This window comes from Pseudomonas lactucae (genome assembly GCF_036688725.1).
Taxonomy (GTDB): domain Bacteria; phylum Pseudomonadota; class Gammaproteobacteria; order Pseudomonadales; family Pseudomonadaceae; genus Aquipseudomonas; species Aquipseudomonas lactucae.
In genome coordinates this window covers 55,496-170,838 of the sequence record NZ_JAQQPT010000003.1, presented here as the reverse complement: position 1 = coordinate 170,838, position 115,343 = coordinate 55,496, and the positions used below count along the sequence as shown (strand labels likewise).

The following is a 115,343-nucleotide window of genomic DNA, read 5'->3' as shown; positions in this document are numbered from 1 at the left end:
CCAGCGCGCCGCCTTGCACCAATTGGGCGGCGGCGGTGCAGGTGTCGCCCCAGAAGGCGCTGGCGCAGCCGATACGAACCGTCTTGCTCATGAGAAATCCTTCCTCGAATGGCTGCGGTCGAGACTACCAAGCAAGCGCTTGGTTTGTAAACTGCCGATACAAGTTTTACCCAAGCGCTTGCTTGGCTCGCGGTCACAGCCTAAATTGCCGCCCAAGACGATAGTAGAGGTGAGGGCAGCATGGACGAGCAGAAAACCCTGGGGGTGATGCGCACCATGGTCGACGGCGGCCAATTGACCGACCCCGACAGTGCCCGGGGCAAGTTGCTGCAAACCGCGGCGCACCTGTTTCGCAACAAGGGGTTCGAGCGCACCACCGTGCGCGACCTGGCCAGCGCAGTGGGTATCCAGTCCGGCAGCATCTTTCATCACTTCAAAAGCAAGGACGAGATCCTGCGGGCGGTGATGGAGGAAACCATCCACTTCAACACCGCGCTGATGCGCGCGTCGCTGCTTGAGGCCACGACTGTGCGCGAACGCGTGCTGGCGCTGATTCGCTGCGAGTTGCAGTCGATCATGGGTGGCAGCGGCGAGGCCATGGCGGTGCTGGTGTATGAATGGCGCTCGTTGTCGGCCGAGGGGCAGGCCCAGGTGCTGGCCTTGCGCGATGTGTATGAAGACATCTGGCTGCAGGTGCTGGGCGAAGCCAAGGCCGCTGGGTATATCAAGGGTGATGTGTTTATCGCGCGGCGCTTTCTTACCGGCGCCTTGTCCTGGACCACCACCTGGTTTCGCGATGAAGGCAGCCTGACCCTTGAGCAATTGGCCGAAGAAGCCCTGTTGATGGTTTTGAAAGCCGATTGAGGCGCAAACTATTAATTTGCCAGTGGAAAGTTGTCTCGGCAGACAAAAACGCCTAGCTTATCGCCATCAATGTGATGAACGGTGTGTGCCTTGATGTTATCGCCATGGCGGCTGGCTGCAGGACTTACCTTATGGGCACTGGGCACCACGTGCTGGACGTCGGCTTCGGCTGCGCAACTGGTCCGCATCGGCGCGGCGCATTTCCCGCCCTACACCGTGCGCCCGGAGCAGGGCGCCGACACGGGGTTGTTACCGCAGTTGGTGGAGGCCCTGAACGCCTCGCAGACCGACTACCAGTTTGTGCTGGTGCCCACTTCGATTCCTCGGCGTTTTCGCGATTTCGAGCAGGGCCGGGTCGATATGGCCATTTTCGAAAACCCCGACTGGGGTTGGCAGAAAATTCCCCACACCAGTGTCGACATGGGCCTGGAGGACGCGGAAATTTTCGTCGCCCAGCGTGAGCCCGGTCGCGGCCAGGATTATTTCGTCAACCTCTCCGGCAAACGCCTGGCGGTGTTCAGCGGCTATCACTACGCCTTCGCCAACTTCAACCCCGACCCCAAGAACATGGCCGAGCATTTCAACGCGACGTTGACCTACTCCCACGACAGCAACCTGTTGATGGTCGCCCGTGGCCGCGCCGATATCGCCCTGGTGACCCGCTCTTACCTGAGTGACTTCATGGTGCGCAACGCTGACATGGCCGGGCAGTTCCTGGTGTCGGAGCGCATCGATCAGATCTATCACCACTATGCCTTGCTGCGGCCCAAGGCGCCGATCACGGGCGAGGCGTTTTCCGCGATGCTCAAGCGTTTGCGCGATGACGGCCAGATGCTGAAGATTTTCGAGCCGTATCGCATTGACGTGATGCCGACGCCCTGAGTGTCAGACCCTGCGCGCGAACGTATCGCTGTGGCTGCCCGACACCTTGCGGCAGTGCACCAGCGCATCGCGAATCATGAAGTTCACCAGGGTCGGCGAAACCCCCAGTTCCTTGGCGATGTCCTTTTGCGGCACGCCGTGCAGGCGGTACATCTCGAACGCGTAGCGGGTGCGCTGCGGCAGCTCCGTCAAGGCGTTGGCGATGGTTTCCAGGGTATTGAAATTGATATGTGACGTTTCCGGTGACGCGCCGTGAATAACCACATTCAAGCCTTCCTCTTCCGTCCCGGAGTATTTGAGCTCCAGGGCCTGCTTGCGGTAATGATCGATGGCCAGGTTGCGCACGATCTGGAATAGATAACTCAATTGGGCCTTGAAAGAAGAGGTGATCGTCGGCGCCGATTGCAGGCGGAAGTAGGCGTCCTGTACTACGTCCTCGGCTCGCGAGCGGCACCCGGTAATACGTGCCGCAATCTTCACCAGGATCAGTCGGTTGTCGACGAATGCCTGTAGAAGGGGTGAGTCGCACCTGCCTGTGGATACTTGTTCCGTCATGGAAATCACCTGGTTGCAAAAGAAGTTAGGGGAGGGCGTCCTTGCTGAGGCCTCCTACACACCGGGCAACAAATTATGATGAATGATAATGATTGTCAAATGAGAAGGCGAACTAATCTTATGCTTTCTTGTTCTGTGTGAGCGATGTCTTGCTCGCTGGCGGTGATTGATTATTTGCCGGTGTCATCGGTTCGTCTGGGTGAGAGGCTCGTTGGTGATCCGGCCAAGGATCAGCGCCTGAGAAAGGACGACCTGGGGGTTATCGTGCATACGGCGTGTTTCAGTTTGGCGTCGTGTGATGGGCACACCGATGCGACTGAGGCGGTGTGCCCGCCTTGAGCGAGCATTCCCTTGGCTGATCGTCGCTGATATCGATAGTTTGAAGTGTTTCGGTGCAGCTCTGGACGGATGGCCGCTGATCGGGAAATCGCTGCCCATTCGGCGGAACTGTCAATTATGACAGTAGGCATCTTCTTGTATTTGGCATGTGATCAAGGGGCCGGCCACCGGGTCTGGCTCCGTGTTGACACGGCTTTACTGCAAGAGGGAGTTTCGAAATGCCCAAATCACTGTCGCTGGATCTGGAAAATCACAAACCTGAATTGGTTGGAACCGAGAGTAACGGTCACATTGAACCCCAGGCATTGCTTGAGGGGGGCACCGTCCGGGTGTGTTATGAAGGGATGCGCGACACTGACCGCATCCATTTGTTTTGGGAAGCCCTGGAAGGTGAATATGCGCCCATTGACCCGTTGTATGGGGTCGACGAAGGCTGTGTCGAGTTTCATATTTCACCGTTTTACGTGAGTGTACGAATCGATAGGTACACGCACTTTCATTACATCGTGACGCGTGACGAAGAGGATTTCCAATCGCCGACTGCTGAGGTGTATATCCGCTGGCCTAAAGGGTTGCCTGCACCGACGTTCATTGACGAGTCCGATGGTCATCTGGACCTTTCGCTTTTGTGCGATGAGGACCCGGTTATTAAGGTGGATCGCTGGATATTTATTAATCCTATCCAAACGCTCTGGTTGGACCTGATCGGCACAAAAAAAATTGATGGTTCGAAGTTTTATCAGAGATTTTTCTTGGGCGAAAACATTACCGAACAGGATGTGTCCAGTGGGTGGATGAGGTCGATCCCATTAACCGTGCTCATGCAACTTCAGCATGGTAGTCAGCTGACGTCAGTATTCGCGCTCAATTTTAATGGGCCTGGAACTGATACATACCGACTTTTCCCTGCCAAAACGTTGATCGTACTCACCGAACCCCACCTCGACCTGATCGAACCCAAAGTACTCGAAGCCGTCGAGGTCTCACCGGGAAAATTTTCAATCAACCCGATCAATACCCTCAACGGCGCAACCTTGCGCGTCCGCTACGAACACATGTGCCCGTGCGACTGGGTCTGTCCTTCCTGGGAAGGTGCCCCCGGAGCCGGCAGCCCGGCGCTTGAGTGCAAGCGAGCCGACAGCCACGAGTTCGTGGATTTCACCGTACCGCCTTCGGCTATCAGTGCCAATTTCAATGGGCAGGTAACGGCCGGCTACACCGTGCGGCGCGACGGCGAGACATGGCCGTCGCCGCCGCTTGAGTTGGATATTCTGGGTATTACCGGGCTACCGAAGCCAGGGTTGGAAGAGGCCACTGGCGATGTGCTGGATCTCAACACCTTCGCCGATTCAGCGACCGCCGTAGTTCCAAAATGGGACTATGCGGCAGTGGGGCAATGTTGCTGGATGTGGATTACCGGCACGCGTGAGGATGGCAATCCGTCACGAATCGACGTGCTGATGGGCGAGCCGCTCACCGCCCAATGGCTAAGCGACGGCGTTGATATTCAGGTCGCGCGCGACGAACTCGAACAACTGAAAGACTGCAGTGAGTTCGAGCTGCATTTCGCCGTGAACTTCAACGACGCCTGTGAACTGGCGAGCGCCGTCGAATTTCCGTTCAAGACCTTCTCCATCGAACAGGAGGCAATGGACCTGCCGCCTCCGACCGTGCTGCAGGCCGTGGGCTCGAACCTCACGGTTTACAACGGTAAAAACGGAGTGACCCTGCGGGTGAAATACCCGCTCATCAACGATCGGCATCAAATCACGGTGTTCTGGAAACGCTCGGACGGCACCGACCTGCCATTGGCCTCCAAACCGGGCAACAGCAGTCTGGGCTACACGGATTTTGCCATCCCGCGTGAAGCGGTCATCCGTGGGATCGGCAAGACGGTCACCATCAACTACACCGTTGCCAGCCTGTGCAAGCTGCAAACGTCAGAGGATCTGGAACTGGTGATCAGTGTTCCTGTGCGACTGCCCACCCCTGTCATTACTCAGGCGACACCACCGGCGACCGATGGCGGCATTCTGGATCTTGCCACGTTCACTGGAGATGCCAATGTTGAAGTTGCGCCCTGGTGGTTCATCCTGCCAGGTCAGACCGTTTGGCTGCGGGCGATCGGCACCAAGGCGGCGGGTGGTGATCACGTGATCACTGTTTACCTGGGTAAGGTCGTCTCGGCGGAGGAGCTCAGTGCGGGGCTGGCGGATCTGCTGAAGCGAACCGAGCTGGAGCAATTACGCGATGGCAGCGAGTTGACGGTGACCTGCAAGGTCGCCGCAGACGGCAGCACCCATGAAAGTGCTGCGGTGGTATTCCCGTCGCTGACAGTGGAACTGCGCAGACCTTTATATGATTTCACACCATTTTCAGCGGGCTGGAACGCTTGGTACCCTGGATGGGCGGCAAATGGAGAGATGGTGTTGAGCTATCAACTTAGCCGATATTGCGTAAAAAACGGGACTGCCAGTGTCGCGTATCGCGGCCCCGTGCTGCAGAAAGTCTATAGCGGACTGCGCGTTGGGCACCGTTATGAATTCAGCATTCTGGCCTGCAGTTATAACGGGGCGTCGCCCTTGCCACGATTGTCGTTGATGGCCGGTAGCCAACAAGTTGCCCCCATCACTTACTTCTCCCAGTACTGGTCGAGCTTGCAGGGATTTTTTGTGGCGAATGCGACGTCAATGACCTTGGCGGTCCATAGCCACGAAGAAACTGGACAAAGTGGCAACGATTACGCCATTACCAATATCCTGGTCAAAGGGTAGTCGGCAGTAGCGCGCTATACGCTTGTAGTCAGTGCTCCCACCTGGGTGGGAGCACTGTGTATCTGAATCAACGCTATTTAGGCCCCATTATTTTCGCCAGTTTATCCGGCGACGGCGCCCCTTGCTGTTGCTGCAACCCACCCTTGTCATCCAGGTAGAAAATCGCCGGCGTCGCCGACAATTCCAGTTCATCCATCAGTTTCATATTGGCATCAAGCTTGGCTTCGATATCCGCCGGGATCTTGGCCAGGGCCTGCAACTTGCTGCCCTTGCCGGCGGCCTCGTGTTCTTCCAGGGCTTTTTGCGAGTCTTTGGCGGCGAACAGGGCGGCCGACTTGGCGGCGCTGTCCTCGCGGATGATGCCGACCATGATATGGCGCAACTGCACCTTGCCGGCTTTTACCCACGGCCGTGCCTGTTCCCAGAACATGTTGCAATAGGGGCAGTTGGGGTCGCTGAACAGATAGACAATGCGAGGGGCGTTCTTGTCGCCGTCCTGGATCCAGCTGCTGTTTTCCATCTTGGCCCAGACTTGCTTGGCCATGGGCGCGTATACCAGTTTTTCCAGAGGCTGCGTACTCAGGTCATTGCCCTGGGCGTCGTAGAGGTTGCCGGCAATCACGCTGTTGCCGTCGGCGGTCAGGTACAGGGCCATGCCTCGGTTCTGGTACTGCGCGGCGTAGCCGGTGAGGCCGCTGGGAGCCTCGAACTTGCCGATGATTTTGGCGCCCTTGGCTTCGATCTGTTTGATCGGCGCCGGCCAGTCTTCGGCCTGGGCGAGGGTGGCGGCCAGCGTCAGAGGCAGCAGGGTCAGCAGGTGGCGGAGGCGAGGCATGTCGGTTTCCTTGTGGCGGCAGGGGCGAGGGTGTCGAAGGGTTCCATGGCGCGGGCCAGGCTGGCCTGGGACAACTCGCCCAGGTGGCTGTTGATCAGGCGCCCGTCGGCTGTGTAGAACAGCGTGGTCGGCAGGGCCATGGAGCCCACGGCCTGGCCGAGGCGGCCGCCGGCGTCGAACAATACGTTGTCGAGGGTCAACCCCTGGGTAGCCAGGAAAGTACTCACGCTTTGCATGCTTTCGGCCTGGTTGACGAATAGGAAGGTCACGTCGGGGCGCATGCGCTGGGCACTTTCGAGTACCGGCATTTCGCGTCGGCACGGCGGGCACCAAGTGGCCCACAGATTGATCACCAGAGGGCCGCCCTGGTAATCGGCCAGTTGCACCACCTCGCCATTGGCCGTGCGCAAGGTGATGTCCGGCAGGCGCGTGCCTTTTTCATAGACGTTCAGCGACAGGCTGGTCATGCCCCAGAACAGCAGGCCGGTAATCACCCCGGCGCTCAACGGCTTGCGCAGCGCCGGGCGACGCCAGCCGTAGGCCAGCGCGGCGACGATCAGCACGACGATACCCGGCCAGGCGAGAAAGCCACCGTCGCGCAGGTCGACCATCTGCAGCGGGTCGTTACGGTAGTAACTCCAGTACATCGCCACGAAGCTGACGCGCGCGGCCAGCATGCCCAACAGGAACAGGCTGAACAGCACCGATTCCGGGTTTTCACCGCCACGCTTGGCCACGCGCCAACCCACCAGGGTGGCGAGAATCAGCGCGCTGATGAGCAGGATGTGATTGAGCGCGATGGCGAAGGTGCCGATGGTCAAGGTCAGCATCAGAGGGCGTCTCGGGTCTGGTTCCAGCGTTGCAGGAAGGCGTCGGCGTTTACTTCGCCGGTGATGCGCTGGGCGCGGCGTTCTTCACCATCAGGGCCGATCCAGACAAAGCTCGGTGGGCCCGGCACTTTGTAGCGGCCCAGCAGTTCGCGGCTGGCGGCGTTGTCGGCGGTGACGTCCAGGCGCAGCAGGCGCACGTCTTTCAGGGCCTCCAGCACCTGAGGTTGGCCGAACACCTGTTTTTCCATGATCTTGCACGACACGCACCAGTCGGCGTAGTAGTCCACCAGCACCCACTGGCCATGGGCCTTGGCGCTGTCGAGCTGGCTTTGCAGCACGGCCGGATCGTTGATGGTCATGAAGGCATCGTGGGCGGTCGGCGCACCGGCTACCCGCGAGCCACTGTAGACCTTCAGCGGTTGCCACAGGTCGTCGCTGCCACCGGCCGCGCCCACCACCAGCACCGCGCCCCACAGGCCCAGCACCAGGGAACCGGCGCCGAACACTTTGGCGGCCAGGCCATATTCACGCGCGAGTGTCCAGCCGCAGTAGGCCATTACCAGAGCCAATGCACCCCACAGGCCAATCCACAGGCTTTCGCCAACGACCGGGCGAATCATCAGCACCGCGGTGCCGAGGAACAGAAAGCCGAAGATGCCCTTGAGCACGTTCATCCAGGTGCCCGGCTTGGGCAGGAAGCGATTGCCCACGGTCACCAGCAGCAACAGCGGAATACCGATGCCGATGCCCATGGCGAACAGGATCAGGCCACCGTGCAACGCATTGCCGCTCTGGGCTATATACAGCAGCGCGCCGGCCAGCGGCGCGGTCATGCACGGGCCCACCAGCAGACCGGACAGCGCGCCGAGTACACCCGCGCCGACGAGACTGCCGCCGCTTCGTTGACGGCTGACGTTGTCCAGGCGATCACGCAGGAACGCCGGCAGTTGCAATTCGAAGAAGCCGAACATCGGCAGGGCAAGGATCACGAACAAGGCGGCGAAACTGCCGAGGATCCACGGGGTTTGCAGCAGCGCGGCGAGGTTGGCGCCGAGCAATGCGGCCAGCACACCGAGGGCGGCATACACCAGGGCCATGCACACCACATAGCTGCTGGCCAGGGCAAACCCGCGGCGCGGGCTGGCACCGCTGCCCACCACCAGGCCGGCAAGGATCGGCAGCATCGGCAACGAACACGGGGCGAACGCCAGCAGCAGGCCGAGGCCGAAGAACACCAGCAGGCTCCAACCCAGGCTGCGCTGTTGCAGGCCGCTGGCCAGGCTCTGGTCCTGGGCCTGCGCGGTGGCTGCGACGGCCGGGTTGCCGCCCAGGTCCACGGTGATCGACTGCGGCGGGTAGCACAGGCCCGCGTCGGCGCAGCCCTGCCAGCCCAGCTTGATCTGGCCGGTGACACCGGCCGGTATCTTCACTTCCAGGCCCTGGCGATACACTTGCTGCTCGCCAAAGAACTCATCGCTGTGGGCTTCGCCTTCGGGCAATGCCGGCTTTTCGGCCAGGCCATCGAACTTCATGCGCTGCTTGTACAGGTAATAACCGTCGGCAATTTGCCAATACAGCTGCGTTTCGCCACTTTCAAGGCGTTCGGAGGTGAAGGTGAAGGCCTTGCCCACCGGGAGGAAATCGGGTTTGGTCTCGAAGGGGTTGCCCGGCGCTGCCTGGGCGAATCCCGCGAACAACACCAGCAGAAAGGTAAAAAGATGCCGCATGGTCAAGCCTTAGTTCGATGCAAGTGAGGCACACAATGTGTGGCGTTGATTAACCGATGATTAACCGAGGGCTATTCTAGAGTGTAGGGATTTTCTGATGTTGTGAACTTTGGCGGCATAATGCGCGCTTAATCCTTGGCTTCTCTAATCTCCCCATCTTTCATGAAGGGTTCAGCATGCACGTACTGGTCTGTGAAGACGACGAACTGATCGCCAGCGGCATCGTGGCCGGCCTCGGCGCCCAGGGCTTTACGGTCGAGCGCGTGGCGACCGCCGCAGCCGCGCGCGCGATGCTCAAGGCGGCGACCTTCGACATCATGGTGCTTGATCTGGGGTTGCCCGACGAAGACGGCCTGAAGCTGCTGCAGCAATTGCGCAGCCAGGGCCTGGAAATCCCGGTGCTGATCCTGACCGCACGGGATTCGGTGACCAACCGCGTCGACGGCCTGCAAGCGGGCGCCGATGACTACCTGCTCAAACCCTTCGACCTGCGTGAATTGGCCGCACGCCTGCAGACCCTGCTGCGCCGCATGGCGGGGCGCAGCGTCAACCTGATCGAGCACGGCCGCCTGAGCTACGACCCGAGCAGCCGCGAAACCCTGCTCGGCGGCCAGCCGGTCGACCTGTCGCGCCGCGAGCAGGCGCTGTTGCAGGCGTTGCTGCACAACAAGGGCCGGGTGCTGTCCAGCGAGCAACTCAAGGACAGTGTCTACGGCTTCAACGACGAGTTGGAAAGCAACGCGCTCAACGTGCACATCCACCATCTGCGACGCAAATTGGGCAATGGCATCGTCGAAACCGTGCGCGGCCTGGGCTACCGCCTGGGCCCGGCGGATGATGGAGAAAACGCTTCGTGAAGAGCCTGCGCCTGCGCCTGACCTTCAAGCTCGGCGCCGCATTCGTGGTGATCTGGGCCCTGGCGGCGGCCTGGATGCTCAACGACCTGCGCAACCAGATGATGTTTTCCCTCGACCAGCGCCTGGTGGCCTCGGCGCGCATGGTGGCCGGGCTCACCGAGCAGATGCCGGGCCTGGCCAGTGTGAGCGGCGGTGCGCATTTGAATTCCGAGCACTTCAATGTGCCCGGCGGCATGGCCTGCCAGGTCAGCTCGTTGCGTGGCGAAATCCTCGCGCGCAGCCACACCACCCCGGACCAGGGCCTGGAGTCGCAACGCAGCGGCTTTCGCGATCAGATGATCGACGGCGTGGGCTGGCGCAGCTTTACCCTGTCCCGTGGTGACCTGTTGATTACCACCGCTGACCGCCAGGTGGAGCGCGAGGCACTGAACATGTCGATCCTGCTGGCGGCGTCGGTGCCGGTGGGTGTGGCCATGCTCGGCTGCCTGTGCCTGCTGTGGCTGGGCATTGGCCAGAGCCTGTTGCCGCTCAACCGCATGCGTGACGCACTGATGCGTCGCAGTGCCGACTCCCTGGAGCCGCTGCAGATCCACCCGTTGCCCAGTGAACTCAAGCCGCTGCTCGACACCCAGAACCAACTGTTGCAGCGCATCGCCAAGACCATCGAGCGCGAACGCCGCCTCACCGGCGACGCGGCCCACGAACTGCGTAGCCCGCTGACGGCGATCAAGACCCACCTGCAAGTGGCGCGCATGACCGACGGCGCGGCCCGCGACCAGTCCCTGGCGCATGCCGAGGCGGGCGCCGACCGCCTGCACCGCACCCTTGAGCAATTGCTGCTGCTGGCGCGGGTGGAAGGCAGCCTGTCGTTTGACGATGGCGTGCAGTCCAGCGCCGAAGAGGTGGCCCGGCTGGCGATCCAGGATGCCAATGCAGGAGACAGCGCGCGTATCGACCTGATCCTGCCGGGCAACCTTTGCGCCACTCCGGTGGAAATGCCTGTGGGCCTGGCGGTTGCGGCGCTGCGCAACCTGCTGGACAACGCCCTGCGCCACACCCCGGCCGACACCCGCGTCGAACTCAGCGTGCACGCCACCGCGGAGCAGGTGGTGTTCCGGGTGCGCGACCATGGCAAGCAGATTTCCAGCGAAGACCTGCAATACCTCACCCAACGCTTCTGGCGCAACGGCAACAGCGAGGGTTGCGGCCTGGGCCTGGCGATTGTGCAAGCCATTGTGCAGCGCTGTTCCTGCTCGCTGAAGTTCGACAGCCAGGTCGACGGTTTGCGCGTCGAACTGGGCATGCCGCTGCGGCGCTGATCCTTTTTTCAAGTGCCAAATAGTTACCGCCCGCCTGACGTACGGATCGTCAGGATGGCGGTAATTTTTTTGCGCTTGAACGGGCCGAACGACTCGGCCTGTATTGAAAAGGACGGTTCTTATGTTGGTCATCGACACCAGTTTCCCTGCCCTGGGCTTCAACGAACGTAACGGCGAGCCGGTGCGCCAGTTGATCGTGCATTACACCGCTGCCCCTTTCGCGTCATCCCTGCGCACCCTGACCCGCGACGGTGTCAGTGCCCATTATCTGCTGCCCGACCCACATGAGCCCGGCTACCGCGTCGCCGGTTATGACGAGTTGCGCGCCTTTCGCCTGGTGGATGAGGACAAGCGTGCCTGGCATGCGGGCGTCAGTCAGTGGGGTGGGCGCGACAATCTCAACAGCCGCTCGATTGGCATCGAACTGGTCAACCTGGCACGCGATGACGGCGGCGTGTTTACCTTTCCTGCCTACCCTGAGGAACAGATCGACGTATTGATTGCGCTGCTTCGCGACATCCTCGGGCGCTACCCGCAAATCGGCCCCACGGATATCCTCGGGCATTCGGACGTAGCCTACGGGCGCAAAAGCGATCCGGGCCCCCGGTTGCCCTGGCGGTGCCTGTTCGAGGCGGGAATCGGCGCCTGGTTTGACGACTCGACGCGGGCCATGTACCAGCGCCGGTTTTGCCTGGGGCTGCCGCCGGAGGTGGAAGTGGAACGCGCATTCCAGCGCTATGGCTATGCGCCGGCCAAAAATCGCCAGGGCTTTGAGCGCAGGACGCGGGCGTTCCAGATGCACTTTCGCGCGCGGGATTATCGTGGGGTTCTGGATGCCGAGACGTGCGCGATTCTGTATGCGTTGAATGAAAAATATCGAGGGCTGTGAAGCCGAATGCAATTCAAATGTGGAAGGGGCCGGGATCTTCAGGCGAGCCCTGGCGGCCACAGCGGCCAGCCTCTAATTTTTTCACGGCGTGGTACGTCTCTATAGATATCAGCGTTGCGCGTGGTGCGCAGACAACCTTCAAACCCTGGAGAACAGCAATGACCTCAGTATTTGACCGCGACGACATCCTGTTTCAGGTAGTGGTCAACCATGAAGAACAGTATTCCATCTGGCCCGACTACAAGGCCGTGCCGGAAGGCTGGCGCACCGTGGGCAAGAGCGGCCTGAAGAAAGAGTGCCTGGCCTACATCGAAGAAACCTGGACCGATATGCGCCCATTGAGCCTGCGCCAGACGATGGATGGCACTGCGCTGGCCTGACTCATCCCCTGTGGCGAGGGAGCTTGCTCCCGCTGGAGTGCGAAGCGCTCCCAAAATCGTGGGGCCGCTTCGCAGCCCGCGGGAGCAAGCTCCCTCGCCACAACAAGCCGGTTCCCAAAGGTTCAAGCGTTCTTGTCTTTCTCCAACCCGCCCGTTGCCCCCGTTACCACCTGCACACTCAAGCGCGGCGTGGCCAGATCCAACCCGGCCTCATCCAGTTGCCGCTTGAGTGCCAGGTTGAACGCCCGCGACACTTCCCATTGTTTGATCGGCGCCGTCTTGAACCGCGCGCGCAGGATTGCGCTGCCTGACTCGAAGCTTTCCACTCCCTGGATCTCCAGCGGCGACCAGATGTTGCGGCGCTGCAACGGGTCGTTGCGGATTTTCTGGCCGACCTCGCGGATCAGCTTGATCGCGGCATCGATCTCCATGTTGTAGGGGATCGCCACCCGGAAGATCGCGTAGCCGAACTCCCGCGAGTAGTTCTTGATGCTCTTGATTTCGCTGAACGGAATAGTGTGCACGATGCCGTCGATGTCGCGCAGGCGTACGGTGCGGATGGTCAGGCCCTCGACCGTTCCGAGGTGCCCGCCGACGTCAACGTAATCGTCAATCGCCAGGGAATCTTCGATGATGATGAACAGACCGGTGATCAAGTCCGCCACCAGCGATTGCGCACCAAAACCGATGGCCAGGCCGATCACACCGGCACCGGCCAGCAGCGGGGTGACGTTCATGCCCATGTTCGCCAGGGCGACGATGGCGGCGATGATGAAAATGGTCACGAACAGCACGTTGCGGATCAACGGCATCATGGTCTGCGCCCGCGCATTGGCCAGGCCTTTGCGCGAACGGGTGAGGGCGTGGTGAATCGCGGTGTCGCTGAGGATCCAGATCAGCCAGGCAAACAGCAGCGTGCCGGCCAGGCCGAACAGCTTGACCGCGATTTCATGGCCCTCGCCTTCGGCAAAACCAATCAGCGACAGGCCCCACACCCGCAGGCCCAGCTCGATAAACACCAGCCACACCGCCAAGTGGGCCAGGGTGTAGATGAAACTTTTCAGGCGTTCGGAATACAGCGCATGGCGCTTGTGCCGTTGGGGTTTGAGTGCGTGACGACGCACCAGGCCGTTGATCACCATGCACAACACCAGTAACACCGTGCACAACAACGACTGGCGCAGGGCGGTGCTGGTGTCGCCGGCGGACAGGAACGTGGCAAACAGTGAGATGCCCACCAGCAACATCGCCGGCAGGTACCAGAAGGTGCCGATGATCGACAGCGTGTCGGTAAGCGCGCGGCGGGTGAGGCGCCGCGACAGCGGCTGGTTGCGTATCAGGTGCGCAATCGGCCGGCGGAAGCGCAGGATAAACACCCCGGTGGACAGCGCGGCCATCACATTGGCGACTGTCGCCGCGGTGTGGGCAAGGTGCTGGCCGAGTGCGCTCACCAGGCGCGGGTCACTGAGGGCTTCGCCGAAGGCGGCAAAGCTGCCGATCCACCACAGCGGACGGAAGGCCTGGTGGCGCAGGATGTACAGCGCGCGATGGCGGTGCGGACCGTCCAGCAGGGAGAAGGCAATCACGCAGATCGCCGAGAAACAGGTACCGACCACCAACGCGTAAGCCAGCACCATCGCCAGGGATTTGCCCAGGGACGAGGGCAGGGCGTAGCTCAGGTAAACCGTGATCACCAGGGCGATCAGCCACGGCCCCAGTTTGCGCAGGGCGAAGCGCACCATGTCCCAGGTGCGTGGGTGTTGCGGCAGTTCTTCCGGCAGGCCGAAGCGCTCGCGCACGCGGTGGCTGAGCCAGATCAGCACGGCGGCCAGCAGGCTCCACAGCGCGAGGATCAGGGCAAAACCGAAAATGATAGGCAGCCACTCGTTGGCCGGCAGCATCAAGGCATTGAGTTCGTCCTTGGCCAGGTCGACCTCATTGGACCAGCGTCCCAGCGGGCTGTCGTTGCCCGAAAACTGCTGTTCCAGGCCGGACAGCGTGCTACCGATCAGCCCGAGCACGCCTTGTTCGGCGGCGGGCTGGGCCTTTTGCGTGGCGGCGCGCAGCTTTTTCAGGTCGCTGAGCAGTTGGCTGCGCTGCTGGTCGTTTTCCAGGGTCTTGATCACCTCATCCAGGGACTGCCCCAGGGGCACCTCGGCTTGAGGTTGAGCCTTGGCGGTACCGCCCAGCAGTCCAGGCAAGCCCACGGCGTGGGCAGGCGAAGTGGGAAGCAGGGTGAGCAGGGCGATCAGCAGGTAGCAGGGCAGGGCGAACAGACGGGAGAGCACGAGGCGGTCAACCTTGAAGACGACAGGTCGATCGAGTGTACGAGGGCAAGCGTCATTCGGCCAGTTTGGCGAGGATCTTGTACACCACGGTGCCCAGGATCAGCAGCATGCCGACCCACATGCCGAACACGCCGAGGGGCTTGTCGCGAAAATTGAAGCCGACCGCGAGCAGGAACATGCCGACCAGGATGGGGATAAGCATGGCGTGGAAGGCGGACATGGAGATCATGGGGCGACGGCCTTGTCGGAGTGGGAATACTGACAAGTCTAGGCCGGATTATGGGAAGTGCAGGTGATGCAGGTCAGATGTACGCCGAACTAAATGTGGGAGGGGCGGTGCGACGATTCGACTTGCCCCCTCCCACACTGGAGATCAGGGCAGATCGTGGCTCGCGTAGAACGCCCCCAATACCTTCACCAAATGCGCCAGATCATGGCTGCCGCACAGTTCGCGAATCGAGTGCATGGCAAACGTCGGCAGGCCGATGTCCACGGTGCGCACGCCCAGGTGGCTGGCGGTGATCGGGCCGATGGTCGAGCCGCAACCCATGTCGCTGCGCACCACGAAGCTTTGTACCGGTACTTCCTGAGCCATGCACAGGTGGCGGAAGAACCCGGCGGTTTCGCTGTTGGTGGCGTAGCGCTGGTTGCTGTTGACCTTGATCACCGGGCCCGCGTTGAGCTTGGGGCCGTGGTTGGCGTCGTGCTTGTCGGCGTAGTTAGGGTGCACGCCGTGGGCATTGTCGGCAGATACCAACAGCGATTTCTGGATGGTGCGTACGAATTCATCGCCTTCGGGCAACAGGCGGCGTAGGGTCTGTTCCAGCATCGGGCCATCGGCGCCACAGGCCGAGCAGGAGCCGACTTCTTCGTGGTCGTTGCACACCAGCACGCAGGTTTCCTCGCTTTCGCTGGTGAGCAAGGCTTGCAGGCCGGCGTAGCAGGACAGCAGATTGTCCAGGCGCGCCCCGGCGATGAAGTCGCCATTGAGGCCGATCACCGCGGCGCTTTGCGTGTCGTAGAAGCTCAGCTCGTAGTCGAGCACCACATCGGCGTTCAACCCATGTTCGCGTGCCAGTTGGTCGGTGAGCACGGCGCGGAAGTCCACGCGCTCGTCCCCGGCAAACTGCGCGAGGATCGGCGGCAGCTCGGTCTGGGCATTGATCGCCCAGCCCTGGTTGGCTTCGCGGTTCAGGTGAATGGCCAGGTTGGGAATGATGGCGATCGGTAACTTGAAGTCGATCAACTGGCTTTCGACCTTGCCGTCGCGGCGAAAGGTCACGCGGCCGGCCAGGGACAGGTCGCGGTCGAACCATGGCGCCAGCAGCGCGCCGCCGTAGACTTCAACGCCCAGTTGCCAGAAACCCTGGCGTTGCAGCTCGGGCTGGGGCTTGACTCGCAGGCACGGGCTGTCGGTATGGGCACCGACCAGGCGGATACCACCCTGCAGCGGCGAATGACGGCCGAGCTTGAAGGCGATGATCGAGGAGTCGTTGCGGGTCACGTAGTAGCGACCGTTGGCTTCGGTGGTCCAGGTCTCGCGCTCGTCGAGACGCTGATAACCGGCCGCTTCGAGGCGCTGGGCCAGGGCGGCAGTGGCATGAAAAGGAGTAGGGGAGGCCTTGAGGAAGTCGATCAGGCCTTGATTCAACGCTTCGCGCATAAATAGCTCCAGACAGCAGTGCGCGCAGTTTACCGTTCGATGGCTGCAAGTGCACAGAACAAATGTGGGAGGGGGCTTGCCCCCACATTTGACTGTGTTTACAGCTTAAAAAGGGGCAGGGCACTCGAAGCGTAGACGCTCGCCGCTTTGCGGATGCGTGAAGCTCAGCATGCTCGCGTGCAGGCACAGCCGCGGCCAGGCGGCCAGGGCTTGTTCATGGGCGTACAGGCCATCACCCAGTAGCGGGTGGCCGATGGACAGCATATGCACGCGCAACTGGTGAGAGCGCCCGGTGATCGGCGTCAGTTCTACTCGACACCAATCGCCACAACGTTCCAGCACCTTCCAGAAGGTCAGCGCATGCTTGCCGAACTCGTGGTCCACCACGTGACGCGGCTTGGTCGGTGGGTCATAGCGCAGGGGCAGGTCGATACTGCCGCTGTCCAGTGCTGGTTGGCCCCAGGCCAGGGCGGTGTAGGCTTTTTCGGTTTCGCGGTCGTGAAACTGGCGCGACAGTTCGCGATGGGTATCGGCGTCCCGCGCCAGCAGGATGATACCCGAGGTCTCCCAGTCCAGGCGATGGACGATACGGGCTTCGGGGTAGCCGTTTTCCTGCAGGCGGGTGATCAGGCAGTCCTTGTTGTCGTCGGCACGGCCAGGCACCGAGAGCAGCAGGGTCGGCTTGTTCACCACCAGGACAGCGTCGTCCTGATAAAGGATGTGGACATTGGACAGCGGCATTAAACAGCCTCGTAACAAACGCCAACGGCGACTCGCCCACCCAGTCCCCCGATGAGGGACAGGGTGAACGAGCCGCCGTGGCGGCCGCCTGTTCGATCAGCGATCAGGCAGGGTGATATTGAGTTCCAGAATCGAGCAGCTGCCGTCATTTTCCAGGGCGACATGCACGTCATCGTTACCGATATTGACGTACTTGCGGATCACCTCGACCAGTTCCTTCTGCAAGGCCGGCAGGTAATCCGGGGTGCTGCGTTGGCCGCGTTCGTGCGCCACGATGATCTGTAGACGCTCTTTCGCGACCGATGCGGTGCTTGGTTTTTTGTTGGCGCGAAAGAAGTCGAGAAATTTCATTGTTTAGTTGCCTCCAAAGATACGCTCGAAGAATCCCTTCTTCTTTACATCGAGGAAGCGATGTTCCACGGTCTTGCCCAGCAGGCGATCGACAGCATCGCTGTACGCCTGGCCGGCGTCGCTCTGGTCGTCAAGAATCACCGGCACGCCCTGGTTGGACGCCTTCAGCACAGCCTGGGATTCCGGGATCACGCCCAGCAGAGTCACCGCAAGGATGTCCTTGACGTCTTCAACGCCGAGCATTTCGCCATTGCTGACGCGCTCAGGGTTGTAGCGGGTGAGCAGCAGGTGTTCCTTGATCGGGTCTTCGCCTTTTTCGGCGCGCTGGGATTTGCTGGCCAAAAGGCCGAGCATGCGGTCCGAGTCACGTACAGAGGAAACTTCCGGGTTGGTCACCACGATGGCTTCATCGGCGAAGTACATCGCCAGGTGAGCACCGGTTTCGATACCCGCCGGGGAGTCGCACACCACGTATTCGAAGGTTTCCTTCAGCTCGGCGAGGACCTTGCCTACGCCTTCCTTGGTCAACGCATCCTTGTCACGGGTCTGGCTGGCGGCCAGCACGTACAGGTTCTCAAGGCGCTTGTCCTTGATCAGGGCCTGTTGCAGGTTGGCTTCGCCGTTCACCACGTTGACGAAGTCATACACCACGCGACGTTCGCAGCCCATGATCAGGTCGAGGTTACGCAAACCGACGTCGAAGTCGACGATGACTGTCTTGTGGCCGCGCAGAGCGAGGCCGGTACCGATAGCGGCGCTGGTGGTGGTCTTACCCACACCACCCTTGCCGGATGTAACCACGAGAATCTTGGCCAAGGTGTTTCACCCCTAAGGAAAAAGGACTTTTCAGCCCCTGAAAAACATCTCTTGGAACTCGCTGCAGGCGGACAGCCCTTGTAGGAAAAAGATGTGGTTTCCACGGGGGAAACGCCAACTTCCAATTATTCCTACGCAAGTCTTGCCGGTTTCGCTGTGCTATCAGAGTCTAGAGATGCTTGGAAAATGCGGCAGTATCCGTTAAAGCCGGGTGATGTTCAACACATCGCCCGACAGGCTGACCTGCACCCCGGCTCCCCACAGCGGATCACGGCGCAAATCTTCGGAAACCTTGTACCGGCCCGCGATGGACACCAGCTCAGCGGTCAACTGCTGACAAAAAATACGCGCCTTGGTATCACCCTTGATGCCGGCGAGTGCACGTCCGCGCATCGGGCCGTATACATGGATATTGCCATCGGCGAGAAGTTCCGCGCCGGGGCTGACCGAGGAGATCACCACCAGGTCGCTGCCTTCGGCGTAAATCTGCTGCCCGCCGCGTACGGGCGTGGTGATGATCTTTGTAGGCTTGATCGTCGGCTCCGGTGGTTTTTCCGGTTTTTTCTTCGCTTCGTCGACTAACGGTTCAAGCGGACGCTCACGCGCACCGGACGGCGGCAGTACTGGCAGTTCAATGGCGATGGCTGCGGCAATGTCTTCGATACGGCTGGCGCGAATGGCCAGGGTGCGCAGGCCATGGGAACGGCACACACGCATCAGGCCGGGCAGATCGATAGCGCCCTGGCCGGCGGGGAGTTTGTCCAGGGCCAGTACCAGCGGGGCATTGTTGAAGAAGTTCGGCGCCAGGGCGACCTTGGCGGCCAGTTGGCGGTCCAGGGCATCCAGGTCGTTGCGGGCCAGTTCCAGCACGGTGATGGCGAGCATGCTGCCTTTCAGCTGGAACACGGGATCTTGGTCTAGCGGTTCGGTTTGGCTCATGGTCGGCATAAAGCGGCTTGTCACGAAAAGTGTCGAGACTTATAACGAGAACACTCACCCGCCGCAAGCCGAGTCGAACCGTTGTAGAATGCGCGGCCCTGTCTTTACCGGAATCTGTAATGGATCGCCCGCGTTTTCGAGCTGTATTTCTTCACCCGCGTTTCTGGCTATTGTGGCTGGGGCTCGGCCTGTTGTGGCTGGTCACTCGGTTGCCGTACCGTGCGCTGCTTGCCATTGGTCGGTTGCTGGGCGCGGGGATGTACCGTGTCGCCGGCGAACGTCGCCGCATCGCCGCGCGCAACCTGGAACTGTGCTTCCCGGAAAAAACCGCCAAAGAGCGTAAGCACCTGCTCAAGCAGAACTTTGCCTCCACCGGCATCGCCTTCTTTGAAATGGCCATGAGCTGGTGGTGGTCGCGCCAGCGCCTGGCGCGTCTGGCCCATGTCGAAGGCCTGGAACACCTCAAACAGGCGCAACTGGACGGCAAGGGCGTGATCCTCATGGCCCTGCACTTCACCACCCTGGAAATCGGTGCGGCGCTGCTCGGGCAGAAGCACACCATCGATGGTATGTACCGTGAGCACGGCAACCCGCTGTTCGACTTTATCCAGCGCCGTGGGCGCGAGCGCCACAACCTCGATTCCCTGGCCATCGAACGCGAAGACGTGCGCGGCATGCTCAAGTTGCTGCGCGCCGGTCGTGCCATCTGGTACGCGCCGGACCAGGACTACGGCGCCAAGCAAAGCGTGTTCGTGCCGCTGTTCGGCATCCAGGCCGCCACGGTCACCGCCACCAGCAAGTTCGCCAAGTTGGGCAAGGCCTTGGTGGTGCCGTTCACCCAGGAGCGCCTGGCCGATGGCAGCGGTTACCGCCTGGTCATCCACCCGCCGTTGAGCGATTTTCCCGGTGAAAGCGATGAGGCGGACTGCCTGCGCATCAACCAATGGGTTGAAGCCGCCGTGCGCGAATGCCCCGAGCAATACCTGTGGACGCACCGGCGCTTCAAGAGCCGGCCACCGGGTGAACCCAAGCTGTACGAAAAACGCCGCTGATCAGTCAGATCTTTCCCCCTTTATGGAGTGACGCAATGCGCCCAGCTGAACCGGTTACAGGCTTGATTCTTTCCGGCGGCGGGGCGCGAGCGGCGTATCAGGTGGGGGTATTGGCGGCGATTGCCGAATTGTTGCCGCCGGGGGCACCGAATCCTTTTCCGGTGATCGTCGGTACCTCGGCGGGCGCGATCAACGCGGTGAGCCTGGCCAGCGGTGCAATGGACTTCACGGCGGCCGTGCAACGGCTTACCGCCTTCTGGCAGGGCTTTCGCAGCCATCTGGTGTTGCGCAGCGACTGGCCAGGGGTGGTTCGCCAGGCGAGTCGCTTCCTGATCCACAGCCTGTTGGGCCTGGGTCGGCAGTTCCCAGTGGCGCTGCTCAACAGTTCGCCGCTGCGCGATTTGCTGCAGGACAAATTGCACCTGGCGGGTATCGACGAGGCGATCCGGCAGCGGCACCTGCATGCGGTGGCGGTGACCGCGTTCGGCTACGAGTCCGGGCAAGCGGTGACCTTCTACCAAGGTCGCGGCACCCTCGACGCGTGGCTGCGTCACCGGCGTATCGGCGTCCCCACCCAACTGACGGTTGAACACCTGCTGGCCAGTTCCGCGATCCCGTTGCTGTTTGCCCCGGTGAAGCTTGACGAGGAATACTTCGGCGACGGCGCCGTGCGTCAATCGGCGCCAATCAGCCCGGCCCTGCACCTGGGCGCCAGCCGCGTGCTGGTGGTGGGGGTCAGCGGCAACCCAAGGGGCAACGAGCCGGCAATACAACGCACCTACACCGGCCAGCAACCGACCCTGGCACAGATCGGTGGGCACATGCTCAACAGCACGTTCATCGACAGCCTGGAAAGTGACATTGAGTTGCTGGAGCGCTTGAACCAGTTCAGCCATTTGCAGCCGGCCGACAGCGCAGCCCGTGGCCTGGCACCGGTGGAGGTGCTGGTGATCGCACCCAGCCAGCCGATCGATGAAATCGCGGCGCGCCATCGCCAGGAATTGCCGGCGGCGTTGCGTTTGTTCCTGCGTGGGCCGGGAGCGACCAAGACGAGCGGGGCGGGGGTGTTGAGTTACTTGTTGTTCGAGGCGGGCTATTGCAGCGAGTTGATCGAGCTGGGACGCAGTGATGCGTTGGCCAAGCGTGAAGAGATCGCACGGTTCTTAGGTCTACCGACGACCTGAATGTGGGAGGGGGCTTGCTCCCACATTGGTTTGCAGCGGGGTTTAAAAGTGATACTTGACCAGGAAACTTGCCGTGTCCTGCGTCGTCTTGAACGCGCCCGAATCTTCGATCCCGTATTTGTTCTTCCAGTAGTCGTATTCAAAACCGACATACAGCTGCTTGTCGCCCCAATGCAGCGCCTTGCCCAGGTCATATTTGACCTGTGGGTTGAAGTGCAGGTTGGCGTGGTAAGTGCCACGGGCGTTCTTGTCGTTGTCGACCACCCAGTCCATGAAACCGTCGATCAACACATCGGAGTTGCCCACGGGCAGGGTGTACGACCACACCGGGGTGATCTGCCACACGCCGTCGCCGGGGCGGTTGCCTTCGGTCTGGCGCTGGTAGAAGTTCAACTGGAAGTAGTCGAAGCCCGGGATGTTCAAATCGAATGCCGGACCCAGCAGATAGGACTCGTTATCGCCCTCGCCGAATTCGTAAGTGAAGGCCAGCAACACATCCTTGATCGGGCCGAAGGACAGGTCCTTGTCGAGAATCTTGCCGAATGACAACCGTGGACTGAACTCGCCGTAGTAAGTGTTCGGACCGACGTTGCCGTCTTCCTTGCCGTTGTAAAAGATGCGGTCGAGGAAGAAGAAGTTGTCGCCGTACTTCCACGCATCGGCGTGTTCGAAGGTGACGGTCTGCTGGATCTGCGGGTTGACGGTAAAGCTCTTGCCCCACAGGTAGGTCAGGCTGTTGTTCTGCCACTGCAACATGTCACCGGCCACGGCCTGGCCGCCGGCCAGCAGCGATCCTGCCAACACCAGGCTTTTGAACATAGGTTTCATTCGGTTGCTCCCGAGCTAAAGTTTTATGTTTTTTTTAATCTGGCGCTCTAGGTGTGGCGCCTTTGGATTCGCTGAAAAACTCGTCTGATTGGTCAGCTTTGTGGCTACAGCAAAAGCCGCGCCAAGGCGGTAAAACCACCGTCGATTCAAGCGGGCGCGGAGAATACTGGCTCCCACGTCCGGGCTCAAGTGCGCCGTTACAGCGCGCACAGGACGACAATGGGGCATGCTTCAGGTGTGGGGGGAGCACGTCGAATCGTCGTACCGCCCCTCCCACAGGGAGTTGTGTGAATCAGTTAGTTGGTATGTGCGCCCTGATTGATCCAGGTACCAATCAAGTCCCGCTCCTGCTGGGTCATCTGGGTGATGTTGCCCAACGGCATGATCTGGCTGGCCACGGCCTGCGCTTGAATGCGCGCCGCCTGCTGCTGGATCTGCGCCGGGGTGTCGAACATCACGCCGGCTGGCGCGGTGCTGAACAGCGGGCTGGTCGGTTTGGCCGAGTGGCACACCGCACAGCGTTCCTGGATCACCCCGTGCACCTTGTCGAAATCAATCGTCGCCTGGGCGGGCGCCGGTGCAGGTTCAGCAGCCGGCGCCGCGGGTTTCAAACCACCGCCCAATGCGGTTTCCGGCAGTGGCTGGTACTCGATGGCCGCCGGTGCCTTGGCTATCGGCTCTGCCGGCTTGGGCCCGGTGACGTACGCCAGGCTGATCATCGCCAGCGCGCCCACGGGTAAGGTCCACGCATACTTCTGGCTGTTGTGGCGCGTGTTGAAGTAGTGCCGCACCAACACTGCCGCCACCGCGATACCGGCCAGGATCAGCCAGTTGTATTGGCTGCCGTAGGTGCTCGGGAAGTGGTTGCTGATCATGATGAACAGCACCGGCAAGGTGAAGTAGTTGTTGTGACGTGAACGCAGCAAGCCCTTGGCCGGCAGGGCCGGGTCGGGCGTGCGGTTTTCGGCGATGGCCGCCACCAGCGCGCGCTGCGCCGGCATGATGATGCGGAACACGTTGCCCACCATGATCGTGCCGATCACCGCACCCACGTGCAGGTAGGCGCCACGGCCGCTGAACACCTTGCTGAAGCCGTAGGCCGCCGCAATCAACAGCACGAACAGGATGAAACCGAGCAGGGCGGGGCGCTTGCCCAGGGCCGAGTCGCAGAGGAAGGAGTAGATGAACCAGCCGACGAACAGTGAGCCGATGCCCAGCAACACGCCTTCGGTGCCGCTGAGTGTGCTGCCGGGGGCGAGCAGGTACAGCGTCGGGTTGAGGTAGAACACCACGCACAGCAGCGCGACGCCCGACATCCAGGTGAAGTAGGCTTCCCACTTGAACCAGTGCAGGTTGTCCGGCATGGTCGGCGGGGCCAGTTTGTATTTTTCCAGGTGGTAGATACCGCCACCGTGGATCGCCCACAAGTCACCGGCCAGGCCGCTCTTGGGGTTGACGCGATTAAGGTTGTTTTCCAGCCAGACAAAGTAGAAAGAAGCGCCGATCCAGGCGACGCCAGTGATCATGTGAACCCAGCGCACGCTCAGGTTCAGCCATTCCAACAGATGTGCTTCCACAGTCTTTACCTCTCGCCTGTCACCCTTGTTGTCGGGTGATCCGGCCTTCTCTTATTGGTGGGGGGCGAGGATCAACCGCTCATCCTCTTCAAAAAAATGCTCATCGCAGTTATTGCCTGTGCCACTGCGATCAACCACCAGGAAGTCATCCCGCTTTTCGATCGTTAGCACCGGGTGGTGCCAGACGCCGCGATGGTAATTGATGCCCTGCCTGCCGTTGGTAACGAAGGCGCGGACCAAGCCCGATACAGGTGCATCGCCAAGTGGCGCGACCACGATCAGAAAGGGGTTGCCGAGCAGCGGAATGAAGGCCTGGCTGCCCAGCGGGTGTCTCTCCAGCATGCACACGGTCAGCGGCATATCCAGCGCGTCGGCGCGGAAGATGCTGATGATGGCGTGGTCTTCAGGCTGTGCTGTTTCGACCGTCGCCAGTTTGTGAAAACGCATGGTCGATCCGTTGTTGATCATGAAGTGATCGCTGCCGTCGGTTTCGATAACGTCGCCGAATGGAGCGAAGGCTTCTTTGGTCAGGGGTTCGATCATCAGTGTGCGCATGGCTGTCTCTTATCCGAATGCTGTTGTTAAAACTACTGTGTGGCAATGCAGCTTATGTGGTGAGCGGGCTTGCCCCGCGCGGTGCAAGCCCGCTCACCACAGGGATCACTGCTTACTTTGAGACTTTGCCCAAGACACGCAGGCGACTCACACCGCCATCCGGGAACACATTCAAGCGGATGTGGGTGATCGGCCCCAGCGCCTTGATCTGTTCGGCGAAGGTGTGTTCGGCGTGCATTTCCAGTTTCTGTGCCGGCAGCAGTTCGCGCCAGAACAGCGACTGGGTTTCGATCTGGCTGTCGGTGCCGCCCTTGACGAAGGCGCCCTGGATCGAGCAGGTGTCCGGGTAGTTGCCCTTGAAGTGCAAGGTGTCGACGACGATCTTTTCGATCTCGCCCGGGTGGCCCAGCGCAACGATCACCCAGTCATTGCCAGGCGTACGACGACGCGCGGTTTCCCAGCCGTCGCCCATGTTGATGCCACGGCCCGGGTTGAGGATGTTGCTCATGCGCCCGAAGTGTTCATCGGAGCAGGCCAGTGCACGACCGCCGTTCAGGGCGGCCGCCAGGTCGACCTGTTCGTTGTCGCCCACCGAAGACCAGTCGCGGAACGGCACGCCGTACACACGCAGACGGGCCACGCCGCCATCCGGGTAGATATTGAAACGCAGGTGGCTGAACGCCTGGTCGTTGCTGATCTCGTGGTAGTGGTGGCTGTTGCCTTGCAGCTCGACGGCCGACAGCACTTCGGTCCACTGGGTGTGTTCGTCCGGCTCGCCCGAAGCCAGGAAGCAGGCTTCCAGGGAGGCCGACGGCGGGAAGTTGCCGGTGAAGAATGAAGTGTCGATGTCCACGCCCTTGATTCGGCCCGGTACACCCAGTTGGATCACCGCGCTGTCGTAGCCTTCGAAACGCTTGCGGCGCGACTCCCAGCCGTCCATCCACTTGCCGTTGTCATCGAAAACGCCCTCCTTCCACACGGCCGGGGTCGGCTGGAACAGGCGATTTGCGTCAGCGAACCAGTCATCGGTTACCGAGATAATCTTGGTGCCCAGGCGGGCGTCGGCCAGGTTGACGAACTTTTCGAAAGGTACGGGTTGCGCTTTCATTCTTCTTGTCTGCCTTAGATAGAGTGGCTGGGGATGGACTGCTAGAGGGTCAGTAAACGGAACAACGCGATCTTGTTGATCTCGTCCAGCGCGCACTTGAACTCGGCGTCCGCGGAGTTGTGGATGCGCGTTTCGAACGCGGCGAGTATTTGGTGCCGGTTGCTGCCTTTTACCGCCATGATGAAGGGAAACTTGAACTTGGCTTTATAGGCCTCATTCAGCTCGGTGAAGCGAGAAAACTCTTCGGCCGTGCATTGGTGAATACCCGCGCCTGCTTGTTCATCGGTGCTGGCTTGGGTCAGTTGGCCCTGGACGGCAGCTTTGCCGGCCAGGTCCGGGTGAGCGTTGATCAACGCCAGCTGACTGGCATGATCGGCACTCAACAGGATGTCGCTCATGCGCTGGTGCAGGGTTTCGATCTGGTCGATCGAGGTGTCCTGGCCCAGGTCGAACGCCTTTTCGGCCACCCAGGGCGAATGTTCGTAGATATCGGCGAAGGCGGCGACAAACGCATCGCGGCTCAGGGTCGAGGGTTTCAGGGTGTGGAACGCAGTCATATCGCCGCTCCCGTGCAGGGGTGGGTTGCGTGCCAGTGGCGGGCAATATCGACACGACGGGTGAACCACACCTGTTCGTGGCTTTTGGCGTATTCGATAAAGCGCTTCAACGAGGCCAAGCGGGCAGGGCGGCCGATCAGGCGGCAATGCAGGCCGATGGAGAGCATTTTCGGCGCCTCGGCCCCTTCGGCATAGAGCACGTCGAAGGCGTCCTTGAGGTACTCGAAAAAGTCATCGCCCTTATTGAAACCCTGCACCTGGGTGAAGCGCATGTCATTGGTGTCCAGGGTATAGGGGATCACCAGGTGCGGCTTGCCGTTGGGGGTGTTGGGTTCCCAGTAGGGCAGGTCATCGTCGTAGGTGTCGCAGTCGTACAGGAAACCGCCTTCTTCCATCACCAGGCGGCGGGTGTTGGGGCCCGTGCGCCCGGTATACCAACCCAGGGGGCGCTCGCCGGTCAGTTCGGTGAGGATGCGGATGGCTTCGAGCATGTGCTCGCGCTCCTGGGCCTCGTCCATGTACTGATAGTCGATCCAGCGGTAACCGTGGCTGCAGATCTCGTGACCGGCCTGGACCATGGCGCGGATCACCTCCGGATGGCGCTGGGCGGCCATGGCCACGGCGAAGACGGTCAGCGGGATATCGAATGCCTTGAACAGCTTGAGAATGCGCCACACGCCGGCACGGCTGCCGTATTCGTACAGCGACTCCATGCTCATGTTGCGTTCGCCCTGCAATGGCTGAGCCGAGACCATTTCCGAAAGGAAGGCTTCGGACTCTTTGTCGCCATGCAAAATGTTGCGCTCGCCGCCTTCTTCGTAGTTGAGTACGAACGACAACGCGATGCGTGCCTTGCCCGGCCAGTGGGGGTGAGGAGGGTTACTGCCGTAACCGATCAGGTCGCGTGGGTAGTCAGCGCTCACTGCAGTCTTCCTTCTTGTGCGTGGTAGCAAGTGTGTGGCGGCCGGCGCGAAGACCTGGTGGCGTCACAGTGATGGGATGATTGTATACAACTTGCAGGTCACTTTGTAAGCCTGTATTTCTGCATTTTTTCCAGCCCACCGTCATCGCTTAGCGCTGCAAGAAACTTGCCCAAATGGTCAATAAATGGATGAAAGGTCTTTTAAAAGCAAGGCTCAATGAGTATCTGCTGCAAGGAGGGAGGTTCAAAGGCTCGCGCAAAAGTTTGTGATTTTTATTGTGTACAATATTTGTCAAAAGTGTCTTAATCGGCCTGTCACCGGCTTTTTCATGCACTGCAAAGGTGCGGCCTATCTTCACTCGACTCAATAAGGGAGCCCGGATCCATGGGACGACTGACCACACACGTACTGGATGCGGCTCACGGCTGCCCCGGCAGCGCCATCCAGGTTGAACTGTACCGCGTCGAAGGCACGCGGCTTGAGCTCGTCGCCGGTGCCGTCACCAACAGCGATGGTCGTTGTGACGCGCCGCTGCTGCAAGGCGATGACTACCGCAGCGGCGTCTACCAGTTACAGTTCAGTGCCGGCGATTACTACCGTGCCCGTGGCGTGCAGTTGCCGGAACCGGCGTTCCTCGATGTGGTGGTGCTGCGCTTTGGCATCAGTGCCGAACAGGACCACTACCATGTGCCCCTGCTGATTTCGCCCTACAGTTATTCGACCTACCGAGGCAGTTGAGTCTTCACCGCGCTTCACACCCCCAAAGCGCTTCGCTGTTTTTTTCGCCCGCTCACACTGCGGGCTTTTTTTCTGCCGATGTGGCTGATCGTCAACGACCTCGATCTATTTATGTAGTGCCAGAGCGGTGAGCCAGCCCCCTAATCTGCGGTTTTACAGCAGAGAATGGATGCAGGCATGGAACCCGAACAGTTGGCCGCGACTGATAAAACCCCTGAACATACTCAAGGGCCAGTGTCTTCCGCCGACCCACCAGGCTCCATGGCGTGGATGGAGTCGGTCCTGATTGAGCGCTTGTCCACCAGTGCTCAACCCAGCCAAATGCTCAATCAGCTTTACCATGCCCAGACGCGATCCGCGCGGTACGCGCACCTGTTGCAAAAGATGCAGGTTCGTTCACCAAAAATCAGTCGGTTGATCCGCAAGACGTTGCGCGAAACATTCGAGACTGACCCCGATTCCCTGTTGCTCAATGTGCCATTGGTGCCCGATGCGCCGCCATGGCGTCGCAACTTGACCGACACGGTCATGCACCTGCTGGCCGAACGTGCGTGTACGAGAGCAGGTGCATGGAGCGAGCAGGTATGCCGACCGGAGGGCCAAGCCGGTAGAGTGCTGGATGAGATCTTCGATGTGGACCTGCTCGAACGCATCGAGGCCGCTGTGCCGGCGTATTGGCAAGTGCTGGCTGAAAACGAGGTCTGTTCGCGCAAGGATCGCTGGTGCACGCTGTACCGGAAGTTCGCGGCTGACCAGGCAGTGTTGGCCCATGGGTTGAATCAACTGTCCGACGCCGGGTTGGCGATGGTCATGACCCTGGTCGAAGCGCCCACTCCTCAGGCCCGTGCACGGGCGGGAGGCGTGCGCGCGAAACTGCAAGTGGCGCAAGTAGTGTGTCCAGGAAAGGCTGACAGCCAGATCCCGCTCAGTGGGGCCCTGCATCTTTTCTACCAGGAGGAGGCTGAGGATAAGCGACAGGTGCTGTACCTACCCGGCCTGGCTCAAGCGTTTTATGAGTTCAGCAGCCTGCAAGAGTGGCAGGCTCAGTTCGCCATACTGGTCAATACGCATGCGCTGCTGTTGTGGCCGCTGTTGGCGTTGCCTCGACGTCACCAGTTAGCGCCGGCCACAGCAGTAGCACTGCAGCCCTTCGCCGCGGGCCGGATAGGCCCGCACATCAGCATGGATGCCTTGGCCCATAGCGCCGAGGCGCTGTTAAAGGTGCAGTGGGACAACGAACTGGCCACATTGCTGGAGATCAATATCCCCTATCTGTTTGCCGGCAACGCAATCAAGGGCGCGCATATGCGACCGCTCGAACGTCTGCTGCAGGTGGAACAGGAGCGGGGCGTGATATCCGTGCAACCCGAGTTGAACACCGTTCTGTCGCGGTTGCTGGAAAGGGACAAGCAACGGCGTCATCGGGAGATCAGCTTTTCCAGCCTCTCGACCCACTTACCCTTGCGTGCCTGCGAAGCGAAGGTGCGGCATCAGGAACTCGCCTTTCAACGTCTGCTCAACCCCCAGGCACCGGGCGAGCAGACCCAGGCATTCAACACCGCCGTGGCCCTGCACAAACAATGGCTGGAAAAACGCAATCAATGCGCGCAGCTGCTGCAAGCGCAGGCGCACCGGTTGCATGAGTCCGCGTTCTGGGCCGACATCGGCACCGGCCAGGTCAGTCTGGAGCAGCGCCTGCTGAACGCTCGTGGCGCGGCGTTGGAGCTCGAGGCACTGCTGGGACACCGGATGGGCTTGATTGATCCGACGCTCTTGGCACGCGTCACGGCGCTCACCGCGAAGGCGGTGCAGACCAGCGACACCTGTGCAGATCGGGTGTTGGCGATCAGTATCGGCTCGGCGTCGCAGCCCAGGTACCGATTGCGCGGTGCATGCATACTCGCCGGTGCGGATGAGCCCGCAGCGTCCACCCGCCAGGCCGTGTTGTTGTACGTGCCTGGCATTGACGGTGGCTTGCAACGGTTCAAATCCCTGGCGTACCTGAAGCAGTGTGTACAGGCCAGTTTCAAGTCCACTGAACCCGGTGCGCTCTGGCAATGTATCGGGCGTGCCGAGCGCAACGCTGCGCGTGACTGGGTCCGAAGCTTGGCGGTGGACGAAGCGCTGGAGGTGATTGTCGAAGCGCTTGGGGCCGATGCGCTGAAAATCGGCCTTCAGGAACAGATAGCGGCGCTGGTGGAGGCGCACGAGCGGCTTGGACGAGGCGAGCGGATGTTCACCGAAGTCAGCGACAGATCGTTGACCACGACCTTGCTGGCGATGGAAGTCGAGCAGAACCTGCAGGTGCCGGCCAACGATGCGCGGGAAATGGCCTTGAATAATATCCAACTGGTCATCGCCGCTGCCAGGTTCAGCGCCACGCTGCCCCCCCTTGGCACGGATCACCGGCGCTTGCTTTTGAGCCAGCAACACAGTGAGTTCAACCTCCAGCGTTGGTTGACCACTCAGTTGGGCGACGTAGAAAGTTTCGGCCGCCAGCGCTTGATCTTGCAATTGACCCGGGATGGTTTTTACCCTGGGTTGGATATCGACAAGCCGCTTTTTGATATTCCAGATGACGTGAGCAAGGTCTGGGCCACCCACCCCGAGCGCGCGGTGGGGGAAGCAGGCGCGAAAACGCTGGTGAGTCCGGAGCGCACCACCTACAGCTTCTTGCAACTGGCCCTGAACAATCTTGATCCGCAGGCGCCGTGGACGCGCTGGCGCCTGCAGCATATGACCTGCCTGGACCCGGTCTGGACAACGCGCCTGAACGTGGATTACCTGATCAAGACTATCTCTGGCCTGGACCTTGGCGGGCAATTTGAGCGCAAAATCCTTGAGGTCTGTTATGGCGAAGAGGGCATGGCCCGGACCGCGCAGGTGTCGCCCTTGCTGCACGAGTTATTGCGCCGGCCGGTCAGGCACCAGGCGAAGCTGGCGCTGCTCGATCAGCAGCGTGTGCTGAGCGAGCGGGGTCGGCAGCTGTTTGCAAAGGTGTTGGCGAACAAGCGTGGCGCGAGCCTGGCGCCGCTGCAACTGTGTTTTCTACGGCTGGAGGCGCTGACGCTGCCATGGGCGCGGCATATTGCCGCGAGCGTGGTGATTCATGACCCTGGCAGCGGTTATTGCCTGCTTTACTGGCCCGGCGCCATTGGTTACCCGGCGCTGTCCGAATACACGAGCCTCAAAGCGTTGCGCGAGGCCTTGATGGCGCACCTGCAGCCCGGAGAACCCATCTCCAGGTTGGCTGAACATGTTGCACCTGGTTCCGAGTCGCAAGCCCTGCTTGGTTACCCTGGCTATATCAAAGCGCTGGTCGAGCCCGCTTCGATCTGGCGCCGCATGCTGGAACGCAACGGGATGTTTTCAGTCGTGAATATCGTCCACTCGGCGGTTGAGACGGGCAAATACCTGTATCGATGGTTCAAGACCAACCGAGTGTTCCCAGCGGCGGCCTTGAGCGAGATAGAGGCCGAGATCCTCGAGCAGCGAGCGCATGGTCCGCACGAATGGCTCGGCATCAGCGCCACGGACGCCACGGATATGCTCGGGCTCCTGGCTCACGCACGGGTGTTGCGGGTGCAGCGTGAGGCGCATGCTCAATCCAATTCCCTCGAAAGGCTGCAGGCGTATCGTCAGTGGCGATATGGCGAGGCGACGGGTCGAACCAACAGGGGGCTGTTATCGATGATCCCCCTGGTGGGTGTGGGGGTCGTGGCCTGGGAAGTGGTATTGGCCACGCGACGGCTTTATCACAGTGGAAGTGCCGATGATGTGATCGACCTGGTGTCCAGCGTGCACCTGTTATTGCTCGAATGCGCAATGCTGTTCCTGCCGGTAAAAGGGGCCAAAGGCTCGTCAAAGCACTTGATGGGCCCGGCGCTGAAGCGTCTGCATCAAGGCCAGCGCAGGCAAGCCAGCCTTACCGTGCGGCCTCCTTCGTCGTCCAGGTTCAAGGGGCCGTCCCCCTACAAGATGGCAGGCGCGGCGGTCGATGCGGTCGAGCTCAAGGCGCCGGTGGACAAGGGGACACGGATGCGCGACGGCGAGCAGTTCACGTTCGACGCCACCGGTCAGCGCCTGGGTGTCTATCGACGCAAAGGTGAGCAACGGCTGCGTTTCAAAAATACTCAAACACCTGGCGAGAATGAGCTGTTTGTATTTATCGAAGAGCCCCGCGAATGGCTGCTGGGCGCCGACAGCCCGCAGCCGGGCACGAGTACCGACGCAAGTGCTTCCTGGCGGCCGACGCCCGCGCCCACCCCGGTCAGTTGGTCGCCACCGTCGCCACGCTTAGTGGGTGATTTGACGAGAACGCCGATCAACATCGCCGGTCAATGGCGCGAATGGGGGCAGGCGCTGAACATCAGAGAGCTCACTGAGATAACGCCAGGCAAAAACCTGTATCAGGTAACCGGCTCGCCGCGCCGGGTCGTTAAAGTGGGCGCGAACTTCTATGAGACACTTGCCGACGGCTCGCAGCCCCATGCCGACCTCGTCTTCCTCAGACCACCGGGCGGGTTGATTGACAGCCTCGAGGGTTTGACCATGCACCTGGGGCAAGCCCCCACACAGCAACCGTTGCTGCTCACATACGGCGTCGACCTGCGCTGGACCCCGCGTCAAGACCTGTTCTTCCAGCCGCTTTCACAATCACTGGCTAACCGTTTCCCGGGCCTGACACCGGCCAGTCTGCGACAGTTGATGCACAGAATGGTGGAGCTGGCCGACACTGGCACATCCGTCACGAGCACTCGCTTATTGAACATCCGTGCAGCGCTGAATAGATGGGTGCCTCCCGCACTGGGGCAGATGGCACCGACCGACGATCTACTGACAATGCTGCGGCCTGTCAGACCGCGCAAAAAAGCCGTTCTGTACGTGGGACTGGATGGCGAGGTGGGAGGGTACGAGCGCGCGGACTTCGGTCTGTCAGGCGCGCCGGAGGCCAGGCTGCGCGGACCATCACGCGGTGACGTAGCGATCATGAATGACCGGATAACCGTCAGTACCAATGCCGTGACCCGTGTCCTTCAGTCTCTCGGATTTACGGTCACGATGGAAAGCTTCTCCTCTTCCATCAGGCGGCTTGTCTATCTGGTCTGCACACATCCAGCTTCAAATAACCTGTATTTCATATGGATAAAATGGCTGGATGGGACATCCCTCCCGATGAAAACCGGACGGGAACGTCTGATGTCTCGTGCATGGTTTACGGACAAGCACAGCTTGCGTCCAACGGTCTATCAACGGTTCCTGACGGCCCAGAATGAGGGCCGACTGGTCAAGCTATTCGCCGGCATCCAGGATGCCGATCCGCCGACAATTTACTTTTTAAGGCCGGCCGACCTGGACTGACGCTAAATCGGCCCAGAGCGCCTACCGGCTGAGCAACGAAGCCGCGCCGGCGCCGCCGAACAGGCCGGCACTGACCCGGTTGAACCAGCTTTGGCCCTTGCCGCTGCGCAGATAGCGCGCAGCGCCATGGGCGCCCAGGCCATAGGCCAGCTTGCACAGCAGATCGAGCAGTGTCCAGGTCGCGATCATCACCAGCAATTGCGGCAAAAACGGCTGTTGGCTATCGAGAAACTGCGGCAGAAAGGCGGCAAAAAACAGAATGTCCTTGGGGTTGCTGGCGCCCAGTACGAAGGCCCGGCCAAACAAGGCGCGAAAACGCGGCACGGTCGGTGCTTGCGCAACCTCGGCTGCCCGGGCCGGTTGCCGCGATTGCTGCCAGCTCTGCCAGGCAAGGTAGAACAGGTACAGGGCACCCACGAGCTTCAAGGCACCGAATAGCTGTTCGGACGCCAGCAACAACGCGCCCAAGCCGAGGGCCGAAGCGCTCAACAGACAGATCGAGGCAAACACGCCACCGAGAAACGCCGGGTACGAACGGCGCAGGCCGTAGTTGAGGCTGTTGCTGATCATCAGCAACGACAGCGGGCCGGGGATCAGGATCACGATCAAGGCGGCGCCGCTGAACAGCAGCCAGGTTTCAGTCGTCATTTCATTGCTCCAGTCTTCAGCGCCACGCTTCAAGCTGTCAGTCAACGCTTGTCGCTGGCCGCCGTTTTATAAAAATACAAACTTGGCGATAAAGATTGCGCACAGCACCCACAGGCTGACCGAGATTTCGCGGTATTTGCCGGTGCCGGCCTTGAGGGCCACGTAGGTGATAAACCCCAGCGCGATACCATCGGCGACCGAAAACGTCAGCGGCATCATGATCGCCGTGACGATCGCCGGAATGCTGTCGGTGGCTTCATCCCAGTTGATATGCGCCAGGCTCGCCATCATCAGCATCGCCACGTAAATCAAGGCGCCGGCGGTGGCATAAGCAGGAATCATACCCGCCAGCGGCGCAAAGAACATGGCGGCCACGAACAGCACACCCACGGTCACGGCGGTCAAGCCGGTGCGCCCACCCGCGGCTACCCCGGCGGCACTTTCCACGTAGCTGGTCACCGGCGGTACGCCGACCATGGCGCCGAATACGCTGGAGGCGCTGTCGGCCTTCAAGGCGCGGGACAGGTTGTGGATCTTGCCGTCGGCGTTGACCAGGCCGGCGCGCTGCGCGACGCCCATCAGGGTGCCGGCGGTGTCGAACATGTGCACGAACAGGAAGGCGAACACCACGCTGATCATGCTCACATTGAACACGCCCATCACGTCCATCGCCATCCAGGTCGGCGCCAGGCTCGGCGGCGTGGCGAGGATGCCGTTGTAATGCACCAGGTCCAGGCCCCAACCGGCGGCCGTCACGGCGATGATGCTGATCAGGATCGCGCCGAATACGCGGTGATAGCTGAGGATCGCGATCAGCAAAAAGCAGATGGCCGCCAACAGCGGAGCGGGTTCATGCAGCGAACCGAGCTTGATCAAGGTCGCCGGGCTGTCGACGATGATGCCCGCGGTTTTCAGGCCGATCACGCCGAGAAACAGCCCCACACCCGCACCCATGGCATGACGCAGGCTCACCGGGATGCTGTTGAGCAGCCACTCGCGAATACGCGACAGCGTGAGGATCATGAACAGCACGCCCGAGATGAACACCGCGCCCAGTGCGGTCTCCCAGGTGTAACCCATGGTGCCGACCACGGTGTAGGTGAAAAACGCATTCAGCCCCATGCCCGGCGCCAGGCCCACCGGCCAGTTGGCGTACAGCCCCATCAACAGGCAGCCCAGCGCGGCGGCGATGCAGGTGGCGACAAAGGCCGCGCCATGATCGATGCCGGCGTCGGCCATGATGTTGGGGTTGACGAAGATGATGTAGGCCATGGTGATGAAGGTGGTGAGGCCGGCGATCAACTCGGTCTTCACTGTGGTGCCATGCATGCGCAGTTTGAACAGGCGTTCCAGCCAGCCGCCTTGCGGTGCGGGGAGGTCGAGCGTTGGGGCTTCGGATTTGCGGCTATCCACAGCGAGTACTCCTCAAGCATTTTATTGTTATGGCCAGCGCGGGGCGCTGTGAGGTACTGGCGGGTTTGTTGACTAAAAGGTCAGGAACTCGCACGAAGCGAATTATGCTTTTGTATACAAATAAAGCAAATAATGTTTTTCATTATGTACTCAGAACTGGATGAAAGGCTAATTCACCCCACTCAGTGCCTGGTTGACCGCCAACCATCCGGCCACCGCCTCTTCCCCGGCTTCGCTGAACGCACGCTGCAAGAGCTTCACCTGTTCACGGCGCAACGACTGCTCGAAGCGCCGCCCTTCGTCGGTCAACTCCAGCAGGCGTTTACGCTTGTCGGTCTCGGACGCAACGCTGTCCACCAGTTGCATTTCCTGCAATTGGCGCAGCGGCATATTCAGCGCCTGCTTGCTCACACCCAGCAATTGCAGCAGCTCTTTGACGCTTGAGGCCGGGTAGCGCGCGATAAAAAACACGATGCGTTGGTGCACTCGGCTCAAGCCCCGGCGTTCGAGCATTTCGTCGGCCTTGGCGGTAAATGCCTGGTAGCCGAAGAAGAACGCTTCCATGGCTTGTTGCTGGCTGGTCTGGTTTTTAAGGTCAAGCATATTGACGTATCCGCCCAAGTCGTCGTAATTTCGGTCAACCAGTTTGACGTATTTCCCACAACCTTCGCCAGCGGTGACCTCCATGGCCTTCTCTGAACGTGTTACGCGCCTCAAAAGCTCCCTGATCCGTGAAATTCTCGCGGCAGCCCAGCGCCCGGAAGTGATGTCGTTCGCCGGTGGCCTGCCGGCCGAATCCATGCTGCCAGCGTTGAACTGGGACGACATGCCACTGAACATCGGCCAATACGGCATGAGCGAAGGCGAACCGCAATTGCGCGAACTGCTCGCCGCCGAGGCCCGCGCCCTGGGCGTGCCGTGCCAGGCCAGCCAGGTGCTGGTGGTCAGCGGTTCCCAGCAAACCCTCGACCTGGCGGCCAAGCTGTATATCGACAAGGGCACGCAAATCCTGCTGGAAGGTCCGACCTACCTGGCCGCGTTGCAGATCTTCCAACTGTTCGGCGCCGAGTGTCTCACCGTGCAGTTGGAAGCCGACGGCCCGGACCTTGCCGCGTTGCGTGCCAACCTCGAACGCCATCGTCCGGCCTTCATCTACCTGATCCCGACCTTCCAGAACCCCTCGGCGGTGCGTTACAGCGAAGCCAAGCGCGACGCCGTGGCCGCTTTGCTCGATGAATTCGGCGTGACCCTGATCGAAGACGAACCCTACCGCGAACTGACCTTCGACGCGGGCAGCGCACGGCCGATCGTCAGCCGCTTGCACAAGGCCAGCTGGATCTACACCGGCACTGTTTCCAAAACCCTGTTGCCCGGCCTGCGCGTCGGCTACCTGATCGCCAGCCCGGATCTGTTCCCGCACCTGCTCAAGCTCAAGCAATCGGCGGACCTGCACACCAACCGTGTGGGCCAGTGGCAGGCGATGCAGTGGATCGGCACCGAGCGCTATCAGCAACACCTGGTCCAACTGCGCAGCTTTTACCGTGAGCGCCGCGATGATTTCCAGGCGGCACTTGAGCGTCACTTTGGCGACCTGGCGGACTGGCAAGTGCCCCAGGGTGGATTATTCTTCTGGCTGACCTTGAAACAGCCGGTGGATACCCGCACTTTATTGCCCCAAGCGCTGGAGCAGAACGTGGCGTTCATGCCCGGTGAACCGTTCTTCTCCGAGCCGGACCAACACCTGGGCTCGTTGCGCCTCAATTTCAGCCATATCGACCCGGCCTGCCTGGATGAAGGCCTCTCGCGCCTGGCCGGCGTGGTCCGTCAAGCACAGCACGCGCAAGCGGCATAAGGGGAGCCCCATGTACAAGGTTTATGGCGATTACCGTTCGGGCAACTGCTACAAGGTCAAATTGATGCTCAACCTGCTGGGCATCCCGTATGAATGGGTGAATGTCGACATTCTCAACGGCGACACCCAGACCGCCGAGTTCCTGGCCAAGAACCCCAACGGCAAGATCCCCGTGCTGGAGCTGGAAGACGGCACATGCCTGTGGGAATCCAATGCGATCCTCAACTTCCTCGCCGATGGCAGCGAATTTTTGCCGACGGAGCCGCGGTTGCGTACGCAAGTGCTGCAATGGCAGTTCTTCGAGCAATACAGCCACGAGCCGTATATTGCGGTAGCACGGTTTATCCAGTTCTACCTGAACATGCCCGAGGATCGGCTTGAGGAATATAAAACCACGCACAAGGGCGGCTACAAGGCACTGAGGGTGATGGAGCGCCAGTTGCAGGCCACGCCGTACCTGGTGGGCGAGCAGTATTCGATTGCCGATATCGCGTTGTATGCCTACACCCATGTGGCGCATGAAGGCGGCTTTGACCTGGCGCCTTACCCGGCTGTGCTGGCGTGGTTGCAGCGCGTGGCCAGTCATCCCAAGCATGTTCCGATGCTGGATTAAACGCAGATCCCAATGTGGGAGGGGGCTTGCTCCCTCCCACATTTAGCTCTGTGGTGTATCGGATAATTTGTCATGCAGCAAATCAAAACACTGCCGCGCCGCCGGGCTCAGCCCCATGCCGCTACGACTGATCAGGCCGATCTCACGGTTCACGCCGGGATGATCGATGTGGATGCGCTTCAACCCCTCCAGGCTGTCCGCCGCCGACTCCGGCAGCACGCTGATGCCCAAGCCCTGGCGCACCAATGCCAGCACCGTCGACATGTAGTTGGCCTCCATCCCCGCGTTCATCGTCAGCCGTGTTTCGTCAAACAAAGCGTCCACCTGTTCGCGCACACTGCTGTCGCGTCCGGTCAGGATGATCGGCTGGTCCGCCAGTTGCTCCAGGGTCAACTGGCGGTGGCGGGCGAGGGGATGCCCCAGCGGCACGAACGCACACAGCCGGTCATTCAGCACCGGTACGAAATCCAGCCCATGGCTCAGCCGCGCGCGTACGCCGATGCCGAAGTCCACCGCGCCCTCGCGCACCTGGGCATGAATACGGTGGGCGACCAGGTCGTGCAAACGCACTTCAATCCCGGCAAAACGCTCGCGAAACAGACGCAAGGCCGGCGGCAGGGCGCCTGCGCACACTGAGGGCAGGGCGGCGAGGCTGACCACGCCGCGGCGCAAGGCCGCGAGGTCGCGTGAGCCGGTGACGATGTTGTCCAGGTCCAGCAGCAGCTTTTCCATGGGGCCACGCGCCTCCTGGCCGGCAGCGGTGATGCTCACATGACGCGGGCTGCGGTCGAGCAGGGCGACGCCCAGCCAATCCTCCAGTTGCTGCACCTGCACGGTGAGGGCCGAGGGTGACAGGTGCAGTTCGTTGGCGGCCTTGGTGAAGCTGCCGGTACGGGCTACGGCAAGAAAGGCCTGAATGTGCTGGATAGAATTCTTCATAGCAATCGCTTCATTTTGTTTTTCCGAACATGCAGGTCTGAATATTCCAATTTACAAAGACTAACCCGCTTCCAATACTCCAGGGAAAACAATAACCGGCCAAAAAGGCCGCTCTGGAGTAACCCATGCTCGCTACCCTGGGTGTCATCACCATCCTGTGCCTGCTCGCTGCCGTCATGAGCAAACGCCTCTCGCCACTGGTGGCCCTGATCGCCTTGCCGATCATCGCTGCGCTGCTCGGTGGGTTCGGCCTGCAAACCAGCGCCTTCATCATTACCGGTATCAAGAACGTCGCCCCAGTGGTGGGCATGTTTGTGTTTGCGATCCTGTTTTTCGGGATCATGACCGATGCCGGCATGCTCGACCCCATCATTGATCGTATCCTGCGCACGGTTGGCACGCGTCCTACACGCATCGTCGTCGGCACCGCGACCCTGGCGCTGCTGGTGCACCTGGACGGTTCCGGGGCGGTGACCTTCCTGGTGACGGTGCCGGCGATGCTGCCGTTGTATACGCGGCTGGGCATCGACAAACGCATCCTCGCCTGTGTCTGCGCGATGGCCGCCGGGGTCAACTTCCTGCCCTGGACCGGGCCGGTGCTGCGCTCGTCGGCGGCGCTGCATGTTCCGGTGGCCGACCTGTTCCAGCCGCTGATCCCGGTGCAGATCGTCGGGCTGATCTTTGTCTTCGCCTGTGCCTGGTGGCTTGGCCACCGTGAAGAAAAACGCCTGGGCCTGGGGATCGGCTCCAGCGTGGAGGCGGTGCCGCAACGGGTGCTCAGCGATGACGACATCGCGCTGCGTCGCCCACGGCTGTTCTGGGTCAACCTGATCCTCACCGTGCTGGTGATGGTGGTGATGATCGCCGGTTGGGTCGACCCGGTGGTGATGTTCATGCTCGGCACCGTGGTGGCGCTGTGCATCAACTACCCGAACGTCGACGCCCAGCGCGCTCGCATCGACGCCCATGCCAAAACCGCCCTGACCATGGCCAGCATCCTGCTCGCCGCCGGGGTGTTCACCGGCATCATGCAAGGCACCGGCATGCTCAAGGCGATTGCCGAAGTGGCGGTGGCGCAGATTCCCGCCGGCCACGGCAAGCTGATCCCGGCGGTGGTGGGCTTTATCTCCATGCCATTGAGCATGCTGTTTGACCCCGATTCCTACTATTTCGGCGTGATGCCGGTGATCGCCGAAGTCGGCAAGGCCCTGGGTGTCGACCCGCTGCAAGTGGCCCAGGCCTCGCTGCTGGGCGTGCACACCACCGGGTTCCCGGTCAGCCCGCTGACCCCCGCGACCTTCCTGTTGGTGGGCCTGTGCAAAATCGAATTGGCCGATCACCAGCGCTTCACCATTGCGTTTCTGTTTGCCGCGTCGGTGTTGATGACCCTGACGGCATTGCTCCTGGGAGTGATTTAAATGAAAACCTTGCGCATCGGTTCCGGCGCCGGCTACTCCGGCGACCGTATTGAACCTGCCGTGGAACTGGCCGAACAGGGTGAGCTGGATTACCTGGTGTTCGAATGCCTGGCCGAACGCACCATCGCCCTGGCGCAACAGGCACGTATCAGCGATCCACAGGGGGGGTATGACCCGCTGCTCACCGAGCGCATGCAACGTGTGTTGCCTTACGTCGGCCGTCGTGAAGGGCACCGCCGTCTGCGGGTGATCACCAATATGGGCGCGGCCAACCCTGTGGCGGCAGGCATTGAAGTGCGGCGGATCGCCAGTGCACTGGGCCTTGAGCTCAAGGTGATGGCCGTGGTGGGCGATGACGTGTTGGACGTCCTGCGTCCCGAGCAGGTCTTGGATAACGGCCAGACGGTCGGCGCCCTGGGTAAACGGATAATTTCCGCGAATGCCTACCTGGGTGTCGACAGCATCCTGGCGGCCCTGCGCGCCGACGCTGACGTGGTGATCACCGGACGCGTGGCCGACCCGTCGTTGTTCCTGGCGCCGCAGATGTTCGAGTTCGGCTGGGCGCCGGACGACTGGCAGCGCCTGGGGCGCGGCACGCTGGTGGGGCATTTGCTGGAGTGTGCGGGGCAGGTCAGCGGGGGGTATTTCGCCGATCCTGGTTTCAAGGATGTGGACGACCTGGCGCGGCTGGGCTTTCCGCTGGCTGAAATCGACGCGGAGGGCGAAGCCTTGATCACCAAGGTGGCGGGCTCCGGCGGGCGGGTCAGCCGCGCGACCTGTACCGAACAATTGATCTACGAAGTGCATGACCCGGCGGCGTACCTCACGCCGGACGTCACTGCGGACTTTTCCCGGGTGGGGTTTGTCGAGGAGGGCTTTGATCGCGTGCGTGTCCAGGGTGCAACGGGGCGCGCGCGGCCTGAGCAACTGAAGGTCAGTGTCGGTTATCTGGACGGCTGGATCGGCGAAGGGCAAATGTCCTACGGCGGCCCCGGCGCTGTCGCACGGGCACAGCTGGCGCGGGACGTTGTCCTTAAACGTTTGGAATTGATGGGCGTGAAGATGCAGGACGTGCGCGCCGAGTTGATCGGCATGGATGCGCTGCATGGCCCGCGCAGCAGTATCGAGCCCTGGGAAGTGCGCCTGCGCGTCGCTGCACGCTGTGAAGAACGCAGCGAGGCCGTGCGGGTCGGCAATGAAGTGGAGACCCTTTACACCAACGGCCCGTCCGGCGGCGGCGGTGCGAGCAAGAGCGTGCGGCAGGTGGTGGCGGTGGCGTCGTTGCTGCTGGCGCGTGACGCGGTCAACCCGAGGATCGAAGCATGAAACTGCATAACCTGGCCCATTCCCGTACCGGGGACAAGGGCGACACCTCGAACATTTCGATCATTGCCTATCGCGCCGAGGATTACCCGCTGCTGTGCGAACAGCTCACGGCTGAGCGCGTTGCCGAGTTTTTTGCGGGACTGCTGGAACCGGGTGCGGCGCCGGTGCGGCGTTATGAACTGCCGAATGTACACGCGCTGAACTTCGTGCTGCCGGGGATATTGCGCGGCGGCGTAACCCGCTCGCTGGCGCTGGATGCGCATGGCAAGTGCCTGGGTTCTGCGCTGCTCGACCTTGATTTGGCCATGATGGACTAACTGTGGGAAGGGCTTTCTGTGGGAGGGGCTTTCTGTGGTGAGCAGGCTTGTCCTGCGCTGGGCTGCGAAGCAGCCCCCTTGGATCTGTGGTGAATCCGTCGGGGGGACAAGCCCCACTCACTACAGCAAGCCCCACACACATTTAATCCGCACAAGTCTGTCAGATGGCGGCGAAGCGTTTGTCCAGGTAATCGATGATCACCTTGGAGTCGTACATCCAGGTGGTCTGGCCATTCTCTTCGATACGCAGGCACGGCACCTTGATCTTGCCGCCTTGCTCCAGCAGGGTCTGGCGATCCTGCTCATTATTTTTCGCGTCCTTGAGCGCCACCGGCACGTTCAGGCGGTGCAGGGTGCGGCGGGTCTTCACGCAGAACGGGCAGGCGTGGAACTGATACAGGGTCAGACCCTTGGCCGCGTCGTTGACCTGCGCCTGCTGTTCGGCGGGGCGCTGCTTTTTACGTGGGCGGGTCAGGAAGTCGCCCGCGATGATGACGTGGCCGAGACCGACTCGAAGTGCTTTGACGAACATGGCTGAAAGCCTCTTGCCCATGAAGAAGGGGTCGCAGCTTACCTGAATTTTGTAAGCGAAAAAAAACCGGCGATGAACGCCGGTTTTTTCCTGCTCTGCCTGTTACTTGATCAGGCTGAGGAATTCGCTGCGGGTCGCCGCGTTTTCGCGGAACTCACCCAGCATCACCGAAGTGATCATCGACGAATTCTGCTTCTCCACACCGCGCATCATCATGCACATGTGCTTGGCCTCGATCACCACGGCCACGCCCAGGGCGCCTGTCACTTGCAGTACCGCGTCGGCGATCTGGCGGCTGAGGTTTTCCTGAATCTGCAGGCGGCGCGCGTACATGTCGACAATCCGCGCCACCTTCGACAGGCCCAGCACTTTGCCGCTCGGGATATACGCAACATGGGCCTTGCCGATAAACGGCAGCAGGTGGTGTTCGCACAGCGAGTAGAGCTCGATGTCCTTGACCAGCACCATTTCGCTGTTGTCGGAGCTGAACAAGGCACCGTTGGTGACTTCTTCGAGTGTCTGTTCATAGCCGCGGCAGAGGTACTGCATCGCCTTGGCGGCGCGCTTTGGCGTGTCAAGCAGGCCCTCGCGGGAGACGTCCTCGCCGAGTTGGCCGAGGATCGCGGTGTAGTTTTGTTCCAATGTCACAGGACGGTTTCCGTATGGGTTTCAGAGCGGTACGGTGTGTGCCTGTACCAATGTGAAGCGTTGTTTCAGCGCGGATGACCCGTTGTGCGCTGACGATTGGCGCACATAGTAGCGTAGGTAGGTCGTCAGGTGTATTGCTGGGCGAAGCTGACGCTCAACACGAGCGCTGTAACCCAGAATTCGAGGCTTCCTCGGCTGTGGGTCTGTGACTACCTCGTTACGCTAACCTATGGTTTGTACGCGCGCCGCCTGTGAATATAAAAATAGACCGCAATTGACATAAGTGCAGTTAAAAATGCCATGCATGCAGCGACTACAAAAGGCGCCGGGCGGCCGGCTGCGGCTATTAACGCCGTTCCTAAAGACGGTCCGGTGATAACGCATAAGATTTGGATGCTTCTAAAAGACATGGATATCCTTCCGATATTATCAGGCGGACATAGTTGTTGAAGGATTATGTGTGAGGCTATTATTAGCATCTCATAGCCAAATCCGTTCACAAACCACACCGCCGGATAGAGATGGTTTCTGCCGGGCACTTGGAAAAATACCAATGCCGCAGTCAGTACTAATGCAATGGAAAAAATAATTAATTCATTTGACCGAAGCAGGATCTCATCCCTATCGTGTAATTTGAACTTTATCAGCAATGCCGCACCTATCGCGCCTGCGGCGGTTGAGGAAATGATTACTGAAAAACTGACGGGGGGCAAACCTTCATTGGCTAGAAAGGATGCCAAATGAGGGTCGTAAATTCCTAAAGCCAGCGAAGTGAGTAAAGAATACAAAAAGCCAATGCGCAGTTGAAAGGGCAAAGAATTAAATATAGAGAATCCTCTCAATATGTCACGATATAGCGAAAGAATTTTTGTAGAGGAATACTGAGGTTGTGTCTGGATCACTGAACAAATAGACATCAGGAGCGGAAGGCTTGCAAACATGGCCGCGGCCGACAAAAAGAATACATCCTTAGGTGACAGTATTACCGTTAACATGCCTGCAAGTAATGGCGCGAAAATTTTGGAAAATTGATCGGCGAGACTTGTGCAGCTGAAAAAAGATTTGCGTTCTTCAGCGATAATTAATTGCTGAACCGTAATGATGATCGAAGGGAAGTAAACCAGGTTGGAGACGCCTTTCAAAATGACAAAAAGCAAAAAAACCTGAAGGTTTGGAGAGAGTGCAAGCGCTACAGTAGATATTGCGCGAAGCAGAGAACCCAATACGAGTGTTTTCCTTACGTCATGTCGATCTATTAGTGTTCCTACGATAGGCCCTAGAAACAACATTGGAGCGCCCAAGCAAAATGCCAGGACAGCTATTGATGAAGGAGAGGCATTCCATAGATATACAGGTACAGTGAAAATCAGAAAAATATCAAGCCAAAGTGACAGGCTGGATAGTGCTTGTACGAAAATAAGTTTACTTGAAGTATTTGTCATAACTATTGGGGCTTTAAAAAAGCTTGTCTTCAATTACGAATCCATCAAGCCTATTCTCAGTGGCGAAGCGGTGAAGGTCACTCGGTTTATTTATGAGGCCACGACCGTTGAGATTGCGATGCACTTAAATCGTAGGGTGAGTTATTGTGGTTGTCAATTTGAATGTTTTTGCTCTTTGCTGTTTTTAATTGGGGTTTTGTGGTTTTTTTTACTTGTAGGTTCTCGGATGATTCTGGATGGTTTTTCCTACATCTCACATCAGCGCTGGTTTTCAAAGCTACTTAGTTTATAAATGGCGCTGTAACATCCAGTTGCATAAAGTCGAAGGCTTCTTGTCTGCGTGGTACAAATACTTTCTTCGCAGGTAATAGGTGATCTCAATATGCCTGATGTGCGTACCGCAAGTTATGAAACTCTCGGTACTGGCGGTAACGCGTCGAAGATCAAGCCGATGTCGCTGGAAGCGATGTACCAGCGATATTTGAGAGGTGAGTTGAGCGCTAAGGTGAACCGTCAGAAAAGTCCGCAGCTGGGCGCTACAGGAGAAACTATGGGGTTGTTTGGGGGCACAGGTCTCGATACTGGATACAGCAAACTGGCTTGGTTGCGCGTCGTATACGGAGTTCGACGTAAGATGACGTGAGAGGACGGCGGAAGCGTAAATCCGCCTCCTACTCGATTTACTCGTCCCGCCCTTCCATCATCGTCCGCTTGAGCATCACATACACCGCCCCCGCGCCGCCGTGGCGGGCCTGGCAGGAGGTGAAGCCGAGTACCTGGGCATGCTGGCGCAGCCAGGTGTTGACGTGGCTCTTGATCATCGGCCGCTTGCCGTCCAGGCGCACGGCCTTGCCGTGGGTGACGCGCACGCAGCGGATTTCGAACTTGGTGGCTTCGGCGAGAAAGGCCCACAGGGTTTCCCGGGCTTTTTCCACAGTCATGCCGTGCAGGTCGAGGCTGCCTTCGAAGGGGATCTGGCCGGCCTTGAGTTTGCGCATCTGGCTTTCCTGCACGCCGTCGCGGGCCCACATCAGTTCGTCTTCGGGGCCGACGTCGATCACGAACTGGTCCGACAGGCCATCCACGGTGGTGGCGTCGGTGCGCACGGTCGCGGCCTGGCGCAGTTTGGCAATCTGTGCCCGGTCGGCCTTGGGTTTGCCGGTGTCGGCGCGGTCGTGCTTGATCGGCTTGACGCCGCGCAGCTCGTTTTTGAACAGGGAAAAGTCGTCGTCTTGCATGGTGGCCTCCGCGAAGGGCGGCAGTTTACCTAATTCGCGGCAGCCGGGCGCAGGAAACGCTATCCAGGCGCCATCAGTCGTGCTTTTTCATCAAGTGCGAAGCGATGTTCAGGGACAGCGGCTGGCGCATTTTCCGACGGCTACGTCGCCATAACCACACGCCTGTCCACAGCACCAACAGGCCGATCCCCAACAGGAGGGCCGAACCGCCCGGGCTTGCATTCAGCTCACCAAGGGCTGGCGAATGACCAAACAAACCGGCGCCACCAGCGCCAGCCAACAACAGACCTACAATCGCCAGCAGCGCGGCAATGCCTGCCACCAGGCGCAGACGCCAATTGCTCGGGCCCTTGGGGCGCAAGCGACGAGCGTCAAAACCATCGGATATCTTCATTCCGACCTTTCCTCCAGGGTATCGGCCCTTCGACCGGAAGATACACAGGTTGTTCCGGTAGCCGGGGCAAATGCGCCAAATGAGGCGGTTTTGTGGATGAGCGGAGCAATAAACATTGCCGCACCGCTCATCCGAAGGACGATCAGATCAGGTCTTTGGTCAGCGCGAGGGTGGCGAAGTTGTCGGCCATGATCGCCATTTCGGTCTGCTGCACGTGCTCGGCGCTCAGGATGCCGCCTTTGTAGGGCAGGTCGCGGGTGGCGCAGGCGTCTTCCACCAGGGTGCAGCGAAAGCCCAGGTTTTTGGCGGCGCGCACCGTGGTGCTGACGCTGGAGTGGCTCATGAAGCCGCACACGATCAGGTCCAGGGAGCCGAGGTCCTGCAGGTGTTTTTCCAGGCCGGTGCCGTGGAAGGCGCTCGGCAGCAGCTTGCCGATGATGGTTTCGTCACGTTCAGGCTCAAGGCCGGGAATGAACTCGCCACGTTCGCCCTGGGGATCAAACAGGCCACCGACGGTGCCCAAGTGGCGCACATGCACGATCGGGCGTCCGGCGTTGCGCGCCGCAGCCACCAGTTGCTTGATATGGGCGACCGCCGCGTCCATGCCCGAAAGGGCGAGTGGGCCGCTGAGGTATTCCTTTTGGGCGTCGATGATCACGAGGGTCGCATGGGCAAGGTTGGCTGCTGCGTAACCGCGACCGCTGAGTTGAAACATCGTCTTTGGAACGGACATTCTGGGGCTCCTGTGAGGGGGGCTTTTGCGACATTGTCCACTGGCTGAGCGCTTCTGTGAATCGCTACTATCGTAAGGTACGCCGTTGCTGGCGTGCAGGCCTGTCAAGAGGTGGCCTCGTTTAAGCCAATGATGGCAATTAGGATGAAATCCGACGTGCGGCTAGGAGGTTTTCGTACGTCGTCGGTACAGGCGAAGGCTGTTAGAATCGCCAGTCGTTTTTTCCAGGAGTCTGCCCCCGTGATCACTTCCCGCCTGCGCACCTTGCGCGACCACATCCGTTGGGCTGTCAGCCGTTTCCACGGGGAAGACCTGTTTTTTGGCCATGGCACCGACAATGCCTGGGACGAAGCCCGGCAATTGGTGCTCGGTGCCGTGCACCTGCCGTGGGAAATTGCCGACAGCTATCTGGATTGCAACCTCGAAGAAGAGGAGATTTCCCACGTTCAACGTTTGCTGCACCGACGTATTCATGAGCGCGTGCCGACGGCTTACCTGTTAGGCGAGGCGTGGTTCTGCGGCATGTCGTTTATCGTCGATAAACGCGTGCTGATCCCGCGTTCACCGATTGGCGAGCTGATCGAAAACCGCTTCGAACCCTGGCTGGCCCAGCCGCCGGCACGCATTTTGGACCTGTGCACCGGCTCCGGCTGCATCGGCATCGCCTGCGCCTATGAGTTCCAGGACGCCGAAGTGGTGCTGGGCGACCTGTCCTTCGAGGCCCTTGAAGTGGCCAACCAGAACATCGAGCGCCATGGCGCGGATGAGCGCGTGTACACCGTGCAGGGTGACGGTTTCGGCGGTCTGCCGGGCCAGCGTTTCGACTTGATCGTGTCCAACCCGCCGTATGTGGATGCCGAAGATTTCGCCGACATGCCGGACGAATACCAGCACGAACCGGAACTGGGCCTGGCCTGCGGTGATGACGGCTTGAACCTGGTGCGCCGCATGCTTGCCGAAGCGGCGGACCATCTGACCGAGAAAGGTTTGCTGATTGTCGAAGTGGGCAACAGCCAGGTGCACGTCGAGGCACTGTACCCGGAGGTGGACTTCGCCTGGCTGGAGTTCCAGCGGGGAGGGCATGGGGTGTTCATGTTGACGGCCGAGCAGTGCCGCCAGCATCAGGCGCTGTTTGCCGCCCGGATCTGATGGCTGGCGCAGGCAAGCCAGCACCCATGATTAATCTGTGGTGTGTTGAAAAAATCACTCGCCAAGGCACCCCTCGGTCCCCCTAGAATGCCAGCTCCTTCATCGTTGGTCTTTTGGGGCGCTCATGCACATCTCTTCCGGCCGCTGGGTCTATGGTTTTTGCCTGACCCTGCTGACCGCGCTGCTCTGGGGTATTCTGCCGGTCAAGCTCAAACAGGTATTGCAGGTGATGGACCCAATCACCGTGACCTGGTTTCGCCTGACCGTGGCCGGCAGTTGCCTGTTTATTTACCTTGCGGCCACCCGGCGTTTGCCCAGTCGCAAGGTGCTCGGTCCCAGAGGTGGCTGGCTGGTGGCGATGGCCGTATGCGGCCTGGTGGGCAATTACGTCTTGTACCTGGTGGGCCTCAAAACCCTCAGCGCCGGCACCGCACAGTTGGTGATCCAGATGGGCCCCATCTTCCTGATGGTTGCCAGTGTCTTCGTGTTCAAGGAGCGTTTCAGCCTGGGGCAGGTGATCGGACTGGTGGTGCTGATCATTGGCTTTGGCCTGTTCTTCAACCAGCGCCTGGTCGAACTGCTGACTTCCTTCGGTGCCTACACCGCCGGCGTGCTCACCGTGCTGCTCGCCACGTCGGTCTGGGTGTTCTATGCCTTGGGCCAGAAGCAATTGCTCACGGTATGGAATTCGCTGCAAGTGATGATGGTGATCTACCTGAGCTGCGCCTTGTTGCTCACCCCGTGGGCGCATCCGCTGGAGGCGCTGCAACTGAGCCCGCTGCAAGGCTGGCTGCTGCTGGCATGCTGTATGAATACCCTGGTGGCCTACGGCGCGTTTGCCGAAGCGCTGGCCCATTGGGAGGCTTCGCGGGTGAGCGCGACCCTGGCCCTCACGCCCTTGGTGACCTTTGTCGCGGTGGCCTTGGCGGCCTGGTTGTGGCCGGATGACGTACAGGCCGAAGACATCAACGCGTTGGGGTATTTCGGCGCGTTTGTGGTGGTGTTGGGCTCGGCGGCCGTGGCGTTGGCGCCCTCGCTGCTCGCCGGGCTCAAGGCCCGGCGGCTGCGTGTGACGGCTTAGTTGCCCAGCATGTCCTGCGGGCGTACCCACTGATCGAATTGCTCGTCCGTGAGGTAGCCCAGCTCGAGTGCCGCGTCGCGTAGTGTCAGCCCTTCGGCGTAGGCTTTCTTGGCAATCTCTGCCGCTTTGTCGTAGCCGATATGCGGATTGAGTGCCGTCACCAGCATCAGCCCGCGCTCCAGATGCGCAGCCATTTGCTCGGCGTCGGGCTCAAGGCCGGCGATGCAGTGTTCCTGGAAGTTGTTGCAGCCGTCGGCCAGCAGGCGGATCGATTCCAGCAGGTTGTGGATGATCACCGGTTTGTACACGTTCAACTGCAAGTGGCCTTGGCTGGCGGCCATGCCGATGGTCACGTCGTTGCCCAGTACCTGGCAGGCCAGCATCGACAGCGCTTCGCACTGTGTGGGGTTGACCTTGCCCGGCATGATCGAGCTGCCGGGTTCGTTGGCCGGCAGCTTCACTTCCGCAAGGCCGGCGCGCGGGCCAGAGCCCAGCAAGCGCAAGTCATTGGCGATTTTCATCAGGGCCACAGCCAGGGTTTTCAGGGCGCCATGCAGCGTCACCAGCGGCTCGTGGCCGGAGAGGGCGGCGAATTTATTGGGAGCCGTCACAAAGGGCAGGCCGGAGAGGGCGGCCAACTCGGAGGCAATCGCCTCGCCAAAACCATGGGGCGCATTGAGCCCGGTGCCGACCGCCGTACCGCCCTGGGCCAGTTCACACACGGCGGGCAGGGCGCTGCGAATGGCGCGTTCGGCGTAATCGAGTTGGGCGATGAAGGCCGACACTTCCTGGCCGAAGGTGATCGGTGTCGCATCCATCATGTGGGTGCGTCCGGTCTTCACCAGCTTCATGTGCCGTGCGGCCAGCTCGGCCAAACCGCCGGACAGCGTGGCGATCGCCGGTAACAAACGTTGATGCACCGCCTGCACGGCCGCGATGCTCATGGCCGTAGGGAAGCAATCATTGGAGCTTTGGGAACGGTTCACATGGTCGTTGGGGTGTACCGGGCTCTTGCCGCCCCGTTCGTTGCCCGCCAACTCGTTGGCGCGGCCGGCGATCACCTCGTTGGCGTTCATGTTGCTCTGGGTGCCGCTGCCGGTCTGCCATACCACCAGTGGGAACTGGTCGTCGTGCTGGCCGTCGAGCACTTCGTCGGCGGCCTGTTCGATCAGGCGGGCGATGTCGGCGGGCAGGTCGCCATTACGGTCGTTGACCCGTGCGGCGGCCTTTTTGATCAGGGCCAGGGCGTGCAGCACCGCGAGCGGCATGCGTTGCTCACCAATGGCGAAATTCACCAGCGAGCGTTGGGTCTGGGCGCCCCAGTAAGCTTCGTCCGGGACTTCCACTTCTCCCAGGCTGTCGGTTTCGATACGGCTCATCGGGCACACTCCTTAATGTTCGTTTGCGCAGTTTAGGCCGTGATCGGCCAAGTGGGTTCCCTAAAAGACTTTTCATCGGGCAATCCGTGCCCGACAAGGCTCGGGGTTGAGCCGCAAGGTTTTTTAGGCGCAGAATGGGCGCCCTTGGGGTCTTACCTCGTCAGCTAGAAAGGAAACTCGATGACTCGTCTTCGTGCCATCTGTACCGCGGTTGCTCTGGTGTGCGCCAGCGGCCAGGTTTTTGCCGATACCGCCAGCCACAACGCCAGTGCCGAAGCCTTCCTGACCCTGGCCCATGCCGACAAGCTGGGTACCCCGGTGTACATGCAAGTGCAACAAATGTTCGCCCAGCGTTTCGAACAGACCAAGGCGCCTGCCGCCAAGCAGTCAGTACTCGACAGCTACCAGGCCAAGGCCAACGCCGCCCTGGACCAGGCCATCGGCTGGCCGAAGCTCAAGCCGGACATGGTCAAGCTCTACACCACCAACTTCAGCGAATCCGAGCTCAAGGACCTGGTTGCGTTCTACCAGTCGCCGCTGGGCAAGAAAGTCCTGGAAAAAATGCCGCAGCTGACCCAGCAATCGGCCCAGATGACCCAGGCCAAGCTGGAAAGCGCCGTGCCGGTGGTCAACAAACTGTTGGAAGACATGACCAACGAACTGGCGCCGAAAGCCGCCGCACCGGCCAAGAAGAAGTAAGCAGCAATGACCATGCAACAGCGTATCGAAACGGCACTCGCCGCCCTGGCCCCACAATACTTGAGCGTGCTGGATGAAAGCCACATGCACAGCCGCGGGTTGCAGACCCACTTCAAGGCCGTGCTGGTCAGCCAGCAGTTCGAGGGGCTCAACCGCGTCAAGCGTCACCAGACGGTCTACGCGACTTTGGGCGACCTGATGAGCGAGTTTCATGCGCTGGCGTTGCATACCTACACGCCCGAAGAATGGGCGAGAATCGACGCAGCCCCGGCTTCGCCGACCTGCGCCGGGGGACATTAAGCTCATGCACGGGTCTCAGCCGACGATTATTGGTTGAGGCCCTTGCAGCGCCCGTACATACCTGGATAGGCCCACTTTCCGGAGCATGATCCCTAGGCTTTTCTGACCATTGTGCAATTTGGGTCATGAAATGATGTCTAGCTCGCTCCATAAACATACCCCCTCCCTGACCGCTTTCGATCCGCGTGGGTTGACTGTGCGTAACGTCGACTACTACCGCGCCAACGCACAGGACGCAGCCCAAGCGCGCATCCAGCGTCAGGTCTATGACGGTCGCGGCTTGATGATCGAGCAGTGGGACCCGCGCCTGTATCAGTTGCAGCGCTCAGACCACGACACCCAAGCCACTCTACGAATAATCTACAGCCTTGGCGGGCAAGCCCTGCGCACCGATAGCGTGGACGCCGGCTGGCAGCTGATGCTGCGCGCAGAGTCCGGGCGAGTGCTCGAATCCTGGGACGCCCGTGGCGCGTATCGGCGTTATGAATTTGATGTTGTGCTGCGCCCCGTGGCGATCTACGAGCAGGCTGCCGATGAGCCCGCCCTGCGTTGTGTCGAACGCCTGGCCTATGCGCCATCCTCCTCCGAGGATGCCCGCTTGCAACGCTGTGGGCGGCTGGTGCGCCGTGATGATCCGGCGGGCACATTGCTGTATGAGGCCTATGGGGCACAGGGGCAGGTTGTGAAGCAAAGTCGACGGTTTCGCAAGGATCTACCGTTGCTCGACTGGCCGCAGCTTGAGGCGCAACGCGATGCTCAATTGGAGACCGAGCGCTTCGTCACTACTTGGCGGTACTCGGCGTCGGGGCAATTGTTGGAACAGGTCGATGCCAGGGGAAACCGCCAGCAACTGACTTATGGGCTAGATGCCCAGCTCAAGTCATGCGCTGTGTTGTTGGCCGATGGTCGACGTCAGGTGCTGGTGGATCATTGCAGCTACAACGCCAGCGGGCAGCTGTTGTTGGAGCGGTCTGGTAACGGCGTGACCGTTGCCGCGCACTACGCAGTGCGCGACGATCGGTTGACGGCACTGACGGTCTATCGTCAGGCGGACAAGGCCAAGCCGCTGCAATCCCTGAGCTATGAATATGATGCCGCGGGCAATGTGACGCGGGTCGAAGATAGTGCGCAGCTGGTTCAGTGGGGCCGTAACGCTCAAGTGCGAGCGGTCAGTACCTACGCGTACGACACGCTCTATCAGTTGGTTTGCGCGACGGGACGTGAAAGTGCGCAGTCGTCGATGGGGCCGGCGTTGCCCATCAGGGAAGTGTTCACGACGGAGGACGACAGTCGCTGGCGCAACTATAGCCAGCATTACATCTATGACGCGGGCGGGAATCTCAAGACGTTGCGGCACGTGCCGTCCACGGGCGCGGGGTACACCCGCCAAATGACTGTGGCCGGTTCCAGCAACCATGCCGTGTTGTCCGGTGACGGGCCCGCCGTTCCCGGCCTGGGTGCAGGTTTTGACGCCGCGGGCAATCAGCTTGAGTTGGTGAAGGGGCAGCCAATGGTCTGGAACGTCCGGGGGCAATTGGTGCGTGTCACCCAGGTGGTGCGCAGCGACGATGACGATGATGACGAGTCCTACGTTTATGATGGCAGCGGCCAACGTGTACTCAAGCGGCGAAGGATGCGCAGCCGGATAAGCACACACATACAGGAGGTGCGTTACTTGCCCGGCCTGGAGATCCGCAGCAACACGGCCACCGGCGAACGTTTGAGTGTGGTGACGGCCTTGGCTGGCCGCAGCCCCGCGCGCCTCTTGCAGTGGGAGCAGGGCCGCCCCGACACGGTTGCGGACATTCAGGTGCGTTTCTGCGTGTCGGACCACTTGGGGAGTTGTTCACTGGAGCTTGATCAGGCCGCACGGTTGATCAGCCAGGAGGTTTTTTATCCGTTTGGCGGTACGGCGTGGTGGGCATCGGCAACCGCCGTTGAGGCGACGTACAAGACGATTCGTTACTCTGGAAAAGAGCGCGATGCCAGTGGCCTTTATTACTACGGTTTGAGGTATTACGCACCCTGGTTGCAGCGCTGGATCAACCCGGACCCGATGGGGGATGTGGACGGTTTGAATCGGTATGCGATGGTCAAGGGCAATCCATTGCGCTTCAGGGATGACGATGGCGGGCAGGCGACGTTTGGCGAGCTATTCCAGCCAAATCGAGGCGATATACTGTTTGGCCTGGCCGAGACGGTTGGAAGTTACCGCAGTTTCTGGTCGAAATTGAGCGAGCGTGGAGACGCGATGGTGGCCTATTTCTCCGGTGCGCAGTTGCAGCGATGGACGGCAGGGTTGGCGTCTCCCGTGCGTGCTTTCTCAAGCTTTCGCGCAGAGGCGCCAGACCTGTTCGCGGGCCTGGAGCACGAACCGGGTGAACCACCCGAGATACGACGTCTCAAGGCGCAGCTCATCGAGCAAATATCCGTCGGTGTCCAGCCGTTCTATGAGGGGATTGTTTCGAGGTACTCAGGCTGTTTGGCAACGGCGTGCAATCAGCAGTTCGCGAGGCAATTTGTCAGTGATCTCAAGGCAGGAAATTATTCCGCCGAGGCGACTGCCGGCGAATATATCGGTGAAGGTTTACTCGGCATCCAGCAAAAAATGATCACTCGAAGCAGCAAGTCGGCTCTGCAAACCCTGATGAGTCCACAGAGCCCGGCGGTGGTGCATTTTGCCCTCGACGAGCTGGACATACCGAGCGTGGTCAGCAAATCGCGCCGTTCCACCACGGCCTCGGAGTTACGCTGGCTCTATCGGCATCGAACGCAACTGGCCGGCAAGGTGGTTTTCTATCGCGGTCAAATCAAGGTCGACGCGCCGTGGGAAACCCATCCTGTCCAGTGGCGTCATTACCGGCCAAAAAGCGCCGCCCGCACTATGCGGACAAGGACGCGTTGATTCATCCAACCACCGTGGCAGTGACTCGGCGGAGCCTGCCACGGTCGCCGCGGGCGGTTACGCTGAACCCTGGGTATCGTTTTCATCCTCGCTGACGGTGTACCAGGCCCAATAGGTATTTTGTCGCTGCCCGGCGCTGGCCGTCACGGTTCGGATAGGTCGCCCGAGAGGGTCGTAAAACTGTGTGTCGCAGTGCCAGAACCGGCGCAAGGACTCATCGTTGATATAACCGTGGCAGTCGCTGAAGCACGGGCGGTAGAGGCGAACGATCCTGCCCTCTAGGTCATACTCGGTGCGCTCGCTCATGCACCAGCGCGAGTTGGCGTGCGCCGTTTGCGGCATGCTGTCCTTGACGCTCAAGTCGCCCGTGTTTGTCACGACGTGCGCGGGCCCCGGCTCTGCTGTTTGCGTGCGTTGCAGGGGACGTCCAAAACCGTCCCAGTGGGTCAGCGTCATGGCCACCTGCTGTCCGGTCTCGTCCGGGTAACGGTCGGCCTGCAACGTGAGCCCATGCACCGGCGTCTGCCGGGACGCGTCAAACCATGTTTTGAGTTCCTTTTCGTCGTCGCTGAGGGAGGCCTGTGGGGCTTTGAGGCGTAGCCGTGTGCGCATGGTGATATGCCCCGAGGGCAGCAAATGGCGATTGGCAATCCACTGCGCTCTATTCGGGTATGCCTTGTCGATCACGCCCATCCAACTGAAGGGATCGTAACAGTGAAAACTGGCCATTCTCTGCACGACGTGTTTGGTATTCGCAATCGCGAAGTCGGGGGTGACCGCGTGCAAGGGGGCATAGTCTTGCAAGGCTGAAAAGCCCGTTTCAACGCCTTGCTCGTGACGGTGGAACGTACTGACCGACAACTGTCCAAACCCGTCATAAAGGGCCTCTTGAACTCTGCCATTGGGATCGACGATTTTGTTCGGCATCAGCAATCGGTAGTCATATTCGGCCGTGGTTAAACACGTGTCCGGGGTTTTCACGGCGGTGACCAGCAACCAATAGCGGTCGTAGAAGATCCGTGTTTTGTCCTCAGATTGGGTCTCGCGTATGGCCTTGACCCGATAAAACGCTTTTGCCGGTTCATACTGCCGTGCGTGCTCGCGCCTTGACCACAGGGTGTCCGCCTTGTGCGGCTCTTCGTGCGCGAACGAAAAAAACACGGTCATGGGGCTGTAACCGGCCTTCTTGAGCCGCTGTGCGAGGTCGATCACTGCCGCGTCGGGCATGACGGGCAGGCTTCGATAAACGCTCAGGGCGTGTTCATCCAGTGCCGCTGTCTCAACGTAATCAGCCAGGGCCTGAAGGGTGGCGATGCCGCGCTTGAGCGTTTTCCCGGACTCGCCGGCTTCTCGATAGCGTTGCACCGACAAGCGACTTAATTGGCGTTTGGCGTTGGCGGCCAGGGGGCCTTTGTGTGGGGCGATGAAGCCTTCATAGCTCAGTTGCTCAATGGTCAGCCCGTCAGTGGCGGGTGCCTTGTCCTTCACCAGGACATTGTCGCGCTGGCGGTAAGGCAGGGCCAGGCGCAGGTCCTGTGGGCCGTCCAGGTGGATGTATTGTGCCAACGTTTCCGTCAGGTAATAGCGTTGTTGTGCGCTGTCGTGGGTGTCCCGCCACCAGCGCTGCTGATGGTCGTCGGGGAGCGCAGATGGCGGGACGTCATTCGCGGTTTTACGCCGGGCATAGTGGATGGTTACCCCATGTACCAGGCTGCCATAGGCATCCCGACGCAAATGGATCTGGTGCTCACACACAGGGTCGTCCGCCACGCCTTCATAATGACGACTGATGGATTCCAGCGGCACGGGCAGCAACCGGGCATGGACGCTGTGTTCAGTGGCCGGCGCCAACAGGCGAACCAGGTAGCGGTACTGGTGCACCGAATAAGGCACGGCGTCCGGCGCCGCATCGGCCGCGATGACTTCAACCCGTCTGATTGTCCCCTGCAACGCACGTGCTGCGTCGCGTAACAGCAAGGGCGCCGGATTGTCGATGAGGTCGTCATGATGGTCGAGGGGGGAGGCGCCTTCGGTTGCCCGGTAGCGGCTCACCAGGGTGCTGGCCAACGTGGTGGCCTGCGGGTCGTGGAGACTATGGCCTGGAGCCAGTGATTCTGCGGGATGGCCGGTATGGAACCAGGTTTTGCGCAACAGCGGCCCTCTGAAACCCGTGGCTTGCGGGTCGCTGCTGCGGTCGACGTCGGTTTGCAGCAACAGCCCGAAGCCGCGGAACTCACGGTCTTTACGGTCGTAATAGGCGTGTCGATATCGCCAGCGCTGAATCAGCCGATTACCGGTGATTTCGTCCAGTTGTAACCGTTGGCTGACCAATTGCAGGGCGAATGGCAAGTGACTGATTGCCGGCTGGCTGGCGGCCATGAGTTGATGTTTTTCATCCAGCCATTCCTGGGCGCTGCTGCGGTACCTGATGCTGGTGCGAGCGCCCATGTTGTTGTAGGTTCGCGCCAGTAACCAGGGCTTTTTCGCGAAGAAGTCGTAGCGCCAATGCGTGGGGCTCTGGTGGGCGGCGGTCAGGATCAGGCTTGGGCAACCCAGCCCTTGCACGTCGGCCAGGCTGACCTGGCAACGGTTGTCATGCCGGATACCCGCAGGCCATGCCAGTTTGATTGGCTCTGTCGCGAAGCCGTTTCCTGCGTTATTGAGAAATATCCACAAGTGCTCCGTGGTTGCATACAGCAGGTCTGCGCCGCCGCTGCCATCCAGGTCGGCGAGCCACACATTGGCGGCCTTGAAGGTTTGATAGCTGAACGGCAAGGTACCCAGGACAAATCCCTTGGCGAAACGTCCTCGGCCCAGAGTGGGCCAGCATTTGATTTCGTCGTGACGGATACGTACCAGGTGCTGTTGCCCGCTGGCGAGCACATCGCTGAATGCCACCAACTCGCTGGGTGAGGACGAGATCACGGGTAAGTCATCGTCAGTCTCGGCACGCCTGACCTCGATAGCAGGGGCAAACCCCGACCTGCGGTGATGGGCGTACAGGCGCACGCTGCGTGGGCCGATCATTGCCAGGTCAGGCTGCCCGGCGCCGATCAAGTCGACGAACACCGAGTGGCGATGGAAGAACTCCTGCGGGAACGCGTCGAAGGGGGTGAAGGTTGACCAGTCGCCCTGTTCGTTCAGGCTGAATACACCGTTCATTCCCGGCTGGGCAACCAGCCAGTCCAGCCGACCATCGCCATCGACATCCACCAGCGCTTGATGGATCTGTCGGGTCTCATCCGCGACCGGTATGGGCGATAACGATCGGGCCGGGCCGTGAATCACGTCGTCCTCGGCATGCGGTGGCGCAGGCCTTATGGGTTCGCGGTAATACCAGTTTTTGGCCTCCCGATACAGGCACCCGGGGATGGCCTCGCCATACAGATCGACCAAGTGGTAACGAATGCCATCGTTGAGGCCGGGCAGCACGCTGAAGGGTTTATAGGCGCTGTCGTCCACCTGGAGCGTGCTCGATTGATAGAAACACTCCAACGGCGGACGGCTGGTGCTGTTGCCTGCGCTGTCGAACGCCTGTTCATGGATGCCGACCAGCAGATTGATTGTGTTGACTTGACGGTATTCCAGCAGTAGGCGCCTGACCAGCACCGGATCGGCCCCCATCGTTGCCTCATCGGGAAAGTGATGGAACATCAGTACCTGTTGGCATAGGCGCAAGGTGCGCAGTTCGAAACCGAAGGAAAAATCCGAGCAGGGGTCCGGGCGTGACGCCCATGCCCGGGTCGGCTGAAAGGTCGGCTGTTGATCCAGTTCAAGGGCGCGTTCGCCATAATCGAACAGTAATTGAAAGTGCCATTTCACCAGCGGCGGGGCCTCGGTCTGCCAGAGGTACAGCGCCTCTTGATCGCTGGCGGTAGAATTACCGTAGTAAACGGTTTGCAAGTAACGCTGGGCACGACAGTCCCGTGGGTGGCGGGTAGGGTCGGTTTCTTGCTGGTAATGGTAGTAAATGTGCTCGCCGTGGGGGGACAGGCTTTCTTGCAATAACCACTGCGCGACATGATGTGGCTGGTCCGGATCGGCGATGCGTGCCAAGTGGGTTTTGCCGTAGAAGTGTTGGCTGCCATCGGCCGCCTGTACCCGCCAGAACCCCGCCGTATCGGCTGCCGAGTGCCAGTGCTCGATGCGGTTGAAGCGGCTCTCGACCCTGGGGAAGTAGCGGGTCACGGTGTAGGATGTGTCCAGTTGCATGCCGTTGACGGTTGTGTGGTGAGTAACGACCAGGACACCGTCGGGGTGACGTTCGGGTAGCCAGTCCTGCGCATCGGGCCCCACGAACCCATCTTGCGCTGTGTAGGTGGGGACGCCACAGGACGTGCGACGGCTGATGGCGTGTATCGGCACCGTCCAGCCCAGCCCGAACGGTCCGTTTGCATGGCTGCTGTGGTAGGCCAGCGTCATGGACGGTGTGTAGCCGCGTATGGGGGAAATCGGCAGCGCGATCTCAAGCGTGGCCACGCCGTTGCCGCCCACGGCGCTCCATTGGCCGGTGCCGTGAAGGGGCGCGGCGCCATTGGGCAGGGCTGGCGGGGTGATGTGCAGAGTATCGCTGCTCATCGCACGGCCCCCCTGGCGGTGTAGTGCAGGTGAATCACAATGTCGTTGATCGATTCGAGCATGGCTTTTTGCCGGGCCGGCTCTGCAAACTTGAGGGTCCAGCTGGAAATGGCGCCGGTGTATTCGAAGGGCAGGTAGCGCTCCTGGCTGTCGAACGTCAGTGCGAATTGACCGTTGTCATCCAGGCCGGTGGAGAGCGCGATCTGTTGATGAGCGCGCAGGTCCGTGTGGGTTGAAAGGTCGGGCAGTTCAAGCCTATTACTGGTCTGTATCAGGATCGCCCTGATGTCCTCATAAGGTCCCAGTGTCGCCGGTAACGACACACTGATGCGTTTGATCCGTCGTAGACGATGCCCGGGGTAATCCTGCTCGAACAATGCCTTGGTCAACTTGAAGTGCAGAACGCCGGTGTCGACCAACTGGCGTTTTAGTAGTTGCCACAGAGCTTGTGTGTCCACCGTCTTGTCAGCCGTTAACGGGGCTTGCACGCCGGTGTCGAGGTCGCTGACGCGATGGCGCAGAGAGAGTGTCTTGACGATCTCCAGGTCCTGCACATGGTTGTCCAGATAGGCTGCGTTCATGTTGAGCAGCGAGAGCTTCAGCGCTTCGCCTGCCAGATAGCCGTGATAGCTGTTATTCCAGGCGTCGGTGTGAATAAACCGACGCGTGAAGTCTGCGATCTCGTATTGCCAGCACGCTTCAGCGGAGAGGCACAGCGACCTGCACAGATCGTAGGCCTGGTAGAAAAACCGGCTCAGGTGTGCATTCACCCAGTCGTAGAGCTGCGCGTTGGAAAAGCGTTTGGCCAGCAGTTGGTAGCTCGAACGCGCATGGGCCAATGATGTCTGGCTCAGACGTAATTGCAGGCGCGTGGCTTTTTCCTGCTCGGCATAGGCCTGCCGTTGCAGGTCGATCTGGACGATTTCCAGGCGGGCTTGCTCGCGGGCAAGGGTCCATTCCCGCGCGCGCCGATTGAACTGTTCGGTACGGTCCAGATCAGCAGCAGTGCTGCGTCGATCGCTCGCGGCGCCTTGGGCCAGAGATTGAGCTGCATGAAATGGACCTTCCCAGCGCGATCCGCCGACCGACATGCCGACGATGTTCGGCGCGAGCATCGCCATGCCCGCCGCTGCTCCCGCGAGCGCGCCCGCAGCCTCGAAGCTGGCGCTGGTCAGGTATAACTGGCCCGCCTCGTTTTCCGCGCGGCTGATACCTTCGGTGAGCTGCTGATCGTAGTACGCCTCACGGGCTTCGCTAATTTCACGGCTGGCATCCAGCGCCTGGCGGTTTTTCTCGTCGATCAATAACGCCTGGTTTTGTTGTGCGACCACTATATCGGCCAGGTCCCAGGCTTGTTGTTGTTGCAACTCCAGGTATTCGGCCTGTTCCTTGCGTTCGGTGAGACTCAATATCGTGGCGCCGAACTGAATCAGTGTTTCGGCGGCGCTCAGGGCATGGCCCAGCATCACTCGGAACCGATAATGGCGGGTCGGCGCCGGGGTCAACTGGGGAGCCTCTATAAGAGACGGCGTGCTTTTGTTTGGGCTGGCCAATAGCTGGCGCGGTAGCAGAGGTGTGGCATACAACGCCAGGCGCAGAGGTTTGCCGCTGATATCGAGGTTATGCCGCAGGTTATGCAAGCGGCTTTCCAGCTTGTCCCAGCGTGCGACCAAATCCGGGTTGAAGGGCAGGCACAGATGGTCGCTATGGGTGAGCCATAGCAGGTTGTGGCTATTGACCGGTCGATCGAAGTCGATGGGCGGCGCTTGCTGTTCCAGTTGTTTGAGCGCCTGCGAGGCGTTTTCTGTCAATTCGCCAAGAGTGATGGTGTCCCACGGCTCGACCGTGGTGATGGTGGGACGTGTCTGCAACAGCTGGTTGACGCGTATGTACCAGAGCTTGGCCTGGGTCAGGCTGTCGGGGCGTTGCTGACGATACGCCGCATCGCCGCAGTTGATCAGAATATCAAGATAAAGCAGATAGATCGCTTTACGAAAATGCACCGTGGCATCCATCGCCTGTTGGTGGGGGTCGATGGTCCAGTCATCAACGGTATCGCGGTCTCGGGTCAGCGCGCCGAACCCCCAATAGGCCGGCCGGCCTGTGGACGTATCGGCGGCCCGGCTTGGGTCGAAAATGTATTTGAGCCAGGCCAGGGCGTCGGCGTACTGCTGCTCCTGATTCAGACGGTGGGTAACCAGCCAGGGCAGGTGCAGGAACAGTTCCCAGAAGTACTTGCCGTTGGCGCCTTGAAAATCAATGGGGTCGGCTTTTCCGCCAAGTGTCAACGGTGGCTCCCGCCATTGTTCTGGGGTGAGTGAGTACAAGCGCTCGAGGCTGAGGCTGGCGGCTTCAACCAACTTGCCGGCGAAGCAGGTATTCATGCGGATCGGGTCCAGCGGGTAGGCAAGATGCCGGGTATTGAAGAAGTCGATGAATTCGGCTCTGCCCGATAACGGTGATGACAGTTGTTTGACCGTGGGTGCCAACCGTTGGCTGGGCGCGGTGTCCTCATTCGCTTTACGCACTTTCAGGGTAAAGGCCCTGACCGCGTAGCCGAGCACCTTAGGCCCTGCAGTGTCTAGCTCAAGCGTCAGCACGCCATGGATAAGGGTGATGGTTGGCTCCGCGTCGTCGTCCGGCACTGGAATATGTGCCGTGACGCTATGCCCTTCAGGCAATTCCGGGCTTGAGCCGGTCAAACTGGCGTGAGCCGCATCCTGAAGGTTCAGGATGCGGTTGGAGTTGGCGTCGATGGTGTCGGTGAGTGAGTACTCGGAGAAATTGGAACGCATGATGACGTGTTTGTAGGCACGTAGATTGGGCCTGATGACTGAGGCCTTTTCGATAATGTCGACATCCCGCTGGTGTAACTTCTTCACCTCGTCAATACGGCCCTCGTTGCTTTCCTGGGAGAGGGTGTAGGTCGTGTATCGATAGAGGTGTATGTCGAACGCCATGTGACTGTGGGTATACAAGTGGATAAAAGTGCTTTTGTCGATTGATTTGCCTTTCAGGTCAATGTTGGATGGGGAAGATGTACGGTCGACGCTAATCAAGCGATTGTGAGTGTCGTGGATAAAGTTGGGAAACTCTTCGAGGGTTTCCGTGTTTTTTAGATAGAAGGCATAAAAATCGAAAATAAAGTTTTTTTCTGTGCCAGGGATGTCCTTGATGGTAATCATGGACCCTTCGCTCAGGTTGAGTTGCGCGGTGTCCGGCGCATATAAGGGAGAGTCGACCTTCAACGTGATCGTTATTTCGTATTTGCCGGATATTTTGCTCAGCGTGACGGAGTAGGGTTCACGAAACGGTGCCTTGAGGGTAGAGGTGATAATCAGTTTTTTGGTGTTCGGGTCGAACGAGGGTGAGTGGTCAGTCATCTCGTTGACGTCGTTCTGTTTACTGCCGTAGTTCCAACCGGTGTTCGGTTCAAAAGGCGATCTATGGTGTGTCAAAGAAACCGTGAGCGTTCTAGAGGGCGCAACCTTGTATTGCAGATTGTCCTTGTTGGTATGCCCGAAGAACGTGAAATACTTCCTGGCGTTGTCCGGCAATAACTCGCTGTAATAACCATTCTTGTCAGGCGTCTGGCCGGTGATCACCGCCTGTACTTCCCCTCGCTGGGGGGTATCGAAGACCTCCAGCAGTCGGTTTATCTCGGTGGCGACTTGCGATCCCGGTGCGTACTTATAGCGCTCGGGACTGCCGCCATCAGCGACTTTGGTGACATTGAAGTGCTGGTCGATTTCGACGGCCTGGAAAAATTTACCCCTGAAATGCTCCTGTTGTTCCGGGCCTTGCGCGATGGGCACGTGCACGCCCAGAAACAGTGTGGCCGGCATGCCGGGGGCGGCGATTGCCACGGTTTGGGTCATCGATTGCACAATCGCCGCGGTCGCGGCGTTGACGTCTTCGGTTGCGCAGTATTCATCGATGCATGTCTGTGGTGGGCTCCAGCTGTCATCGTAATTTTTGTAAGAGAAATTGAGACGGAATTTGACGTAATGGCTGTTGACCCAGTCCGTCAGACGGTCTTTTTTGCCACCCTTGAGTTCCGTGCCTTTAAAGGAGCTGGTGGGGGCGGGTTTGATGCATTCGGCCCAAATCAAATACAGACGGTTGTTAAAAAATACCGGGCGGATACTCTGCCTGGCCGTGGTGGCGGGCAGTGTCAGGTTGATCGTTTTCCAGTCCGACCAGGCGTGTATCGAGGGTTGCCTTGGGTTGTCAGCCGAGCGTCGGGACGCGTCCAGGCTGCGCCAGTAATAGGCATCTTCAGACGTGGACTTACCGACGAAATAAAAAATGCTGCTGTTGAGTTGGCTGGCGGTTCCATCGATGTAGCCGTTGAGCATATGGATGTTGGCGATGGCCTCGAACCTGGCCAAATAGTTCTGGACCGCCGTGAGCACGGTGTCCGGTTGCAGTCGGTAGTGGCTCAGGTCGTTTTCCAGACGTTGAAAGCTCTCAGTCTTGTTACGCCGCAATGCAGGGTCCAGATAATTGGCCGGGTAATAGCGCAATTGCTGGGCGGCGCTCCAGACGGGATACGCGTGAAACTGTTCGGTCCATAGCCGCTCGTGCTGCGCGCTCATCGGGTGTTGTTCGTAACCTGGCTCAAGGCCCAGATGAAGACGCGTGATGTATTGCTGCAGGCTGGAAATTGCGCTGGCCACCGGGCTGGTGGGGACAGCCTGGCTGACTTGCACGTCCAATAGCCAATACTCGTAGAGGTCGTCAGCCGTGCGAATATTGAATTTTTCAATCTTGGGCGCCTGGTGGGTCAGGTAGTACGCCAGCATGGCGTCGCGCAGGCTTTCATTGAGGTGTTGAGGGGCGGCGTGAGACATGATCAGTCCTTGAGCAAGTCAAATGGATGGGATGACGATTGAAGGGCGCTGCTGACGGCTTCGCCCACAGCCCGCCACTCGTCGAATGTCGAGTGGGTGGTCAGTTGGCTGGCTTTGAGCAGCATGTCGACTGACAGGCCGCTGTCCATGCAGGTTTGCCGGCAGCGCAACACCCAATCCAGACGGTCCATGGAGTTAATGCACGCTGGCGTCAGGGTGTTGCTCAATACTTTTATTTCTTCCGCACTCCAGCCCAGCAATCGCGCAAGTTGCGCGTCAGCATCCGATGCGCAGGTGTTGGCCTGTTCCAGGTAGTCAAAGAGCTGTTCCTGAGAAAGGTTGTAGCGTTCGATGCACTGCTTGAATTGCTGCATCGACACCAGGTTGTTCCAATCCAGTTCGAGGAGTGAGTTCGGCTGATACCGCTCATTGAGCCAGTGCGGGTTGATCAAAAATCGTTGCAGGGCCTTGCGATTGATGGGCAGTTGCAGGTAGTCGGCGGCATGGGGCAGCAGCAATATCAGGTAGCCCAGGGTGTGTGAAGACGGCGCGGAGGAGGGGTGCAGGCGCAGAAATTCGAAATCGTACTTGGTCAACACCAACACCTCGCCCTGATCCTGGAGGTCGTTGATGATTTTTTTGAGCTCGAGGTACTGCTGCCATACATCCCCTCGGAGTTTGGTCAGGATTGGCAGCAGTTTGCCCTTTGCCTGCTGGATTAATGAGGACCTTCGCGTTTCGCCTTGATGGGTTATTTCGACGTCGGCGAGCTCTTTATCAAGGGCGTCTGCCGTGTGCATGTCCCTACTCCGGTGCACGACGCGCCGGGCCAGCGCTACCCAGTCGACCGCAGGTAAGCGTTGCTCGGTACTGCCCCTTTCATCCTCTGGCTGCTGAGGCAGCGCCGCATCGTTCACCATCGACGGCAGGTCCGGTGGCCGATGGGTCGAAAAGGCATCGATCAAGCGCTTGACGACGGGATCCAGGCTCAATGGCTCCAGCAGCAATTGGTGGCGCAACAGCGGCAGGCTGCCACCGCGCTCCTTGAGCCATCGACTTGCCCATTCCAGATGCAGCAGAACGTCGAGTATGTCAGCCGCCCCTTTTGGTTGCTGACGTAACCAGGGCTTGAACAGCTGCTGCGCAAAGGTCGCCTGACCCAGCATCGATACCAGGTCAATGCACGTTTTGACCGACAGACCAAAGAGGCGCGCGATGCGTGCGTGCCGGTAAATCGCACTGATCTGCTCAAGGCTGCGCCTGGGCGCCTGGCCGATCAGCAGTTGCAGCGAATCCGCTGTGTCGTGCAGGCCCAGCGCGGCACACAGTTGTTGGCGAGTGGTTGCGTTGAAGGCCTGATCGTCCAGCTGCAGGGCGGGCAGGACTGTCCCTGTTTGATTGAATACCTGATCGAACAACGGCGTGTGCTCGCCCGAGGCGTGAACCGGCAGTAAATGGACCAGGGCGGCGAACTCTTCGGCTTGCAGCCCGTAGTGCCTGTGCAGATAGCGATACATCCCGAGCGCGCGCAGGGTGTTGTGGTTGATCAGCAGGGACGTATTGGCCTCTGCTTCGCAGCGCATGGTGCTGACGAGCAGCGTATCGAGTTGCGCGAAGGGCGTAGCGAACCAGCGTTGCAGGCGAATCATGCGTTGCAGCCTGTCGAGCCGCTCGGTGGACAGGTTCAACAGCGTCGTCTGGTCGATATCGAGGGGGGGGTGGTTTGCCGGACCGTTGACGTAGCAAGCGCCATAAGCGTGCGTCGTTTCCAGCCTGCAGGACGGCGAGATACGTGGCTTCTGGATTTTTTGCGCAAGCAGTGCCTGAAGCGCCGCGGCGTCGAGCTGCGTGTGGTGCAGGAACACGCCGAGGTCTGCCAGTGCCTTTGAGTCCGTGGTTTGGTTCAGGTTGTAGTAGTCGCGATAAAACGTTTCTTTATCCAGTGTATTGGCCACGTCGCTGACTAATGAGCGGCCGAGCAAGGTTAGCTGTGTGGGACTCAGCCCCGATAGCAGGCACTGGATGTCGTTGTTGTGGGCCAGGACCTCTCCATACGCGTTGGGCGCGCGCGCGACCACGGGCAACTGGCGACTGATTCGATAGTTCAACTCGCCGAGTGCCGGTGTGTTGCCAGACAGGGCCAGTTGACATTGCTGATGATAAAAGTGATAGGGCAGCGAAAAGGGATACCGGGCGTCGTTCAACAACGCGTACGCGCTTTTTGGCTGACCTTGGGTAATAGCGTCCGTCAGCATCTGGTTGATGATCGACAGCATCGGTCTCTGGACTGAAACGCTGTGTGCATCAATGACCAGTTTTTTCAGGTCCGGGCGTCGATCCGCCAGTTTGACGGCGGTGTTTTTGTCCGCACGTTTTTCCAGCTCGATCACAAATAACGACAACGCTCTTAAATAGGCTGCCGGTGAATCGAGCGCAGCAATGGAATGGCGAGCGCAGTATTGATGCCAGTTCTCATTGAACAGCGCGGGGTAGGTCGCACCGACCCTCGGTGAGGGCGTATTGGCGCTTTGCGTTGGCGGTAGGGACACTTGGCGATTGCGAAATAATGCATCCAGTTGCAGGGCGGCGCTCAAGGCCCTGCGATAGACCTGTTCGGCATCGTCGTCGTTATGTTGCGCCAGTTGTTCGGCAAACGCTTGCTTGGACAGCTGAACGATGTCGAACACCGAATGGATACCCAGGTGTCTGAGGGCACTCGCGAGGTCGAGTCGACCGTTTTTTGGAGGGGCCGGCTGGTCGATCAGCCGGGCCAGTAGGGGATTTTCCATGTTTGTGGGCTTCCGTAGGCCCGCCGGTGGGTCCGGTGGGGGGCAGGAAACGCTAGCATCCGTGCCGTCGGCGGTGGCATAGGTATGTACCTGTCCATTGCCGCGGCAACAGGCGGGCACACCCACAAATCGCTAAATGCGGCGACTGCGCGCTTTTGTTAGAATCTCTTTCGCGCCGCTCAGCCGGCGTATTTTTTTGCATCCGGTTCACCCCTTACGAGGGTAGCCACCTGGAGAGAACATCCATGACCCAACCCATCGTCGTGGCGGCACTGTACAAGTTCGTCACCCTCGAAGATTACGTCGCCCTGCGCGAGCCCTTGCTGCAGGCGATGGTCGACAATGGCATCAAAGGCACCTTGCTGATCGCCGAAGAAGGCATCAACGGTACCGTGTCCGGCAGCCGCGAAGGCATTGATGGCCTGATGGCCTGGCTGAAGAACGACCCACGCATGGTCGACATCGACCACAAGGAATCGTACTGCGACGACCAACCGTTCTACCGCACCAAGGTCAAGCTCAAGAAAGAGATCGTGACCCTGGGCGTCGAAGGCGTGGACCCGAACAAAAAGGTTGGTACCTACGTCGAGCCCAAGGACTGGAACGCGCTGATCAGCGACCCCGAAGTATTGTTGATCGACACGCGCAACGACTACGAAGTGTCGATCGGCACATTTGAAGGTGCAATCGATCCGAAAACCACCAGTTTTCGCGAATTTCCCGACTACATCAAAGCCAACTTCGACCCGAGCAAACACAAGAAAGTCGCCATGTTCTGCACTGGCGGCATCCGTTGTGAGAAAGCCTCGAGCTATATGCTCAGCGAAGGCTTCGATGAGGTCTACCACCTTAAAGGCGGGATCCTGAAGTACCTCGAAGAAGTGCCCCAGGAAGAAACCAAGTGGCAGGGCGACTGCTTTGTTTTTGACAATCGCGTGACCGTGCGCCACGACTTGAGCGAAGGCGACTACGATCAATGTCATGCCTGCCGCACACCCGTAAGCGCAGAAGACCGAGCATCCGAGCATTATGTGGCCGGTATCAGTTGCCCGCATTGCTGGGATAAGCTGCCGGAGAAAACCCGTCGCAGCGCCATCGACCGGCAAAAGCAGATTGAACTGGCCAAGGCCCGCAACATGCCGCACCCGATTGGCTTCAACTACAAGCAAACCCCTTCCGAGGTCTGACCCATGTCCGCGCGCCTGCTCTATGTAATGGACCCGATGTGTTCCTGGTGCTGGGGCTTCGCCCCGGTAGCGCAGGCGTTAGTCGAGCAGGCCCAGGCCGCCGGCGTGGACGTGCACCTGGTGGTGGGCGGTTTGCGCACCGGCAGCGGCGCGGCACTGGAGCCGACCACCCGGCGCTATATCCTGGAGCATTGGCAGGCCGTCACCGAAGCCACTGGCCAACCGTTCAAGCGCGAGGGCGCGTTGCCCGACGGGTTTGTCTATGACACCGAACCCGCGTGCCGCGCCATTGTTACCGCGCGCAACCTGGCGCCGGATTGCGCATGGAAACTGCTGGGGCTGATCCAGCATGCGTTTTATGTCGAGGGCCGCGACGTGACCCTCGCCAGTGTGCTGGTGGAGTTGGCCGAGCAGGCGGGCATCCCGCGCATCGAGTTTGCCGGCGAATTCGACCGTGCCGAACAGCATGCCGCGACGGCCGCCGATTTCACGTGGGTGCAGGATCTGGGCATCGCCGGGTTTCCGACTCTGCTCGCCGAACGCAAGGGCCAGTTGGCCTTGTTGACCAATGGTTACCAGCCGCTGGCCGAGCTGTCGCCTTTGTTGGGCCGATGGCTGGAGCGAGCCGCCTGTGTATGAACCGAACAAACGCACCGATCGTCTGACCTGGGCGGAAATTCGCCGGCTGGCCCTGCGTCACAGGAAATCCCTGTGGATCGCCAATGGCGTCGCCGTGCTGGCGACCCTGTGCAGTGTGCCTATCCCATTGTTGTTGCCACTGCTGGTGGACGAGGTGCTGCTGGGCCGTGGCGATGCCGCGCTCAAGGTGATGAACCACGCGTTGCCCCTGGGTTGGCAGAAAGCCGCCGGTTACATCGGCCTGATGCTGCTGGTGACGTTATGCCTGCGCTGCGGCGCGCTGGTGTTCAACGTTGTGCAGGCGCGGCTGTTTGCGCGCCTGGCCAAGGATATTGTGTACCGCATCCGCGTACGCCTGATCGAGCGGCTCAAACGCATCTCGCTCGGCGAATACGAAAGCCTGGGCAGCGGTACTGTCACCACGCACCTGGTCACCGACCTGGACACCCTGGACAAGTTCGTCGGCGAAACCCTAAGCCGTTTCCTGGTGGCCATGCTGACCCTGGTCGGCACCTCGGCGATCCTGGTGTGGATGCACTGGCAGCTGGCGTTGCTGATCCTGCTGTTCAACCCACTGGTGATCTACGCCACGGTGCAGTTGGGCAAGCGCGTCAAGCACCTCAAGAAGTTGGAAAACGACAGCACCTCGCGCTTCACCCAGGCCCTGACCGAAACCCTCGACGCCATCCAGGAAGTACGCGCCGGCAATCGCCAGGGTTTCTTTCTCGGGCGCCTGGGCCAGCGCGCCCAGGAGGTGCGTGACTATGCGATCCACTCGCAGTGGAAAACCGACGCTTCCAGCCGTGCCAGCGGGTTGCTGTTCCAATTCGGTATCGACATCTTCCGTGCGGCGGCAATGCTCACGGTGCTGTTTTCCGACCTGTCCATCGGCCAGATGCTCGCGGTGTTCAGTTACCTGTGGTTCATGATCGGCCCGGTGGAGCAATTGTTGAACCTGCAATACGCCTACTACGCCGCGGGCGGGGCGCTGACGCGGATCAACGAGTTGCTGGCGCGCGACGACGAACCGCAATACCCCGGCGGCGCCGACCCGTTCACCGGGCATGAAACCGTCGGCATCGAAGTGCGCGGCCTCGACTTTGGTTATGGTGAGGACCTGGTGCTCAACCAACTGAACCTGGCGATCGCGCCCGGCGAGAAAGTGGCGATTGTCGGCGCCAGCGGCGGCGGCAAAAGCACCCTGGTGCAATTGTTGCTCGGGCTCTACACCCCACAGTCCGGCAGTATTCGGTTCGGTGGTGCGACTCAGCAGGAGATCGGCCTGGAAACCATCCGCGAACAGGTCGCGGTGGTGCTGCAGCACCCGGCACTGTTCAACGACACCGTGCGCGCCAACCTGACCATGGGCCGCGAGCGCAGTGATCAAGCCTGTTGGCAAGCGTTGGAAATTGCCCAGCTGGATGCTACCGTCAGGGCATTGCCCCTGGGGTTGGACAGCGTGGTGGGGCGTTCCGGGGTGCGCTTTTCCGGCGGGCAGCGTCAACGCCTGGCGATTGCGCGCATGGTGCTGGCCGAGCCGAAGGTGGTGATCCTCGATGAAGCCACTTCCGCCTTGGACGCCGCGACGGAGTACAACCTGCATCAAGCGCTGGCGCGGTTTCTCAGCGGCCGTACTACACTGATCATTGCTCACCGTCTGTCGGCGGTAAAACAAGCTGATCGAGTTTTAGTGTTCGACGGTGGTCACATTGCCGAGGACGGTGATCATCAGCAGCTGATCGCGGACGGCGGCCTGTACGCCAAGCTTTATGGGCACTTGCAGCAAGTTCGTTGATGTTGATATAGCCTGGGCTGTGCTTTTGAAAGCAGGTGTTTGCGTGCGTATCCAGCTGTGCATATGCAAGGGACTTCATGAAGCAAAAGCGGACTCTCGGAACGCCTCGACTACTCGGCATTGTCTGGCCCTTTATCGCCGTGGTGCTGTTCCAGGCATTGTTGGGCTGTGTCAGTCTTTACGTGCTTTCGGCGGTGCGTGGCTATGTGGCGGGCGAAAGCCTGTGGTCCAAGGGCCAGAAGGACGCTATCTACTACCTGACGCTCTACGCCGATAATCGCGACCAGACCACCTACCTCAAATACCAGCAGGCCATCGCCGTGCCTCAGGGCGGGCATGAACTGCGCATTGCCCTGGATCGCCCCATCCCTGACCTTGGCGCCGCGCGCCTGGGTATCCTCAAGGGCGGCAACCACCCTGATGACGTCTCCAGCCTGATCTGGCTGTACCTGAACTTCCGTCATTTCAGTTACCTGGAAAAAGCCATCGAGCTGTGGACCGTAGGCGATGGTTACCTGGTGCAATTGGATACCCTCGCTCAGGAAATGCACAACGCGATCGACCACGACCAGATCAGCGCCAACGATGTGCAGCAATGGAAGGCGCACATCACCGCGATCAACGAGGGTGTGACACCCGCGGCCAAAGCCTTCAGCGATGCGTTGGGCGAAGGCTCGCGCATGATCCTGCGGTTGCTGTTGATCACCAACCTGGCGACGGCCTTGGGCCTGATCGTGCTGGCGCTGCTGCGTACGCGCAAGTTGCTGGCTCAGCGCCATGCGTTTGCCGAGGCCTTGAAAGACGAGAAGGAGCGGGCACAGATCACGCTGGAGTCGATTGGCGACGGGGTGATCACCACCGACGTCGATGGCGCCATTACCTATATGAACCCCGCCGCCGAGGCGCTGACCCACTGGAAATCGGTTCAGGCTCAAGGCTTGCCCTTGGCAGCCTTGTTCAACCTGCTGGACGACGATGCCCAGCCCGACGGGTTGACGCTGATCGAACACATCCTCAAAGGCCGGCTGCGTGGTGGCAGCGAGCATTCCAAAACCATCCAGCGCGTGGACGGCAGCACGGTCTCGGTGACGCTCGTGGGCGCCCCGATCCGTAGCGCGGGCAAGATCAGTGGTGCGGTGCTGGTGCTGCATGATATGACCCAGGAGCGCCAATATATTGCCAACCTGTCGTGGCAGGCGACGCATGACGCGCTGACGGGCCTGGCCAACCGCCGTGAATTCGAATACCGCCTGGAGCAGGTGCTGAATCCGGCCCGGCATCAGGGCGAGCGGCATGCATTGATGTTCCTCGACCTTGATCAGTTCAAACTGGTCAACGACACCTGCGGTCATGCGGCGGGCGACGAGTTGCTGCGCCATATCTGCGCGCTGTTGCAATCGGACTTGCGCGAGGGTGACACCCTGGCGCGCCTGGGAGGTGACGAGTTCGGTATCCTGCTGGAAAACTGTCCGGCGCCCACGGCGGAAAAAATCGCCGAGAGCCTGCGCCATACCGTGCAAAGCCTGCATTTTGTGTGGAAAGGTCGACCGTTCATGACCACGGTGAGCATCGGCCTGGTGCATATCTCCAATACCCCGACCACGCTCGAAAGCTCGCTGCGTGCAGCCGATATGGCGTGCTACATGGCCAAGGAGAAGGGTCGCAACCGTGTGCAGGTCTACCATTCCGACGATTCCGAGCTGTCCGTGCGTTTCGGCGAGATGGCCTGGGTGCAGCGCTTGCACATGGCGTTGGAGGAAAACCGGTTTTGCCTGTACGCCCAGGAAATCGCGTCCTTGGGTCACACCGAAGCTGGCAGTGGGCATATTGAAATCCTGCTGCGCCTGCACGATGAGGCCGGCCGAATTATCCTGCCCGACAGTTTTATTCCGGCGGCTGAACGTTATGGCCTGATGACGTCGCTGGATCGCTGGGTGGTCGAGAACGTGTTCAAGATCATCGCGCGTTGCATGCATGAGCGACCGGCCCGGCCTATGGCGATGTGTGCGATTAATCTGTCAGGCATTACCATTGGCGATGACGATTTTCTCGGCTTTTTACGAGAAAAATTCGACAGTTATCGCATTCCTCCCGAAATGATTTGTTTTGAAATAACCGAGACAAGCGCTATTGCCAATTTAGGCAGCGCCATTCGGTTTATTAATGAACTCAAGGCCTTAGGCTGCCATTTTTCCCTCGACGATTTTTGCGCCGGAATGTCCTCATTCGCGTATTTGAAACATTTACCTGTAGACTTCCTGAAGATCGATGGAAGTTTCGTAAAGGATATGCTGGACGACCCGATTAACCGCGCGATGGTCGAAGTGATCAACCACATCGGCCACGTCATGGGTAAGCGCACAATTGCCGAGTTTGTTGAAACCCCGCAAATCGAACAGGCGTTACTTGAGATTGGTGTGGATTACGCTCAGGGCTACCTGATTGAACGACCGCAATTGTTTACCTTTGATAGCTTGCAGTGTCGACCTGCGCGGCCGCAGCCTCTGCTGTTCAAGGCGCCCGGCACATTCCGCTGAAACATTTGCTGGTCTGTACAATCACACTTAAAAAGGAGCCTTACAGTGATCGACACATTCAACAGAACCGGCCCGCTTATGGAAGCATCGAGTTACCCCGCCTGGGCGCAACATTTGATCCAGGCCTGTAGCGAGAGCAAGCGCCGCGTTGTCGAACACGAACTGTATCAGCGCATGCGCGACAACACGCTCAGTGCCAGGACTATGCGCCACTACCTGATCGGTGGCTGGCCCGTGGTCGAGCAGTTTGCCTTGTACATGGCACAGAATCTCACCAAGACCAAATTTGCCCGCCATCCGGGGGAGGACATGGCGCGACGCTGGCTGATGCGCAATATTCGGGTGGAACTCAACCACGCCGACTATTGGGTGCATTGGGCACGCGCTCACGGTGTCAGCCTGGATGAGCTGCAAGCCCAGGACGTACCGCCGGAACTGCATGCGCTGAGTCACTGGTGCTGGCACACCAGTTCGGCCGATTCGCTGATCGTGGCGATTGCGGCGACCAACTATGCAATCGAGGGGGCAACGGGGGAGTGGTCCGCGGTGGTGTGCTCCACCGGTGTCTACGCGGCGGCGTTCCCCGAGGAAGAGCGCAAGCGCGCAATGAAGTGGCTGAAGATGCATGCCCAGTATGACGATGCCCATCCGTGGGAAGCCCTGGAAATCATCTGCACCCTTGCGGGGATGAGCCCAAGCAAAGCCCTGCAGGAAGAGCTGCGCCAGGCCGTGTGCAAGAGCTATGACTACATGTACCTGTTCTTGGAAAGCTGCATGCGCCTGGAGAAAGAACAAGCGCCTGTGGTAACGCGTGAGCGCCCGCTGCGTGTGGCCAGCGAGGCCTGATGTGACGGCGGTGGCGGGGTCAGCCCGCCATTGCCAGGCGGTTACGGCCTTCGCGCTTGGCCACGTACAAGGCGTTGTCGGCACGACGTAACAGGCTCTCGGCCGATTCGGCCGCCAGCAAGGTCGAGCAACCCAGGCTCACCGTCAACGCTATCCGTTCCCCCTCGGCCCAGTAATCCTGGGTCTGCGCCGCCTGGCGCAGGCGTTCGCCGACCATCGCCGCCGCTTCCCGGCTGGTGTTGGACAGCAGGATCAGAAACTCTTCCCCGCCGAACCGAAACACCATGTCCACATTGCGCAATTGGCTCTTGATCGCTGTGGCGACGGTGCGCAACACGTTATCGCCGGCGGCGTGGCCATAGGTGTCATTGATGTTCTTGAAGTGGTCGATGTCCAGCATCAACAGCGACAGCGGGCTCAGGTGCCGTCGCGCCATATCGATTTCCCGTTGCAGCGTCTGGTCCATCGCAACGCGATTGCCGGTTTCGGTCAACGGGTCACGCAGGGCGCTGCGGGTGGCGGCGCGGTAAAGCAAGGCGTTGCGCATCGGGTAGAGCAAGGTCGCGAGTAACAATTCGAGATGGCTGAGTTCTTCTTCTGTCAGGCGTTGGTTGCGGCGAAAGATCAGCTCACCCAAATGCTCGCCTTCATGGCTCAAGCTGTAGCTCACCGAGTGGTGGCCGCGCTGGCCGAGTTCCAGGCGCAGGTCGCTGGTGACATGACGGTAATGGAGGGCGTCCAGCGGCACCAAGCGTTGGACCTCCCGGAAAAACACGGCGAGGATGCGCTCCGGCTCCAGGCTGGTCTGCAATTGCTGTCCCAACTGCTGGCGAAGTTGTGTGGCGGTGGTTGGACGGTGGGGGATCGCCGCTGGTTGGCCAAAGCCCAGGCGTTGCAATTTGGCGCTGTCGAAGTCGATTGCGTGAGTCTGGGTAGGTGTTTTCATAACCAATCGGCCCTCTGAGCACGTGAGTGTCTTACAGGCTCGATGGGTGTGGCGGGTACCAAGCGTCTTACTGTTCCCTCAGTTCCGTAAAACATTAGAAACAGTTTAGACCGCTTTGTAACGGGTTATAACCCCAAGGCACCGCCATACGTCTTGTCATCGCTTAACCTGCTTGAACAGTGTTAGAGCGAGAATCATGCCAAATCGTTTCGAATAAAAAACACCTTATAAATCAATCGACTGTTTTTAAATTAAACAACGGTCGGGCAATACCGACGTCAGTTATTTGGCTGTTTGAACCAGTGTGGTGTGATCGATCTGATCAATTGACGTCACACCGGTCAGCGTCATCGCCACGCGCATTTCCTTGGCAAAGATATCCAGCAAGTTCTCCACGCCGCGTTGGCCGTCGGCGGCCAGCGCGTAGGAGGGCGCGCGGCCCAGCAGGCAGGCTTTGGCGCCCAGGGCGAGCATGCGCACCACGTCCAGCCCTGAACGAATGCCGGAGTCCACCAATACCGCCAGGTCATCACCCACCGCCTCGGCGATTGGTGGCAACGCCTTGGCGGTGGACAGCACGCCATCCAGTTGCCGGCCGCCATGGTTGGACACCACGATGCCATCGGCGCCGAAACTCACCGCGTCCTTGGCATCCTGGGGGTCGAGGATGCCCTTGATGATCATCGGGCCTTTCCAGAATTCGCGGATCCACTCCAGGTCCTTCCAACTGATCGAAGGGTCGAAGTTGTTCGCCAGCCAGCCGATATAGTCTGCCAGGTGGGTAGGTTTGCCGAGGTATTTGGAGATATTGCCCAAGTCGTGCGGGCGTCCCATCAAGCCCACATCGAACGCCCATTGTGGTTTGGTGATGGCTTGCAGCATGCGCCGCTGCGCCGCGTAAGGGCCGGACATCCCCGAATGGGCATCGCGGTAGCGCGCGCCAGGCGTGGGCATGTCCACGGTAAACACCAGCGTGGTCACGCCGGCGGCCTGGGCGCGTTCCAGCGCATTGCGCATGAAACCACGGTCCTTGAGCACATACAGCTGGAACCAGATCGACTGTGGGCTTTGCGAAGCCACTTCTTCAATCGGGCACACCGAGACCGTTGACAGGCAAAACGCAATGCCTTGGGCCGCCGCCGCCTTCGCCGCTTGCACTTCGCCACGTCGCGCGTACATGCCGGTCAGGCCCACCGGGCTGAGAACCACTGGCATGGCGAGTTCCTGACCGAACAAGGTGGTCTTGAGACTCAGGTTATCGACATTGCGCAGGATGCGCTGGCGCAGGCTGATATCGGCCAGGTCCGAACTGTTCGCACGCAAGGTGTGTTCGGCGTAGGCACCGCCGTCGATGTAATCGAACAGGAAGCGCGGCAGCTTACGCCGGGCGGCGGCGCGGTAATCGGCGGCGGACGAAATAATCATGGATGGGGTCTCGGCAGGGCAAGGGTGGCTCAAAGATAGGCAAATATCTGGCATGATAAAAACAACTTTTATCACTAGTATCCAGTCGCCAAGGGAATACCGATGAACCTGCGGACATTATTGGCCTTTGTCGAAGTGGTGCGCCAGGGTGGTTTCTCCCAGGCGGCCGAAGTGGTGTCGTTGACTCAATCCTCGGTGAGCAAGGCCGTCAAGACCCTGGAGGATGAACTGGGTATGCCGCTGCTCAATCGTCTCGGTCACCGTAACGAACTGACGGCTGCCGGCGAAATTACCTACCGTCGTGCCCTGGTATTGCTTGCCGAACAGAATGATCTGTTCGCCGAGATCAACGAACTGCGCGGCTTCAAGCGCGGCGTGTTGCGTATCGGCTTGCCGCCGGTGGGCTGTGGCGTGCTGTTTGCGCCGATGTTCGCCACTTACCGCAGCCGCTACCCGGATATCGAGATCGAACTGACCGAGTACGGCAGCAAAAAACTGCGCGAATGCCTGGAAGCGGGTGAGGTCGACCTGGCGGCGCTGTTGTTGCCGACGGATGAAGGCTTTGATTACCAGCCGGTGCGCAACGAACCACTGATGGCCGTGCTGCCCATGAGCCACCCTCTGGCCCGGCGCCAGCGGATCGATTTCACCGACCTGGCGGATTCGCCCTTCATCCTTTTCGAAGCCGGCTTCGCGCTCAACGCCAAGATCCTCGCCGCCTGCGAGCGCAAAGGCGTCAGCCCGCGAGTCACCGCCCGCAGCGGGCAAATCGACTTTATCGTTGACCTAGTGTCAGCCGGGCTCGGCGTTGCCTTCCTGCCCCGCATGCTGGCCCACAAGCACCAACACGCAGGTATCGCCCTGATCCCCCTGGACGAGCCCCACACCGACTGGCACATCGCCCTGGCCTGGCGCGCCAGCGCACACCTGCCACCGGCCGCACTGGCCTGGCTGGAGCTGGCCAAGGAGCAGCTGCTTCCAACCAGTCATCCGGCTTGAACGGTAAAATGCCGAAGGGTGCTTGACTTATCCTTTTTAATCAGTAACATACGGCGCATTCCGCGATAGCTCAGTTGGTAGAGCAAATGACTGTTAATCATTGGGTCCCTGGTTCGAGTCCAGGTCGTGGAGCCAGATAGGGAAAAGCCTGCAGCGATGCAGGCTTTTTTTTTTCCTGAATTTCTCGGGGCGATCAAAGCGCACAGCGTGACCCGCATGAATGCATCTCAAATCCTACGATTTCGAGGTCAATATCATGAAAGTCGCTGCAGTCGTTTCAACCAAAGGCGGGCCGGGTAAAACCACGGTAGGCGTCAATCTGGGCGCGTTCTGCGCCGATGCAGGTATTCGTACACTGTTGATCGATCTCGATAACCAGCCGTCACTGTCCTCGAGTCCCTGGAGGAGCCTGATGAATACTGTCGTATATCTGGCAGAGTGGTCGTGGTTACAGGACGGATTTGTCTTTTGATCTGGTCGGTTTGGGATTTCCAAACATCCGATTCAATTCTCCCGGGACAGCTATCAACTGCTGCTCCAGCGCTTCGACCTCTGACACGCTGATGCGATTGTTGATGACTTGCAGGGTTTTGGCTTGTTTCTTCGAAGCAGGCGCGAGGTTATGTGCGTCCTGGGAAACCAACGTCTGTCGCAGCAAGTTGTTGATCACAGTCTGATAGCCGGTACCGGCATTTTCCGCACGTTCACGGGCAGCTTCGATCACTGCATCGTCCAGCATGATGGTGATGCGGGTTTTTCCTTTATTGCTGGCGATAGCGCCGCGCTTGGCGTTGCTGAAGTCGTATTCGTCTTTCATGGTTCAAACCTCCAGGTACTGACGCCGTTCGTTTTTGGATGCAAGCCGGGTACTGATAATGCGCACGAAATTGGGGTCGCGATAGGTGTAGGCCACCACCAATATGCGTCCTTTTGCATCTGCGCCCATGATCACCCAGCGCTCTTCTCCGTGATCGTGGTCTTGCAGCGTTAGGGCTGCCTCGTCATAAAACACCGGTTCTGCATCAGCAAGGCTTATGCCTCTGTGCTAGCGCTGGTTGGAAATGCTTTGCTCTCTCCTTGGCTAGAGGCGTGGGGTAGGGAAAAATTGCCCTAACCCAATACGCTATTCAGTAAAGGCTGCCGAGCGCTAGGTAAAGGCTGGTCTCCGGCTCGATCAACTTTGGTCCTTGATTCCTGACGTTACCCACAGCTTTGCCCACAGGGGACCATTAACGCTTGATGGGTCCGCCAGGTATTGGTGTCCGGTTGGCAGGGGGCAGTCCAGGTCGGTGGTAGGCATTGAGCCAGTAGCATCGTTGAGTTTTAAACGCAGCACCTCTATTTGTATAGCGTTTGTCGCATGCTTGAATCCAATCAAAGCGGAGTTGTACCCAGCATGATTATCACAATGAGATGGCGAAGTTGGGGGCGGGAGTTTGCATCACTGCCACGCGTGCCAATGACCATTCTGAAGGGATGACTACAACGTCCGTATGCAGTGTATCGGATGCTCCACCGACTTTACTGGTGTACCTCAATCAAATGTCGAGCACTTTCCAAGCGGACTTACAGAGCGAATTTTAAGTGCCAACGCGCACTCCTTGGGTAAAGCGCTTAATGCAAAACATTACTATAAAGAGGTGGCAATGAGCCTGCTCTGCTTTTTCATAAAGTCGTGTTTATGAAGAATTGTTTAGGTTGCGCTCGCAGGTTGTGCCTACGCGAGATTCTTCCCGGGGCGAGCGTTTTTGGGCGGGTGGATTTAATTTCGAATAATCAGGGTTTTAGAAAAAACATCGGCACTAAAGCAGAATCAGTGCTGTGATTTTTATTAGCTACCTATCATTTTTTTCTAGCTGTCTATTCCAAAAAGGTCTTTTGTCGAAAAATTCGGAGCATGTTTTATTGCTCACAGATGTAACAAGTTGTTTCATTTTTTTTGCCGTTTTTCGGTACCGACAAGGGGGCTTTCTGTCGGCGAACAGGTGAGTTCCGTTCGTTGCGACGCAGTGGGTTAAGCCTGGGACATTGATGATTTTGCGTGTGTCTGTCCGGCGCACTGCAAACAAGGGATTTGACAATTATCGAGGCTTGAACCCATGAATCATGTGATCAACTCCATACTGGAAAATGCATCAACTCGCCCCTCAATCGGCCATACCAACCCCGCGCTACTGCATGACGTTCTATGGCGAGCACTGGAGCACGCACTCAAGGCCAACACGGATGATGCTTCCCACACCCCGCATGCCCGTGCCTGCCTCAGGATCTATGCTGAAATCGATACGCTGTCGTATCTGGACAAGGGTGATTCGAAATTGGCCGCGGCCCTGGGCAAGGCGTTCTTCGAATCCCGCTCCAGCAAAGACGTCGAGGCTTTCTGGAAGCTGTTGCTGATCAAGCAACTGCTGTTCGAATTGTCGGTTAGGAGTGTGGCGACCCAGATCGCTTCGCAAGCCAGCCTGCCCCGTCAGTTGCTCACGCTCGACTCGCAGTTGATTGCAGCGCCGTCGGGGGTAAATATCAGCCTGGGGCTGCTGTGCAAAGAGACTGACCAGCTCAAGCATTCCGTCGTGCTGGTCTTGCAGAAACTGGCGCAGCACATCGAAGACCGTGGCATGAAAAAATCCCAGGCCACTGCGCAGCTCCTGCTGGAGTTGTACAACGCCGTGTGGTCGGGCAGTAATGGCACCGATATCGAGTCGCAGATTTTTTACGCCGACAGTGTGTATGACGCGTTACCCGACGTGCATCACGCCCTGGGCCTGGCGCCGCAGGAAAAATGGCTGACCTTGTTTACCTGGTTATACGGCGACAAAGATGGCCGCCCCTATGACACCAACCAGCACACCGAAACCCTGGTCGTGGCGCTGGAAACCGCGCTGCGCAATCGCTACATCGCTGATATCGACAGCCTGATCAAGAACGGCGGCGCACGGCATCGCCTGGAAGAGATTCGCGCACGCCTGGGCAAGGATCATCCCGAGCATTTCGAGCAGCCCGCCGAGCTGATCGAAGCACTGGGCAGCATCCGTTTTACCCAGCCGGCCGCCATTGACCGCTTGCTGCTGCGGGTGCATGCGTTTGGCTTTCACTACCTGGATATCGAGTTTCGTGAAAACGCCGAGATGTTCAGCAGCGTGGTCGATGAGATTCTTTCCAGTCAATGGCTGGAAACCATCGGCCTGGGCCAGGGCCGGCACTATCATGAGCTGGATGAGCGTGCGCGCCAGGCCGCGCTTGAGGTCGCGCTGGAAGGCGACGAGTCCCAGGCTCCTGCGGCCCTGTGGCAAGGCTATCTGCAACGCACCGCGTCGATTTACACCAAGAAAGCCCAGCAATACGCCGGCCAGGATTACATCGCGCTGATGGAGCAGGACCCGAGCTACATCCGCATGCACGATGCGCGCAATGCGCTCGAGCGGTTTGAAATGATCGATCGGTATCGCGACCGCATGAAAATCCACGGGATCGCCGAATACACCTCGGCCCTCAGCGCGCTGGAGGTGCTGTTCCTGATGAAGGCGGCCCAGGTGCGGGACGGAATCGACATCGCCCTGCAACCCGAAGACCTTGCGGGTGCCGAGCGCACGCTGGCGACGGTGCATGAGGTGTACGAAAACCCGTTGTACCGCCAGCACCTGGCAACGCGGGGCAACCGCCAATACATCACGTTTGGCCCAAGCGACACCGGCAAACAAGGCGGCAAGGCCATGCACAAACTGAACATGGCTATTGCCAACCAGCACAAGCGGATCGCGGCCCGCTACGGTGTCGAGGTGGTTGTCCACGTAATCATGGGCGGGGAACACGCACGGTGTAACGGAGTGATCGCCGAGACCTTGCAGGAGTTCGGTGCGCTGGAGGGTCCGGAAACCCGCTTCATGCTGGCCGGGTGCGCGGAGATGCGCGCTCATCTGCTGACCCGCAACCAGTCCGTCAACTTCCTCAGCCAGTTGTACCGCATGCACGCCGAGCCCCAGCCGCAACCGTTCGAGGAGGTCGTTATGGGCAGGATTCAACGCTGGGCTGAGGTGGTGCGCCGCTACCATGCGACATTCTTCGAGCATCCAGCCCTGCCTTCCCTGCTGCGGGACCTGGCGCGATTCGATGTGGTCAGGGTCACCGCCAAGGGCACCCGGCCGCCTTCTCGCATCTTTAACATCAAGGTTTTCGAGTCCCGCCCAGATGCCATTCGTGCGATTCCCTGGACCCGTGCGCTGTTGGCCGGTGGGTTACACAGCGAACTGATCGGCGTCGGGCAGTTTGCGCGAGAGCCGGCAGCGCAATTGTCGACGGCGTTTAACGAGGATGAGAGTTTTCATACCTACGTCAAAGGTATGGCCTATGCCATCGCGCGAACCGACCTGAAATGCGCCTGGCTGACCTTGACCGGCAGCATCCCGGAGAAGACCAACATCCTGGCGCTGGCTGAAGCCTTGAAGACCGAAGCAGTCGGAACGGCAGAACAGCTGCTGGCCAGCCTGCACCTGGAAGTGATTGAAGGTAAGCGCTTCGTGTACAGAGCCATTACCGGCACCGAGTGGGTGGATCCATGGAAAATCAAGGAAAGCAGCTTGCTCAACCCGTGGCCTAGCCTCAAGGCAGAGGTCTATCGCAAGGAAAAGAACCTGAGAATCTATCGGTTGTTTCTCATCTACGCCAAAAGCAATCCCGAGTTCATCCAGTCTTCGTCGCTGAATGATTTCTACAGCGGGTTCCTCGCGGCCGCCAGTACCGATGCAGGTCTGGTCGATCCCACCAGCGCCCAACATTTCACTTGGTGATCAGTCCCGATATCCAGGGCAACCTGGGTATCGGCAGGCGCTACCCTCCAAGAGGATCAACTGAATGGCGTTTACTACCCTGATACTCGATGCCCCCGGGCCCCCGTTGCTGTTTGAGGAAGTCGATCGCTTTCTTAACCTGGGCCTGGCCGTTACCCTCAATCTGCACTATTTCGCGGACAAGGACCGCATCCGGCAGCATTACACCACGCGCATTCACTATGCCGAGATTAACTGCCACGACGAGCCTGACTTTATTGCCGCCGTGAATCAGGCCGGGGGTTATAGCGTGTTCAAGACACGCCTGAATATCCCCTTAGGCGCCAGCCTGATTCGCGCAGCCACCTCACCCGCGCTGTCTACACCACTGCGCGCCATTGCCCAGGCAGGCGCCGGGGTTAACCATATTGATCGGCTAGAGTGCGAGCAGTGTGGCGTGGCGATACTCAACACGCCGGGTTCCAACGCGGCCGCTGTTGCCGAATACGTCGTGGCCCAAGTGCTGTTTCTGTCTCGTGACCTGGATTACTACAACGCTGAAACCCACAAAGGTCATTGGGCAAAAGGCACCTTGGCACCTACCTCCGAATACGCTGAACTCACTCTTGGGCTGGTGGGCACCGGCAGCATTGCTCGGCAGGTAGCACGCAAGGCGGCGGCGTTAGGCATCAAGGTGATCGCCACAGGGTCGGAGCGTTTCACCGAACCGGTGGCGCGCAGCCTTGAGCTTGAACGACGAGCAAGCCTGGCGCAGTTACTGGCCGAGGCGCACATCATTTCGATCCACGTACCGCTAACCACGCTGACCCGAGGCTTGTTCGGCACTGCCGAGTTCCGGCAGATGCGCCAAGGTTCAATCCTGATCAATACCGCACGCGGCGGGATCGTTGACGAACACCAACTGGCAGCCTTCATGCGCCAGTTTCCCAGGCATATCAAGGCGGTCGCCATCGATACCTTTGCCCTGGAAAAGGACCGGTTCGACTCTCCACTGACCGGCATTCCCCGCGCGCAATTGACGCCGCATATCGCCGGCAATACCACCACGGCAATCAGGACGGCATCGCGCCAGATCGTCGACAAGATCCATGCATTCAGTAACGCCGCGATCGTGCGTTAACCGACTGGACACAAGGAAGGCCACATCATGCAGACCTCTCTTTTTACCCGTATCAACGCCCTGAGTTGCACCGACCTCAGCGATGCGATGGACCGCCTGAAAATCGTTTGCCAGTGCACCGACATCATGCCTCTGGACCGGTCGTTCAACCTCACAGGTAAAGCCTGGACCCTGCGCTACGGCCCTGTTGGCCTGGACGGCGGCTCGGTGGGTGACTACATCGACGACCTTGAGGCCGGTCAGGTGATAGTGATCGACAACCAGGCGCGGCTCGACACCACCGTGTGGGGCGATTTGCTGACCTCTACCGCCGCCCGTAATCAATTGGCCGGGACGGTGATTGACGGTATCTGCCGTGATGTCGATCGTGCATTGGCGCTTAACTACCCGATCTTTTCCCGGGGTAACTGGATGCGCACCGGCAAGGATCGCGTGCGTGTCGAAGCGATCCAGGCGCCCGTTACGCTGGGCGGCGTGCGGGTACAACCCGATGATTGGTTGCGCGGCGATGGTGATGGACTGGTGGTGATCCCGGCCGGTTCACTGAGCCAAGTGCTGGCGGTGGCCGAAGAAATCCACCAGGCCGAAGAGCATATTCGTGCGGCTATCGAGGCGGGCGTTCCTTTACGCAAAGCTCGCGCCGATTACGGCTACCACGCCTTGCAGACTCCGCGCCGCTGACTGGCCAACGACAGAAGCCGCAGCGGGTGCGGCTTCAGTTGATGCTGGCCGGGGGGCAGGGGCACCTTCAAACGTTTATGTCGTTCCCACCACACTATCCACAATCTGCGTGCTCTAAGAATAAAATCGGGGACTCCTCAGGCTCTGCCCCCTATTTTCCTCCAACCTGCAAAAGGCTCTGGTCCGAATAACCTTTACTCCCCCGCAAAACCCTCAACGCCGCCGTTAAATGCCAGAATCTCCCAACTGGATTGTTTTGGAGAGCTCCATGCTTGGCCTATTTGAACGACGGCTCGACCCTTTCCCTCCCGACGAAGCACCGCCGCCGCCTGAGGGGCTGGCGCGGTTCCTGTGGGCCTGCACACGCGGTGCGCGCGGTTATGTCCTTGCGCTCGCCTTGCTCAGTGCAAGTGTGTCGATCTACGAAGCGTGGCTGTTTTCTTTTCTCGGGCAAGTGGTGGACCTGCTGTCGACCTGGCAGGCCGGCGGCGAAGCGGCCGGGCAGGAAAGTCGGGTGTTGTGGGGCATTGGCATCGTACTGGTGACGAGTATCGGGTTGGTGGCGTTGCGTACGATGGTGCAGCACCAGGTATTGGCGATTAACCTGCCGTTGCGCCTGCGCTGGGATTTTCACCGGCTGATGCTGCGACAAAGCCTTTCGTTTTTTTCCGATGAGTTTTCCGGCCGGGTCACGACCAAGGTGATGCAGACCGCGCTGTCCGTGCGCGAGGTCTTGTTCACCCTGATCGAGATCGCCCCCGGCATCGGTGTGTACTTCATCGCAATCATCACACTGGCCGGCGGTTTCGATCCCAAGCTGATGCTGCCGTTCATTGCGTGGCTGGCGTTGTTCGGCCTTGCCATGGGGTACTTCGTGCCGCGTCTTGGCAAGGTCGGCCAGGAGCAGGCCAATGCGCGCTCGTCGATGACCGGGCGGATCTCGGATGCCTACACCAACATCACCACGGTGAAGCTGTTCTCCCACTCGAAACGTGAAGCCCATTTCGCCCGCGCGGCGATGGAGGATTTCAAGCAGACCGGCTTTCGCCAGATGCGCCTGGTCAGCCAATTCGAGATCGTCAACCAGGCGCTGGTGGTCGGGTTGATCATGGGCGCAGGCGGTTATGCCCTGTGGATGTGGCACCAGGGCGAAGTCGGCACCGGTGCCGTGGCGGCGATCATTGCCATGGCGTTGCGCATCAACGGCATGTCGCACTGGATCATGTGGCAGATGACCGCGTTGTTCGAGAACATCGGCACCGTGCAGGACGGTATGGAAACCCTGGCCCGCGGCCCCAAGGTACAGGATGCGCCGGATGCCGGCGTGCTGGTTACCACGGGCGGTGCAGTGACCTTCGACAACGTGAGTTTCAATTACAACGGCGAACGCCAGGTGCTCGACGGCCTCAGCCTGAGCATTCGCCCAGGCGAAAAGATCGGGCTGGTGGGGCGCTCCGGCGCCGGGAAATCCACGCTCATCAACCTGCTGTTGCGCTTCTATGACGTGGACAAGGGCGCGATTTATATCGATGGGCAAAACATCGCGCACGTCACCCAGGACAGCCTGCGCAGCGCCATCGGCATGGTCACTCAGGACACGTCCCTGCTGCATCGCTCCATTGGCGACAACATCGCCTATGGCCGCCCCGATGCGACCGACGAACAGATCCGCCGCGCCGCCGCCAATGCCCAGGCCGATGGGTTCATCAGCCAACTGAGCGACAAGCAAGGCCATAGCGGCTACGACACCCTGGTGGGCGAGCGCGGTATCAAGCTGTCGGGCGGCCAGCGGCAACGCGTCGCGATTGCGCGGGTCATGCTAAAAAATGCGCCGATCCTGCTGTTGGACGAGGCCACCAGCGCGCTGGACTCGGAAGTCGAAGTCGCCATCCAGGAAAGTCTCGATGACATGATGCAAGGCAAGACCGTGATCGCCATTGCCCATCGGTTGTCGACGATTGCGGCCATGGACAGGCTGATCGTCATGGATAACGGCTGCATCATCGAACAAGGCACCCACGCTGAACTGTTGGCGAAAAACGGGGTGTATGCGCGCCTGTGGCATCACCAAAGCGGCGGGTTTCTGGGGGAGGACCAGGGCGTGACCGAGACCGTGGAGTAGCCCTTTAAAAAATTTTTGGGTGCACCGCTTGAAATTTTTTCCCCTGAACCTACTTAGGTTTTACGCGATGCCGAATCCGGGTCGCGTATTAAATCACTTGGAGAAAACTCAGGAGATTTTGCAATGGCTACTACGCTTTCTTTGGCCCCACTGTTCCGTCATTCCGTAGGCTTTGATCGGTTCAACGACCTTTTCGAATCGGCGCTTCGCAGCGAGGCCGGTACCACGTATCCCCCTCACAACGTCGAAAAGCACGGCGACGATCATTACCGAATCGTCATCGCGGCTGCCGGCCTGGTGGAGGAGGACCTGGAGATCCAGGTGGAAAAAGGTGTGTTGACCGTCGCCGGCGGCAAGCGTGAACACGATGAAAACATCACCTACCTGCACCAGGGTATCGCTCAGCGCGCGTTCCGCCTGTCGTTCCGCCTGGTCGACCACATCGAAGTGCAGGGCGCGCAGCTGTCCAACGGCTTGCTGAGCATTGATCTGCTCAGGGTTGTACCGGAGGAAGCGAAGCCTAAGCGCATCGCGATTGGGGGTGCGGCCAAGGCTGAGGTGAAATCCATCAGCGAGCAGTAATGCCGCGATGAATAAAGGCGCTCTTCGGAGCGCCTTTATTATTTGGGCTATTGATGATTAACGGTGTTCATCCCCGCCCGTTTGCCAGCCGCCAGGCTCAGCGAGCGTTCCGGTTCTTCGCGGTCGCTGTATTGGCGGCGTAGCAGGACCAGGCGGTAGCTCAGGGTGTCGCTGTCGCCCAATGGGCCAGTGAAGGCGGAGTGATGGACGCGGCAACATCCCACGTCAGCAAGAGTTGGCTGATCGCCGCGTCGATGGTTGCGTGCGGCACGCCATCGCGGGCCAGTATCGAAACGCCCTGCAAGAAACTATCGAACACCGTCGCCATTACCGTCGCCTGGGTCGCTGCTGGCAGCTGGCCCAGGCGCACCGCCCGCGCCACACACGCCACGATCCCCGCCCGCGTGCGCAGCCGCGACTGCGTCAACGCATCCGCCACCCGCGCGTTTTCCGGGCTTGGCGCACTCATCACGCCGAGTGCCACCATGCAGCCCTTGGGATGGCCGTCTTCGCATTGCATGCGCGCCGATTGACGCAGCGCGGTTTCCACGGCTTGGCGTGGCAATAGGGATTCATCCCACAGGCATTCGGTGACTCGGGCGTAGGTTGCCAAGTAACGCTGCACGCACTCTTCGAACAACGCTTCCTTGGAGCCGAACGCGGCGTAAAAACTCGGCGCGGAAATGCCGCCGCCCAGTCCGGCCTTGAGCTGGGCGAGGGAAGTGGCGTCGTAGCCGTGCTGCCAGAACAGGTGCAGTGCCTGTTCCACGGCCTGTTCACGATCAAAATTACGCGGGCGGCCCATTTGTGCCATGTGAAGTCTCCTCTGGAAAGCGAGATAAATACTAGTCGATACATAAGTCGTTGACAACGCGTCTGCTCGCCTGCAACATTTGTATCGATCAGTATTTAAGTTGTCTTCAAGGAGCCTCCCGTGACCCCCTCACTGACTTTATCGGCCTCGTCCGAACGCTTGCCCGTCGGCGCCTTGCTCGCGCTGGCCATGACCGGCTTCATTTGCATCGTCACCGAAACCCTGCCCGCCGGTCTGTTGCCGTTGATCAGCGAAGGCCTGGCGATTTCGCCGTCGATGGCCGGGCAGATGGTCACGGCCTATGCGCTGGGTTCGGTGCTGGCAGTGATCCCCATGACCATCGCCACCCGTGGCTGGCGTCGGCGCAATGTGCTGCTGCTGACCATCGTCGGTTTTTTGCTGTTCAACTCGATTACGGCGTTGTCCTCCCACTATGGCGTGACCCTGGTGGCGCGTTTTTTTGCCGGTGTCGCGGCAGGGTTGGCCTGGAGCCTGTTGGCCGGTTACGCCCGGCGCATGGTCGCGCCCCATCAACAGGGCAGGGCGCTGGCGATGGCGATGGTCGGCACGCCGATTGCGCTGTCGCTGGGCGTACCATTGGGCACTTGGCTGGGCGGGCTGGTGGGCTGGCGAACCACCTTTGGCCTGATGTCGGGGCTGACCCTGATATTGATCGTGTGGGTGCTGGTGAAAGTGCCGGACTACGCGCCACAACCCGCGCACCAACGGCTGTCGCTGGGTAGAGTGCTGACCACCCCCGGCGTGCGCCCGGTGCTGGCGGTGGTGATCAGTTGGATGCTGGCGCACAACATGTTGTACACCTACATCGCACCGTTCGTGGCGCAAGCAGGGTTGGCCGAGCGTGTGGACCTGGTGTTGCTGGTGTTCGGGATCGCCGCATTGGCGGGCATCTGGATCACCGCTCGGTTGGTCGAGCCTTTGCTGCGCCGCACCGTGTTGGTGAGCCTGGCGACGTTCGCGCTGGTCAGTGGGGTGTTCGGCTCGTTGGGATCAAGGCCTGAGATGATCTACCTCGGTGTGGCGGTCTGGGGCCTGAGCTTCGGCGGCGCCGCCACGTTGTTGCAAACCGCGCTGGCGGATGCGGCGGGCGATGGGGCGGATGTGGCGTTATCGCTGAACGTAGTCGCGTGGAACAGCGCAATCGCCGGCAGTGGCGTGCTGGGGGGAGTGTTGCTGGACACCTGGGGGGTAGCGGCGTTTCCGTGGGCGATGCTGGTGTTGGTCGGCGTGGCGCTGTGCATTGTGTGGACGGCGCGGGCCCATGGCTTCAAACCGGGAAAACGCTCTGCCGATGGGCCGGCGGCGGTGGGGCATTGAGCCGAGCCTAAGCCAGTTTCACATTCATGGTGATGCGCGCGGTAAACACCTTGATGTCGCCTTCATCGAAGATATCCACCGCCACGATCTTGTCCCCGGCGCTGTGCCAATCGACGCTGCTGCCGTCGGCCACCGCGCGAATGTTGGTTTTCGCCTTGGCCAGGTATTCAACCGTCATGCCTTTGGGAATCCAGCGGGCGCCGGCCGGAATCGAAGCATCCGTCATCATGCCGCCGGCCAGTTCGGCGGCATTGCACAGCGCAATTGCGTGCACCGAGGCCAGGTGGTTGGTGATCTCTTTGCGAAACGGCACCGTGACCACCGCGTGGTTTGGGCGCAGCTCAGCGATCTCGGGGTTGATGGTGCTGAAGTACGGCGCCATCTGGCACGCCAGGTTGCTGAATGCAGCGGGGCCTACGCTATTGAACATGCTCAGTGCTTGGCTCATCGGATATCCTCAGGGTTAATTAACAGAATTATATTCTGTTGCGGAACAATATTCCGTTTTATCTGCGAGTGTCAACCCGGCCGATCAACCTATAAACTCCTTTTCATTTGGCGCTTTCCTGCATGCATTCCATCGACCTCATCGAGCGCACCTTTCCCGGACGGCGCAGCGACCTCAAGCGCACCATCCTGCGTGAGGCACTGGCGTGTTTTAACGAGGTGGGCATCGAAGCGACCAACATCGAGACCATTCGCGCACGCTGTGATACCAGTGTGGGGGCCATCTATCATCACTTCGGCAATAAGGAAGGGCTGGTGGCGGCGTTATTTTTCGCGGCGCTGGAAGATCAGGCGGCGCTGCGCGATCGCTACCTGCAGGATGCCCATACCGCGCACGAGGGGATCGTTGCGCTGGTGTACAGCTATGTCGAATGGGTAGACGCACAACCGGACTGGGCGCGCTTTATGTTCCAAAGCCGTTTCGCCGTATCCAACGGCCCGCACAAGGACGAACTGGTGTCGCGTAATCGCCAGCGCAACCGGCAGTTGCAGGACTGGATGAGCGCCGAGGGACGCCAGGAATATTTCAGCCACCTGCCCGCTGAACTGATCCCTTCGCTGATCATTGGCGCAGCGCAAAGCTACTCGCGAGCCTGGCTGTCGGCCAAGGTTAAAAAGAGCCCCCAGGCGTATCGAGAACGACTGGCCGAAGCCGCGTGGAATTCGATCCGACAGGCGCCGCACTAAAGTGCAATGTGAGGGTCCATAAGTCCCGCTCAATCCTCACGATAAGATTTAAAAACATGCACTTACGCAAGCTTGCTGTTGGGCTGTCGGCCCTTGTTCTGTTGTCCACCGGGGCACATGCCCAGGTGGCGATGGACCTCTACTCCAGCCAGGAACAACGCCTCTCGTTCGACAGCTGCGCCGATATTTTCCCCGACGCCACACCGATCAAAACCGCCACTGTCCCCACCAGCATGAAGCCGCTGGCGCTGTGCTCCGACCATTTTGCCGTGCTGTATTCGCAAACCAGCAAGACGCCGCTGCTGGTGGTCGAGCGCTTGAACGCGCGTCAACTCAAAGACGCCAAAGGCGAAGAGCGCACCAACCATTTCTACGCCGACCCGCGCATCCCCAAGGCGGGGCGCGCGGAGTTGAGCGACTACCACGGCCAGCACCCGGCCATAGACCGTGGCCACCAATCCCCGGCCGCCGACGCACCCGACGCCAAAGCCATGGCCCAGTCTTTTGCGCTGTCGAACATGGTGCCCCAAGACCCCACCAACAATCGCAAGATCTGGAGCAAGGTCGAGGCCGACGTGCGCAAATTCGCCGTGCGCGCCGGCGGTGATGTGTATGTGTTCACCGGGCCGTTGTTCGATGCGGGCTACGGCACCATCGGCGATAACCAGGTGTGGGTGCCGACGCGGCTGTTCAAACTGGTGTACGACGCCTCGTCCAAGCGGGCCTGGGCCTATGTGCTGCCCAATGCCGAAACACGTATTCAGCGGCCGATGGATTACGCCACCTTTGTGAAGACCACCGGGCTCAAGTTGCTGGGCAACCTTCCGGTGTCGGGGTCGGTGGGGCGCGGCTGACAGCGGGGTGACAGTGGCTGTTTTGATTGCCTGAGCCACTGCTTTCGCAGCCTCGCCGTAATGCCAGTCAGTTAAGAAGTTGAAAGGGTAAAAAGTGACCTGTGGCGAGGGAGCTTGCTCCCGCTGGGCCGCGAAGCGGACCTGCTCTTTGTCTATAAAGAATGGGACTGCTGCGCAGTCCAACGGGAGCAAGCTCCCTCGCCACAGGTACAGTGTTCGCCCTTAACTGACTGGCATTAAGCCTCGCCGGGGCTCGACAGCTCCTACTTCACTCTATACTCCCTCCCTCGCACCATTCCTTCAAACCAACCGAGATCCGCCATGAGCACCTCCCTTCCTCTGGCCTCCACGCGCAAGCCCCTTGCACCGTGGGTGGCCTTCATCATCCTGGTGCTGGGCGCCGTGTTCCTGCAAACCAGCGTCGGCTCGCGGCAAGTGCTGTTGCTGGCTGTCGGCGCCGCGTTGGGCCTCACCCTGTACCACGCCGCTTTTGGCTTCACCTCGGCCTGGCGCGTCTTCATCAACGAGCGCCGCGGCGCCGGTTTGCGCGCACAGATGGTGATGCTTGCGCTGGCAGTCCTGTTGTTTTTCCCCGCGCTGGGCGCCGGTACCTTGTTCGGGCAACCGGTGACCGGTCTGGTGGCGCCGGCCGGGGTGTCGGTGGTATTTGGCGCGTTTATCTTCGGCATCGGCATGCAGTTGGGCGGCGGCTGCGCGTCGGGGACGTTGTTCACCGTAGGCGGCGGTAATGCGCGCATGCTGGTGACACTGTTGTTTTTTATCTGCGGTTCGCTGATCGCCACCCACCACGTGGACTGGTGGTTTGCACTGCCTGCATTCCCGGCGGTGTCCATCGTCAAGAGCTTCGGCGTGCTGCCGGCCTTGCTCGCCAGCCTGGCCATGTTCGCGCTCATCGCTGCCGTTACCGTCCGCCTGGAAAAGCGCCGTCACGGCCAGCTTGAACCCGGCGTGCACAGCGAACACCAGGGCCTGCGCCGTTTCCTGCGCGGCCCGTGGCCATTGGTATGGGGCGCGATTGGCCTGGCGCTGCTCAACTACGCCACCCTGGCCCTGGCCGGGCGCCCATGGGGCATTACCTCAGCGTTCGCGTTGTGGGGCGCCAAAGTGGCGAGTGGTTTGGGTGTCGACGTCAGCGCCTGGGCGTTCTGGCAGATGCCCGGCAATGCCAAGGCCCTGGCCGCGCCAGTGTGGGAAGACATCACCAGCGTCATGGACATTGGCATCGTCCTCGGCGCGTTACTGGCCGCCGGCCTGGCCGGACGTTTCGCCCCCAGCCTGAAAATCCCGACCCGCTCGCTGATCGCAGCGGTGATCGGCGGCCTGCTGCTCGGCTACGGCTCGCGCTTGGCGTACGGCTGTAACATCGGCGCGTATTTCAGCGGCATCGCCTCCGGCAGCCTGCACGGCTGGGTGTGGTTGGTGGCGGCGTTTATCGGCAACGGCGTGGGCGTGCGCCTGCGGCCGTTTTTCTTTGCGGGGGAACGGCGCCCGGTGGGGTTGAGCGGTTGCTGAGATGCGGTGATGCCAGGGTGAACCATCGAGGCATCAGCTCTCAGGTGAAATGCTTGTGGATTGCGCGGCTTCTTCGGCCAATTTCAGGCGATCAGCCTTGCTGATGTATTTCACCTTGCTTTTTGGGGCCAGCTTGGCGCTGGCCTTTTTGGCCTTTTCCTTAAATAGCTGTTTTAGTTTTTTCTGGCGATTCATCTCAAATACCCTACTTATCAATAGCCGAATGATAGAGTAAATGACGTAAATAGGTTCGATTTTCGTCCTTTTACTCTTGTTTAAATTCACTTTCGAGCGTTATGCGTTTCACTCGCTGGGGCACCAGAACCGTCCGCTTGTCTTCGCCGAGTTATCGCGCGATTCTTTGATACCCCTCAGGGTATTTGAAGGCTTTCGGGTTCCCGGCAGCTATACCTAAGCGGTTATGCAGCCAATCAAGTCCCCGTTCTTTACGCAGACCACTGTGGAGAAGGAAATGCCAGCACTCTTCAAGAAGCGGACGATGAAGGGTATAGAATTTTGTTGCGGATTTTAGGTCAGCCAATAGTAGCTCTATATAGCCATATACATTTTCTGTGATGGATATATAGTTTTCGTTGGTTGGAGGAATTGTGAGTATAGCCAGTAGCTTACCTATGTGGTCGCTTTTGTAAAGTAACGAGTCCGGATTGCTTAAAAACTCCACTTTTTCAGCGGCTGGACTCTTGGTGTTGCTCCTGTAGTCCGTAGTGAGCAGCTTGATCCCTCCTTCAATTAAGAAGAATTCGACTGCCTCCGCAATCGCAGACTCCAAACCTGCTCGAATTAGACTATTCGGTACGTAATAGGCTAACTCAGCGTTATCGCGCTTACTCAGCCTCAGAAGTACTTGATTGCCGTGGTAATAGAGTGACGGGCTGCCGGTAATTTGACTGCAGGTGCGCTGGACGAGCCATCGCTCACGGTTTCTAAGAAAAAGTTCGCTGCAGTTGAATTCACGTAAGGAGAACTCAACAAAAATATTGGCTAGCTGCAATAAGAGATCGGTATTGTCCCATGCCAGTTTGAAGTCGTTAGGCATGTCTGGCTGGCTCAAGTCACACATGAAGTCTATGGTTTTTTCTGCTTCTGCGATGGCATTGGAAGTTTCTGTTGATGTTCTGAACTGTGTCAGTTTACTTACCAGGCTCTTGTAGTCTTCAAGAGCGTGATTGATGAGGTTGTTAATGACTTTGGTTGTTCCGCAATCAGCAGATTTTGCATGTTTAAGCAGTTGTGTTTGTAGTATTTTCAAGTTGAATGTGCTCTGCCAGAGCGTTCGAATGGCTCGATATTCTTTCGGCGTTAGAACGGGCTCTTTTGTGCTGAGGTTCATTTCATAATTTATTCTATCTACACTTTGCCAATTGCGTAAGCCTTGTAGTTTTATAAGTGTTCTTTTCAAGCGGTTCTGCGAAACGGTACCGTCTTTAAACGCACTGGCATCCATTGCCTGGGAGAAGAGCGTGCTCGCCTCTTCCTTTTTTCCGTCTGAAAAAGCCATGGCTTTATTAGCGGAGTCCTTCCCTATAAGAACTGACTCCGCAAATTTCGCCGTAGCGGGTGCTATTTTTCTCAAAATTGTATGAACAATAATTGCCTCCCAGGCCAAATCACCTACGTCATGGCGCTGTGCGGCGTATGTAAAGCTACGCAGCTCTCGAACGATTAACTTTATAAGTCTAGGGTTGCTCGGAAACCACTCAGCGGCACGGTCGATCTCTGGGCGCGGGATGAAGCTGCAGTTGACGAAAAGTTGATGAGTTGCGAACTGTTTAGCTTCCTCGCTTGAAAGTTCCTTTAATGTGTGCGATAGGTCAATTATTTTTTCCAGAAAAGGTTGTCTTGGATTATCTAGTTTCTCTTCTGAGTAGGTGCTTGAATAAGCTTTAAGTGCTTGATTAACAATCAGTGGGTCGAATGCCAAGATGAATGCAAATCCGGGTATGTCCATAAGCTCTCGCAGCGATAAGAGCAATTTTGGCAGGGCAACCGGATCTGCCCTGTCGAGATCGTCAATACTGACTATTATCCTATGATCATCCTGAAGTAATGCACGCAGTGCCTTGATTTCGTGCTCGTCAAGCGTCAGGCGCCGATTCACTGTACTCATAAGTGAATCAAGCACAGCTGCACCGGCTACAGCAACAGATCCTAGATCGTTGTCAAATTTGCCCGCCGTCTGCCCGGCCATCTCAGCAAACACTTGTGTTCCTTTGGTCGCTTTCCTTCCCCAGTGTTTCAAACGTAACCACTTAGGTGGCTTCACTCGATTTTTCTTAAGCTCGTGTGCGATGGCGTTATACAGTGAGGCAAGGAAGTCATTGAGATCCACTACCTTCCAAGCTGAAAGGGATATGAATATATCACCCTGTTGCGTCGCTAATGCCTTAACTAAATTCAGCACGCTGGTTTTACCAGAGCCCCACTCGCCGTAAAGTCCAATCCGGGTCGAAAATTCTAAGCGTGTGTCTTTTATCTCTCTGAAAATCGAGCGCGCCAGCGATCCGCGTTCAAGGCGGTCCTCGTTCAGTGTAGTGATAGGAGCGTCATGACCCCCATTCAATGTCGAATGCTCCAGCCCTGCTGTAATAGCTGGCTCAGTTGGCTCGGACGGTTTCTTTTTTTTGTCCATAAAGATCATGCTCCCTTAAAATATATAGCGACCAAAAAATACACTTATTGATTGTCCTGGTTTCAGCGTCGAAACGACCACGCCAAAAACTCAGTCATCAACTCCACCACCTGCTGCTGAATGACTGGCCGCGCCCGAGCCCCTTCGCCATCCCGACAAATCATCCCATCCCCCGGCGAATCCTCTTCAATCAACGCCATGCCTCCCGGCTTGCAGATCGCCATAAAACTGAAGTGGGTGGCGTCAGCAATCTCCACATAGTGCGTCGTCGCTTTCGGCATGCGCCTCACCATATCGGCAGACTCCAGTTCCGGCGCCATGTCCTCCGTCGGCACACCGCCCGCAATCACCAACACCGGCACCGACAGCGCCGCCAGGCTGGCATCGGTAAAACCGCGCGACAGGCCCAGGTCCAGCGACACAACGGCTGTTACCCGCGGATCGCTCAAATCCGCCGCCAGTTGCGCCTTACCGGCGGGCGTGGCGGCGGGGTTCATCTGTTTATAGCCAATGCAACCGCACAACTTCGGGTGCACGCCGCAGTCCCGGGCAAACAAATCGGGATCAAACCGCGCACCGGCGATTTCCATCACTGTCCAGCCGCCGATGGAATGGCCCACTGCCGCAATCCGCCCCTTCGCCACCGCACCAAACGGCTGCGGCTGCGCAAGCACGGCATCGATGGCGCGGCTCAGGTCCCTGGGCCGTTGCCACAACTGCGCGGCAGCGGCGGGGCTGCGGTCCTTGCTGGTGGTGCCCGGATGGTTGACCGCCGCCACGATATAACCCTGGCGGGCCAACGCGCTGGCCAGCCACACTTGGTTGCCCCAGTTGCCGCCATAGCCGTGGGACAGCACCACCAACGGATGCTCGCCCCCAGCCGGCGCCGCACCGGGCACGGCGAGAGCGCCGATGAACACCGCGTTGTCGGCAATCAGCTCAGGCGTGGCGGTAGTGACGGCGGGGTACCAGACGGCCATTTGCAGCGCACGCTGGTCGTGCGCGTCGGGCAGGGTGACGGTTTGGAAGCCGATGGCAGGTTCATCAGCAAAGCAAGGCAGCGCCAGGCCAAGCAGTAGCAGCGCACAGAAAGCCGTTTTCATTGTGTCTATCGTCCATGATGAGTTCGAAACCGCAGCCGTATCAGGGTAACGCGTAACCTTCGTAATCCAGCGCGATCGTATCGTTTTTCGGGTAACTCACATACACCACCACCGCATCACTGTTGTCGACCAGCGCGTAGGGCCATTTACCATTGGCTTTGCGCATATCCTCATAAAACGGCAGGAAAAAATCCTTGGTCTGACCTCGCGGGTCGTAGGGCGCCTGCACCTGGAAAATCGGATAGTGCCCGCCGTTGCAGAGCTGGATGCGTTCAAGCTGGAAGTGGTTTTTTTCCAGCAGCGTGCGGGTGGGGTGCTGCCAGGTGGCCAGGTCGACGTCATGGCAATCCTTGGCCGTGTCGCTGTAGAGCGTGGTGTTTTCCAACGCGGGCAACGCGTAGGCCAAGGTCGGTAGCGACAACAGCATTAAGGCGAAAAGGCGCGGCATGGCGGCGGTCCGGGAGGAGGGGAGCCGGATTGTAAATCTATTTTCCAGACCCGGGACCTATTGTTCTTTTGTGGAGAGCGGACTTGCCCCGCTCACCACAATATGGCCGGTATCCGTTTTACGCATGCGTCAACCCGGTCAAGGTATCCGCAATTGTCTTGGTGCGCTGCGCCGTGCCCTCTGTTGCATGGCTGGACGCCTCCAGCGCATCGAGCATTTCGCGCAGCGCGCCCACACCGGTGGACTGGTCTTCGATCTGCTGGGCCACCCGCTGGATCTCGCCCGACAACACGTCGATGTCCACGCCAATTTCCGCCGCGTTCTTGCGCGTGATCTCCGCCAGCTTGCGCACCTCGTCCGCCACCACCGCAAAGCCCCGGCCCAGGTCGCCGGCACGCGCGGCTTCAATGGCCGCATTGAGCGCCAGCAAGTTGGTCTGCCCGGCGATCTGCTGGATCACCTGCACAATCGACTGGATACGCAAACTCGAACCGGCCAGTGTCCGCGCGCCCTCCACCGCATCCCCCGCCTGGCTGGACAGCGCCTCAACCGTGGCCCCGGCCTGGGCCGACACACCGTTCTGCCGGTCGATGGTACCCACCAGCTCATCCATCGACGCATGCAACTCGCCGGAGTAATGCTTGAGCTGCGCAGCAATGTCTTCCTGCTGGCGCTCAGCCTGGGCCAACACCATGCCCAAGTCCGCCAGGCCCTCGAACACCGGCAGGATATTGCTGTCCAGACCACGGGTATTCAGGGTGTTGGAGAAGTCATTGTTCTTGTACGCGGCAATCTGCTTGACCACCACATGGTTCAACCCCGCCAGCTTCTTCACTTGGCGCCGTAGGAAAAACGCCTTGAACTCGCCGTAATGGGCGATGAAATTGTCCACGTACTCATCACTGAAACTCGCGCCCTTGGCCACCTTGAAAAAGAAAATCGCCGTCAGCGTCTGGTTCAGGTTCAACCCCAGAATCTCCCCGAAGGTCGAAAAACCCGCCAACGGCACATCGCCAAACGTGCCGGCCATGCTGCCCAACTCGGCCCCATTGTTCAGCCGGCGCAAGATGCAGTCATTCAAAATACCCGCCAGCGGCTGGCCACCCTTGCCGCGCAGAAACTGCTCATAATCCAAACGCGTCGCCTCGCGCAACGGCGTACGCCGCACCATCACCAACTCCTCGCCCGGCGCCACGTCGCAAAACAACTGCACAATCTGCTGCTCAAAATCGATGCGCGCAATCGAGCGCACAAACAACTCCCTGCCCACCCGGATCGCAAACGAGTAATCCGCCAGCTTCGATTCCAACGCCTGGGGCGCGCAACTGAACGCATCACAGAGCGCCTGCACCATGCTCTTGATATTGCCCTTGCTGTCGATCACCTGGTCAATGGTGCGGTCCTCCATCGAGGCCGTCAGCACGCTGAAGGTCAAATCCGCCGGTTTGAAATTCTGGCTTTTGAACACACCAAATCGCACATGCGCCGCCGTCTTCAGAAACACAATCTGCGCATGGTTCTGATAACTGCGCTGGCCGTCATGAATCAGCGTCTTCTGAAAATCCGACTTACCCCCGGCCGATCCCCCTACAAACAAACACGGAAAACGCCCCGACTCATACAGCGCCTCCATAAAAAACGACTCCGATGCCGACAACCCATCGAACACCACGTACGCCAACGTATCGCGGTGATCAATCGGCGTACGCACCTGCACCCGCTTGATATGCCCCGCCAGCTTGGCAATCCGCTCCTGCATCCCCAACCGCTTGCCGCCACCACGAATGTCCTCGCATTCAAGCGGCACCATCACCACCTCGGCAGAGGCAATCACACTGTCGTCGAACAGCTGCAACACCACCCGATCCCAGCGATCGCCTGTGGCGCAATACAGCGAATTGGGTGCGTTGCAGTTCACCGGAGGTGGTGCAGAGGCTGATGGTGGCTTGCGGGAAGCGGCGTTTGAGCTTTGCGGCGACCTGATCAATGTCCAGATGCGGCGAAATAAAACCGGTGATCAGCGTGGGGGTGATACGCAGGGCAGTGAGAGCGGCGTCCAGGTCGCTGGAAGTGCTGGTGAGCGTGGCGGTGCCTTGACGATCGGCCCGGACTTTTTTTAGCAAGGAGAGTGGGTTCATTGAGTGGACTCGATCGGGTGTGGATGCGGGGGTAGGCGCGTGGTTAGTAGGGTTATCGGCTGGGGAGGTGGGGACTGGAGGGTGGGGGGTGTGGCGGATGGACGCGGTTGGGGGGAATGCGTTGTTTGTGGATGGTGGTAATCGGCCAAAAACGAACGCTCATGGTAAGGTCGCTCAGCAAGGGCTGAGGTCAGGAGGAATGGACATCCGAAGACTGTTAAGTAAGTGCCATTCTGGTCTTACCCCCCCCCCCCCCCTATTCCCTTATATAAATTCGATTAAATATTGTCATCGGTAATTGTCACGGTTGAAGATATGTATGTAGGATGTGTAAGAACTAATTTGGTGACCTGCTTGATGTCGAAAGTCGTATAATTTATTTCTCCAGCAGGTATGACAGTTACTATGTCTCCGCTAAGGAATTTGAACTTTGTATTCTCTAGGGATGATCAATCAGAGAAATACCAAGAGGTGATCTGGTTTGGTTCTATTGTGCTGGAAGTGGCTTTTATGTGACCTTTCATGATCGTAACTCCATTGGTTGATTTAAGAAAGTCTAGACCGTTTTAGAATACGAAAAACCTGTAATAGTTGACAGTTTTTAATGATTTTTTGTGCTTGGTTAAAGTGCTTTTGGTTATAAGGTTTTATGGGTTTAAGAGTTTCGTCAAGCCTGATATTGTACTGGTGCGTTATCTCGGCTTGTTGTTATTTCTAAGGGTTTAAGAAAATAGTCGTTTTGCGGTGGTATCTTTGTTTTTGTCTTGCGTTTAAATGCGACAGGGCCATGTGATAAGGCAGGAAGATGATGTCATAGGGAGTTTAAGTAAGTGCCATTCAAATACGTCCCCCTTTTTTCGCTTTTTTTCGCCAATGTACCTCCAATATAGTCATCTCCAACGTAATACTGGATGTTTTTATCGCGATTAGATATAAAAAACTGTCAATTTTAACAGTGTGCGACTTCAATTGCGCGGGGTACAACGAATGCTCTTGTGATTCAGAGGATTAAAAAATGAAACTTGAAGAAGCTGAAGCCGCTCTGCGCTTTTGTGAAGGGAAGGCCGTTAAATTTACGAAGGGGATTCAGTCAACCATTCATATTTTTGTGGGGTTTTCTATAAGGCGTGGAAGTGATGTTTTTAGGGTTAAATATCACGATGGAACTTATGGGGATATATGTGTTTTTGATGTTGATAGTGTTGAGAAGGTTGAAAGAGATGTTGAGCAATAAGTTGACTTCAGTAAGGTGCTCGCGAACTTTATGGCTCTCAATGCGGGGCTTGTAATTTTTATCCAGCAAGCCATGAAGGTCGGTCATAGGGCTGACGTTATCAAGAATGGAGTACCCAGTAGAGAGAACATAAAAGACTAGTTTATTTGTCTAGAAAAAAACGCCGAGTCGTAAGGTTAGTGACAACGCGGAGTAACTTATTTCACTGGACGGCCGGTCTTATGTGGCGCTGAAAAAGTCACCGAGTTGTTATGATAGTTCGTCACAACGACTCGGCAATCTTTCGGATGGGTGAAGGTCAGCTACCCGCCACAGCCCCCTCCCGCTCCATCAACTTATCCACCAACAAAACCCCCAACTCACTCAACTGATGAATCGCCAACGCCACATCCCGCTGTTTCCCCGTCAGCTCATTCGACAGGTTCAGCAACAACGCAGTCACCGAAGAAAACGTTTCATAGCTATTGGCAAGCAACACTTCACTGCTGGCATCGTCCGCCACACTGAACAGCGTTGTCGAGGGCGGTGGAGGAGGGGCTGGCGGTTCACCGCCGGGGTTCAGGTGATAATCAATCGCCCGATGCGCCGCCTGATCAAGCTTCAGGTCCGGGCCGTTCGGAGGGTTTGGCGTGACTTTGAACATATGTAATTCCTGGCTAGGGCCGACACCCCGTCGCTACTAAACGAGGGGTGGCAGCTGTACGCAGGTTAGTAGACCGGGGAATTACACAAAGCCGGCGCACCCGAAGGCGCCCTACGCACAGCCACCATCAGGCACAGACAGAAACGTCTGATGGATGAAGCTCATGCACCAAGTGTAATTGACCCTCGGGCTACTAAACCCGATCACTGAATTGTCAGCGACCGAGCCACCTTAGAGACGCCTACCCAAGCGCACAAGCCGGCGGATTCTGACGCAACTGTAGGCAATGGAGCAAGGCGCCAAGGCGCCCGTAGGACTTGTACTCGTTCCGCAACACGATCCTGTTTTTTACTTGATCCGGCTTGGTATTGCCCAACATCCCCCCATAACTACTCCTGTCTCCATCAACCGCAAGGACAGACCATGACCAACCCAACCGAAACCGCCATCCTCGCCGGCGGCTGCTTCTGGGGCATGCAAGACCTGTTGCGACGCTACCCCGGCGTGCTGCGCACGCGCGTCGGCTACACCGGTGGCGACGTGCCGAACGCCACCTACCGCAACCACGGCAACCATGCCGAAGCGATTGAGATCGTGTTTGACCCGGCGGTGATCAGCTACCGGCAGATTCTGGAGTTCTTTTTCCAGATCCATGACCCGAGCACGCCTAACCGGCAGGGCAATGATCTTGGGCCGAGCTATCGTTCGGCGATTTACTACCTGAGCGAAGAGCAAAGGGATATTGCCGAAGATACCGCGGCTGACGTGGACGCCTCCAAGCTGTGGCCGGGGCCTGTGGTCACGCAAATCGAGCCCGCCAGTGCGTTCTGGGAGGCGGAGCCGGAGCATCAGGATTATCTGGAGCGGATACCGAACGGGTATACCTGCCACTTCATCCGGCCGAACTGGAAGTTGCCCAAACGGGCTTGAACCGCAATCGCACCGGGAACATGCGGGCCAGCCTCAGCCCTCACAACTCTGCTTGTTGATTTCGAACTGTCCCACCTCTTTTACGTTTTTGCTGCCAAAAATGTAAATGAGGGTCCCGCCTTGGGACAGTATCGATTGGTCGCTGCGCATTTGTGCGGCGCAAGTCGCCTGGGTGATGTTTGATTTCATCACGTCCAGGTCAATCTCATTGGGATGGGTGTCGTAACGGGTCAAGGTGTAATAGAACTTGAGTGCGTGACTGTTGGCCGCTTGCGCCCGAACGAAGGTTATATCTTCGTCGATTTTTCGATTCTGGGGCGTTGTTCGCGCGGTCACGATGATGAGGTCGCTGAGAAAGGTGGTTTTGCTCGGCTGCGGTGTTTCCTGAAAAGCCTGTATGACCAGAACCCCCACCAGGCTCAAAAACAGCAACCCCCACGCCGAATACACGAGCGTCTTCCTGGATTTTTCGCTGGGCATGGATGTCATTCCTTTGAGGTTGTTCAAGGCGGGCATTCTACGGCAACCCGCCTTGTTCGACAGCCTTGCGGATCTGCGTTTGTGCTCACGGCTGCGACGCTGGGGGCATCAGATCAAAGGTGCAGCGCCGGTCTGGTCCGGGCACTGCCATGTGCAGAAGGGACCCGAACACGCAGCGCAATCAGCAATGCAGCCAGCAGCATCAGCACGGCCGCCGCTACGAATACGCCTGCGCTGCCACCGAGGCTGAACATCGCACCGCCAGCGGCGGCGCCGGTTGCGATGGCCGACTGCACAGAGGCCACCACCATGCCCCCGGCGCTTTCCGCCTGATCGGGTACCGCGCTGGCGACCCAGTTCGACCACGCCACCGGCACGCCGCCAAAGGCCAGGCCCCAGATCGCCAGCAGCACCGCCTGCCCCGGCACCGAGGCCGGTAACAGCACCAACGCCAGTGCTGCAACGCCCACCAATGCGGGCATCAACACCAGCGTGGCCAGTGGGCGGCGCTCCAGCAGCCAGCCGGCCAACAGCGTGCCGACGAAGTTCGCCACCCCAAACCCCAGCAACATCAGCGACAGCCCCTGTGGGCCGATGCCGGTCGTGCCTTCGAGAAATGGCCGAACATAGGTGAACATTGCGAAGTGGCCGCTGTGCACCAGCACACAACCGAACATCCCCATGGCGATGCCCGGGCGCCGCAACACCTCCAGGACAGTGCGCAGGCGCGCCGGCCGGCGCGGCGCAAGGCTTGGCAGCGTGAACGACTGGAAAACCAGGGTCACTGCACCCACCGCCGCCGCTGCAAAAAACGCGCTGCGCCAGCCATATAACGCGCCCAGGTAGCTGCCCAGCGGCACCGCCACCACCGTCCCGACGGCAATGCCGCTGAAAATGATCGAAAGCGCTCGCGGCAACAACGCACCCGGTACCAAACGCATCGCCACCGCTGCCGCCATGCTCCAGAAGCCACCAAGGGCAATGCCCAGCAGGATACGCATCACCAAGAGCACCGCGAGGCTGGAGGAAACGGCGACCAACAGGTTGGACACGATCATCAGTGTGGAAAACCCCAGCAACACCCAGCGGCGGTCGATACTGCGGGTCAGGCCTGGCACCAACAGCCCGGCGAACAGCGCCACCACGGCGGTCACCGTTACCGCCTGGCCAGCCAGCGCTTCGGACACCCCCAGATCGGTCGCCATCGGCGTCAACAGGCTGGCCGGAAGGTACTCAGCGGTCAGCAAGCCGAACACGCCCATTGCCAATGAGAAAACGGCCATCCACGCGGCGGTTGCAGGTTCTACCTCCGTCCCGGCGCCGGGACGGCTGTCGGATACGGCGTTACACATACAGTCAGTCATTGCACGGATCTCCCAATCTTCATTGCGATCCGCAGTCTAGGCGCGCGAAATCGGATGATCTATGATCAAGAAACTCGATTTTTTGACTGAAACACCTGAACGATGCCTACAGATCAGTTTGCTCTGTCCTCGAATCTCATCAACGAGCTGTTGCGCGGCATGCGCCTGCGTGGCGTCGAGTACCGACGTATCCAAGCCGGGCCAGTCTTCGGCCTGGGCTTCGCTGCCAAACCTGGGCATGCCTGGTTCCACTTCCTGGCGGTCGGCAATGCGCTGCTGCGCATGGACGACGGCACGACGTATGCGCTGTCTGCCGGCAACGCCGTGTTCATCTCCCATGGCGCGGCCCATCAACTGTTGTCCGATGCGGATGTGCCTGTTCAGGACATCGACCGTTTGGACGGCGCGCCCCTCGGCGATGCTGTCTGCGCGGTAGAGACCGGGACCGACGCCAGCCTTACGCCGGCCACCCTTTTGTTCAGTGGCTGCATGGAGTTTGAACTGGGCAGTATCCACGGCCTGGGCAGACTGATGCCGGGCCTGATGCTGATTGATGCCGGTGGCCAGCGTTACCCTGGACTGATGCCCATCCTGACCACCATGGAGCGCGAAGTCAGCGCCGCACGGGTCGGTTTCGCCGGCATCCTCGCGCGGTTGGCCGACGTGGTGGCGGCCATGGTCGTACGCGGTTGGGTGGAGTGCGCCTGCGCAAATGCCTCAGGCCTGGTCGCCGCCTTGCGTGATCCACGGTTGGCGGGTGCGCTGCTGGCGCTGCATCAACAGCCGGGGCGCGACTGGACCGTTGCGCAGCTGGCGGCACACTGCAACACCTCTCGCTCGGTCTTCGCCGACCGTTTCCAGATGACCATTGGCATGGCCCCGCTGCGCTACGTCACCGAATTGCGGATGCGGCTTGCGAGCCAGTGGCTGACACTCGAAAGGCTGCCAATCGAAGAGGTGGCGCTGCGCTTGGGCTACACCTCTCAGGCCGCTTTCAGCCGCGCATTCAAGCGCATCACGGGCACGACGCCAGGGTTAAGTCGCCAGTCGAGGCAGCTCACTGCTCCCTGACGAATTGACTGGCGCCCCGGTATTGATCTGATACACCGCGGTCAACCGCTTACATGTCTTGCAACTTGATCGCCTGCTCGACCGTCACGGGAGCAAGCTCCCTCGCCACGGGCTAAACCTGGTACTTGAGATGTGTAGATACCTATGAGAAAGCCGAGCGCAAGTCATGGATGAGTCAAGTGGGCGGCGAACGGTCGGCGGCCGGCTGCTTTTGGCCAGTTGTCAGTCACGAGAGGCGGCTTTCGACCCATAGCTGACTTTCACTTGGACAAATCATGAATGCCTGGGTATTCCTGGTGGGAATGCGGTGCATAAAATCAATGAATTTTTATTATTTATGTTTATGACCTAAGTTGATTCAAGGACATGGAGAACGGCCTTGAAATCACGACTTAACTCAGCTGAAAAGTTTGATAACGCTCGAGCCAATGAATACGGACGACAGAGCCGTATCGCACTGGCAGGTTATGACGCCTGTCAGGACTTGGTGGCATGCATGCTCGCGGCAAGCCTTGAAAATATGGGCTCTGCAAAAATTCTGGTAGTCGGCGCAGGCGGTACGGCACAGGAGATCATTGCGATGGCCAAGCTTGAGCCGGGCTGGCGCTTCACCGCCGTTGATCCATCTGAGCCGATGCTGGAAACCGCGAAACAGCAGTTAGCTGTAAACAGCGTGCTTGAAAGAACGGACATGCATCTTGGGCACGTTGAAGACTTGGCCGCAGATGGGTCCTACGACGCAGCCACTTTGATCGGTGTACTCCATCACCTTGATGGGGATGATGCCAAGAGAGAAATTTTACGATCCATTCGGGCTCGTCTAAAACCTGGGGCTCCGCTGATTGTCGCCGGCAATCATTATGCCTATGCCAGCCAACCTTTACTCCTCGCAGCCTGGGGGCAGCGTTGGCGGCAGCATGGAGCCAGCCCGGATGAAGTGAAGGTCAAACTTGGGAAAATCCTTCAAGGCGCTGACCCTCCACATTCTGAAGCGGCTGTTCAGAAGCTTTTGCATGATGAGGGCTTTGGGGACGCTACCCGTTTTTTCAGCAGCCTGTTCTGGGGGGCTTGGTTAACGTGTAAAGCAGTCTGACCGGTGATCCAAGTGGCAGCTTTTGGCCGCACAGCCGACAGAGACAACCGGCTAAAAACACCCCAAAACGATCTGTCAGTTGCTTAAAGATCGGCCAAATCGAAGAGGGTCGGAGGCCGCTCTGTGAACTCACTTGCTTATCTGCTAAGCGTTACCGCACGATGCCGGCTCAAGAGCAAGGACCGGCCCCATGACTCAGCCCCTCGAACAAGAAATCTCAATGTGAATTCACCAGACTATACGGCTAAGGGCGACGACCTCGGCAACCGCATGATGAAGGTCGACCATGCGGGCGAGCATGGTGCGATCTGTATCTACAGCGGACAGTTGTTTATGGCCCGGCTTTTCGTCCCGGGCATGGTGAATGAACTCAAGGAGTTCCTTTCCCACGAGCGCCGCCATCGGACGGTTTTTCAGGAGGAGCTGCGACGTCGCGGTTATCCCCGCTGCCGTAGTTATTGGTTGTGTGGCATCGGCGGTCTTGCGTTGGGTCTGGTTACTGGCATCTGCGGCCGCAAAGCCATTGTCGCGACTACCGTCGCGGTTGAGAGTGTGGTGCTCAAGCACCTGGCTCATCAACTTGATGTGCTGGGCGACATCGATCTCCACGCGGTGGCTGCCATTACTTCGATTGTGGAGGAGGAGCAGCACCATCATGACCACTCGGCAGCGCAGATTGATGTGCGTGATCCCTGGTTCAGGGTACTGAAACCGATGGTGACCGCATGGACCGAGGCGGTAATCTGGATGGGTATGCGTTCTTAGAAAGCGGGTGTTATTACCCCATTTCACTGTCGCAATCTTTTAGACACGTGACTGGTTGCTTCTGGTCGAAAGCAATCGAGCATGAGCCGCACCTACCCACTGAATCATCCCCGCGCCTGCCCCAACAACCAACGTGCAAACGCCCGAATCGGCGCACCGCTCAGCTCAAGAGGCTCGGGCAGCACGAGGCAAAACGTCTTGGCGATATTCGTCGCCTGCGGCCATGGCGCAACCAGTCGGCCTTGCGCCAACTCTGCTTCCACGTACAGGCGTGGTACGAGGGCCACGCCGAGACCGGCCAGTGCGGCTTCGATCAACATCGCATGCAAATCGTAGCGCGCACCCATGGCGGCGTTGCTCAGGACGATCCCGGTTTCCTGGGCATAGCGCTGCCATGCATCCGGGTTCTGCCGCCGGTGTAATCGCGGCAGTGAATCCAGCGCCGTTGCCTGCTTGCCCGGGTTCAGGAGGGCAGGGTGACAAACCGGAATCAGCACTTCATTCAACAGGCGGTGGGTGTGCATGCCTGTCCAGGCCGGGTGCTCGAAATGGATGGCAGCGTCCAAGCCGCTGCCTGCCAGCACAAACGGTTCCATGCGTTCCGAGAGGTGCACACAGATGTTCGGGTGTTGTTGGCCAAAGTCAGGCAACCGCGGAATCAGCCAGCGCAGGGCAAAGGTGGGGCTGACGGCGATATCCAAGCTGGCGCCGTCGCTGGGCTGGCCCATCAGGTACTGGCTGTCCCTGTCGAGTCGGTCGAGCAGTTCGCGTACTTGGGCGGCGTAGCGCTCACCGTTAGGCAGCAGTCGCACGCGGTTGCCAATGCGCTCGAACAGCGTAACGCCCAAAAAGGTTTCCAGGCGGCCGATCTGCCGGCTGATGGCGCCTTCGGTCAAGGCCAGTTCGTTGGCGGCGCGGGCGAAACTGCCATGGCGGGCGGCGGTTTCAAAGGCCATCAGGGCCGCGTTACTGGGGAGCTTTCGACGCATGGGCGTTCCTGGTTCGGGTCAAGGCGTCCAGCTTGACGTTTGATCATTGAAGGGTGCCGAAATATCGTTTTATGGCGGATTAGCCTGTCACTAGCATGACGGAACATCAATGAGTGGAGTGACACGATGATTTACACAGTCGAGTGCAACTACGCTGATCCCGCCAGCGAAGCCGAGTGGAATGCGTTTTATAGCCTGGAAAAACTACCGGCGCTGATCTCGGTGAGTGGATTTAAAACCTCACAGCGTTTCGAAGCCTTGAGCGGCGATTGCCCAGCCTACCTGGCCCTCCATTCAGTCGACACGCTTGCCATCTTGCAGAGCGATGAGTACCGCCAAAAAGGCGGAGGCAATTTTTCCCGTTGGCAGTCGCATATCACCGATTGGAGGCGCAACGTCTACGCCGGGCAGGACCGGGCAGTTGCCGTGGGCGCGGGCGAAGTCCTGTTGGTCAGTGAGCAAGGCCCTCAAGCACTGATTGGATTGGGCCTTGCGCCCATAGCGCTGCACGCGGTGGCTTTGGACAAGACCCCGGCACACCGTTGGCTGGCCAAACTTGAGAGCACTCAGGCCAGGGCCAGCGACCTGCGGGGGCTGAATGTCTATCGCGCAATGACCGTGCAGTTGCTGTCATGAGTCGTGTGTTGCCAGGGGGTTAGGTCGCTGCAGGGGCCACTAGATTTTCAAGGCCCTGGCCAGCCGCACCATCGCGGTTTCGATTTCATGCGCGGTCAGGGCGGAGTACCCCAACAGCCAGCCCTGTTGCTTCGGCTCGCCCGCATACAAACGGCTCAGGCCGGAGAGTTGCACACCCGCCGTGGCGGCCTGGCGGATGGTTTTTTCTTCGGACCAGCCGGCCTTGAGCACGCAGGGAATCTGCAACCCGCCCGGCGGCAACGGGGCGCTGACCATACTCAAGTGCCTGCAGATGGCCTCGTGCATGATGGACCGGCGTGAGCGGTACAGCTTGCGCATGGCGCGCACGTGCGCGTTGTAGTGACCGTCCTCCATAAAGCGCGCCAGCGTCAGTTGCAGGGTTTGCGGGGTGTGGCCATCCATGATGCTGCGCGCATAGGCAAAGGGCTTGACCAGTTCGGACGGCAGCACCATGTAGCCCATGCGCAGGCCGGGGTAGAGGGTCTTGCTGAAGGTGCCGATGTAGAGCGTGCGCTGGTACTTGTCCAGCCCCTGCACACACGCGGTGGGTGGCCCGTCGTAATGGAACTCGCTGTCGTAGTCGTCTTCGATGATCCATTTGCCTTTTTGCGCCGCCCAATTGATCAACTCAAGGCGCCGTTCCAGCGGCAGGGTCACGCCGGTGGGGTATTGGTGCGAGGGCGTGACATACACGCAAGGGGCGCCGCTGCGGTCGGCGTGCAACAGGTCGGTGCGAATGCCGTGTTCATCGACGTCGATCGGCAGCACCTGGGTTTCGGCGATTTCAAAGGCTTTGCGGGCGCCGTAATAGCCAGGGTTTTCCAGCAGGATCGGCTTGCCGGCGTCGACCAGCAATTGCGCGCACAGGTACAGCGCCTGGCGCGTGCTGCTCAGTACCAGCACCTGGTCGGGGGTGCAGGTGGCGCCGCGCTCCAGGTTCAGGTAGGTGGCAATCGCTTTGCGCAGGGGTTCGGCACCTTGTGGGTCGCCATGCAGCAGCACGCTTGCCCGATGGTCCTTCATGACCTGGCGCTGCAAGCGCTCCCAGACATCGGTGGGGAAGCTGCGGGTTTCCGGCAGGCCGGTGGCGAACGCCTTGATCACTTGCTGATCGTGCACGCCGCCGGTGTCGAAGATCATTCGTCCACGTTGGCTGAGTTCGGCGCCCGGCGCGGCAATGCTGTTTCTGATGGCCTGGGCCTTGAGGCGGCGGCGCCCGGCACCGCGCAATGTCACGCCCAGTGTGTCGCAGACGTAACTGCCGGCACCTTCGCGGCGCACGATAAAACCATCCCGATGCAATTGCCCATAGGCGTTCTCGACGGTGTCGCGAGCGCAACCCAGTGACTTGGACAAAACCCGCGTGGCGGGCAGTTTCAGGCCGGGGCCGAGTGCGCCATCAAGGATCAGTGCACGCAATGCGCGCTGGATGCGCTGGTGCAGATCCAGTAACTGAAACTCCGCGTCGTTGAGGCGCATCTTCAGGGTTTCCAGCTCGAAGGTGGTTGCCATGCGGTCTGCTCTCTTTCCATGAATTGGCAGGTAAAGGCAGGCCAGTCTATCCGTAGACTCTGGCCCTCGTCACTCAGCGGCCTTATGCGCATTGTCCAGGCGTGTCGCCGGGTAGGCCGTGACCCGTGCGGTGTGCGCCTGCTGCCGGTCAGCAAGACGTTCGATGAAGCCCACCTGCGCAGTGAAGCTTGATTTCTTAACCCAGGACCCTTTGCCCATGTACGACTCAACGCTGACCCTCAACGCTTTCGACCCTGAGCTGCATGCAGCGATTCACAACGAAGTGCATCGCCAGGAAGATCACATCGAGCTGATCGCCTCGGAAAACTACGCCAGTCCGCTGGTGATGCAAACCCAGAGCACGGTGCTCACCAACAAGTACGCCGAAGGCTACCCCGGCAAGCGCTATTACAGCGGCTGTGAATACGTCGACGTGGCCGAGCGGCTCGCCATCGAACGGATCAAGGCTCTGTTCAACTGCGACTATGCCAATGTGCAGCCCCATGCCGGGGCCCAGGCCAACGCGGCGGTGTTCCTGGCGCTGACCAACCCCGGTGACACGGTGATGGGCATGAACCTGGCCCAGGGCGGTCACCTGACCCACGGTAACCCGGCCAACTTCTCGGGGCGGCACTACACCATCGTGCCTTATGGGCTGGACCCGAAAACCGGCTTTCTTGACTATGACGAGATGGAGCGCATCGCCCTGCAAACACGCCCGAAGATGTTGATCGGCGGTTTTTCGGCGTATTCGCGGTACAAGGACTGGGCCCGCATGCGCAGCATTGCCGACAAGGCCGGCGCGATTTTCTGGGTCGACATGGCCCATGTCGCCGGGCTGGTCGCGGCGGGCGAATACCCGGACCCGCTGCCCCATGCGCATGTGGTCACCAGCACCACGCACAAGACCCTGCGCGGGCCGCGCGGCGGTTTGATTCTGTCCAAGGGCCAGGACGAAGCGTTCTACAAAAAGCTCGACTCGGCGGTATTTCCCGGCGTGCAGGGCGGGCCGCTGATGCACCAGATCGCGGCCAAGGCCGTGGCGTTCAAGGAAGCACTGGCGCCGGCGTTCAAGGTCTATCAGCGTCAGGTGGTCATCAACGCCCGGGCCATGGCGGCGGTGTTGCAAAAACGCGGCTACGCAATCGTCTCGGGCGGTACCGACAACCACATGATGCTGATCGACCTGTCCAGCAAGCCCTACACCGGCAAGGAGGCCGACGCGGCCTTGAGCCGTGCCTTTATCACCGCCAACAAAAACTCGGTGCCCAATGACCCGCGCTCACCCTTCGTGACCTCCGGCCTGCGCATCGGCACCCCGGCGGTGACCACGCGCGGCTTCGGTGTCGAGGCCTGCGAGCAAGTGGCCGGCTGGTTATGCGACGTACTCGACGCCCTGGAAAACGGCAACAGCGACAAAGTCGGCCACCACGTGCGCGAACAGGTCGTCGCACTGTGCCGTCGTTATCCGGTGTATCGCTGAGCCTGGCTTGGGCATTGTCGATTGGGGGGCTTTAAACATCAGGGAAACAAGCGCTAATAGTCTCGATCGGCTGCTCATGCGGGTGCTGGACTAGGATTTTTTCTTCTGGATCGTTCCGGACTAAAAATTCACTGGCATCGACAAGGAGTAGCCAGTAGGCTACAGGTCACGGCGTACCTGATGCTGTGGGGCAGTGATAAAACCGACCAGACGAGAGGATCAAACGGGCAAAAGAGATCCTCAATGCCCTGAGAGGTCAATGAAATGAGTGAGTCAAAATTCAAACCAGAGGACATGCCGATCCTCGATCTGGATACATCCGGCACCAGCGTCTACGAGGCGTCGCGCTTTCTCGACAGCCCGGAAACCATCAGCGCCTACCTGGCGCAGAGCATGAAATCCCAGGACCCGCAGGTACTCATGAAGGCACTTGCAGAGGTCGCCAAGGCCCAAGGCGTAAACAAGGTGGCCGAGGCGGCGGGGGTTAATCGGGAGAGTCTGTATAAAACCCTCAAGGGCGGCTCTAAAACGCGCTATGAGACGATTCAGAAGCTGATGCTGGCGTTGGGCGTGGAACTGACGGTGCAGCCGATTGCGGCGGTGGCAGTCAAGACAACGCCAAGAGCAAAACGGGCTGCGGCCGGTAAACCCTGACACCGAAGATCCCTGTGCGGTTTAGCGAGCGACCACGACCCTGCGCTGTTGCTGTTGCTGCTGCTCTGGCTTTTGATCTTGATCTCAGGCGCCCCGTCAAACACGCTGGCCGCAATTCGATATTGATTTGGGGGGCAAACCGGCAGGGATGCCGGTTTAGCCGCCCCGCGCCATGGATGGCGCGGGGCGGCGGCCCCCCAAATCAATGTCGGATTACGGGCACACCGAGCCTAAGCGAGGTGCCGAGTGTTGGGGCAAGAGCGTTTTGCTTACTTTTGACTGGGCCGGCATTCCGGCTGTTCAAAAGTGAGCCGCCGTAAGGGCGGAACCTATAGCCGCCGTTACCGCAGAAACGGATATGTACTCGATCTGATCCAACACCGCTTGCTCAGCGCACCAGGCAAGGCTGCTTGTTGTTAAAACGCCAGCCTGGAATCAGGAACTGCATCGCCACGCTGTCATCCCGCGCGCCGAGGCCCATACCTTGGTACAGCTCGTGGGCCTTGGCCACGGCGTCCATGTCGATGTCCACGCCCAGGCCCGGTTTGGCCGGCACCTTCACGTAACCGCCTTCGATTTTCAGTGGTTCACGGGTCAGGCGTTGGCCGTCCTGCCAGATCCAGTGGGTGTCGATGGCGGTGATGTCGCCCGGCGCGGCGGCGGCCACCTGGGTGAACATGGCCAGGGAAATGTCGAAGTGGTTGTTGGAGTGCGAACCCCAGGTCAGGCCCCACTCATGGCATATCTGTGCCACGCGCACCGAGCCTTGCATCGTCCAGAAGTGCGGGTCGGCCAGCGGGATGTCCACCGATTGCAGCTGGATCGCGTGGCCCATTTCGCGCCAGTCGGTGGCGATCATGTTGGTGGCGGTCTTGAGGCCCGTGGCGCGGCGGAATTCGGCCATCACTTCGCGGCCCGAGTAACCGTTTTCGGCGCCGCACGGGTCTTCGGCGTAGGCGAGCACGTGATGCTGGTCGCGGCACAGGCGGATGGCTTCCTTGAGCGACCAGGCGCCATTCGGGTCGAGGGTGATGCGTGCATCGGGGAAACGTTCGGCCAGGGCGGTGACCGCCTCGATTTCCGCGTCGCCACTCAGTACACCGCCCTTGAGCTTGAAGTCATTGAAGCCGTACTTGGCTTTGGCGGCCTCGGCCAAGCGCACCACGGCCTCGGGGGTGAGGGCGGTTTCATGGCGCAGGCGGAACCAATCGTCGTCGGCGTCCGCTTCGCTGCGGTAGGCCAGGTCGGTGGCGTTGCGGTCGCCGACATAAAACAGGTAACCGAGCATTTTCACCGCGTCGCGCTGCTGGCCTTCACCGAGCAGGGCGGCCACGGGTACCTCGAGGAACTGCCCCAGCAAGTCGAGCAGGGCGGCTTCCATCGCGGTGACGGCGTGGATGGTGATGCGCAGGTCAAAGGTCTGCTGGCCGCGCCCGGCCGCGTCGCGTGATGCAAAGGTGCTGCGCATCTGGTTGAGAATGCGCTGGTAGTGGCCGATCGGCTGGCCGATCACCAGGCTGCGTGCGTCTTCCAGGGTTTCGCGGATGCGCTCGCCGCCGGGCACTTCGCCCACGCCGGTGTTGCCGCAGCTGTCCTTGAGGATGACGATATTGCGCGTGAAATAAGGCCCGTGGGCGCCGCTGAGGTTAAGCAGCATGCTGTCGTGGCCGGCGACGGGAATGACCTGCAAGTGCGTGACAACTGGGGTATTCATGGCAAGTTTCCTTAAGTGCTCAAAGAGGTTTGCTGGCGGCAGCGCCGGTGGGCGCCGCGCTTGGCGAATGCACTGCGGCAGAGGGCGCGGTCCTGGCGAAGAACACCAGGATCGCCGCCAGTACCGAGGTGCCGGCCAGGCCGTAGAGGCCGCCCTGGATCGAACCGGTGGTCTGTTCCAGGAAGCCGAAAGTGGTCGGTGCGACGAAGCCGCCGAGGTTGCCGATGGAGTTGATCAGCGCGATCACTGCCGCCGCGATGCGCACATCCAGGTAGCCCTGGGGGATCGGCCAGAACAGCGAAGACGCCGACTTGAAACCGATGGCCGCAAAGCAGATCGCCACGAACGCGAAAATGGGCCCGCCGGTGGTGGACATGAACATGCCCGCCGCCGCAATCAACAAGGCTGCCGCCACCCAGGCCTGCTGGAACTTGAACTTGCCCGACAGCGACGCGAAGGCATACATGGCGATGATCGAGATCAGCCACGGGATCGAGTTGAAGAAGCCCACCTGCACGTCGCTCAAATCACCCATCTTCTTGATGATGCTCGGCAGCCAGAAAGTCGCCGCGTAAATGGTCAACTGGATGCAGAAGTACAGCGCGCAAAACAGCAGGATCTGACGGTCCTTGAGCAGCTTGCCAAGGGTTGGCTTGACGCTGGTCAGCGCCTCGCGCTGGCGTTGTTCCTCGTCGATGGCGTCGACCAGTGCGTCCTGTTCTTCGCGGGTCATCCATTTGGCATCGTGGGGTTTGGAGTCGAGCCAGAACCACACAAAAAAGCCGATCACCACCGAGGCCAGGCCTTCGAGGGCGAACATCCATTGCCAGCCGTGGAAACCAAAGCCTTCGATCTGCAACAGCGCCCCCGACAGCGGGCCCGAGATCAACGACGCTACTGCCGAGCCGCTGAGGAAAATCGCAATGGCCTTGCCGCGCTCCACGCCCGGCAACCAACGGGTGAAGTAGTAGATCACCCCAGGGAAGAAACCGGCTTCGGCCACACCCAGCAGAAAGCGCAGGATGTAGAAGTGGGTTTCGTTCTGGATGAACGCCATCATCGTCGCGACGATGCCCCAGGTGAACATGATGCGGGTCAACCAGATACGCGCGCCGACCTTCTGCAGCAGCATGTTGGAGGGCACTTCGAAGAGCGCATAACCGATGAAGAACAGCCCGGCACCGAAGCCATAGGCCGCCGCGCCGATGCCCAGGTCATGCTCCATGTGCGTGCGCACAAAGCCGATATTGACCCGGTCGATGTAATTGAGGATGAACATGATCACGAACAGTGGGAGCACGTGGCCCTTCACTTTGCGCACGGCGCGTGCGAGGACCGGATCACTGCTTGGAGCGGTAGCTGCGTGGATTGAATTAGTCACAATTCAAAACTCCCCCTGGATTATTTTTATGCGGGTTTGTGTGTCTTGTTGATAGACATCATACAAGTGCTTCTCCAGGAGCCGCAATCCGGGCTGGTGCTTTTTATTTTTATAAGGCGCCCGTTTGGATGCGTGTTTTGGTTATTTGTCAATGTTCATTGGGTTTTATGCCGGGGCTAGAGGGTTTTTTATTGGGCGTGATGGTTTTGATGCTGACCGGCAGGAAGCGTTTATAGATTGGTTGTCATACAAGTTGAGCGCTTTACTAAATCCCCAGCGATGTCACCGATCAGAGTGTTAAGCTCCCTCCAGCCCAGCCCCGTGGACTTGTCGCAATGCCCAATGAAAGCCCGTCGCCCATGCGTAAGCGTTCCAGCAACCTGGCCCAAGGCGTGGTCGACGACCTGACCCAGCGCATCCTGCTCGGGCAGTTGAAACCCGGTGAAAAATTGCCGTCCGAATCCACCATCGTGCTTGAACACGGCGTCAGCCGGACGGTGGTGCGCGAGGCGCTGTCCAAGTTACAGGCCTCGGGGTTGGTGGAGACGCGTCACGGCATCGGCACCTTCGTGCTGGAACCGCGCGCCCAACAAGGTTTGCGCCTGCATGTGGACACGGTCGCCAGTGTGCGCAACATGCTCGAGTTGCGCCTGGGCCTGGAGGTACAAGCGGTGGCACTGGCCGCGCTGCGCCGCAGCGATACGCAGCTGGCCCACATGCGCCAGGCGCTGGATGATTACCAGTCTTCCCTGGCCAACAACGACAGTTGCGTGGACGAGGACAAGCGCTTTCACCAGTTGATCGCCGAGGCCACCGGCAATACGTTTTTCAGCGAAATCATGCAGCACCTGGGCAATGCGATGATTCCGCGTACCCAGGTCAAGGGCGCCGAACGCGGCGGTGCGGACTTTGCCAAGCTTGGGCAATTGGCGAACCTGGAGCATGAGGCCATTTACAATGCGATCAAACGCCAGGACCCGGACGCCGCGCGGGCGGCAATGGTGCTGCACCTGACCAACAGCCGGGATCGGTTTTCCGGCGAATGACAAGGACCCGAGGTTGAACGAACACACATTGTCCCAGCGTCTGGAGCGCGTGGCGGCGTATGTCCCGAACGGCGCGCGCCTGGCCGACATCGGCTCGGACCACGCCTACCTGCCGGTGGCGTTGTTGCGCCGTGGCGTGATCGAGGCGGCCGTGGCGGGGGAGGTGGCCGCCACGCCGTTCCAGGCGGCCGAGCGTACCGTGCGGGACAACGGCCTGGAACCGCAGATCACCGTGCGCCTGGCGGATGGCTTGTCAGCCATCGGCGCCGACGACCGCATCAGCGTCGTCAGCCTGTGCGGCATGGGCGGCGAGACGATCCGTGACATTCTCGAAGCCGGCAAGTCCCACCTGCGCGGCGATGAACGACTGATCCTGCAACCCAATGGTGGCGAGCAACCGCTGCGCGCGTG

General features: G+C 59.6%; 98 protein-coding genes, 1 tRNA gene and 3 pseudogenes (2 of these 102 running past the window's edge). 51 read left to right on the top strand and 51 right to left on the bottom strand.

The features are described 5' to 3' along the window. Window positions 1-91: the beginning of an acyclic terpene utilization AtuA family protein gene (locus V6M90_RS04320; RefSeq protein WP_003175269.1), read on the bottom strand. Its footprint begins 1,688 nt before the window's first position; only the first 91 of its 1,779 coding nucleotides appear in the window; the start codon lies at window positions 89-91; its stop codon lies off the left edge, out of view. 149 nt (window positions 92-240) lie between these two features. Here V6M90_RS04320 and V6M90_RS04315 point away from each other — a divergent pair, with 149 nt between their 5' ends. Together V6M90_RS04315 and V6M90_RS04310 are read left to right on the top strand one after the other, a co-directional pair. Further along, entirely contained in the window at window positions 241-864 is a 624-nt protein-coding gene (locus V6M90_RS04315; protein WP_003175268.1) for a TetR/AcrR family transcriptional regulator, read from the top strand. Between the two features lie 93 nt (window positions 865-957). Beyond that, window positions 958-1,746 (top strand): substrate-binding periplasmic protein, encoded by a 789-nt coding sequence (locus V6M90_RS04310; protein WP_003175267.1) that lies wholly within the window; start codon window positions 958-960, stop codon window positions 1,744-1,746. Window positions 1,747-1,749: 3 nt separating this feature from the next. Here the strand turns inward: V6M90_RS04310 and V6M90_RS04305 are convergent, their stop codons facing one another. Further along, window positions 1,750-2,301 carry an RNA polymerase factor sigma-70 gene (locus V6M90_RS04305; protein ID WP_003175266.1) on the bottom strand — a complete coding sequence of 184 codons (552 nt, stop codon included), beginning with the start codon at window positions 2,299-2,301 and terminating at the stop codon, window positions 1,750-1,752. Window positions 2,302-2,858: 557 nt separating this feature from the next. Here V6M90_RS04305 and V6M90_RS04300 point away from each other — a divergent pair. Then, entirely contained in the window at window positions 2,859-5,414 is a 2,556-nt protein-coding gene (locus tag V6M90_RS04300) for a hypothetical protein (RefSeq protein ID WP_332846133.1), read from the top strand. A 73-nt stretch (window positions 5,415-5,487) separates the two neighbouring features. On the opposite strand, the gene dsbG is transcribed toward V6M90_RS04300, so the two are convergent. Genes dsbG through dsbD form a run of 3 tightly spaced genes read right to left on the bottom strand, consistent with a single transcriptional unit; the run spans window position 5,488 to window position 8,806 of the window. After that, window positions 5,488-6,249, bottom strand: a complete 762-nt coding sequence (dsbG, locus tag V6M90_RS04295) for a thiol:disulfide interchange protein DsbG (RefSeq protein ID WP_332846132.1) — start codon at window positions 6,247-6,249, stop codon at window positions 5,488-5,490. Then, the gene (locus V6M90_RS04290; RefSeq protein WP_332846131.1) at window positions 6,225-7,079 is read right to left on the bottom strand and encodes a TlpA disulfide reductase family protein; all 855 of its coding nucleotides are present in this window, start codon (window positions 7,077-7,079) and stop codon (window positions 6,225-6,227) included. Before V6M90_RS04290 ends, dsbG begins: the two co-directional genes overlap by 25 nt. Then, the gene (gene dsbD, locus V6M90_RS04285; protein ID WP_332846130.1) at window positions 7,079-8,806 is read right to left on the bottom strand and encodes a protein-disulfide reductase DsbD; all 1,728 of its coding nucleotides are present in this window, start codon (window positions 8,804-8,806) and stop codon (window positions 7,079-7,081) included. Before dsbD ends, V6M90_RS04290 begins: the two co-directional genes overlap by 1 nt. Window positions 8,807-8,982: 176 nt before the next feature. Between dsbD and V6M90_RS04280 the strand changes: the two genes are divergently transcribed. The 4 genes from V6M90_RS04280 to V6M90_RS04265 all read left to right on the top strand — a co-directional run bounded on the left by V6M90_RS04280 (window position 8,983) and on the right by V6M90_RS04265 (window position 12,251). Then, window positions 8,983-9,663: a response regulator gene (locus V6M90_RS04280; RefSeq protein ID WP_003175260.1), complete on the top strand. Its 681-nt coding sequence runs from the start codon at window positions 8,983-8,985 to the stop codon at window positions 9,661-9,663. Beyond that, window positions 9,660-10,982: an ATP-binding protein gene (locus tag V6M90_RS04275; RefSeq protein WP_332846129.1), complete on the top strand. Its 1,323-nt coding sequence runs from the start codon at window positions 9,660-9,662 to the stop codon at window positions 10,980-10,982. The genes V6M90_RS04280 and V6M90_RS04275 overlap by 4 nt, the downstream gene beginning before the upstream one ends. A 121-nt stretch (window positions 10,983-11,103) precedes the next feature. Further along, on the top strand, window positions 11,104-11,871 hold the full coding sequence (locus tag V6M90_RS04270) for an N-acetylmuramoyl-L-alanine amidase (RefSeq protein WP_332846128.1): 768 nt from the start codon (window positions 11,104-11,106) through the stop codon (window positions 11,869-11,871). Between the two features lie 158 nt (window positions 11,872-12,029). Further along, a complete protein-coding gene (locus V6M90_RS04265) occupies window positions 12,030-12,251 on the top strand; it encodes an MbtH family protein (RefSeq protein ID WP_003175257.1) in 222 nt (73 codons plus the stop codon). Window positions 12,252-12,373: 122 nt separating this feature from the next. On the opposite strand, the gene V6M90_RS04260 is transcribed toward V6M90_RS04265, so the two are convergent. The 7 genes from V6M90_RS04260 to minC all read right to left on the bottom strand — a co-directional run bounded on the left by V6M90_RS04260 (window position 12,374) and on the right by minC (window position 19,049). Next, entirely contained in the window at window positions 12,374-14,539 is a 2,166-nt protein-coding gene (locus tag V6M90_RS04260) for a mechanosensitive ion channel family protein (protein WP_332846127.1), read from the bottom strand. A 52-nt stretch (window positions 14,540-14,591) separates the two neighbouring features. Next, on the bottom strand, window positions 14,592-14,768 hold the full coding sequence (locus V6M90_RS04255; protein WP_003175255.1) for a hypothetical protein: 177 nt from the start codon (window positions 14,766-14,768) through the stop codon (window positions 14,592-14,594). Window positions 14,769-14,912: 144 nt separating this feature from the next. Further along, window positions 14,913-16,202 carry a M18 family aminopeptidase gene (locus tag V6M90_RS04250; protein ID WP_003175254.1) on the bottom strand — a complete coding sequence of 430 codons (1,290 nt, stop codon included), beginning with the start codon at window positions 16,200-16,202 and terminating at the stop codon, window positions 14,913-14,915. 105 nt (window positions 16,203-16,307) lie between these two features. Beyond that, the gene (locus V6M90_RS04245) at window positions 16,308-16,943 is read right to left on the bottom strand and encodes an RluA family pseudouridine synthase (protein WP_003175253.1); all 636 of its coding nucleotides are present in this window, start codon (window positions 16,941-16,943) and stop codon (window positions 16,308-16,310) included. A gap of 96 nt (window positions 16,944-17,039) precedes the next feature. Continuing rightward, the gene (gene minE / locus V6M90_RS04240) at window positions 17,040-17,294 is read right to left on the bottom strand and encodes a cell division topological specificity factor MinE (protein ID WP_003175252.1); all 255 of its coding nucleotides are present in this window, start codon (window positions 17,292-17,294) and stop codon (window positions 17,040-17,042) included. 3 nt (window positions 17,295-17,297) lie between these two features. Next, on the bottom strand, window positions 17,298-18,110 hold the full coding sequence (gene minD / locus V6M90_RS04235) for a septum site-determining protein MinD (protein WP_017737535.1): 813 nt from the start codon (window positions 18,108-18,110) through the stop codon (window positions 17,298-17,300). Window positions 18,111-18,311: 201 nt separating this feature from the next. After that, a complete protein-coding gene (gene minC, locus V6M90_RS04230; protein ID WP_003175250.1) occupies window positions 18,312-19,049 on the bottom strand; it encodes a septum site-determining protein MinC in 738 nt (245 codons plus the stop codon). 119 nt (window positions 19,050-19,168) lie between these two features. Between minC and V6M90_RS04225 the strand changes: the two genes are divergently transcribed. Together V6M90_RS04225 and V6M90_RS04220 are read left to right on the top strand one after the other, a co-directional pair. Continuing rightward, complete coding sequence (locus V6M90_RS04225) at window positions 19,169-20,101, top strand: lipid A biosynthesis lauroyl acyltransferase (RefSeq protein WP_003175249.1); 933 nt, start codon at window positions 19,169-19,171, stop codon at window positions 20,099-20,101. 35 nt (window positions 20,102-20,136) lie between these two features. Further along, on the top strand, window positions 20,137-21,285 hold the full coding sequence (locus tag V6M90_RS04220; RefSeq protein ID WP_141063260.1) for a patatin-like phospholipase family protein: 1,149 nt from the start codon (window positions 20,137-20,139) through the stop codon (window positions 21,283-21,285). Window positions 21,286-21,327: 42 nt separating this feature from the next. Here the strand turns inward: V6M90_RS04220 and V6M90_RS04215 are convergent, their stop codons facing one another. From V6M90_RS04215 to puuE, 6 genes are all read right to left on the bottom strand, one after another. Beyond that, window positions 21,328-22,113, bottom strand: coding sequence for an outer membrane protein OmpK (locus tag V6M90_RS04215; RefSeq protein ID WP_078734056.1), 786 nt, complete (start codon window positions 22,111-22,113; stop codon window positions 21,328-21,330). 296 nt (window positions 22,114-22,409) lie between these two features. Continuing rightward, window positions 22,410-23,690, bottom strand: a complete 1,281-nt coding sequence (locus tag V6M90_RS04210) for a urate hydroxylase PuuD (RefSeq protein ID WP_003175246.1) — start codon at window positions 23,688-23,690, stop codon at window positions 22,410-22,412. Between the two features lie 51 nt (window positions 23,691-23,741). Beyond that, window positions 23,742-24,245, bottom strand: coding sequence for an ureidoglycolate lyase (locus V6M90_RS04205; RefSeq protein ID WP_003175245.1), 504 nt, complete (start codon window positions 24,243-24,245; stop codon window positions 23,742-23,744). A 112-nt stretch (window positions 24,246-24,357) separates the two neighbouring features. After that, window positions 24,358-25,353, bottom strand: a complete 996-nt coding sequence (gene alc, locus V6M90_RS04200; protein ID WP_003175244.1) for an allantoicase — start codon at window positions 25,351-25,353, stop codon at window positions 24,358-24,360. A gap of 41 nt (window positions 25,354-25,394) precedes the next feature. Next, entirely contained in the window at window positions 25,395-25,910 is a 516-nt protein-coding gene (gene uraD, locus V6M90_RS04195; protein WP_003175243.1) for a 2-oxo-4-hydroxy-4-carboxy-5-ureidoimidazoline decarboxylase, read from the bottom strand. Further along, entirely contained in the window at window positions 25,907-26,833 is a 927-nt protein-coding gene (gene puuE, locus V6M90_RS04190; protein ID WP_078825541.1) for an allantoinase PuuE, read from the bottom strand. The genes uraD and puuE overlap by 4 nt, the downstream gene beginning before the upstream one ends. Before the next feature lie 384 nt (window positions 26,834-27,217). Here puuE and uraH point away from each other — a divergent pair, with 384 nt between their 5' ends. After that, on the top strand, window positions 27,218-27,571 hold the full coding sequence (gene uraH / locus V6M90_RS04185) for a hydroxyisourate hydrolase (protein WP_332846126.1): 354 nt from the start codon (window positions 27,218-27,220) through the stop codon (window positions 27,569-27,571). A gap of 177 nt (window positions 27,572-27,748) precedes the next feature. Beyond that, window positions 27,749-32,932: a dermonecrotic toxin domain-containing protein gene (locus tag V6M90_RS04180; protein WP_332846125.1), complete on the top strand. Its 5,184-nt coding sequence runs from the start codon at window positions 27,749-27,751 to the stop codon at window positions 32,930-32,932. Window positions 32,933-32,953: 21 nt separating this feature from the next. Here the strand turns inward: V6M90_RS04180 and V6M90_RS04175 are convergent, their stop codons facing one another. The 3 genes from V6M90_RS04175 to V6M90_RS04165 form a co-directional block, all read right to left on the bottom strand. Continuing rightward, entirely contained in the window at window positions 32,954-33,580 is a 627-nt protein-coding gene (locus tag V6M90_RS04175; protein WP_003175239.1) for a LysE family translocator, read from the bottom strand. Window positions 33,581-33,646: 66 nt separating this feature from the next. Further along, window positions 33,647-34,909 (bottom strand): NCS2 family permease, encoded by a 1,263-nt coding sequence (locus tag V6M90_RS04170; protein ID WP_232291338.1) that lies wholly within the window; start codon window positions 34,907-34,909, stop codon window positions 33,647-33,649. A gap of 252 nt (window positions 34,910-35,161) precedes the next feature. Then, window positions 35,162-35,596 carry a MarR family winged helix-turn-helix transcriptional regulator gene (locus V6M90_RS04165; RefSeq protein ID WP_332846124.1) on the bottom strand — a complete coding sequence of 145 codons (435 nt, stop codon included), beginning with the start codon at window positions 35,594-35,596 and terminating at the stop codon, window positions 35,162-35,164. Window positions 35,597-35,678: 82 nt separating this feature from the next. On the opposite strand from V6M90_RS04165, the gene V6M90_RS04160 reads away from it, so the two are divergent. Both V6M90_RS04160 and V6M90_RS04155 read left to right on the top strand, forming a co-directional pair. Further along, complete coding sequence (locus tag V6M90_RS04160; protein ID WP_332846123.1) at window positions 35,679-36,845, top strand: aminotransferase-like domain-containing protein; 1,167 nt, start codon at window positions 35,679-35,681, stop codon at window positions 36,843-36,845. 10 nt (window positions 36,846-36,855) lie between these two features. Then, entirely contained in the window at window positions 36,856-37,458 is a 603-nt protein-coding gene (locus V6M90_RS04155; RefSeq protein ID WP_141063257.1) for a glutathione S-transferase family protein, read from the top strand. Between the two features lie 42 nt (window positions 37,459-37,500). Here V6M90_RS04155 and V6M90_RS04150 read toward each other — a convergent pair whose 3' ends face one another. Then, complete coding sequence (locus tag V6M90_RS04150) at window positions 37,501-38,397, bottom strand: LysR family transcriptional regulator (protein ID WP_141063256.1); 897 nt, start codon at window positions 38,395-38,397, stop codon at window positions 37,501-37,503. Between the two features lie 125 nt (window positions 38,398-38,522). Between V6M90_RS04150 and V6M90_RS04145 the strand changes: the two genes are divergently transcribed. The 3 genes from V6M90_RS04145 to V6M90_RS04135 are packed head-to-tail and all read left to right on the top strand — an operon-like array spanning window position 38,523 to window position 41,458. Beyond that, entirely contained in the window at window positions 38,523-39,815 is a 1,293-nt protein-coding gene (locus V6M90_RS04145) for a CitMHS family transporter (protein ID WP_003175233.1), read from the top strand. Further along, window positions 39,816-41,141, top strand: a complete 1,326-nt coding sequence (locus V6M90_RS04140) for an acyclic terpene utilization AtuA family protein (RefSeq protein ID WP_141063255.1) — start codon at window positions 39,816-39,818, stop codon at window positions 41,139-41,141. Beyond that, window positions 41,138-41,458 (top strand): AtuA-related protein, encoded by a 321-nt coding sequence (locus V6M90_RS04135; RefSeq protein ID WP_003175231.1) that lies wholly within the window; start codon window positions 41,138-41,140, stop codon window positions 41,456-41,458. Before V6M90_RS04140 ends, V6M90_RS04135 begins: the two co-directional genes overlap by 4 nt. Before the next feature lie 160 nt (window positions 41,459-41,618). Here V6M90_RS04135 and V6M90_RS04130 read toward each other — a convergent pair whose 3' ends face one another. From V6M90_RS04130 to V6M90_RS04120, 3 genes are all read right to left on the bottom strand, one after another. Further along, window positions 41,619-41,990 carry a glutathione S-transferase N-terminal domain-containing protein gene (locus V6M90_RS04130; protein WP_003175230.1) on the bottom strand — a complete coding sequence of 124 codons (372 nt, stop codon included), beginning with the start codon at window positions 41,988-41,990 and terminating at the stop codon, window positions 41,619-41,621. 102 nt (window positions 41,991-42,092) lie between these two features. Further along, window positions 42,093-42,638 (bottom strand): GTP cyclohydrolase I FolE, encoded by a 546-nt coding sequence (gene folE / locus V6M90_RS04125; protein ID WP_003175229.1) that lies wholly within the window; start codon window positions 42,636-42,638, stop codon window positions 42,093-42,095. A 227-nt stretch (window positions 42,639-42,865) separates the two neighbouring features. Beyond that, window positions 42,866-44,113 (bottom strand): MFS transporter, encoded by a 1,248-nt coding sequence (locus V6M90_RS04120; RefSeq protein WP_332846122.1) that lies wholly within the window; start codon window positions 44,111-44,113, stop codon window positions 42,866-42,868. A 349-nt stretch (window positions 44,114-44,462) separates the two neighbouring features. Here V6M90_RS04120 and V6M90_RS04115 point away from each other — a divergent pair. Then, window positions 44,463-44,591: pseudogene (locus tag V6M90_RS04115) on the top strand (fructose-1,6-bisphosphate aldolase); the annotation flags it as partial. Between the two features lie 169 nt (window positions 44,592-44,760). On the opposite strand, the gene V6M90_RS04110 reads toward V6M90_RS04115, so the two are convergent. From V6M90_RS04110 to V6M90_RS04100, 3 genes are all read right to left on the bottom strand, one after another. Then, the gene (locus tag V6M90_RS04110; protein WP_003175227.1) at window positions 44,761-45,318 is read right to left on the bottom strand and encodes a Smr/MutS family protein; all 558 of its coding nucleotides are present in this window, start codon (window positions 45,316-45,318) and stop codon (window positions 44,761-44,763) included. Window positions 45,319-45,391: 73 nt separating this feature from the next. Further along, window positions 45,392-45,712 carry a hypothetical protein gene (locus tag V6M90_RS04105; RefSeq protein WP_003175226.1) on the bottom strand — a complete coding sequence of 107 codons (321 nt, stop codon included), beginning with the start codon at window positions 45,710-45,712 and terminating at the stop codon, window positions 45,392-45,394. A 142-nt stretch (window positions 45,713-45,854) separates the two neighbouring features. Next, a complete protein-coding gene (locus V6M90_RS04100) occupies window positions 45,855-46,445 on the bottom strand; it encodes a cysteine hydrolase family protein (RefSeq protein ID WP_003175225.1) in 591 nt (196 codons plus the stop codon). A gap of 240 nt (window positions 46,446-46,685) precedes the next feature. On the opposite strand from V6M90_RS04100, the gene prmB reads away from it, so the two are divergent. After that, complete coding sequence (gene prmB, locus V6M90_RS04095) at window positions 46,686-47,594, top strand: 50S ribosomal protein L3 N(5)-glutamine methyltransferase (RefSeq protein ID WP_042945067.1); 909 nt, start codon at window positions 46,686-46,688, stop codon at window positions 47,592-47,594. A gap of 124 nt (window positions 47,595-47,718) precedes the next feature. Further along, complete coding sequence (locus tag V6M90_RS04090; protein WP_003175223.1) at window positions 47,719-48,675, top strand: DMT family transporter; 957 nt, start codon at window positions 47,719-47,721, stop codon at window positions 48,673-48,675. On the opposite strand, the gene V6M90_RS04085 is transcribed toward V6M90_RS04090, so the two are convergent. Continuing rightward, window positions 48,672-50,054, bottom strand: coding sequence for a class II fumarate hydratase (locus tag V6M90_RS04085; RefSeq protein WP_003175222.1), 1,383 nt, complete (start codon window positions 50,052-50,054; stop codon window positions 48,672-48,674). The genes V6M90_RS04090 and V6M90_RS04085 overlap by 4 nt on opposite strands. 180 nt (window positions 50,055-50,234) lie before the next feature. On the opposite strand from V6M90_RS04085, the gene V6M90_RS04080 reads away from it, so the two are divergent. The 3 genes from V6M90_RS04080 (at window position 50,235) to V6M90_RS04070 (ending at window position 53,958) form a co-directional block, all read left to right on the top strand. Then, entirely contained in the window at window positions 50,235-50,753 is a 519-nt protein-coding gene (locus V6M90_RS04080) for a DUF2059 domain-containing protein (protein ID WP_003175221.1), read from the top strand. Between the two features lie 6 nt (window positions 50,754-50,759). Next, the gene (locus tag V6M90_RS04075; RefSeq protein ID WP_042945066.1) at window positions 50,760-51,053 is read left to right on the top strand and encodes a BolA family protein; all 294 of its coding nucleotides are present in this window, start codon (window positions 50,760-50,762) and stop codon (window positions 51,051-51,053) included. Window positions 51,054-51,186: 133 nt separating this feature from the next. Next, complete coding sequence (locus V6M90_RS04070; protein ID WP_332846121.1) at window positions 51,187-53,958, top strand: RHS repeat-associated core domain-containing protein; 2,772 nt, start codon at window positions 51,187-51,189, stop codon at window positions 53,956-53,958. Between the two features lie 57 nt (window positions 53,959-54,015). Here the strand turns inward: V6M90_RS04070 and V6M90_RS04065 are convergent, their stop codons facing one another. Genes V6M90_RS04065 through V6M90_RS04055 form a run of 3 tightly spaced genes read right to left on the bottom strand, consistent with a single transcriptional unit; the run spans window position 54,016 to window position 66,178 of the window. Next, window positions 54,016-58,536, bottom strand: a complete 4,521-nt coding sequence (locus V6M90_RS04065; protein ID WP_332846120.1) for a SpvB/TcaC N-terminal domain-containing protein — start codon at window positions 58,534-58,536, stop codon at window positions 54,016-54,018. Then, window positions 58,533-63,389: a Tc toxin subunit A-related protein gene (locus V6M90_RS04060; protein WP_332846119.1), complete on the bottom strand. Its 4,857-nt coding sequence runs from the start codon at window positions 63,387-63,389 to the stop codon at window positions 58,533-58,535. Before V6M90_RS04060 ends, V6M90_RS04065 begins: the two co-directional genes overlap by 4 nt. Window positions 63,390-63,391: 2 nt before the next feature. Continuing rightward, complete coding sequence (locus V6M90_RS04055) at window positions 63,392-66,178, bottom strand: Tc toxin subunit A (RefSeq protein ID WP_332846118.1); 2,787 nt, start codon at window positions 66,176-66,178, stop codon at window positions 63,392-63,394. 245 nt (window positions 66,179-66,423) lie between these two features. Here V6M90_RS04055 and trhO point away from each other — a divergent pair, with 245 nt between their 5' ends. From trhO to V6M90_RS04030, 5 genes are all read left to right on the top strand, one after another. Next, complete coding sequence (trhO, locus tag V6M90_RS04050; RefSeq protein ID WP_332846117.1) at window positions 66,424-67,365, top strand: oxygen-dependent tRNA uridine(34) hydroxylase TrhO; 942 nt, start codon at window positions 66,424-66,426, stop codon at window positions 67,363-67,365. Window positions 67,366-67,368: 3 nt separating this feature from the next. After that, entirely contained in the window at window positions 67,369-68,004 is a 636-nt protein-coding gene (locus V6M90_RS04045; RefSeq protein ID WP_078734036.1) for a DsbA family protein, read from the top strand. Next, window positions 67,997-69,799 (top strand): ABC transporter ATP-binding protein, encoded by a 1,803-nt coding sequence (locus tag V6M90_RS04040; RefSeq protein ID WP_332846116.1) that lies wholly within the window; start codon window positions 67,997-67,999, stop codon window positions 69,797-69,799. Before V6M90_RS04045 ends, V6M90_RS04040 begins: the two co-directional genes overlap by 8 nt. Window positions 69,800-69,876: 77 nt before the next feature. Then, the gene (locus tag V6M90_RS04035; RefSeq protein ID WP_003175210.1) at window positions 69,877-72,336 is read left to right on the top strand and encodes an EAL domain-containing protein; all 2,460 of its coding nucleotides are present in this window, start codon (window positions 69,877-69,879) and stop codon (window positions 72,334-72,336) included. A gap of 78 nt (window positions 72,337-72,414) precedes the next feature. After that, entirely contained in the window at window positions 72,415-73,182 is a 768-nt protein-coding gene (locus V6M90_RS04030; RefSeq protein WP_408637280.1) for a TenA family transcriptional regulator, read from the top strand. Between the two features lie 19 nt (window positions 73,183-73,201). Here the strand turns inward: V6M90_RS04030 and V6M90_RS04025 are convergent, their stop codons facing one another. Beyond that, entirely contained in the window at window positions 73,202-74,128 is a 927-nt protein-coding gene (locus V6M90_RS04025) for a GGDEF domain-containing protein (RefSeq protein WP_042945063.1), read from the bottom strand. 282 nt (window positions 74,129-74,410) lie between these two features. Further along, window positions 74,411-75,553, bottom strand: a complete 1,143-nt coding sequence (lldD, locus tag V6M90_RS04020; protein WP_003175207.1) for an FMN-dependent L-lactate dehydrogenase LldD — start codon at window positions 75,551-75,553, stop codon at window positions 74,411-74,413. Window positions 75,554-75,655: 102 nt separating this feature from the next. Between lldD and V6M90_RS04015 the strand changes: the two genes are divergently transcribed. The 3 genes and pseudogenes from V6M90_RS04015 to V6M90_RS04005 form a co-directional block, all read left to right on the top strand. Then, window positions 75,656-76,552 (top strand): LysR family transcriptional regulator, encoded by an 897-nt coding sequence (locus V6M90_RS04015; RefSeq protein ID WP_003175206.1) that lies wholly within the window; start codon window positions 75,656-75,658, stop codon window positions 76,550-76,552. A gap of 59 nt (window positions 76,553-76,611) precedes the next feature. Beyond that, window positions 76,612-76,687: transfer RNA gene (locus tag V6M90_RS04010), tRNA-Asn, on the top strand. Window positions 76,688-76,808: 121 nt separating this feature from the next. Continuing rightward, a pseudogene (locus tag V6M90_RS04005) lies at window positions 76,809-76,946 on the top strand (ParA family protein); the annotation flags it as partial. Between the two features lie 54 nt (window positions 76,947-77,000). Here V6M90_RS04005 and V6M90_RS04000 read toward each other — a convergent pair. Then, window positions 77,001-77,369 (bottom strand): BrnA antitoxin family protein, encoded by a 369-nt coding sequence (locus V6M90_RS04000; protein WP_305427557.1) that lies wholly within the window; start codon window positions 77,367-77,369, stop codon window positions 77,001-77,003. A gap of 3 nt (window positions 77,370-77,372) precedes the next feature. Continuing rightward, on the bottom strand, window positions 77,373-77,588 hold the full coding sequence (locus V6M90_RS03995) for a BrnT family toxin (RefSeq protein WP_332846170.1): 216 nt from the start codon (window positions 77,586-77,588) through the stop codon (window positions 77,373-77,375). Window positions 77,589-77,965: 377 nt separating this feature from the next. Here V6M90_RS03995 and V6M90_RS30090 point away from each other — a divergent pair, with 377 nt between their 5' ends. The 6 genes from V6M90_RS30090 to V6M90_RS03970 all read left to right on the top strand — a co-directional run bounded on the left by V6M90_RS30090 (window position 77,966) and on the right by V6M90_RS03970 (window position 85,844). Continuing rightward, window positions 77,966-78,136, top strand: a complete 171-nt coding sequence (locus V6M90_RS30090) for a flavin reductase (RefSeq protein WP_080547112.1) — start codon at window positions 77,966-77,968, stop codon at window positions 78,134-78,136. A gap of 515 nt (window positions 78,137-78,651) precedes the next feature. Beyond that, entirely contained in the window at window positions 78,652-81,339 is a 2,688-nt protein-coding gene (locus V6M90_RS03990; protein ID WP_332846115.1) for a phosphoenolpyruvate carboxylase, read from the top strand. 64 nt (window positions 81,340-81,403) lie between these two features. After that, window positions 81,404-82,459, top strand: coding sequence for an NAD(P)-dependent oxidoreductase (locus tag V6M90_RS03985; RefSeq protein WP_003175202.1), 1,056 nt, complete (start codon window positions 81,404-81,406; stop codon window positions 82,457-82,459). A gap of 27 nt (window positions 82,460-82,486) precedes the next feature. Continuing rightward, entirely contained in the window at window positions 82,487-83,140 is a 654-nt protein-coding gene (locus V6M90_RS03980) for an RraA family protein (protein ID WP_003175201.1), read from the top strand. A gap of 268 nt (window positions 83,141-83,408) precedes the next feature. Then, window positions 83,409-85,262, top strand: a complete 1,854-nt coding sequence (locus V6M90_RS03975; protein ID WP_003175199.1) for an ABC transporter ATP-binding protein — start codon at window positions 83,409-83,411, stop codon at window positions 85,260-85,262. Window positions 85,263-85,385: 123 nt separating this feature from the next. After that, window positions 85,386-85,844: an Hsp20 family protein gene (locus V6M90_RS03970; protein WP_003175198.1), complete on the top strand. Its 459-nt coding sequence runs from the start codon at window positions 85,386-85,388 to the stop codon at window positions 85,842-85,844. A gap of 160 nt (window positions 85,845-86,004) precedes the next feature. Here the strand turns inward: V6M90_RS03970 and V6M90_RS03965 are convergent, their stop codons facing one another. Continuing rightward, a complete protein-coding gene (locus V6M90_RS03965) occupies window positions 86,005-86,658 on the bottom strand; it encodes a TetR/AcrR family transcriptional regulator (protein ID WP_003175195.1) in 654 nt (217 codons plus the stop codon). A gap of 120 nt (window positions 86,659-86,778) precedes the next feature. Between V6M90_RS03965 and V6M90_RS03960 the strand changes: the two genes are divergently transcribed. Continuing rightward, a complete protein-coding gene (locus V6M90_RS03960) occupies window positions 86,779-87,996 on the top strand; it encodes an MFS transporter (RefSeq protein ID WP_332846114.1) in 1,218 nt (405 codons plus the stop codon). A 7-nt stretch (window positions 87,997-88,003) separates the two neighbouring features. Here the strand turns inward: V6M90_RS03960 and V6M90_RS03955 are convergent, their stop codons facing one another. Then, window positions 88,004-88,444 (bottom strand): hotdog fold domain-containing protein, encoded by a 441-nt coding sequence (locus V6M90_RS03955; RefSeq protein WP_003175193.1) that lies wholly within the window; start codon window positions 88,442-88,444, stop codon window positions 88,004-88,006. Window positions 88,445-88,566: 122 nt separating this feature from the next. Between V6M90_RS03955 and V6M90_RS03950 the strand changes: the two genes are divergently transcribed. From V6M90_RS03950 to V6M90_RS03940, 3 genes are all read left to right on the top strand, one after another. Next, entirely contained in the window at window positions 88,567-89,190 is a 624-nt protein-coding gene (locus V6M90_RS03950; RefSeq protein ID WP_003175192.1) for a TetR/AcrR family transcriptional regulator, read from the top strand. A gap of 56 nt (window positions 89,191-89,246) precedes the next feature. Next, window positions 89,247-90,044, top strand: coding sequence for a DNA/RNA non-specific endonuclease (locus tag V6M90_RS03945; RefSeq protein WP_332846113.1), 798 nt, complete (start codon window positions 89,247-89,249; stop codon window positions 90,042-90,044). A 321-nt stretch (window positions 90,045-90,365) separates the two neighbouring features. Beyond that, entirely contained in the window at window positions 90,366-91,577 is a 1,212-nt protein-coding gene (locus V6M90_RS03940; RefSeq protein ID WP_332846112.1) for a YeeE/YedE family protein, read from the top strand. A 33-nt stretch (window positions 91,578-91,610) separates the two neighbouring features. Here V6M90_RS03940 and V6M90_RS03935 read toward each other — a convergent pair whose 3' ends face one another. The 6 genes from V6M90_RS03935 to V6M90_RS30085 form a co-directional block, all read right to left on the bottom strand. Next, window positions 91,611-91,772, bottom strand: a complete 162-nt coding sequence (locus V6M90_RS03935; RefSeq protein WP_332846111.1) for a DUF2986 domain-containing protein — start codon at window positions 91,770-91,772, stop codon at window positions 91,611-91,613. A 151-nt stretch (window positions 91,773-91,923) separates the two neighbouring features. Further along, window positions 91,924-94,227 carry a KAP family P-loop NTPase fold protein gene (locus V6M90_RS03930; protein ID WP_332846110.1) on the bottom strand — a complete coding sequence of 768 codons (2,304 nt, stop codon included), beginning with the start codon at window positions 94,225-94,227 and terminating at the stop codon, window positions 91,924-91,926. Between the two features lie 62 nt (window positions 94,228-94,289). After that, the gene (locus V6M90_RS03925) at window positions 94,290-95,330 is read right to left on the bottom strand and encodes an alpha/beta hydrolase family protein (protein WP_332846109.1); all 1,041 of its coding nucleotides are present in this window, start codon (window positions 95,328-95,330) and stop codon (window positions 94,290-94,292) included. Window positions 95,331-95,370: 40 nt separating this feature from the next. After that, window positions 95,371-95,778, bottom strand: a complete 408-nt coding sequence (locus V6M90_RS03920; RefSeq protein ID WP_078734016.1) for a hypothetical protein — start codon at window positions 95,776-95,778, stop codon at window positions 95,371-95,373. A 118-nt stretch (window positions 95,779-95,896) separates the two neighbouring features. Further along, a complete protein-coding gene (locus V6M90_RS03915; RefSeq protein WP_408637279.1) occupies window positions 95,897-97,537 on the bottom strand; it encodes a methyl-accepting chemotaxis protein in 1,641 nt (546 codons plus the stop codon). 37 nt (window positions 97,538-97,574) lie between these two features. After that, entirely contained in the window at window positions 97,575-97,916 is a 342-nt protein-coding gene (locus V6M90_RS30085) for an FIST N-terminal domain-containing protein (protein ID WP_408637276.1), read from the bottom strand. Window positions 97,917-98,931: 1,015 nt separating this feature from the next. Between V6M90_RS30085 and V6M90_RS03910 the strand changes: the two genes are divergently transcribed. Beyond that, window positions 98,932-99,150, top strand: a complete 219-nt coding sequence (locus tag V6M90_RS03910; RefSeq protein WP_332846108.1) for a hypothetical protein — start codon at window positions 98,932-98,934, stop codon at window positions 99,148-99,150. Between the two features lie 298 nt (window positions 99,151-99,448). Here V6M90_RS03910 and V6M90_RS03905 read toward each other — a convergent pair whose 3' ends face one another. Beyond that, the gene (locus V6M90_RS03905; RefSeq protein WP_332846107.1) at window positions 99,449-99,793 is read right to left on the bottom strand and encodes a DUF6124 family protein; all 345 of its coding nucleotides are present in this window, start codon (window positions 99,791-99,793) and stop codon (window positions 99,449-99,451) included. 423 nt (window positions 99,794-100,216) lie between these two features. On the opposite strand from V6M90_RS03905, the gene msrA reads away from it, so the two are divergent. After that, window positions 100,217-100,723, top strand: a complete 507-nt coding sequence (msrA, locus tag V6M90_RS03900) for a peptide-methionine (S)-S-oxide reductase MsrA (protein ID WP_205489511.1) — start codon at window positions 100,217-100,219, stop codon at window positions 100,721-100,723. Between the two features lie 33 nt (window positions 100,724-100,756). Here msrA and V6M90_RS03895 read toward each other — a convergent pair whose 3' ends face one another. Together V6M90_RS03895 and V6M90_RS03890 are read right to left on the bottom strand one after the other, a co-directional pair. Then, on the bottom strand, window positions 100,757-101,203 hold the full coding sequence (locus tag V6M90_RS03895; RefSeq protein ID WP_003175180.1) for a hypothetical protein: 447 nt from the start codon (window positions 101,201-101,203) through the stop codon (window positions 100,757-100,759). Between the two features lie 113 nt (window positions 101,204-101,316). Then, window positions 101,317-102,567 carry an MFS transporter gene (locus V6M90_RS03890; protein WP_332846106.1) on the bottom strand — a complete coding sequence of 417 codons (1,251 nt, stop codon included), beginning with the start codon at window positions 102,565-102,567 and terminating at the stop codon, window positions 101,317-101,319. A gap of 102 nt (window positions 102,568-102,669) precedes the next feature. On the opposite strand from V6M90_RS03890, the gene V6M90_RS03885 reads away from it, so the two are divergent. The 3 genes from V6M90_RS03885 to V6M90_RS03875 all read left to right on the top strand — a co-directional run bounded on the left by V6M90_RS03885 (window position 102,670) and on the right by V6M90_RS03875 (window position 105,496). After that, window positions 102,670-103,638 carry an AraC family transcriptional regulator gene (locus tag V6M90_RS03885; RefSeq protein ID WP_141063232.1) on the top strand — a complete coding sequence of 323 codons (969 nt, stop codon included), beginning with the start codon at window positions 102,670-102,672 and terminating at the stop codon, window positions 103,636-103,638. Window positions 103,639-104,017: 379 nt separating this feature from the next. After that, on the top strand, window positions 104,018-104,731 hold the full coding sequence (locus V6M90_RS03880; RefSeq protein WP_332846105.1) for a class I SAM-dependent methyltransferase: 714 nt from the start codon (window positions 104,018-104,020) through the stop codon (window positions 104,729-104,731). Window positions 104,732-104,953: 222 nt separating this feature from the next. Beyond that, window positions 104,954-105,496 (top strand): 3-demethoxyubiquinol 3-hydroxylase, encoded by a 543-nt coding sequence (locus V6M90_RS03875; protein ID WP_042945046.1) that lies wholly within the window; start codon window positions 104,954-104,956, stop codon window positions 105,494-105,496. Window positions 105,497-105,600: 104 nt separating this feature from the next. Here the strand turns inward: V6M90_RS03875 and V6M90_RS03870 are convergent, their stop codons facing one another. Further along, window positions 105,601-106,485: a LysR substrate-binding domain-containing protein gene (locus tag V6M90_RS03870; RefSeq protein WP_305427543.1), complete on the bottom strand. Its 885-nt coding sequence runs from the start codon at window positions 106,483-106,485 to the stop codon at window positions 105,601-105,603. A gap of 126 nt (window positions 106,486-106,611) precedes the next feature. On the opposite strand from V6M90_RS03870, the gene V6M90_RS03865 reads away from it, so the two are divergent. Next, entirely contained in the window at window positions 106,612-107,121 is a 510-nt protein-coding gene (locus V6M90_RS03865) for a hypothetical protein (RefSeq protein WP_003175174.1), read from the top strand. A 39-nt stretch (window positions 107,122-107,160) separates the two neighbouring features. Here the strand turns inward: V6M90_RS03865 and pdxR are convergent, their stop codons facing one another. Then, a complete protein-coding gene (gene pdxR, locus V6M90_RS03860) occupies window positions 107,161-108,654 on the bottom strand; it encodes a MocR-like pyridoxine biosynthesis transcription factor PdxR (protein WP_003175173.1) in 1,494 nt (497 codons plus the stop codon). 87 nt (window positions 108,655-108,741) lie between these two features. Here pdxR and V6M90_RS30080 point away from each other — a divergent pair. From V6M90_RS30080 to V6M90_RS03845, 3 genes and pseudogenes are all read left to right on the top strand, one after another. After that, a pseudogene (locus tag V6M90_RS30080) lies at window positions 108,742-108,834 on the top strand (YggS family pyridoxal phosphate-dependent enzyme); the annotation flags it as partial. A 37-nt stretch (window positions 108,835-108,871) separates the two neighbouring features. Further along, window positions 108,872-110,137: a serine hydroxymethyltransferase gene (glyA, locus tag V6M90_RS03850; RefSeq protein ID WP_003175171.1), complete on the top strand. Its 1,266-nt coding sequence runs from the start codon at window positions 108,872-108,874 to the stop codon at window positions 110,135-110,137. Window positions 110,138-110,401: 264 nt separating this feature from the next. After that, a complete protein-coding gene (locus V6M90_RS03845) occupies window positions 110,402-110,791 on the top strand; it encodes an addiction module antidote protein (protein ID WP_003175170.1) in 390 nt (129 codons plus the stop codon). 388 nt (window positions 110,792-111,179) lie between these two features. On the opposite strand, the gene gudD is transcribed toward V6M90_RS03845, so the two are convergent. Beyond that, window positions 111,180-112,505 (bottom strand): glucarate dehydratase, encoded by a 1,326-nt coding sequence (gudD, locus tag V6M90_RS03840; RefSeq protein ID WP_332846104.1) that lies wholly within the window; start codon window positions 112,503-112,505, stop codon window positions 111,180-111,182. Window positions 112,506-112,524: 19 nt separating this feature from the next. Next, the gene (locus V6M90_RS03835) at window positions 112,525-113,886 is read right to left on the bottom strand and encodes an MFS transporter (RefSeq protein WP_003175167.1); all 1,362 of its coding nucleotides are present in this window, start codon (window positions 113,884-113,886) and stop codon (window positions 112,525-112,527) included. Window positions 113,887-114,221: 335 nt separating this feature from the next. Between V6M90_RS03835 and V6M90_RS03830 the strand changes: the two genes are divergently transcribed. Beyond that, window positions 114,222-114,932: a FadR/GntR family transcriptional regulator gene (locus V6M90_RS03830; protein WP_078733978.1), complete on the top strand. Its 711-nt coding sequence runs from the start codon at window positions 114,222-114,224 to the stop codon at window positions 114,930-114,932. Between the two features lie 13 nt (window positions 114,933-114,945). Next, on the top strand, window positions 114,946-115,343 hold the 5' portion of the coding sequence (locus V6M90_RS03825; protein ID WP_332846103.1) for a tRNA (adenine(22)-N(1))-methyltransferase. Its footprint extends 298 nt past the window's final position; only the first 398 of its 696 coding nucleotides appear in the window; its start codon is at window positions 114,946-114,948; its stop codon lies beyond the right edge, outside the window.

Excerpts from the sequence above, each read along its gene's own strand:
- V6M90_RS04110 (WP_003175227.1), bottom strand. The coding sequence starts at position 45,318 with ATGCAAGACGACGACTTTTCCCTGTTCAAAAACGAGCTGCGCGGCGTC.
- minE (WP_003175252.1), bottom strand. The coding sequence starts at position 17,294 with ATGAAATTTCTCGACTTCTTTCGCGCCAACAAAAAACCAAGCACCGCA.
- V6M90_RS03870 (WP_305427543.1), bottom strand. The coding sequence starts at position 106,485 with ATGCGTCGAAAGCTCCCCAGTAACGCGGCCCTGATGGCCTTTGAAACC.
- V6M90_RS04070 (WP_332846121.1), top strand. The coding sequence starts at position 51,187 with ATGTCTAGCTCGCTCCATAAACATACCCCCTCCCTGACCGCTTTCGAT.
- V6M90_RS04310 (WP_003175267.1), top strand. The coding sequence starts at position 958 with ATGTTATCGCCATGGCGGCTGGCTGCAGGACTTACCTTATGGGCACTG.
- V6M90_RS04025 (WP_042945063.1), bottom strand. The coding sequence starts at position 74,128 with ATGAAAACACCTACCCAGACTCACGCAATCGACTTCGACAGCGCCAAA.
- V6M90_RS03910 (WP_332846108.1), top strand. The coding sequence starts at position 98,932 with ATGAAACTTGAAGAAGCTGAAGCCGCTCTGCGCTTTTGTGAAGGGAAG.
- V6M90_RS04105 (WP_003175226.1), bottom strand. The coding sequence starts at position 45,712 with ATGAAGATATCCGATGGTTTTGACGCTCGTCGCTTGCGCCCCAAGGGC.
- V6M90_RS04090 (WP_003175223.1), top strand. The coding sequence starts at position 47,719 with ATGCACATCTCTTCCGGCCGCTGGGTCTATGGTTTTTGCCTGACCCTG.
- V6M90_RS04180 (WP_332846125.1), top strand. The coding sequence starts at position 27,749 with ATGGAACCCGAACAGTTGGCCGCGACTGATAAAACCCCTGAACATACT.
- V6M90_RS04315 (WP_003175268.1), top strand. The coding sequence starts at position 241 with ATGGACGAGCAGAAAACCCTGGGGGTGATGCGCACCATGGTCGACGGC.
- V6M90_RS04300 (WP_332846133.1), top strand. The coding sequence starts at position 2,859 with ATGCCCAAATCACTGTCGCTGGATCTGGAAAATCACAAACCTGAATTG.
- V6M90_RS04205 (WP_003175245.1), bottom strand. The coding sequence starts at position 24,245 with ATGCGCACACTGATGATCGAACCCCTGACCAAAGAAGCCTTCGCTCCA.
- V6M90_RS03965 (WP_003175195.1), bottom strand. The coding sequence starts at position 86,658 with ATGGCACAAATGGGCCGCCCGCGTAATTTTGATCGTGAACAGGCCGTG.
- V6M90_RS04290 (WP_332846131.1), bottom strand. The coding sequence starts at position 7,079 with ATGCTGACCTTGACCATCGGCACCTTCGCCATCGCGCTCAATCACATC.
- V6M90_RS04100 (WP_003175225.1), bottom strand. The coding sequence starts at position 46,445 with ATGTCCGTTCCAAAGACGATGTTTCAACTCAGCGGTCGCGGTTACGCA.
- V6M90_RS03915 (WP_408637279.1), bottom strand. The coding sequence starts at position 97,537 with ATGCAGGAGCGGATTGCCAAGCTGGCGGGGCATATCAAGCGGGTGCAG.
- V6M90_RS04225 (WP_003175249.1), top strand. The coding sequence starts at position 19,169 with ATGGATCGCCCGCGTTTTCGAGCTGTATTTCTTCACCCGCGTTTCTGG.
- V6M90_RS04000 (WP_305427557.1), bottom strand. The coding sequence starts at position 77,369 with ATGAAAGACGAATACGACTTCAGCAACGCCAAGCGCGGCGCTATCGCC.
- dsbG (WP_332846132.1), bottom strand. The coding sequence starts at position 6,249 with ATGCCTCGCCTCCGCCACCTGCTGACCCTGCTGCCTCTGACGCTGGCC.
- V6M90_RS04170 (WP_232291338.1), bottom strand. The coding sequence starts at position 34,909 with ATGCATGGCACCACAGTGAAGACCGAGTTGATCGCCGGCCTCACCACC.
- glyA (WP_003175171.1), top strand. The coding sequence starts at position 108,872 with ATGTACGACTCAACGCTGACCCTCAACGCTTTCGACCCTGAGCTGCAT.
- V6M90_RS03890 (WP_332846106.1), bottom strand. The coding sequence starts at position 102,567 with ATGACTGACTGTATGTGTAACGCCGTATCCGACAGCCGTCCCGGCGCC.
- V6M90_RS04035 (WP_003175210.1), top strand. The coding sequence starts at position 69,877 with ATGAAGCAAAAGCGGACTCTCGGAACGCCTCGACTACTCGGCATTGTC.
- pdxR (WP_003175173.1), bottom strand. The coding sequence starts at position 108,654 with ATGGCAACCACCTTCGAGCTGGAAACCCTGAAGATGCGCCTCAACGAC.
- alc (WP_003175244.1), bottom strand. The coding sequence starts at position 25,353 with ATGAAAGCGCAACCCGTACCTTTCGAAAAGTTCGTCAACCTGGCCGAC.
- V6M90_RS04135 (WP_003175231.1), top strand. The coding sequence starts at position 41,138 with ATGAAACTGCATAACCTGGCCCATTCCCGTACCGGGGACAAGGGCGAC.
- V6M90_RS03885 (WP_141063232.1), top strand. The coding sequence starts at position 102,670 with ATGCCTACAGATCAGTTTGCTCTGTCCTCGAATCTCATCAACGAGCTG.
- V6M90_RS04160 (WP_332846123.1), top strand. The coding sequence starts at position 35,679 with ATGGCCTTCTCTGAACGTGTTACGCGCCTCAAAAGCTCCCTGATCCGT.
- V6M90_RS04250 (WP_003175254.1), bottom strand. The coding sequence starts at position 16,202 with ATGCGCGAAGCGTTGAATCAAGGCCTGATCGACTTCCTCAAGGCCTCC.
- V6M90_RS04080 (WP_003175221.1), top strand. The coding sequence starts at position 50,235 with ATGACTCGTCTTCGTGCCATCTGTACCGCGGTTGCTCTGGTGTGCGCC.
- V6M90_RS04155 (WP_141063257.1), top strand. The coding sequence starts at position 36,856 with ATGTACAAGGTTTATGGCGATTACCGTTCGGGCAACTGCTACAAGGTC.
- V6M90_RS03990 (WP_332846115.1), top strand. The coding sequence starts at position 78,652 with ATGAATCATGTGATCAACTCCATACTGGAAAATGCATCAACTCGCCCC.
- V6M90_RS04145 (WP_003175233.1), top strand. The coding sequence starts at position 38,523 with ATGCTCGCTACCCTGGGTGTCATCACCATCCTGTGCCTGCTCGCTGCC.
- V6M90_RS04085 (WP_003175222.1), bottom strand. The coding sequence starts at position 50,054 with ATGAGCCGTATCGAAACCGACAGCCTGGGAGAAGTGGAAGTCCCGGAC.
- V6M90_RS04065 (WP_332846120.1), bottom strand. The coding sequence starts at position 58,536 with ATGAGCAGCGATACTCTGCACATCACCCCGCCAGCCCTGCCCAATGGC.
- V6M90_RS04175 (WP_003175239.1), bottom strand. The coding sequence starts at position 33,580 with ATGACGACTGAAACCTGGCTGCTGTTCAGCGGCGCCGCCTTGATCGTG.
- V6M90_RS03905 (WP_332846107.1), bottom strand. The coding sequence starts at position 99,793 with ATGTTCAAAGTCACGCCAAACCCTCCGAACGGCCCGGACCTGAAGCTT.
- V6M90_RS03935 (WP_332846111.1), bottom strand. The coding sequence starts at position 91,772 with ATGAATCGCCAGAAAAAACTAAAACAGCTATTTAAGGAAAAGGCCAAA.
- V6M90_RS03975 (WP_003175199.1), top strand. The coding sequence starts at position 83,409 with ATGCTTGGCCTATTTGAACGACGGCTCGACCCTTTCCCTCCCGACGAA.
- V6M90_RS04270 (WP_332846128.1), top strand. The coding sequence starts at position 11,104 with ATGTTGGTCATCGACACCAGTTTCCCTGCCCTGGGCTTCAACGAACGT.
- V6M90_RS04055 (WP_332846118.1), bottom strand. The coding sequence starts at position 66,178 with ATGGAAAATCCCCTACTGGCCCGGCTGATCGACCAGCCGGCCCCTCCA.
- V6M90_RS04255 (WP_003175255.1), bottom strand. The coding sequence starts at position 14,768 with ATGATCTCCATGTCCGCCTTCCACGCCATGCTTATCCCCATCCTGGTC.
- V6M90_RS03950 (WP_003175192.1), top strand. The coding sequence starts at position 88,567 with ATGCATTCCATCGACCTCATCGAGCGCACCTTTCCCGGACGGCGCAGC.
- V6M90_RS03945 (WP_332846113.1), top strand. The coding sequence starts at position 89,247 with ATGCACTTACGCAAGCTTGCTGTTGGGCTGTCGGCCCTTGTTCTGTTG.
- V6M90_RS03925 (WP_332846109.1), bottom strand. The coding sequence starts at position 95,330 with ATGAAAACGGCTTTCTGTGCGCTGCTACTGCTTGGCCTGGCGCTGCCT.
- V6M90_RS04075 (WP_042945066.1), top strand. The coding sequence starts at position 50,760 with ATGACCATGCAACAGCGTATCGAAACGGCACTCGCCGCCCTGGCCCCA.
- V6M90_RS04305 (WP_003175266.1), bottom strand. The coding sequence starts at position 2,301 with ATGACGGAACAAGTATCCACAGGCAGGTGCGACTCACCCCTTCTACAG.
- V6M90_RS03985 (WP_003175202.1), top strand. The coding sequence starts at position 81,404 with ATGGCGTTTACTACCCTGATACTCGATGCCCCCGGGCCCCCGTTGCTG.
- V6M90_RS03930 (WP_332846110.1), bottom strand. The coding sequence starts at position 94,227 with ATGGACAAAAAAAAGAAACCGTCCGAGCCAACTGAGCCAGCTATTACA.
- V6M90_RS03830 (WP_078733978.1), top strand. The coding sequence starts at position 114,222 with ATGCCCAATGAAAGCCCGTCGCCCATGCGTAAGCGTTCCAGCAACCTG.
- V6M90_RS04280 (WP_003175260.1), top strand. The coding sequence starts at position 8,983 with ATGCACGTACTGGTCTGTGAAGACGACGAACTGATCGCCAGCGGCATC.
- uraH (WP_332846126.1), top strand. The coding sequence starts at position 27,218 with ATGGGACGACTGACCACACACGTACTGGATGCGGCTCACGGCTGCCCC.
- V6M90_RS30090 (WP_080547112.1), top strand. The coding sequence starts at position 77,966 with ATGGCGAAGTTGGGGGCGGGAGTTTGCATCACTGCCACGCGTGCCAAT.
- V6M90_RS04265 (WP_003175257.1), top strand. The coding sequence starts at position 12,030 with ATGACCTCAGTATTTGACCGCGACGACATCCTGTTTCAGGTAGTGGTC.
- V6M90_RS03865 (WP_003175174.1), top strand. The coding sequence starts at position 106,612 with ATGATTTACACAGTCGAGTGCAACTACGCTGATCCCGCCAGCGAAGCC.
- msrA (WP_205489511.1), top strand. The coding sequence starts at position 100,217 with ATGACCAACCCAACCGAAACCGCCATCCTCGCCGGCGGCTGCTTCTGG.
- trhO (WP_332846117.1), top strand. The coding sequence starts at position 66,424 with ATGACCCAACCCATCGTCGTGGCGGCACTGTACAAGTTCGTCACCCTC.
- V6M90_RS04130 (WP_003175230.1), bottom strand. The coding sequence starts at position 41,990 with ATGTTCGTCAAAGCACTTCGAGTCGGTCTCGGCCACGTCATCATCGCG.
- V6M90_RS04045 (WP_078734036.1), top strand. The coding sequence starts at position 67,369 with ATGTCCGCGCGCCTGCTCTATGTAATGGACCCGATGTGTTCCTGGTGC.
- V6M90_RS03955 (WP_003175193.1), bottom strand. The coding sequence starts at position 88,444 with ATGAGCCAAGCACTGAGCATGTTCAATAGCGTAGGCCCCGCTGCATTC.
- V6M90_RS04060 (WP_332846119.1), bottom strand. The coding sequence starts at position 63,389 with ATGTCTCACGCCGCCCCTCAACACCTCAATGAAAGCCTGCGCGACGCC.
- V6M90_RS04245 (WP_003175253.1), bottom strand. The coding sequence starts at position 16,943 with ATGCCGCTGTCCAATGTCCACATCCTTTATCAGGACGACGCTGTCCTG.
- gudD (WP_332846104.1), bottom strand. The coding sequence starts at position 112,505 with ATGAATACCCCAGTTGTCACGCACTTGCAGGTCATTCCCGTCGCCGGC.
- V6M90_RS04030 (WP_408637280.1), top strand. The coding sequence starts at position 72,415 with ATGGAAGCATCGAGTTACCCCGCCTGGGCGCAACATTTGATCCAGGCC.
- V6M90_RS04140 (WP_141063255.1), top strand. The coding sequence starts at position 39,816 with ATGAAAACCTTGCGCATCGGTTCCGGCGCCGGCTACTCCGGCGACCGT.
- uraD (WP_003175243.1), bottom strand. The coding sequence starts at position 25,910 with ATGACTGCGTTCCACACCCTGAAACCCTCGACCCTGAGCCGCGATGCG.
- V6M90_RS04220 (WP_141063260.1), top strand. The coding sequence starts at position 20,137 with ATGCGCCCAGCTGAACCGGTTACAGGCTTGATTCTTTCCGGCGGCGGG.
- V6M90_RS03970 (WP_003175198.1), top strand. The coding sequence starts at position 85,386 with ATGGCTACTACGCTTTCTTTGGCCCCACTGTTCCGTCATTCCGTAGGC.
- V6M90_RS03940 (WP_332846112.1), top strand. The coding sequence starts at position 90,366 with ATGAGCACCTCCCTTCCTCTGGCCTCCACGCGCAAGCCCCTTGCACCG.
- V6M90_RS30085 (WP_408637276.1), bottom strand. The coding sequence starts at position 97,916 with ATGAACCCACTCTCCTTGCTAAAAAAAGTCCGGGCCGATCGTCAAGGC.
- V6M90_RS03980 (WP_003175201.1), top strand. The coding sequence starts at position 82,487 with ATGCAGACCTCTCTTTTTACCCGTATCAACGCCCTGAGTTGCACCGAC.
- lldD (WP_003175207.1), bottom strand. The coding sequence starts at position 75,553 with ATGATTATTTCGTCCGCCGCCGATTACCGCGCCGCCGCCCGGCGTAAG.
- V6M90_RS04215 (WP_078734056.1), bottom strand. The coding sequence starts at position 22,113 with ATGAAACCTATGTTCAAAAGCCTGGTGTTGGCAGGATCGCTGCTGGCC.
- minC (WP_003175250.1), bottom strand. The coding sequence starts at position 19,049 with ATGAGCCAAACCGAACCGCTAGACCAAGATCCCGTGTTCCAGCTGAAA.
- V6M90_RS04150 (WP_141063256.1), bottom strand. The coding sequence starts at position 38,397 with ATGAAGAATTCTATCCAGCACATTCAGGCCTTTCTTGCCGTAGCCCGT.
- V6M90_RS04015 (WP_003175206.1), top strand. The coding sequence starts at position 75,656 with ATGAACCTGCGGACATTATTGGCCTTTGTCGAAGTGGTGCGCCAGGGT.
- V6M90_RS03845 (WP_003175170.1), top strand. The coding sequence starts at position 110,402 with ATGAGTGAGTCAAAATTCAAACCAGAGGACATGCCGATCCTCGATCTG.
- V6M90_RS03895 (WP_003175180.1), bottom strand. The coding sequence starts at position 101,203 with ATGCCCAGCGAAAAATCCAGGAAGACGCTCGTGTATTCGGCGTGGGGG.
- V6M90_RS03920 (WP_078734016.1), bottom strand. The coding sequence starts at position 95,778 with ATGCCGCGCCTTTTCGCCTTAATGCTGTTGTCGCTACCGACCTTGGCC.
- V6M90_RS04165 (WP_332846124.1), bottom strand. The coding sequence starts at position 35,596 with ATGCTTGACCTTAAAAACCAGACCAGCCAGCAACAAGCCATGGAAGCG.
- dsbD (WP_332846130.1), bottom strand. The coding sequence starts at position 8,806 with ATGCGGCATCTTTTTACCTTTCTGCTGGTGTTGTTCGCGGGATTCGCC.